General features: G+C 70.8%; 114 protein-coding genes and 1 pseudogene (1 of these 115 cut by a window edge). 51 read left to right on the top strand and 64 right to left on the bottom strand.

Features of this window, described 5'->3' with window-relative positions; genetic code table 11:
* Window positions 1-209: the end of a metallophosphoesterase gene (locus AB0M83_RS14220; protein WP_364516880.1), read on the top strand. The gene continues 592 nt to the left of window position 1, outside the view; 209 of the gene's 801 nt are visible here — the last part of the coding sequence; its start codon lies off the left edge, out of view; the stop codon is at window positions 207-209.
* Here the strand turns inward: AB0M83_RS14220 and AB0M83_RS14215 are convergent.
* The 12 genes from AB0M83_RS14215 to AB0M83_RS14160 all read right to left on the bottom strand — a co-directional run bounded on the left by AB0M83_RS14215 (window position 206) and on the right by AB0M83_RS14160 (window position 9,688).
* Window positions 206-580 carry a YccF domain-containing protein gene (locus tag AB0M83_RS14215; protein ID WP_364516878.1) on the bottom strand — a complete coding sequence of 125 codons (375 nt, stop codon included), beginning with the start codon at window positions 578-580 and terminating at the stop codon, window positions 206-208. The two genes, AB0M83_RS14220 and AB0M83_RS14215, sit on opposite strands and share 4 nt — an antisense overlap.
* A complete protein-coding gene (locus AB0M83_RS14210) occupies window positions 580-1,329 on the bottom strand; it encodes a PhzF family phenazine biosynthesis protein (protein WP_364516876.1) in 750 nt (249 codons plus the stop codon). The genes AB0M83_RS14215 and AB0M83_RS14210 overlap by 1 nt, the downstream gene beginning before the upstream one ends.
* Window positions 1,330-1,394: 65 nt before the next feature.
* A complete protein-coding gene (locus AB0M83_RS14205) occupies window positions 1,395-2,813 on the bottom strand; it encodes a hypothetical protein (RefSeq protein ID WP_364516874.1) in 1,419 nt (472 codons plus the stop codon).
* Between the two features lie 14 nt (window positions 2,814-2,827).
* On the bottom strand, window positions 2,828-3,388 hold the full coding sequence (locus AB0M83_RS14200; protein ID WP_364516872.1) for a DUF3558 family protein: 561 nt from the start codon (window positions 3,386-3,388) through the stop codon (window positions 2,828-2,830).
* Entirely contained in the window at window positions 3,385-3,882 is a 498-nt protein-coding gene (locus tag AB0M83_RS14195) for a hypothetical protein (RefSeq protein WP_364516871.1), read from the bottom strand. Before AB0M83_RS14195 ends, AB0M83_RS14200 begins: the two co-directional genes overlap by 4 nt.
* 70 nt (window positions 3,883-3,952) lie before the next feature.
* Window positions 3,953-4,645, bottom strand: a complete 693-nt coding sequence (locus tag AB0M83_RS14190) for an ESX secretion-associated protein EspG (RefSeq protein ID WP_364516869.1) — start codon at window positions 4,643-4,645, stop codon at window positions 3,953-3,955.
* A gap of 33 nt (window positions 4,646-4,678) precedes the next feature.
* Window positions 4,679-5,905, bottom strand: coding sequence for a hypothetical protein (locus AB0M83_RS14185; RefSeq protein WP_364516867.1), 1,227 nt, complete (start codon window positions 5,903-5,905; stop codon window positions 4,679-4,681).
* A complete protein-coding gene (locus AB0M83_RS14180; protein ID WP_364516865.1) occupies window positions 5,902-6,339 on the bottom strand; it encodes a hypothetical protein in 438 nt (145 codons plus the stop codon). The genes AB0M83_RS14185 and AB0M83_RS14180 overlap by 4 nt, the downstream gene beginning before the upstream one ends.
* Complete coding sequence (locus AB0M83_RS14175) at window positions 6,336-6,911, bottom strand: 4Fe-4S single cluster domain-containing protein (protein WP_364516863.1); 576 nt, start codon at window positions 6,909-6,911, stop codon at window positions 6,336-6,338. Before AB0M83_RS14175 ends, AB0M83_RS14180 begins: the two co-directional genes overlap by 4 nt.
* Window positions 6,899-7,114 (bottom strand): DUF2997 domain-containing protein, encoded by a 216-nt coding sequence (locus tag AB0M83_RS14170; RefSeq protein ID WP_364516861.1) that lies wholly within the window; start codon window positions 7,112-7,114, stop codon window positions 6,899-6,901. The genes AB0M83_RS14175 and AB0M83_RS14170 overlap by 13 nt, the downstream gene beginning before the upstream one ends.
* Window positions 7,111-8,739, bottom strand: a complete 1,629-nt coding sequence (locus AB0M83_RS14165) for an AAA family ATPase (protein WP_364516859.1) — start codon at window positions 8,737-8,739, stop codon at window positions 7,111-7,113. The genes AB0M83_RS14170 and AB0M83_RS14165 overlap by 4 nt, the downstream gene beginning before the upstream one ends.
* Window positions 8,740-8,788: 49 nt before the next feature.
* Window positions 8,789-9,688 carry a hypothetical protein gene (locus tag AB0M83_RS14160; RefSeq protein WP_364516857.1) on the bottom strand — a complete coding sequence of 300 codons (900 nt, stop codon included), beginning with the start codon at window positions 9,686-9,688 and terminating at the stop codon, window positions 8,789-8,791.
* A gap of 102 nt (window positions 9,689-9,790) precedes the next feature.
* Here AB0M83_RS14160 and AB0M83_RS14155 point away from each other — a divergent pair, with 102 nt between their 5' ends.
* Window positions 9,791-11,449 carry an AMP-binding protein gene (locus tag AB0M83_RS14155; protein ID WP_364516855.1) on the top strand — a complete coding sequence of 553 codons (1,659 nt, stop codon included), beginning with the start codon at window positions 9,791-9,793 and terminating at the stop codon, window positions 11,447-11,449.
* Between the two features lie 330 nt (window positions 11,450-11,779).
* On the opposite strand, the gene AB0M83_RS14150 is transcribed toward AB0M83_RS14155, so the two are convergent.
* Complete coding sequence (locus AB0M83_RS14150) at window positions 11,780-12,748, bottom strand: R2-like ligand-binding oxidase (protein ID WP_364516853.1); 969 nt, start codon at window positions 12,746-12,748, stop codon at window positions 11,780-11,782.
* A gap of 22 nt (window positions 12,749-12,770) precedes the next feature.
* Entirely contained in the window at window positions 12,771-13,355 is a 585-nt protein-coding gene (locus AB0M83_RS14145) for a TetR family transcriptional regulator (protein WP_364516851.1), read from the bottom strand.
* Window positions 13,356-13,449: 94 nt separating this feature from the next.
* Here AB0M83_RS14145 and AB0M83_RS14140 point away from each other — a divergent pair, with 94 nt between their 5' ends.
* Window positions 13,450-14,073, top strand: a complete 624-nt coding sequence (locus tag AB0M83_RS14140; protein WP_284743011.1) for an HAD family hydrolase — start codon at window positions 13,450-13,452, stop codon at window positions 14,071-14,073.
* Here AB0M83_RS14140 and AB0M83_RS14135 read toward each other — a convergent pair.
* Entirely contained in the window at window positions 14,070-14,315 is a 246-nt protein-coding gene (locus AB0M83_RS14135) for a hypothetical protein (protein ID WP_364516849.1), read from the bottom strand. The genes AB0M83_RS14140 and AB0M83_RS14135 overlap by 4 nt on opposite strands.
* A 132-nt stretch (window positions 14,316-14,447) precedes the next feature.
* Here AB0M83_RS14135 and AB0M83_RS14130 point away from each other — a divergent pair, with 132 nt between their 5' ends.
* Window positions 14,448-14,837, top strand: coding sequence for a cold-shock protein (locus tag AB0M83_RS14130; RefSeq protein ID WP_364516953.1), 390 nt, complete (start codon window positions 14,448-14,450; stop codon window positions 14,835-14,837).
* Here AB0M83_RS14130 and AB0M83_RS14125 read toward each other — a convergent pair.
* From AB0M83_RS14125 to AB0M83_RS14115, 3 genes are read right to left on the bottom strand one after another with little or no spacing between them, the layout of a single operon-like run.
* On the bottom strand, window positions 14,834-15,310 hold the full coding sequence (locus AB0M83_RS14125) for a DUF2771 family protein (protein WP_364516847.1): 477 nt from the start codon (window positions 15,308-15,310) through the stop codon (window positions 14,834-14,836). The genes AB0M83_RS14130 and AB0M83_RS14125 overlap by 4 nt on opposite strands.
* Window positions 15,311-15,321: 11 nt before the next feature.
* A complete protein-coding gene (locus AB0M83_RS14120; RefSeq protein WP_364516845.1) occupies window positions 15,322-17,208 on the bottom strand; it encodes an MFS transporter in 1,887 nt (628 codons plus the stop codon).
* Between the two features lie 49 nt (window positions 17,209-17,257).
* On the bottom strand, window positions 17,258-18,025 hold the full coding sequence (locus tag AB0M83_RS14115) for a glutaminyl-peptide cyclotransferase (protein WP_364516843.1): 768 nt from the start codon (window positions 18,023-18,025) through the stop codon (window positions 17,258-17,260).
* A gap of 50 nt (window positions 18,026-18,075) precedes the next feature.
* On the opposite strand from AB0M83_RS14115, the gene AB0M83_RS14110 reads away from it, so the two are divergent.
* Both AB0M83_RS14110 and AB0M83_RS14105 read left to right on the top strand, forming a co-directional pair.
* A complete protein-coding gene (locus AB0M83_RS14110) occupies window positions 18,076-20,157 on the top strand; it encodes a DUF3027 domain-containing protein (protein ID WP_364516841.1) in 2,082 nt (693 codons plus the stop codon).
* Window positions 20,138-22,960 (top strand): molecular chaperone Hsp90, encoded by a 2,823-nt coding sequence (locus tag AB0M83_RS14105; protein ID WP_364516839.1) that lies wholly within the window; start codon window positions 20,138-20,140, stop codon window positions 22,958-22,960. Before AB0M83_RS14110 ends, AB0M83_RS14105 begins: the two co-directional genes overlap by 20 nt.
* A 12-nt stretch (window positions 22,961-22,972) precedes the next feature.
* Here the strand turns inward: AB0M83_RS14105 and AB0M83_RS14100 are convergent, their stop codons facing one another.
* Window positions 22,973-23,200, bottom strand: coding sequence for a DUF2530 domain-containing protein (locus tag AB0M83_RS14100; RefSeq protein WP_364516951.1), 228 nt, complete (start codon window positions 23,198-23,200; stop codon window positions 22,973-22,975).
* Window positions 23,201-23,282: 82 nt separating this feature from the next.
* On the opposite strand from AB0M83_RS14100, the gene AB0M83_RS14095 reads away from it, so the two are divergent.
* Complete coding sequence (locus AB0M83_RS14095) at window positions 23,283-24,752, top strand: NCS2 family permease (RefSeq protein ID WP_364516950.1); 1,470 nt, start codon at window positions 23,283-23,285, stop codon at window positions 24,750-24,752.
* Here the strand turns inward: AB0M83_RS14095 and AB0M83_RS14090 are convergent, their stop codons facing one another.
* Window positions 24,753-25,295 carry a hypothetical protein gene (locus AB0M83_RS14090; protein ID WP_364516838.1) on the bottom strand — a complete coding sequence of 181 codons (543 nt, stop codon included), beginning with the start codon at window positions 25,293-25,295 and terminating at the stop codon, window positions 24,753-24,755.
* A gap of 107 nt (window positions 25,296-25,402) precedes the next feature.
* Here AB0M83_RS14090 and AB0M83_RS14085 point away from each other — a divergent pair, with 107 nt between their 5' ends.
* Window positions 25,403-25,834 carry a MarR family transcriptional regulator gene (locus AB0M83_RS14085; protein ID WP_086861485.1) on the top strand — a complete coding sequence of 144 codons (432 nt, stop codon included), beginning with the start codon at window positions 25,403-25,405 and terminating at the stop codon, window positions 25,832-25,834.
* Between the two features lie 128 nt (window positions 25,835-25,962).
* On the top strand, window positions 25,963-27,219 hold the full coding sequence (locus AB0M83_RS14080) for an MFS transporter (RefSeq protein WP_364516836.1): 1,257 nt from the start codon (window positions 25,963-25,965) through the stop codon (window positions 27,217-27,219).
* 246 nt (window positions 27,220-27,465) lie between these two features.
* Here AB0M83_RS14080 and AB0M83_RS14075 read toward each other — a convergent pair whose 3' ends face one another.
* The 5 genes from AB0M83_RS14075 to AB0M83_RS14055 form a co-directional block, all read right to left on the bottom strand.
* Window positions 27,466-28,269, bottom strand: coding sequence for an arylamine N-acetyltransferase (locus tag AB0M83_RS14075; protein ID WP_364516834.1), 804 nt, complete (start codon window positions 28,267-28,269; stop codon window positions 27,466-27,468).
* Window positions 28,270-28,371: 102 nt separating this feature from the next.
* The gene (locus AB0M83_RS14070) at window positions 28,372-28,995 is read right to left on the bottom strand and encodes a superoxide dismutase (protein ID WP_364516832.1); all 624 of its coding nucleotides are present in this window, start codon (window positions 28,993-28,995) and stop codon (window positions 28,372-28,374) included.
* Between the two features lie 196 nt (window positions 28,996-29,191).
* Window positions 29,192-29,851 (bottom strand): biliverdin-producing heme oxygenase, encoded by a 660-nt coding sequence (locus tag AB0M83_RS14065; RefSeq protein ID WP_364516830.1) that lies wholly within the window; start codon window positions 29,849-29,851, stop codon window positions 29,192-29,194.
* Window positions 29,852-29,924: 73 nt separating this feature from the next.
* Window positions 29,925-30,521: a TetR/AcrR family transcriptional regulator gene (locus AB0M83_RS14060; RefSeq protein WP_364516829.1), complete on the bottom strand. Its 597-nt coding sequence runs from the start codon at window positions 30,519-30,521 to the stop codon at window positions 29,925-29,927.
* A gap of 16 nt (window positions 30,522-30,537) precedes the next feature.
* The gene (locus AB0M83_RS14055) at window positions 30,538-32,037 is read right to left on the bottom strand and encodes a glutamate--cysteine ligase (protein WP_364516827.1); all 1,500 of its coding nucleotides are present in this window, start codon (window positions 32,035-32,037) and stop codon (window positions 30,538-30,540) included.
* Between the two features lie 210 nt (window positions 32,038-32,247).
* Here AB0M83_RS14055 and AB0M83_RS14050 point away from each other — a divergent pair, with 210 nt between their 5' ends.
* The 3 genes from AB0M83_RS14050 (at window position 32,248) to AB0M83_RS14040 (ending at window position 34,239) form a co-directional block, all read left to right on the top strand.
* Entirely contained in the window at window positions 32,248-33,054 is an 807-nt protein-coding gene (locus tag AB0M83_RS14050) for an RNA methyltransferase (RefSeq protein WP_364516825.1), read from the top strand.
* Between the two features lie 39 nt (window positions 33,055-33,093).
* A complete protein-coding gene (locus AB0M83_RS14045) occupies window positions 33,094-33,705 on the top strand; it encodes a DUF2537 domain-containing protein (protein ID WP_364516823.1) in 612 nt (203 codons plus the stop codon).
* Between the two features lie 180 nt (window positions 33,706-33,885).
* Window positions 33,886-34,239 (top strand): MmcQ/YjbR family DNA-binding protein, encoded by a 354-nt coding sequence (locus AB0M83_RS14040; protein WP_364516821.1) that lies wholly within the window; start codon window positions 33,886-33,888, stop codon window positions 34,237-34,239.
* Between the two features lie 90 nt (window positions 34,240-34,329).
* Here the strand turns inward: AB0M83_RS14040 and sepH are convergent, their stop codons facing one another.
* From sepH to AB0M83_RS14025, 3 genes are all read right to left on the bottom strand, one after another.
* Window positions 34,330-35,175, bottom strand: coding sequence for a septation protein SepH (gene sepH / locus AB0M83_RS14035; RefSeq protein ID WP_364516819.1), 846 nt, complete (start codon window positions 35,173-35,175; stop codon window positions 34,330-34,332).
* A 189-nt stretch (window positions 35,176-35,364) separates the two neighbouring features.
* Window positions 35,365-36,513, bottom strand: a complete 1,149-nt coding sequence (locus AB0M83_RS14030) for an ATP-binding protein (protein WP_364516817.1) — start codon at window positions 36,511-36,513, stop codon at window positions 35,365-35,367.
* The gene (locus AB0M83_RS14025; RefSeq protein ID WP_364516815.1) at window positions 36,510-37,172 is read right to left on the bottom strand and encodes a response regulator transcription factor; all 663 of its coding nucleotides are present in this window, start codon (window positions 37,170-37,172) and stop codon (window positions 36,510-36,512) included. Before AB0M83_RS14025 ends, AB0M83_RS14030 begins: the two co-directional genes overlap by 4 nt.
* A gap of 113 nt (window positions 37,173-37,285) precedes the next feature.
* Between AB0M83_RS14025 and AB0M83_RS14020 the strand changes: the two genes are divergently transcribed.
* The 6 genes from AB0M83_RS14020 to AB0M83_RS13995 all read left to right on the top strand — a co-directional run bounded on the left by AB0M83_RS14020 (window position 37,286) and on the right by AB0M83_RS13995 (window position 43,878).
* Window positions 37,286-37,828 (top strand): hypothetical protein, encoded by a 543-nt coding sequence (locus tag AB0M83_RS14020; protein WP_364516813.1) that lies wholly within the window; start codon window positions 37,286-37,288, stop codon window positions 37,826-37,828.
* Entirely contained in the window at window positions 37,825-38,919 is a 1,095-nt protein-coding gene (locus AB0M83_RS14015) for a peptidoglycan-binding protein (protein ID WP_364516811.1), read from the top strand. The genes AB0M83_RS14020 and AB0M83_RS14015 overlap by 4 nt, the downstream gene beginning before the upstream one ends.
* Complete coding sequence (locus AB0M83_RS14010; RefSeq protein WP_364516809.1) at window positions 38,916-39,602, top strand: ABC transporter ATP-binding protein; 687 nt, start codon at window positions 38,916-38,918, stop codon at window positions 39,600-39,602. Before AB0M83_RS14015 ends, AB0M83_RS14010 begins: the two co-directional genes overlap by 4 nt.
* Window positions 39,599-40,804: an ABC transporter permease gene (locus AB0M83_RS14005; RefSeq protein ID WP_364516807.1), complete on the top strand. Its 1,206-nt coding sequence runs from the start codon at window positions 39,599-39,601 to the stop codon at window positions 40,802-40,804. The genes AB0M83_RS14010 and AB0M83_RS14005 overlap by 4 nt, the downstream gene beginning before the upstream one ends.
* Window positions 40,805-41,011: 207 nt before the next feature.
* Window positions 41,012-42,535 carry an amidohydrolase family protein gene (locus AB0M83_RS14000; protein WP_364516805.1) on the top strand — a complete coding sequence of 508 codons (1,524 nt, stop codon included), beginning with the start codon at window positions 41,012-41,014 and terminating at the stop codon, window positions 42,533-42,535.
* 98 nt (window positions 42,536-42,633) lie between these two features.
* A complete protein-coding gene (locus tag AB0M83_RS13995) occupies window positions 42,634-43,878 on the top strand; it encodes a glycosyltransferase 87 family protein (RefSeq protein ID WP_364516803.1) in 1,245 nt (414 codons plus the stop codon).
* A gap of 1 nt (window position 43,879) precedes the next feature.
* Here AB0M83_RS13995 and serC read toward each other — a convergent pair whose 3' ends face one another.
* Window positions 43,880-45,007, bottom strand: a complete 1,128-nt coding sequence (gene serC, locus AB0M83_RS13990) for a phosphoserine transaminase (protein ID WP_364516801.1) — start codon at window positions 45,005-45,007, stop codon at window positions 43,880-43,882.
* A 246-nt stretch (window positions 45,008-45,253) separates the two neighbouring features.
* Here serC and AB0M83_RS13985 point away from each other — a divergent pair, with 246 nt between their 5' ends.
* Entirely contained in the window at window positions 45,254-45,571 is a 318-nt protein-coding gene (locus AB0M83_RS13985; RefSeq protein ID WP_364516799.1) for a hypothetical protein, read from the top strand.
* Between the two features lie 47 nt (window positions 45,572-45,618).
* Here the strand turns inward: AB0M83_RS13985 and AB0M83_RS13980 are convergent, their stop codons facing one another.
* From AB0M83_RS13980 to AB0M83_RS13960, 5 genes are read right to left on the bottom strand one after another with little or no spacing between them, the layout of a single operon-like run.
* Window positions 45,619-46,959, bottom strand: a complete 1,341-nt coding sequence (locus AB0M83_RS13980) for a serine hydrolase domain-containing protein (protein ID WP_364516797.1) — start codon at window positions 46,957-46,959, stop codon at window positions 45,619-45,621.
* A 46-nt stretch (window positions 46,960-47,005) separates the two neighbouring features.
* Window positions 47,006-47,626, bottom strand: coding sequence for a response regulator transcription factor (locus tag AB0M83_RS13975; RefSeq protein WP_364516795.1), 621 nt, complete (start codon window positions 47,624-47,626; stop codon window positions 47,006-47,008).
* Window positions 47,623-48,780 carry a sensor histidine kinase gene (locus tag AB0M83_RS13970; protein ID WP_364516948.1) on the bottom strand — a complete coding sequence of 386 codons (1,158 nt, stop codon included), beginning with the start codon at window positions 48,778-48,780 and terminating at the stop codon, window positions 47,623-47,625. The genes AB0M83_RS13975 and AB0M83_RS13970 overlap by 4 nt, the downstream gene beginning before the upstream one ends.
* Entirely contained in the window at window positions 48,777-49,625 is an 849-nt protein-coding gene (locus tag AB0M83_RS13965) for an ABC transporter permease (RefSeq protein WP_364516793.1), read from the bottom strand. Before AB0M83_RS13965 ends, AB0M83_RS13970 begins: the two co-directional genes overlap by 4 nt.
* Entirely contained in the window at window positions 49,622-50,461 is an 840-nt protein-coding gene (locus AB0M83_RS13960; protein ID WP_364516791.1) for an ABC transporter ATP-binding protein, read from the bottom strand. Before AB0M83_RS13960 ends, AB0M83_RS13965 begins: the two co-directional genes overlap by 4 nt.
* Before the next feature lie 240 nt (window positions 50,462-50,701).
* On the opposite strand from AB0M83_RS13960, the gene AB0M83_RS13955 reads away from it, so the two are divergent.
* Window positions 50,702-52,396, top strand: coding sequence for an SDR family oxidoreductase (locus tag AB0M83_RS13955; RefSeq protein WP_364516946.1), 1,695 nt, complete (start codon window positions 50,702-50,704; stop codon window positions 52,394-52,396).
* Window positions 52,397-52,410: 14 nt separating this feature from the next.
* Window positions 52,411-52,998, top strand: a complete 588-nt coding sequence (locus AB0M83_RS13950) for a TetR/AcrR family transcriptional regulator (RefSeq protein WP_364516944.1) — start codon at window positions 52,411-52,413, stop codon at window positions 52,996-52,998.
* A 63-nt stretch (window positions 52,999-53,061) separates the two neighbouring features.
* Here AB0M83_RS13950 and AB0M83_RS13945 read toward each other — a convergent pair whose 3' ends face one another.
* The gene (locus AB0M83_RS13945; protein ID WP_364516789.1) at window positions 53,062-54,210 is read right to left on the bottom strand and encodes a citrate synthase 2; all 1,149 of its coding nucleotides are present in this window, start codon (window positions 54,208-54,210) and stop codon (window positions 53,062-53,064) included.
* A gap of 289 nt (window positions 54,211-54,499) precedes the next feature.
* Here AB0M83_RS13945 and AB0M83_RS13940 point away from each other — a divergent pair, with 289 nt between their 5' ends.
* The 7 genes from AB0M83_RS13940 (at window position 54,500) to AB0M83_RS13910 (ending at window position 59,734) form a co-directional block, all read left to right on the top strand.
* Window positions 54,500-54,802: an urease subunit gamma gene (locus tag AB0M83_RS13940; RefSeq protein WP_364516787.1), complete on the top strand. Its 303-nt coding sequence runs from the start codon at window positions 54,500-54,502 to the stop codon at window positions 54,800-54,802.
* A gap of 10 nt (window positions 54,803-54,812) precedes the next feature.
* Window positions 54,813-55,118 (top strand): urease subunit beta, encoded by a 306-nt coding sequence (locus tag AB0M83_RS13935; RefSeq protein WP_364516785.1) that lies wholly within the window; start codon window positions 54,813-54,815, stop codon window positions 55,116-55,118.
* 1 nt (window position 55,119) lies between these two features.
* Window positions 55,120-56,835, top strand: a complete 1,716-nt coding sequence (locus AB0M83_RS13930; protein WP_364516783.1) for an urease subunit alpha — start codon at window positions 55,120-55,122, stop codon at window positions 56,833-56,835.
* A gap of 13 nt (window positions 56,836-56,848) precedes the next feature.
* Window positions 56,849-57,529, top strand: coding sequence for an urease accessory UreF family protein (locus AB0M83_RS13925; RefSeq protein WP_364516781.1), 681 nt, complete (start codon window positions 56,849-56,851; stop codon window positions 57,527-57,529).
* Window positions 57,519-58,211, top strand: a complete 693-nt coding sequence (gene ureG / locus AB0M83_RS13920; RefSeq protein ID WP_364516779.1) for an urease accessory protein UreG — start codon at window positions 57,519-57,521, stop codon at window positions 58,209-58,211. The genes AB0M83_RS13925 and ureG overlap by 11 nt, the downstream gene beginning before the upstream one ends.
* Complete coding sequence (locus AB0M83_RS13915) at window positions 58,208-58,906, top strand: urease accessory protein UreD (protein WP_364516777.1); 699 nt, start codon at window positions 58,208-58,210, stop codon at window positions 58,904-58,906. Before ureG ends, AB0M83_RS13915 begins: the two co-directional genes overlap by 4 nt.
* Window positions 58,907-59,023: 117 nt before the next feature.
* Window positions 59,024-59,734 (top strand): TetR/AcrR family transcriptional regulator, encoded by a 711-nt coding sequence (locus AB0M83_RS13910; RefSeq protein ID WP_364516775.1) that lies wholly within the window; start codon window positions 59,024-59,026, stop codon window positions 59,732-59,734.
* 48 nt (window positions 59,735-59,782) lie between these two features.
* Here the strand turns inward: AB0M83_RS13910 and AB0M83_RS13905 are convergent, their stop codons facing one another.
* The gene (locus AB0M83_RS13905; RefSeq protein ID WP_364516773.1) at window positions 59,783-61,456 is read right to left on the bottom strand and encodes a hypothetical protein; all 1,674 of its coding nucleotides are present in this window, start codon (window positions 61,454-61,456) and stop codon (window positions 59,783-59,785) included.
* Between the two features lie 229 nt (window positions 61,457-61,685).
* Here AB0M83_RS13905 and pdxH point away from each other — a divergent pair, with 229 nt between their 5' ends.
* The 3 genes from pdxH to AB0M83_RS13890 all read left to right on the top strand — a co-directional run bounded on the left by pdxH (window position 61,686) and on the right by AB0M83_RS13890 (window position 64,392).
* Complete coding sequence (gene pdxH, locus AB0M83_RS13900) at window positions 61,686-62,363, top strand: pyridoxamine 5'-phosphate oxidase (RefSeq protein WP_364516771.1); 678 nt, start codon at window positions 61,686-61,688, stop codon at window positions 62,361-62,363.
* A gap of 172 nt (window positions 62,364-62,535) precedes the next feature.
* Window positions 62,536-63,804 carry an MFS transporter gene (locus AB0M83_RS13895; RefSeq protein ID WP_364516942.1) on the top strand — a complete coding sequence of 423 codons (1,269 nt, stop codon included), beginning with the start codon at window positions 62,536-62,538 and terminating at the stop codon, window positions 63,802-63,804.
* A gap of 24 nt (window positions 63,805-63,828) precedes the next feature.
* A complete protein-coding gene (locus AB0M83_RS13890; protein WP_364516769.1) occupies window positions 63,829-64,392 on the top strand; it encodes a DUF3558 family protein in 564 nt (187 codons plus the stop codon).
* 3 nt (window positions 64,393-64,395) lie between these two features.
* Here the strand turns inward: AB0M83_RS13890 and AB0M83_RS13885 are convergent, their stop codons facing one another.
* Genes AB0M83_RS13885 through AB0M83_RS13875 form a run of 3 tightly spaced genes read right to left on the bottom strand, consistent with a single transcriptional unit; the run spans window position 64,396 to window position 66,634 of the window.
* Window positions 64,396-65,220 carry an MBL fold metallo-hydrolase gene (locus AB0M83_RS13885; RefSeq protein ID WP_364516940.1) on the bottom strand — a complete coding sequence of 275 codons (825 nt, stop codon included), beginning with the start codon at window positions 65,218-65,220 and terminating at the stop codon, window positions 64,396-64,398.
* Window positions 65,221-65,222: 2 nt separating this feature from the next.
* Entirely contained in the window at window positions 65,223-66,056 is an 834-nt protein-coding gene (locus AB0M83_RS13880; RefSeq protein WP_364516767.1) for an MBL fold metallo-hydrolase, read from the bottom strand.
* Window positions 66,056-66,634 (bottom strand): TetR/AcrR family transcriptional regulator, encoded by a 579-nt coding sequence (locus tag AB0M83_RS13875; RefSeq protein WP_364516765.1) that lies wholly within the window; start codon window positions 66,632-66,634, stop codon window positions 66,056-66,058. The genes AB0M83_RS13880 and AB0M83_RS13875 overlap by 1 nt, the downstream gene beginning before the upstream one ends.
* 66 nt (window positions 66,635-66,700) lie before the next feature.
* Here AB0M83_RS13875 and AB0M83_RS13870 point away from each other — a divergent pair, with 66 nt between their 5' ends.
* The 3 genes from AB0M83_RS13870 to AB0M83_RS13860 are packed head-to-tail and all read left to right on the top strand — an operon-like array spanning window position 66,701 to window position 69,302.
* The gene (locus tag AB0M83_RS13870; RefSeq protein WP_364516763.1) at window positions 66,701-67,606 is read left to right on the top strand and encodes an aldose 1-epimerase family protein; all 906 of its coding nucleotides are present in this window, start codon (window positions 66,701-66,703) and stop codon (window positions 67,604-67,606) included.
* Complete coding sequence (locus tag AB0M83_RS13865) at window positions 67,573-68,064, top strand: GNAT family N-acetyltransferase (RefSeq protein ID WP_364516761.1); 492 nt, start codon at window positions 67,573-67,575, stop codon at window positions 68,062-68,064. Before AB0M83_RS13870 ends, AB0M83_RS13865 begins: the two co-directional genes overlap by 34 nt.
* A gap of 20 nt (window positions 68,065-68,084) precedes the next feature.
* Complete coding sequence (locus tag AB0M83_RS13860; RefSeq protein WP_364516759.1) at window positions 68,085-69,302, top strand: amidohydrolase; 1,218 nt, start codon at window positions 68,085-68,087, stop codon at window positions 69,300-69,302.
* Window positions 69,303-69,671: 369 nt separating this feature from the next.
* Here AB0M83_RS13860 and AB0M83_RS13855 read toward each other — a convergent pair whose 3' ends face one another.
* Window positions 69,672-70,808 carry an acyl-CoA dehydrogenase family protein gene (locus AB0M83_RS13855; protein WP_364516757.1) on the bottom strand — a complete coding sequence of 379 codons (1,137 nt, stop codon included), beginning with the start codon at window positions 70,806-70,808 and terminating at the stop codon, window positions 69,672-69,674.
* Window positions 70,809-70,973: 165 nt separating this feature from the next.
* On the opposite strand from AB0M83_RS13855, the gene AB0M83_RS13850 reads away from it, so the two are divergent.
* From AB0M83_RS13850 to AB0M83_RS13835, 4 genes are all read left to right on the top strand, one after another.
* Window positions 70,974-71,555 (top strand): TetR/AcrR family transcriptional regulator, encoded by a 582-nt coding sequence (locus tag AB0M83_RS13850; RefSeq protein ID WP_364516755.1) that lies wholly within the window; start codon window positions 70,974-70,976, stop codon window positions 71,553-71,555.
* 41 nt (window positions 71,556-71,596) lie between these two features.
* Window positions 71,597-72,538: a carbohydrate kinase gene (locus tag AB0M83_RS13845; RefSeq protein WP_364516753.1), complete on the top strand. Its 942-nt coding sequence runs from the start codon at window positions 71,597-71,599 to the stop codon at window positions 72,536-72,538.
* 197 nt (window positions 72,539-72,735) lie between these two features.
* Window positions 72,736-74,052, top strand: a complete 1,317-nt coding sequence (locus AB0M83_RS13840; RefSeq protein ID WP_286001662.1) for a citrate synthase — start codon at window positions 72,736-72,738, stop codon at window positions 74,050-74,052.
* A gap of 63 nt (window positions 74,053-74,115) precedes the next feature.
* Complete coding sequence (locus AB0M83_RS13835) at window positions 74,116-75,462, top strand: deoxyribodipyrimidine photo-lyase (protein ID WP_364516751.1); 1,347 nt, start codon at window positions 74,116-74,118, stop codon at window positions 75,460-75,462.
* Here the strand turns inward: AB0M83_RS13835 and AB0M83_RS13830 are convergent.
* From AB0M83_RS13830 to AB0M83_RS13800, 7 genes are all read right to left on the bottom strand, one after another.
* Complete coding sequence (locus AB0M83_RS13830) at window positions 75,452-76,654, bottom strand: glycosyltransferase (RefSeq protein WP_364516749.1); 1,203 nt, start codon at window positions 76,652-76,654, stop codon at window positions 75,452-75,454. The genes AB0M83_RS13835 and AB0M83_RS13830 overlap by 11 nt on opposite strands.
* A 17-nt stretch (window positions 76,655-76,671) precedes the next feature.
* Window positions 76,672-77,862, bottom strand: coding sequence for an ABC transporter permease (locus AB0M83_RS13825; protein ID WP_364516747.1), 1,191 nt, complete (start codon window positions 77,860-77,862; stop codon window positions 76,672-76,674).
* Window positions 77,859-78,788 (bottom strand): ATP-binding cassette domain-containing protein, encoded by a 930-nt coding sequence (locus AB0M83_RS13820; protein WP_364516745.1) that lies wholly within the window; start codon window positions 78,786-78,788, stop codon window positions 77,859-77,861. Before AB0M83_RS13820 ends, AB0M83_RS13825 begins: the two co-directional genes overlap by 4 nt.
* Window positions 78,781-79,329, bottom strand: a complete 549-nt coding sequence (locus tag AB0M83_RS13815; RefSeq protein WP_364516743.1) for a hypothetical protein — start codon at window positions 79,327-79,329, stop codon at window positions 78,781-78,783. The genes AB0M83_RS13820 and AB0M83_RS13815 overlap by 8 nt, the downstream gene beginning before the upstream one ends.
* Window positions 79,326-79,595: a helix-turn-helix transcriptional regulator gene (locus AB0M83_RS13810; protein ID WP_364516741.1), complete on the bottom strand. Its 270-nt coding sequence runs from the start codon at window positions 79,593-79,595 to the stop codon at window positions 79,326-79,328. The genes AB0M83_RS13815 and AB0M83_RS13810 overlap by 4 nt, the downstream gene beginning before the upstream one ends.
* A gap of 171 nt (window positions 79,596-79,766) precedes the next feature.
* Complete coding sequence (locus AB0M83_RS13805) at window positions 79,767-81,308, bottom strand: glycerol-3-phosphate dehydrogenase/oxidase (protein WP_364516739.1); 1,542 nt, start codon at window positions 81,306-81,308, stop codon at window positions 79,767-79,769.
* Window positions 81,305-81,868: a helix-turn-helix domain-containing protein gene (locus tag AB0M83_RS13800; RefSeq protein WP_364516938.1), complete on the bottom strand. Its 564-nt coding sequence runs from the start codon at window positions 81,866-81,868 to the stop codon at window positions 81,305-81,307. Before AB0M83_RS13800 ends, AB0M83_RS13805 begins: the two co-directional genes overlap by 4 nt.
* Window positions 81,869-82,166: 298 nt before the next feature.
* Here AB0M83_RS13800 and AB0M83_RS13795 point away from each other — a divergent pair, with 298 nt between their 5' ends.
* Entirely contained in the window at window positions 82,167-83,585 is a 1,419-nt protein-coding gene (locus AB0M83_RS13795; protein ID WP_364516936.1) for an FAD-binding oxidoreductase, read from the top strand.
* Here AB0M83_RS13795 and AB0M83_RS13790 read toward each other — a convergent pair.
* Both AB0M83_RS13790 and AB0M83_RS13785 read right to left on the bottom strand, forming a co-directional pair.
* A complete protein-coding gene (locus AB0M83_RS13790) occupies window positions 83,563-84,117 on the bottom strand; it encodes a gamma-glutamylcyclotransferase family protein (RefSeq protein ID WP_364516737.1) in 555 nt (184 codons plus the stop codon). The two genes, AB0M83_RS13795 and AB0M83_RS13790, sit on opposite strands and share 23 nt — an antisense overlap.
* A 65-nt stretch (window positions 84,118-84,182) precedes the next feature.
* Window positions 84,183-85,280 carry an S-(hydroxymethyl)mycothiol dehydrogenase gene (locus tag AB0M83_RS13785; RefSeq protein WP_364516735.1) on the bottom strand — a complete coding sequence of 366 codons (1,098 nt, stop codon included), beginning with the start codon at window positions 85,278-85,280 and terminating at the stop codon, window positions 84,183-84,185.
* A 160-nt stretch (window positions 85,281-85,440) separates the two neighbouring features.
* On the opposite strand from AB0M83_RS13785, the pseudogene fdxA reads away from it, so the two are divergent.
* Window positions 85,441-85,761 (top strand): annotated as a pseudogene (gene fdxA / locus AB0M83_RS13780) (ferredoxin); the annotation flags it as partial.
* A gap of 121 nt (window positions 85,762-85,882) precedes the next feature.
* Here the strand turns inward: fdxA and AB0M83_RS13775 are convergent.
* The gene (locus AB0M83_RS13775) at window positions 85,883-86,743 is read right to left on the bottom strand and encodes a sigma-70 family RNA polymerase sigma factor (protein WP_364516733.1); all 861 of its coding nucleotides are present in this window, start codon (window positions 86,741-86,743) and stop codon (window positions 85,883-85,885) included.
* Window positions 86,744-86,819: 76 nt separating this feature from the next.
* On the opposite strand from AB0M83_RS13775, the gene AB0M83_RS13770 reads away from it, so the two are divergent.
* A complete protein-coding gene (locus AB0M83_RS13770) occupies window positions 86,820-87,269 on the top strand; it encodes a carboxymuconolactone decarboxylase family protein (RefSeq protein ID WP_364516731.1) in 450 nt (149 codons plus the stop codon).
* 58 nt (window positions 87,270-87,327) lie between these two features.
* Here the strand turns inward: AB0M83_RS13770 and AB0M83_RS13765 are convergent, their stop codons facing one another.
* From AB0M83_RS13765 to AB0M83_RS13730, 8 genes are all read right to left on the bottom strand, one after another.
* Complete coding sequence (locus AB0M83_RS13765; RefSeq protein WP_364516729.1) at window positions 87,328-88,590, bottom strand: peptidase C39 family protein; 1,263 nt, start codon at window positions 88,588-88,590, stop codon at window positions 87,328-87,330.
* A gap of 71 nt (window positions 88,591-88,661) precedes the next feature.
* Window positions 88,662-89,063 (bottom strand): PaaI family thioesterase, encoded by a 402-nt coding sequence (locus tag AB0M83_RS13760; protein WP_364516728.1) that lies wholly within the window; start codon window positions 89,061-89,063, stop codon window positions 88,662-88,664.
* 56 nt (window positions 89,064-89,119) lie between these two features.
* The gene (locus tag AB0M83_RS13755) at window positions 89,120-90,847 is read right to left on the bottom strand and encodes a TIGR03767 family metallophosphoesterase (RefSeq protein WP_364516726.1); all 1,728 of its coding nucleotides are present in this window, start codon (window positions 90,845-90,847) and stop codon (window positions 89,120-89,122) included.
* 153 nt (window positions 90,848-91,000) lie between these two features.
* Window positions 91,001-91,438 carry a DUF4190 domain-containing protein gene (locus AB0M83_RS13750; RefSeq protein WP_364516724.1) on the bottom strand — a complete coding sequence of 146 codons (438 nt, stop codon included), beginning with the start codon at window positions 91,436-91,438 and terminating at the stop codon, window positions 91,001-91,003.
* 160 nt (window positions 91,439-91,598) lie between these two features.
* Complete coding sequence (locus AB0M83_RS13745) at window positions 91,599-92,381, bottom strand: carbohydrate ABC transporter permease (RefSeq protein WP_364516934.1); 783 nt, start codon at window positions 92,379-92,381, stop codon at window positions 91,599-91,601.
* A gap of 29 nt (window positions 92,382-92,410) precedes the next feature.
* On the bottom strand, window positions 92,411-93,307 hold the full coding sequence (locus tag AB0M83_RS13740) for a sugar ABC transporter permease (protein WP_364516722.1): 897 nt from the start codon (window positions 93,305-93,307) through the stop codon (window positions 92,411-92,413).
* Window positions 93,304-94,593, bottom strand: coding sequence for a sugar ABC transporter substrate-binding protein (locus AB0M83_RS13735; RefSeq protein ID WP_364516720.1), 1,290 nt, complete (start codon window positions 94,591-94,593; stop codon window positions 93,304-93,306). The genes AB0M83_RS13740 and AB0M83_RS13735 overlap by 4 nt, the downstream gene beginning before the upstream one ends.
* A 100-nt stretch (window positions 94,594-94,693) precedes the next feature.
* Window positions 94,694-96,322 carry a long-chain fatty acid--CoA ligase gene (locus tag AB0M83_RS13730; RefSeq protein ID WP_364516718.1) on the bottom strand — a complete coding sequence of 543 codons (1,629 nt, stop codon included), beginning with the start codon at window positions 96,320-96,322 and terminating at the stop codon, window positions 94,694-94,696.
* A 446-nt stretch (window positions 96,323-96,768) separates the two neighbouring features.
* Here AB0M83_RS13730 and mihF point away from each other — a divergent pair, with 446 nt between their 5' ends.
* Window positions 96,769-97,080, top strand: coding sequence for an integration host factor, actinobacterial type (mihF, locus tag AB0M83_RS13725; protein ID WP_026468624.1), 312 nt, complete (start codon window positions 96,769-96,771; stop codon window positions 97,078-97,080).
* A 141-nt stretch (window positions 97,081-97,221) separates the two neighbouring features.
* On the top strand, window positions 97,222-98,388 hold the full coding sequence (locus AB0M83_RS13720) for an isochorismate synthase (protein WP_364516932.1): 1,167 nt from the start codon (window positions 97,222-97,224) through the stop codon (window positions 98,386-98,388).
* Between the two features lie 151 nt (window positions 98,389-98,539).
* Here AB0M83_RS13720 and AB0M83_RS13715 read toward each other — a convergent pair whose 3' ends face one another.
* Complete coding sequence (locus AB0M83_RS13715; RefSeq protein WP_364516716.1) at window positions 98,540-99,229, bottom strand: 4'-phosphopantetheinyl transferase superfamily protein; 690 nt, start codon at window positions 99,227-99,229, stop codon at window positions 98,540-98,542.
* Between the two features lie 131 nt (window positions 99,230-99,360).
* Here AB0M83_RS13715 and AB0M83_RS13710 point away from each other — a divergent pair, with 131 nt between their 5' ends.
* The gene (locus AB0M83_RS13710; RefSeq protein ID WP_086680388.1) at window positions 99,361-100,530 is read left to right on the top strand and encodes an acyl-CoA dehydrogenase family protein; all 1,170 of its coding nucleotides are present in this window, start codon (window positions 99,361-99,363) and stop codon (window positions 100,528-100,530) included.
* 64 nt (window positions 100,531-100,594) lie between these two features.
* On the opposite strand, the gene AB0M83_RS13705 is transcribed toward AB0M83_RS13710, so the two are convergent.
* The 4 genes from AB0M83_RS13705 to AB0M83_RS13690 are packed head-to-tail and all read right to left on the bottom strand — an operon-like array spanning window position 100,595 to window position 103,890.
* Complete coding sequence (locus tag AB0M83_RS13705; protein ID WP_364516714.1) at window positions 100,595-100,915, bottom strand: hypothetical protein; 321 nt, start codon at window positions 100,913-100,915, stop codon at window positions 100,595-100,597.
* Window positions 100,916-100,973: 58 nt separating this feature from the next.
* A complete protein-coding gene (locus AB0M83_RS13700; RefSeq protein WP_364516712.1) occupies window positions 100,974-101,615 on the bottom strand; it encodes a TetR/AcrR family transcriptional regulator in 642 nt (213 codons plus the stop codon).
* A complete protein-coding gene (locus tag AB0M83_RS13695) occupies window positions 101,606-103,156 on the bottom strand; it encodes an ATP-dependent acyl-CoA ligase (RefSeq protein ID WP_364516710.1) in 1,551 nt (516 codons plus the stop codon). Before AB0M83_RS13695 ends, AB0M83_RS13700 begins: the two co-directional genes overlap by 10 nt.
* Entirely contained in the window at window positions 103,153-103,890 is a 738-nt protein-coding gene (locus tag AB0M83_RS13690) for an enoyl-CoA hydratase/isomerase family protein (RefSeq protein ID WP_364516708.1), read from the bottom strand. The genes AB0M83_RS13695 and AB0M83_RS13690 overlap by 4 nt, the downstream gene beginning before the upstream one ends.
* 48 nt (window positions 103,891-103,938) lie before the next feature.
* Between AB0M83_RS13690 and AB0M83_RS13685 the strand changes: the two genes are divergently transcribed.
* Window positions 103,939-105,525: an amidohydrolase gene (locus AB0M83_RS13685; RefSeq protein WP_364516706.1), complete on the top strand. Its 1,587-nt coding sequence runs from the start codon at window positions 103,939-103,941 to the stop codon at window positions 105,523-105,525.
* 4 nt (window positions 105,526-105,529) lie between these two features.
* Here the strand turns inward: AB0M83_RS13685 and AB0M83_RS13680 are convergent, their stop codons facing one another.
* On the bottom strand, window positions 105,530-105,850 hold the full coding sequence (locus tag AB0M83_RS13680) for a hypothetical protein (RefSeq protein ID WP_364516704.1): 321 nt from the start codon (window positions 105,848-105,850) through the stop codon (window positions 105,530-105,532).
* A 55-nt stretch (window positions 105,851-105,905) separates the two neighbouring features.
* Here AB0M83_RS13680 and AB0M83_RS13675 point away from each other — a divergent pair, with 55 nt between their 5' ends.
* The 6 genes from AB0M83_RS13675 (at window position 105,906) to AB0M83_RS13650 (ending at window position 110,463) form a co-directional block, all read left to right on the top strand.
* Window positions 105,906-106,346: a GNAT family N-acetyltransferase gene (locus AB0M83_RS13675; protein WP_364516702.1), complete on the top strand. Its 441-nt coding sequence runs from the start codon at window positions 105,906-105,908 to the stop codon at window positions 106,344-106,346.
* Window positions 106,347-106,386: 40 nt separating this feature from the next.
* A complete protein-coding gene (locus tag AB0M83_RS13670; RefSeq protein ID WP_364516700.1) occupies window positions 106,387-107,070 on the top strand; it encodes a metal-dependent transcriptional regulator in 684 nt (227 codons plus the stop codon).
* A gap of 86 nt (window positions 107,071-107,156) precedes the next feature.
* Window positions 107,157-107,975, top strand: coding sequence for an LLM class flavin-dependent oxidoreductase (locus AB0M83_RS13665; RefSeq protein WP_364516698.1), 819 nt, complete (start codon window positions 107,157-107,159; stop codon window positions 107,973-107,975).
* A gap of 72 nt (window positions 107,976-108,047) precedes the next feature.
* On the top strand, window positions 108,048-108,392 hold the full coding sequence (locus AB0M83_RS13660) for a transcriptional regulator (protein ID WP_364516696.1): 345 nt from the start codon (window positions 108,048-108,050) through the stop codon (window positions 108,390-108,392).
* Window positions 108,393-108,530: 138 nt separating this feature from the next.
* Window positions 108,531-109,589 (top strand): alcohol dehydrogenase catalytic domain-containing protein, encoded by a 1,059-nt coding sequence (locus AB0M83_RS13655; RefSeq protein ID WP_364516694.1) that lies wholly within the window; start codon window positions 108,531-108,533, stop codon window positions 109,587-109,589.
* A 247-nt stretch (window positions 109,590-109,836) separates the two neighbouring features.
* Entirely contained in the window at window positions 109,837-110,463 is a 627-nt protein-coding gene (locus AB0M83_RS13650; protein WP_364516692.1) for an alpha-ketoglutarate-dependent dioxygenase AlkB, read from the top strand.
* The last annotated feature ends 121 nt before the right edge of the window (window positions 110,464-110,584 follow it).

Genomic DNA, 110,584 nt, shown 5'->3' with positions numbered 1-110,584 from the left:
AGGAGAACGCCCAGAAGCTGATGGACGCGCTGGGCGGGTCCCGGATCGTGCACGGGCACAGCGTCATCGCCGACCAGCTGGGGATCCACCCGACGCAGATCGAGGGGCCGTTCCTGTACGCGGGCGGGAAGGCCCTCGGCGTCGACGGCGGGCTGTTCGTCGGCGGGCCGTGCCTGGTCGTGGAGCTGCCGTACGAGCCGGAGTCCTAGGCGATCTCGACGATCTCCTTGCCGAGCGGCATCAGGGACACCGGGATCATCTTGAAGTTCGCCACGCCCAGCGGGATGCCGATGATCGTGACGCACAGCGCGATGCCCGTGAACACGTGCCCGATCGCCAGCCAGAGCCCGGCGAAGAGGAACCAGATGACGTTGCCGAGGAAGGACGCCGCGCCCGCGTCGCGGCGTTCCACGACCGTGCGGCCGAACGGCCAGAGCGCGTAGCGGGCGATGCGGAACGACGCCAGCCCGAACGGGATCGTGATGATCAGGACGCAGCAGACCACGCCCGCGAGCAGGTAGCCCAGGGCCATCCAGAAGCCGCACAGGACGAGCCAGATGATGTTCAGCAGCGTGCGCATCAGACGTGCAGCTCCCCGGTCACGACGGTGACGGCCTGGCCGGCGAGGTGGACGCGGTCGCCGTCCTGGCGGGTCTTGACGACCCCGCCACGGGCGGAAACCTGGTGGCCGGTGAGTTCGGTCTTTTGGAACTTTTCGGACCAGTAGGGCGACAGGATGCAGTGCGCCGAGCCGGTGACGGGGTCTTCGTCGATGCCGACGCCCGGCGCGAAGAAGCGGCTCACGTAGTCCTCGCCCTTCGCGGTGACCAGCAGGCGTCCGGTCCAGGTCGCCTTGAGCTTCGCGAGGTCGGGTTCGAGGTTCCTGACCGTGTCGGCGTCCGCGAGGACGGCGAAGAGGTTCTCGACGCCGCGTCCGACGTACTCGATCTCGACACCGGGGAGGATTCCGGACAGATCGTCGTCGGTCGGGGTCGGTGGGTCGGACGGGAAGTCCAGCTCGACCCAGCCACCGTCGGCCTTGGCGCGCAGCTCGCCGCTTTTGGTGGTGTAGGTCTGTTCGCCGCCGAGGACGTGGGTGGCCGCGACGGTGGCGTGGCCGCACAGCGCGACCTCGACCGCGGGGGTGAACCAGCGGAGCGACTTGGGGCCGTCTGCCGTCGTGACGACGAAGGCGGTCTCGGCGTGCTTCATCTCGGTGGCGACGGCTTGCATCCAGGCGGGGTCGGCGGGTTCGTCCAGGAGGACGACGCCGGCGGGGTTCCCGGCGAAGGCCTGGTCGGTGAAGGCGTCGACGACGAAGAAGCGCATGTCCCCAATGTAGCCCGCGACCTGGGTGTGTTGATCTTTTCTCAGGGAGATTCCGGGGTTGTCCCCTACGACTCCCCGATGGTGGGCTTGACGATCTTTTCGCCGTCCGGGCCGCGTTCGGGCTTGAGGTCGAAGACGTCCTCGTCGACCGCGTACTTGTTCTTGTGTTCCTGGTCGTCTTCCTTCTTCTTCCCGGCGGCACCCGCGGCCCCGGCGGCACCCGCGCCCTTGCCCTTCGCGGCCGCGGCGGCGGTGGCCCCGCGTTCGAGACGTTCACCCGGTGCTTTCCCTGTTCCGGCGGCTTTGCCTTCGCCTGGCGCTTCCTTCGGGGAACCGGTGTAGCCGCCCCCGGAGACGCGCGAGCCGGCGAACCCGGCCCCGGCGCGCCCGGCACCGGACTTGCCGCGGGTGATGTCTCCACTCGAGCTGCCTGTTCCGCCGGCCGTCCCGGGCATGGCGATGCCGTCCGGGGTCATCCGGGGGAAGGCGCCCGGGGCGGGCGTGCCGCGGAAGCCGGTGTTGCCCCCGCCGAAGTTCCCGGTACCGCTGGTGACCCCGGGCTGCACGAAGTTCGGCGGCGTGGTGCCGGGCGGCGTCACGCCGGGCGGGGTGGTGCCGCCGCCGGGGACGAAGGTCCCGCTCGTCCCGCCGGGCCCGGTGACGGTCCCGCCGCCGATGGTGGGGGTGCCGGTGAAGGAGGTGCTGCTGGTCCCGCTGGTGCCGTGGAAGCCGGAGACGGAGGTGGAGTCGTTCCCCCCGAGCTGCGGCGGCGGCGCGTAGGTGGGCTGGGAGCTGGCGGTCTCGTGGTAGGTGCCATCGAGGTTCTGCAGCACCTGCACGGCTTGCTGGTGCGCGGCGTCGGCCTGCTGCTGCTTGGCCTGGATGCCGGCCATGGTGCCGCTCATGCCGATGAGGTCGCCGTTGTTGTACTGCTGCTTGGCCTTGTCGAGCTCGGCTTGCTGGTTGAAGCCGGTGGGCTCGGGCATGTTGTTCTTGGCGTACGACGCGGCGGCGGACTGCTGGGAGTAGTGGTTGCTGACCAGCTGCATGGCGTTGCCGGTCTGTTCCGTGTGTCCCGCGGTGTTCTGGAAGAAGCCGTTCGCCTGGTCGGCGGCGGGACCCTGCCACGAACCACCGGCGGCCGTCGCCGCGTCGCGGAACTGGTTGGAGGCATCGGCGAGCCAGTTGCCGTACACGTTAGCCACGCGGCTGCGATCGTTGATGCCCTCGATGTCGAGATCTTTGTGCACCATGTCGTACAGCACTTCGTGCGGGCTGTTCGCGTAGTTCTCACCCGGAGCCGGCGAGTCGCCGCGGAGGTTTTGGCCCGCCTGCAGGACTTTTCCTTGCGCGACGGAGTAGTCCGATGCGGCCTTCTCGGTCAGCCGCTGACCGTCTTGGCCGTGGCCGTGGAGCTTCTGTGCGGTTTCCGCGTAGTAGTCACCCTCGGACTGGCGATGCTGCGCCCGGTGCGGCTGACTCATGGCTGGACTCCGTCTCAGTTCTTCGGCAGCAGGGGTTCGATCTTCGCGGCGACCTCTTCGACCAGCTGGCAAGCCTTTGCGGTATCCGAGCCCGAAGCCAGGAGCACGAAGGCGCGAGAGTTGGGCTTCACTTCCAGCCACACATCACATTGCCCGGGAGAGTTCATCGGTTCGCGTTCCATGACCGCAGGTCGCCCGTTGACGTTGCCTTCACTCGCTTGGCTGGGGTTGCCGACGTTTTCCTTGTATCCCCGGCCCGAGTCGAGGGAAAGCCCTATGTCCACACCCGGTGTATTGCCGGAGGTCGGCTTGGTGGTTCGGCAACCGTGCTCCGGATTCGCGACCAGCGGTTCGGCCTTGGGATAGCCCTGGCCGGTGAGCGCTTGGTCGATGATCGAGCACGGACTCAGTCCGGAGAACGGGTCGTCGGGGCCGGTGGTCGCGCTCTCCGCGGTGGAAGTGGTCGATCCGGCCGCTTGTGAGCTAGGTGCGGCCTGACCACCCACCTGGCTGGTGCATGCGGTCAAAGCGAGTGCCGACACGGCGAGCGCGGCCGCGGCGCGTCGTACGGTCACTGCTCTTGCAGCCCCTTGTTGAGCTGACTGAAAGTCATGCTGTGAGCATCCTCTGTTTCGCGGTAGTTCTTGCGTGCGATCACCATCGCTTCGCGCGCTTGCTGGACCCCGTCGCGCATCCGGAGCAAATTGGGAATCAACGATTGCTCATCGCCGTCGGCAACCTTCACATTGAAAGCAGCGACGGCCTTGGCGTACTCGCTGCCGCCCATCTTGGCCTGAGCTGACAGTTCGCGAACGTCAAGGATCATCCGGTTGTAGCCGTCGAGGAAGAAGTCGCAGGCCTTGATGTACGCCTGGAACCCCTCTTCGTTCACCGCGAACTGGCCACTCTGGGCGAGGTCTTTCAGGTGGCTCCCACCCTCGGAGACCCGCTTTGCGGCCTCGGAGTCGGTGGGTCCATCGAGCAGCCCGGAGAGGAAGTTGGTCCCCGCATCACCCGCCGTGGGTGGGGGTGTGAACGATCCCGGTGCGCCGAACTGTGAACCGCTCATGACGCCCTCCCAGTCGTCGACACCACCCTGCGTGGTCCTCTCGCACTGTACTAGTGACGAACCGGCCGCGTCAGTGGTTCCGGCCACGCTCCGACAGCCACGTGCGCAGGTGAGAACCATCCGATGGGGTGAACGTCACGCGGGTTTCGCCGCCCGGTAGCGCCTCGCTGAACATCAGGAAGCGGCCTCCCGCGTTGTCGACGAACGTCACCGTGCCCGCCGGCCGGAGGACGTCCGACGCGCGGACCGACAGCTCGAACGTGCCGTAGCGGTGCAGGGGCCACGCTGAGAACTCCGTCGCCGCGTCCGCGTCGCGGCGGGTGCCCGGCTCGATGAACGTCAGCTCCGCCAGCGGCACCGGACGGTACGCCGGGAGCATGCCGACCACCAGGTCGGCCAGCCGGTCCGGGCGGGTCTGGGCGAACAGGATCTCCTCGCCCGCCAGCTCCGAAAACACGCCCAAGCCGTGGCCGATGGCCGCGCGGTAGAACACCGTGCGGCCCTCCTCCACCGCGCGGACGATGACCAGCACGTCCGGCTGCGTCCACGCGCGGAGCGTCTGCTCCACCTCGATGTCCAGCTTGTCCGGACCCGCGAGACCCCGCGACCGCATCGACTCCCACGAAAGGGCCGCGATGCGCTCGTTCTCCGCCAGCGTGCGGCCGGGGCTGCGGATTTCGAACGGGTGCCAGTTCGCCGGGAGACCGGTACGCCGGACCGCCGTGTCGACCTCAGCCAGGCCCAGTGAAAATTCCTCCGGCACGTCCCCGAGCGTAGCGGAACGGCCACCCCGCGCTCAGATGTCGAGCTGCCGCACACCCGTCTCGCGCAACGCCATCCGGCCGGCCGTCGCCCGTTTGCGCAAGCGGACGATTTCGTGTGGCTGTAACCCGATCGCGACGCCGAACGCCTCCACGTCCGGGAACCCGCCGTGCCGCTGCCGCAGTTCCAGTGCCTTGGCCACCTGCTCCGGCGAAAGCAGGCGCGCCAGCTCCGGCCCCGAAGCCGTGTTCACATCCAGCAACGGCACCGGAAGCGGCGCCGAAACAGGAGCCGGCACCGGAGCCACGACCGGCGGCGGAGCCAGCGCGGGCGCGTCCGCCGGGACGTACGCCTCGATCGTGTCGTTCTGCCGCAGGTCCCGGAACGCCAGCCCGACGGTGAACGTCCGCGTCCCGCCGTTCGTTCGCACGGCCACCCCGCCCCGGGCCAGCGATAGGATCCGGAGGTCCGACGCGACGACCGTGCTCCGCTCGTTGAACGTCGTCCCCGCCGGCCGCAGCACCCGCGCCCGCGTGCCCACCGTGAACACCGAGCCCCGCCCCTCCGGGACCTCGACCGCCGCCACCACCGAACCGTTGCCCAGGTCGTTGAGGCCGTGCACGACCGCGACGCCTTCCCGCCGCTCCAGATGGTCGTGCGCAGGCTCGTGGAACGCGGTCAGCGCGTCACCCACCATGGGCGGCACGTCGCACTGGAAGCCGAGCAGCACCGTGCCCGGCTGCCCGGCCGGCAGCTCTTCCACCGGCCCGGGACCGAACAGCCCGAGCACCCGCATCGGCTGGCCACTCCGGGACAGCGAGACCAAAGAACCGAACCGCAGGACCCCGTCACGAACGAGCACTTGGACGTGGAACCCGGTCAGCGGGTCGTACGCCGGCGCCAGCACCGAAGCCAGACCCTCCTGGCGGCTCAGGTCCGGCCCGACGGTGTCATCGGTGTACAGCTCCAGCGCGTCGCCGGTGCCGAGGTCGCGCCGCCCCACCGCGACGAAGACGTCCTTGAGGAACCCGGCGTCGGTCACCGGCTCGAGGTCGCTCGAGAAGAACTTCTTCCGCACCATGATCCCGAGGCGCAGGTTGTCCGCCAGGATCCGGTCGGCGCGCTTCAGCCGCGCGCGGGCGCCGCGGACCGCACGCCCGAGGCTCACCTGCCCGCCGGGCAGCTCCCCGAGGCCGGGGAGGGTGACCGAGTCGTTGAGCGCCTTCCCGAACTCGATCAGCCCGACCCTGACCTCGGTCACGACGTGGCGGCCAGGGTGACGCTGATCGACTGGTCGGCGTTGACGCGCTCGGACTCGACGACCATCCCGTTCGAAGCCGCCCGCTGCTTCAGGCGGGCGAGAACGGCGCGCTGCACTTCGGCGGCGTACGCCTCGTCGACCGACAGCACCAGCCGCTGGGCTTCGGCTTCGGCGAGACCAGGTCCGTCGACGTGCGCCATCTGGACGCCGTCGGGGCCGTAGCCGAACGTGATCCGCCGACCTTCCCACGCGGCGACGACGGAGTTGCCGTCGTCGGTCACCTGCGCGCGCAGCCCGGTGAGCGCGCGGGCCAGCAGGTCGCGGTGGCGCATCCGGGTCCGGACGGTGACCACACCGGCCTGCAGGTGCGCGGCGATCGTGGCGGCGTTGAGCTGGGCCAGCGCCTCGCTGCGCAGCTTGAGCGTGACACTCATCGGTGATCCCCTTCGAGCAGCGCTTCGAGTACTTCGGTGGTGGCGAACCCGTTCAGCTCGATCGCGCCGTCCGGGGCGATCGTCAGTTCCAGGCGGTTCGGGGTGGTGAAGATCGACTCGTCGTAGCGGCCGGTCAGGAAGTGGAACCGCTGGTTCACCGAGCCGACCCACGGCCGCGACGTCTCCGGCCGGTCGGCGAGAAAAGGCCCGTCCACCAGCAGATCCGTCGAGTCCAGGAGCTTCGACGGCGGCAGTTCCTCCAAGACGTGCCCGGTGAACGTCATCACCGAGAGGCCCTCCGCCCGCACGGCCGCGGCGAACTCACCCAAGGGTGAGGGCTGGTCGAACGGCTCCCCGCCCAGCAGCGTGACGCCTTCGATGCCCTCGATCGCCAGGACGCGCGAAACCAGGTCCTGCCACGGCAAGAGAGTGCCGCCGCGGGTCGTCCACGTCTGCGGGTTGAAGCAGCCGGGGCAGCGCACCGAGCAGCCCTGCGTCCACACCGCGCACCGCAGGCCGGGGCCTTCGGCTGCGGTGACGTCGACGATCCGGTGGAGGTTCAGGAGTTCCATTGCGACTGCTGCTGCGAAGCCGTGGTCTCTTCGGTGGCCGACGTGCGCCGGTAGTCCTCGGTGAACTCCGACGTCACGGTCTCCGCGCCGAGCAGGTCCTCGAGCAGCGGGATGTAGTCGAGGCACTTGGACCCGGTCACGCCGTGGGTTTCGGCGCTGATCGAGCCGTCCTTGCCGATGGTGACGGTCACGCGGTGCGTCATACGTCGATCGTCCTTCCCCTCGGGGACTCCGGCGGTGCGACGGGCGCGGGAGCCCCGACGTCATCGGCGCTGCCGGAGGTGTCCGTCGCTGCGACGGCCCGGGTCTCCGCCCAGTTCCGGATGGCCAGGATTTCGTCGGCCTGGGTGACCGATAGCGGCACGGTCGACTTCACCGCCCGCACGAGGTCGTCGCGGCGCAGCGGCCGCTTCTCGGCGAACGCGTCGACCAGCCCGGCCAGCACGGCCTGCTCGATCTCGGCGCCGCTGTACCCCGCGCTGACGTCGGCGAGCTCGGCGAACAGCGCGTCGTCCATCCGCAGCTCGCTCGCCACGAAGGGGTCGGTGACGCGCCGGCGCAGGTGGATCCGCCAGATCGCGACGCGCTCCGGCGCCGAAGGGAGGTCGACGAAGAAGATCTCGTCGAAGCGGCCCTTGCGGAGGAACTCCGGCGGCAGCGAGCCGACCTGGTTCGCGGTGGCCATCACGAACACCGGCGCCGTCTTCTCCTGCATCCACGACAGGAACGTGCCGAACACACGCCGCGCGGTGCCGCCGTCGCCGCCACCGCCCGCGCCGGCGAGGCCCTTCTCGATTTCGTCGACCCACAGCACGCACGGCGCGATGCCTTCCGCGGTGCGGATGACCGTGCGGATGTTCTTCTCGCTGGAGCCGACCAGGCCGGCGAAGACGCGGCCCAGGTCCAGGCGCAGCAGCGGCAGCCGCCACATGTTCGCGACGCACACCGCGGACAGGCTCTTGCCGCAGCCGGGCACGCCGGTGAGCAGCAGGCCCTTCGGCGCCGCGAGGTTGTACGCCGACGCGGCGGGCGTCCACGTGCCGGTGCGCTTGGTGAGCCAGCGCTTGAGCCGGTCCAGCCCGCCGACGGCGTCGAAGCTCGTCTCGGCGGGGACGATGTCGAGCATCCCGGACCGGCGGACGGCCTGGCGCTTCTCGGCGAGGATCAGCTCCAGGTCGCTGGGGTCGAGCCCGCCGCCTTCGACGAGCGCCCTGGCGAACGCGTTCTCCGCTTCGGGCAGCGTGAGGCCGCGCGCGGCGGCGACGATCATGTCCCGGTCGTCGCGGTCGATGCTGATCCGGACGTTCTGCCGGTGCGCGGCGACCATGCCGTCGAGCAGCTCGCCGATCTGGCGCTGGTCGGGCAGCGGGAAGTCGACGACGGTCGCGTCGTGCTCCAGCTCCGGCGGCACGGGCAGCGACGGCGACACGAGGATCAGGCTGAGCGGCACCGGCCGGGTCTTGAACGCGGCGGCGAGCTCCCGCAGCCGGCGGACGACCTCCGGATCGGGCCGGTGCCCGCCCTCCGAAACCAGCGACGGGTGCAGGTCGACGAAGACGAACACGGCGGGCTCGCCCCAGCCGTAGACGCGTTCCAGAGCGGCCGACGCGGCGCGGGTCTCGGAGATCGGCGGGCCGCCGGCGGGAGCGAGCCCGGTGGTGGACGACCAGACGTAGACGCGGCGCGGGGTCCGCAGCCGCTGCTGGTCTTCGGCGACCGCGCGGATCTCCCGCAGCACCCGCTGCTCTTCGTGCGTCTCGACGACCAGCAGCGGGTAACGCGCCTGCAGCAACTGGGTCAGCTCGTCGCGAAACCCCTGGCCGGCCATCGATCGCCCCCCTGAAAGTCCCGTCCGGACACTACCAGCGCCCGCTCGGTCACGCGCCGACGACGAGGACCTCGTAGGTCGGGCTGGTGGGCGGGTCGCCGCTGAAGATGTGGGAGTTGACGACGGCGAGCTTGCCGCCGATCTTCACCGCCGAGACGGGCTGGTCGAACAGCGGATCCGTGATCGTGCCGCCGGGTTGGCCGTGGCTCAGGTCGCCGTCGAGGCACCACCGGCTGATGGTGTCGTCGAGCTGCACGGCCCAGAGCCGGTGTCCTTCGAGCACGAGGCTGACGACGCTGGGCGCGTTGACCCCCGCGATCTCCCGGCTGGCTCCGGTGACCGGGTTGATCGTGTACACCTTGCCGGGGATCGTGGCGGCCACTAGCAGGGTGTCGCCGGACGGCGTGGCGATGATGTCGTTCATGAAGAAGTTCCCCGGGGAGCCGCCCGCACCGGGCCCGCTCAGCGGCAGGGTGCGCGGGGTTCCGAGCACGCCGGCCACCACCGGCACGAAGAACAGCTGCGGGTGGTACGAGTCGGTGAACCACGCGCCGGCCGGGGTCACCACGACGTCGTTGACGTAGGACGTCTGCGGGTCGCCGAAGGTGAAGTCCGCGACCTTCGCCTTGGTGCGGACGTTGTAGACGTAGGCCTTGCCGCCCTTCGCGCCGGCGACGAACAGCAGGTCGTGGCGCCGGTCGAGGTCCACGCCGGCGGCCATGACCCCGGGTGGTGCCTCGATGAAGCGCTCGGCGGTGCCGCGCCTGAGGTTTTCGCGGAAGATCGTGCCGGCGATGAGGTCGCCGGTGTAGTAGTCACCGCCGCCGGCCGCGGTGATGCCTTCGGCGGACATGGCGCCGGGCAGCACGATCACCTTCGTCGCCGCTGCTGCCGGTGTGGCCGGCACGAGCAGCAGGATCGCCGCGGCCAGGGCCAGGATTCTTCGCATCGGGTTCCCTCCCTTTCCCAGGTGGATCCTGCCACCGGGCTGGCTGACCCGGTACCGGGTTCTTAGACTCGGCGGCAGTCACCGCCGACTTCAGGAGGCACCATGCCTGACGCGCCCGCCCTGCCGAGCTACGCCTCGGGGATCTCCGAGGTTCCGCTGCTCGGGGACACCATCGGTGACAACTTCGATCGGACGGTGGCCGCGTTCGGGGACCGGGACGCCCTCGTCGACCGGACCGCCGGCCGCCGGTGGACCTACCGGGAACTGGCCGCCGAGGTGAACGCGCTGGCGCTGGGTCTCGTGGCGCAGGGCATGGGGAAGGGCGACCGGGTCGGGATCTGGTCGCCGAACCGGGCGGAATGGACCTTCCTGCAGTACGCGACCGCGAAGATCGGCGCGATCCTGGTCAACATCAACCCCGCCTACCGGTCGCACGAGCTCGAGTACGTGCTCAACCAGGCCGGGATCCGCCTGCTCGTCGCGTCGGACGCGTTCAAGACCTCCGACTACCCCGCGATGGTCGACGAGGTCCGCGAGAAGTGCGCCGCGCTGGAACACGTCGTGATCCTCGGCAGCGACAGCTGGCAGACGCTGATGGACGCCGGCCGGCAGGGTGACCCCGCGCAGCTGACGCACCTGCAGGCCGGGCTCTCGGCCGACGACCCGATCAACATCCAGTACACCTCGGGCACGACCGGCTTCCCCAAGGGCGCCACGCTCAGCCACCACAACATCCTGAACAACGGCTTCTTCGTCGGCGAGCTGTGCAACTACACCGAACGGGACAAGGTGTGCATCCCGGTGCCCTTCTACCACTGCTTCGGCATGGTGATGGGCAACCTCGCGTGCACCAGCCACGGCGCCTGCATGGTGATCCCGGCACCGGCGTTCGATCCGAAGGCGACGCTCGAAGCCGTCGCCGCCGAGCAGTGCACCTCGCTCTACGGCGTGCCGACGATGTTCATCGCCGAGCTGAACCACCCGGACTTCGCGAGCTTCGACCTGTCGTCGCTGCGGACTGGGATCATGGCGGGCTCGCCGTGCCCGGTCGAGGTGATGAAGCAGGTCATCGACCGGATGGGCATGAGCGAGGTGTCCATCTGCTACGGCATGACCGAAACGTCACCGGTGTCGACGCAGACCCGTTCGGACGACTCCATCGAGCGCCGCGTGTCGACGGTCGGGCGGGTCGGGCCGCACCTGGAGGTCAAGGTCGTCGACCCGGAAACCGGGCTGACCGTGCCGCGCGGCGAGCCCGGCGAACTGTGCACGCGCGGGTACTCGGTGATGCTCGGGTACTGGGAGCAGGCGGACAAGACGGCCGAAGCGATCGACGCCGCCCGCTGGATGCACACCGGCGACCTGGCCGTCATGGACACCGACGGGTACGTCAACATCACCGGCCGCATCAAGGACATGGTCATCCGCGGCGGCGAGAACCTGTACCCGCGGGAGATCGAGGAGTTCCTCTACACGCACCCGGACATCCTCGACGCGCAGGTCATCGGCGTCCCGGACGAGAAGTACGGCGAAGAGCTGATGGCCTGGGTCCGGATGCGCGAGGGTGCCTCGCCGTTGACCGCGGAGAAGGTGCGGGAGTTCTGCGAAGGCAAGCTCGCGCGCTACAAGATCCCGCGGTACGTGCACGTCGTCGAGGAGTTCCCGATGACGGTGACGGGCAAGGTCCGCAAGGTCGAGATGCGCGAGAAGTCGATCAGCCTGCTGGGCTTGGAAAAGGCAGCGTCGGCGAAGCACGCCTAAACCGTCCGGGGCGGTCGCGCGTGACACCTTCGCAAGGATCGTCTCGCGAAGGGAGTGGGCATGACTCGAGGTTGGGAGTGGTCCCGGAACAACGAGTGGTCCCGGGGCAACGACTGGAGCCGCGGGAACGAGTGGCGCCGACTCTGGGACTGGTGACGTGATGCGCTTCTGGGACTGGTGAACCGAATGCAACGTCAATGGGAGTGGTGAAGCACATGAACCGACACTGGGACTGGTGATCGCATGCACCGCATCTGGGACTGGTGAGAAGTCCGTGAAGGGCACCTTCAGGGAAATATAAGCCCTGAAGGTGCCCTTCACGGCACGTCGTCAGGAGGCCGCCGCGGCGGCCTCCGCGATCGCCTTCGCGTCTTCTTCGCCGAAGGTGTCCTCGAGGTGTTCGGGCGAGTAGTCCAGGTCGATCTGCTCCACCGGCATCCCGCGCGCCGACTCGATCGCGCCCAAGCGGCGCTGGGCCCGGTCCGCCGCGTACTGGATGATCTCCTCCGGGTCGTTGTCGAACGGCACTTCCTCGAACTGGTCCTGCACCCACTGGATCATGTTCAGCGCGTGCGGCAGCAGCTCGCCCATCCGCTGCTGGACCGCGTCCCACAGCGAGTCGTCCGCGGCGACGTGCCGACGGCAGGTGAACGTGCCCCAGGCCATGTGCCGGCGTTCGTCGTCGCCGATGCGGCGGACCAGTTCCTGCATGCCCGGCAGGATGTTCTGCTGGGTGCAGATCAGCTGCCACGAGTAGTAGCCGGTCAGCGCGAGGCTACCCTCGATCACGTGGTTGTACGTCACGCTCGCGCGGATCTGGTTGAGCGGGCTGGGATCGTCCTCCAGCGCCCGCAGCGACTGCGGTAGTTCCTCGTAGAACAGCTTGCGGTAGTGCGGGTTCTCCGCCACGAACGGGTGGAGGTCCTGCGTCAGCCCGACGGCGTCCATCCAGCGCCGGAACACTTCCGTGTGCTTGGCTTCCTCGAAGCAGAACTGCGTCAGGTACATCTCGTCGCCGAAGCGGCCGGTCGCCGACATCGCCCGCATGAACGGCTGGATGTCCTCGGTGACGGCTTCTTCGCCGGCGATGAACTGCGCGACCAGGTACGTCGTGCTGCGTTTCTGCTCGTCGTTCAGCGTGTCCCAGCCTTCGCGTTCTCGGCTGAAGTCGATGTCGGCGGGGTTCCAGAACTTCTTGTTGCCCTTGACGAACAGGCGCAGCGGGAACGAGTCCCAGTTCAGCCCGCCCTTGCGCAGCGAGGAGAAGCCGGTCCGCAGCTCGGAGAGCGTGTCGGTCATCGTTTCACTCCATTGTGGACGATCAGGGGACGAATCGGCGGATGGCGGGTTCCAGTACGGCGGTGACGGCGTCGGCCGCCTCCGTCGCCGAGTGCGTCGGGAGCACCAGGTGCGACAGTGAAAGCCGCACCACCGTCTCCGCGAGCAGGGCGGCGGCTTCGGCCGAGAGCCCCGGTTCGAACTCCCGGTACTGCTCGGCGGCGAGGTCCGCGGCCGCGGTGAGGATCGGCTCGCCCCGGCTGGTCAGCAGGGGTAGCAGGTCCTCGCCGGCTTCGGTGCCGAGCGCCGCCGCGACCAGGCGGTTCTCCCGCGCGTGCTCGATCGTGTAGACGACGGCGTGGTGGATGCCCGCCAGGAGCCCGTCCGCCGTTTCGAACCGCTGCCGGATCCCGTCGAGGAACTCCGACGCGGTGCGCAGCGCCACCGCCTGGGTCAGCGCCGCCTTGGTGCCGAATTCGTTGTAGACCGTCTGCCTGCTCACCCCGGCCCGGGCCGCGACGTCGGCCATCCGCAGCCCCGCGTAACCGCCTTCCGGCAGCAGGTCCGCGGCGGCGTCGAGCAAGGCTTCCCGGAGGGACGCCTTCGTCCGGTCAGTGAAGCTGGTCACACCCTCACCTTGACACAGATGTCCACACTGTCAAGACGCTGTACATGATTGGTTGGCGTGTAAATCTGTCGGTGGTGCCAGTTACCGTGCAGGGGTGGGCATCACGGTGGGGTTCGACCTCGACATGACACTGATCGACGCGCGGCCGGGCATGGCCGCGGCGATGAACGCGCTCGGCGCCGAATCCGGCCTGCCGCTGGACGGCGACGCGTTCGCGGCCAACCTCGGCCCGCCCCTCGACGACATCCTGCGCGGCTTCGAAGCGCCCGAGGAACGCATCCCGGGGCTCGTCGACCGCTTCCGCGCGCTGTACCCGGACATGGTCGTGCCGAGCACCGTGGCCCTGCCGGGCGCGGTCGAGTCGCTGCGCGCGGTCCGCGCGGCGGGCGGGCGCACGCTGGTCGTCACCGGCAAGTACGGGCCCAACGCACAGCTGCACGTGGACGCGCTCGGCTTGGACGTCGACGAGGTCGTCGGTGAACTGTGGTCGACGCGGAAGGCGGAGGCGCTCCTGGCGCACGACGCGCGGGTGTATGTCGGAGATCACGCCGGCGACATCCGGGGCGCGCTCGCCGCGAGCGCGATCCCGGTCGGCGTCACGACGGGCCCGTGCGATCGCGCGCTTCTGCTGAGCGAAGGCGCCGAAGTGGTGTTCGACTCGCTGACGGAGTTCCCGGACTGGTTCGAGCGGACCTTCGCGGGGAGCGCGGTGCCCTAGTCGCCGGTTTTCTTGGCCCTGGCCTCGAAGACCAGCGCGAGCAGGCCGAGCAGCAGGCCCAGCGGGGTGACGACGCCGGCGCCGACGGACAGCCAGATCGGCAGGTTCTCCAGACCGGCGGCGAACATGATGAACACCGTCAGCACGGCGATCATGCCGAGGGCGAACAGGCCGATGCCGATCCGCATCAAGAACGGTTTGCCGGGGGCGGCCACGGTGGTCTCCTTCGTCGCGGTCGTCATGACTCGAAGGATATCGGCCGGTATCGACTTCTCCCCAGGGCGTGTGGCGAGATACCCTTTCAGGAGCGCGCCCTGGGTACGCCCCCGGGCGCGTTCGTCATGAGCGGGACAGCAGAAGGACTGGTGAGGGAAGTGCCGACCGGCAAGGTCAAGTGGTACGACGCGGAGAAGGGCTTCGGTTTCGTCACGCAGGACGAGGGTGGCGCCGACGTCTACATTCGCAAGGCCGCGCTGCCGCAGGGCGTCGAGGGGCTCAAGGCCGGGCAGCGGCTCGAGTTCGGCGTCGCCGACGGCCGTCGCGGCCCGCAAGCGCTTTCCGTCCGGCTGCTCGACCCGCCGCCGTCCGTCGCCGAAGCGCGTCGTCGCCCGGCGGAGGAGCTGCACGGCCTGATCGAGGACATGATCAAGCTGCTCGAGCTGAAGGTGCAGCCGGACCTGCGGCGCAACCGCTACCCGGATCGCAAGCACACCAAGCAGATCGGCGAGATCATGCGCGCGGTGGCCCGGGACATCGATCCCTAAGCCTCGAGCCGCAGGCCCCAGACGTCGCTGGGCAGCAGGCCCGACTCGCCGGTGCCCGCGTTCAGCACGGCGGTGTACCGCTGCACGTCGACCGCCGAGATGCGGTCCGCGGGCGTCGGCGGCGTGACGGTGTAGGCGTAGCGGTCCAGTGAGGTGAACGGGATCGGGTCGCTCTGCTTGAACTCGCCCCGCGGGGTGACGTACTCGTAGACGATCTGCCACGGCGCGTCGGCGACCTCGCCGGGCACCGAGATCTGCACGGGCTTGCCCGGGCGGACCTTCAGCGTCTGCGTCGCGCCCTTCGCGCTGCACGGCTGCGCGAGCTGCTGCGAGTAGTCGCACGTGAGCACCGGCGTGGTGTTGATGGTGTGGCCGTCGGCGTAGAAGGTGACCTCGGCCGGGCCGGGCGCCGAGCAGCCGGCCACCGCGAACCCACCGGCCGCAAGCAGGGCCACCACCCGGGAACGTCGCATGGACTCAGACCCTACCGGCGGGCCGACGGGTCCCTGGGCAGGCCCTGGGCCGGGAAGCTGCCGGTCGGCTCGGGCCGCAGCGGCCGGTCGCCGCCGAGGCCCGGCACGAGCGAACCGCCGCGGCGCACCAGGTACGTCTGGGTCGTCCCGATCGCCAGCAGGATCGTGATGACCAGGAAGCCGATCCAGTAGGTCGGCGGCAGGAGCAGGCCGATCGCGCCGCCGCAGCACCAGGCCAGCTGCAGCACGGTCTCCGAGCGGCCGAACGCCGACGCGCGCGACTCCTCGGGCAGGTCCTCCTGGATCACGGCGTCGAGGCTGATCTTGGCCAGCGCGCTGGCCGTCGCGCCGACCAGGCCGACGATCGCGGCCGTGGCCAGGCCGGGCAGGATCGTCGCGACCAGCGCGGCCAGCACGCAGCCCGCCACGCACCCGACGATCACCTGGTCCGGGCTGCCGAACTGCAGCCGCGAGCCCAGCGCGTTGCCGAGGAACCCGCCGGCTCCCGCGGCGGCGCCGATCACGCCGAGGAGGAGCAGCTGCATGAACGGCGTCTGCCCGCTGCCTTCGGTCTGGGCCTTCACCGCGAACGCGGCGAACATCATCAGGAACCCGGTGAGCACGCGCACCGAGCCGTTGCCCCACAGCGCGACGACGATGTGGCGCCCCATCGGCTGGCGCCGCTTCTTCTCCGTCGGGTGGGCCAGGAGCGACGTCGGCACCTCGCCTTCGGTCGCCTCGACCCAGGCCGGGATCCGCATCGACTGCACGGCGGCGGCGACGCAGATCAGCGCGGTGAACCAGAGCGCGCCGGCCGAGCCGGAGATCGCGTTGATCCCGCTGGCCAGCGCGCCGAACGCGCCGGCGGCGACCAGGCCGAACGTCGTCAGCCGGGCGTTGGTCTTGGAGAGGGTGATCTCCGACGGCAGCACCCGGGGCGTCACCGCGGCCTTGAGCACGGTGAACGACTTCGAGAGCACCATCATCCCGAGCGCGGCGGGGTAGAGCAGCCAGTCGTCGAAGTGCAGCGCCATCACGACGGCCATCAGGCCCTGGCCGACCGAAGACGCGCACATCGCCAGCCGCCGGCCCCGCTGCACCTTGTCGAGCGCGGGGCCGATCACCGGCGCGACCAGCGCGAACGGCGCGATCGTGATCAGCAGGTAGAGCGCGACCTTGCCCTTGCTCTCGCCGCTGGTCGCGGCGAAGAACAGGGTGTTGGCCAGCGCGATGGCCATCGCCGCGTCGCTGGCGTAGTTCAGCATCACGGCGTAGGTCAGCGAGGTGAGGCCCGACTTCTCGGCGCCGTCGGCCTTCGTCGCGCGCTGGAAGGCGCCGACGGCCTGGCCGGTCAGCTGCCGGCTGCGCATCGCCGCGACCCGCGTGACGGTGATCTTCTTCGGCAGCTTCGGCGTGCCACCCGGGGTGCGCGGCTCCTCCCGCGGCGGCAGGGGCTCCGCCTCGGGCGGCCGCGGTTCGCCCGCGTAGCCACCGGTGTCGTAGTGCTCGTACTCACCGCTGCCGGGACGGCGTTCGCCCTGGTAGAACCCGGGCTGCTCGCGGCGGACCGGCTCGGTGCGGTTCGGGTCGTAGGGCCGGGCACCGCGCGGGGGCGGCGATGGCCGCTGTCCCATCGGCGCGGCGGTGGTCGGGGCCTCGTGCGGCGCGGGGTCGCCGTAGTAGCCGCCACGCGGCGGTGGCGGGACGGGCCGTTCGACGCGGGTGGGCGGCGGCGCGCTCCGGTGCTCGACGCGGGTGGGCTCCGCCCGGGTGGGGGCGGCGGCCTCCCGCCACGGCTTGGCCTGCGCGGCGCCCGGCTCCGGCGTCCAGCGGCGCTTCGACTTCCGGCCGCGCTGCTGCGAGCCGGAGCCGTCGGAGCGGGAGCCGAAGAGTGCCACGTCTCAATCCTGCCTTACCGAGGGTCGGTTCCGCCTGCTCACCCGTGCTTTACGGGGTCTTCGGGACGAACCTCACCCGGAACGTGACCTGCCACTGCTTCCCGGTGAGGAGGAATTCGTCCGTGCCCGGCACGGCGGCGATACCGTTGAGCACGTCCTCGGTGCCGGTTCTGTTCAGCTGCGCGCGGAGCCGACCTGCGTCGATGATCCCGGTGACGCGCCCGGTCGCGGCGTCGATCCGCAGGACGGTGTCGGTGTGCCAAACGTTTGCGTAGACGTCGCCGCCGACGCACTCGAGCTCGTTGAGCTGGTCGCGCCCGACGTCGACGCCACCGGTGACGGCGAAGGTCTTCGGGTCGCGGAAGGTCAGCCGCGCCGAGCCGTTGCTCATGACGAGCCGGCCGCCGGCCTGGTGGCAGAGCCCCCAGCCTTCGCCTTCGTATCCGACGCGGCGCAGCTCGGCGAGGGTTGTCGCGTCGCGTTCGATGGCGAAGCCGTCCTGCCAGGTGAGCTGCCACAGCGTCGGCCCGAGGACGGTGACGCCTTCGCCGAAGAGCGGCGAGGGGAGCGTGGCCGTGGTCCGGGGCGGGCCGCCGGGCGGTCCGGCGGTGAGCGTCGACTGCCCGGCGAGGCCGGTGCTTTCGTAGAGGGTGCCGCCGGCGAACTCGAGGCCTTCGGTGAAGGCGGTGGGGTCGTGCGGCAGGGTCGAGACCACCTCGACGGTCAGCTGTTCCGGGCTCGTCTCCTGGCCGGGGGCACTGGCGCAGCCGCCCAGCGCGGCGGCCACCAGCAGCGTGGTGATGATCGGCGTGCGCACATGAACAGCCTGGCACGGGCGCCGAGGATGCGTGCGGCACAATTGGCCGCATGACGCTGCTGCTGACCCTCGATGACGGTTCCGTGCAGCGCAAGCTCGCCGATGCGGTGGAGTTCGCGCGCGCGGCAGTGCTCGACGAAACGCCCGAGGAGCAGATCGGCACCCACGTGGGTGTCACGCGGGAGGACGCGGTCACGGCGAGTCACCTGTTCGAGGCCCAGGTCCCGGGTTACGGCGGCTGGCGCTGGTGCGTGACAGTCGCCTTGGCGGGCGACGACGAGCCGGTGACGGTCAGCGAGGTCGTCCTGGTGCCGGGGCCTTCCGCCTTGGTCGCGCCGGCGTGGGTGCCGTGGGAGCGCCGGGTGCGCGCGGGCGACCTGGGCGTCGGCGACATCTTCCCGACGGACGAGAACGACCCCCGCCTGGCCCCGGCGTACCTGCAGTCGGACGACCCGGCGGTGGAGGACGTCGCCCGCGACGCCGGCCTGGGGCGCGTCCACGTGCTGTCCCGCTTCGGTCGCACGGAGGCGGCATCCCGCTGGCACGACGGTGAGTTCGGGCCGCGTTCGGACATGGCCCGCAGCGCGCCGGACGTGTGCGGGACGTGCGGGTTCTTCGTGCCGCTGGCGGGTTCGCTGCGCGGGGTGTTCGGGGTGTGCAGCAACGACATCGCCCCGGCGGACGGCCACGTGGTGGACGTGGAGTACGGCTGCGGCGCCCACTCGGAGGTCGAGGTCGAGGTGACGTCCTCGATCCCGGTGGCGGAGCTGGTGTACGACGATTCGTTGTTGGACTTCACGCCGGAGCCCGCTGAGGTGGTGGAGACGGCGGCGGCGGAACCCGAGACGGGGATCGCGGAGTCGGACGTGTCATCGGCGGAGGTGGAGCCGGAGGTCGTCGCGGAGGCGGGCGAGGTGGCCGGTGGGGTTGCCGAGCCGGCGGCTGACGCTGAACCGGTGCCGGCCGAGGCGGCCGTTGTGGTCGCGGAGCCGGTGGCGGCGGAGTCTGGCTCGGCTGAGGGTGCGGTGGCCGAGCCGAAGCAGGCCGCTGTGGTTGCCGAACCGGTTGCGACCGAGCCCGATTCGGCGCAGGTCGAGGCGGCCGGTGCGGCTGCTGAGACGGTCACGGCCGAGGGGATCGCGGCGGAGCCGGCCCAGGCCGAACCGACCGATGTTGCCGCTGAGTCGCAGGCATCCGAGGCACAGCCCGATGCGGCGGCCGAGCCGGTTGCGACTGATGCGGCTGCCGTCGCGGCAGCGGCGGATTCCGCGCAGACCCAAGTGACGGTTCCCGAGCCCGAGCAAGCAGCGACCGCCGAGGTTGCCGAGCCGGTGGCGGCTGAGCCCGACGCGGCCCAGGTTGCGGCGGCCGAGAGTGAAGCGGTCGACCCAACTGTGGCGACCGATACGCAGGATGCGGCTGCCGAGCCGGTCGCGGTCGCGGCGGAACCTGCCGCGACCGATGCGGTCAACGAGCCGCACGCTGTGGCGACAGAGCCCGCGGCCGAGCCGGTTGCGACTGATGCCGAGCAGGCCCAGGCGGAGCGGAGCGAGGTGGCAGCCGAAGCGGCTGCGCCTGCGGATGCTGCCGTGGCCGAGCCTGCGGAGGCCGAGCCGACCCAGGCTGAGGTGACCGACGCCGCGCCCCAGGTCGACGCTGCCGAGCAGGCGGGTGCGACCGATGCCCGGCCGGGCGAGGCCGAGGCGACTGAGTCGGCTCCTGCCGGGGCTGATGTTCCGGAGTCCGCCGAGGCTGAGCCAGCCCAGGCCGAGGTCGCCGACGCGGGGGAGATCGCTGCGCCGGTGGCGGCTGAGGTGACCGAGCCTGCCAAGACCGAGCCCGCCCAGGCTGAGGTGCCCGAGCCTGCCGAGGCTGAGCCGACCCGGGCTGAGGTCACCGATGTGGCCGAGACCGCTGCGCCGGTGGAAGCGTCCGCTGAGGTGAGCGCTGCGCCGGTTGAGGACTCCGTGCCCGAGCCCGCCGAGGCCGAGCCCACTCAGGCCGAGGTCACCGACGCCGCTCCCGTGACAGAGCACGCGGATGAGCCGCCCACCGCCGCTCTCGCCGACACTGTGGTCCCCGATGAAGCGCAGGCCGATGTCGATACCGCCGGTGAGCAGCGGAACCTCTGAGCCGCACGGGGCCGGGGATCCCTTCGGCACCGCGCGGCTCCGTGACTCCACCCTGCGCGCCTGGCAGGACTCGCCCACCCGGCTCCTCGAGGACACCAACGTCGAGCAGGACCTGCGCGTCGGTGCCTATCGGGATCGGCTCTTCGTCGAACTCGCGCAGAACGCCGCCGATGCCGCCATGGCCGCCGGGCAGCCCGGCCGGATCCGGGTGTCCCTCGTGGGCCGGGAACTCAGGTTCGCCAACACCGGCGCGCCGCTCGATGCGCGCGGCGTGGCCTCCCTCGCCTCGCTGCGGGCGTCCGGGAAGACCGGGGACACCGTCGGGCGCTTCGGGGTCGGTTTTGCCGCCGTCCGTACCGTTTCCGACGCTCCCAGCGTCGTCTCGACCAGCGGCGGTGTTGTCTTTTCCGCCGAGAAAACACGCGCTGCCGCGAACATCGAAGGTGACGTTCCCGTCCTGCGTCTGCCCTGGCCGGTGGACGCCGCCGTCCCGGACGGCTTCGACACCGAAGTCCGGCTGCCGCTCAGGGATGACGTCGACGGGCAAGCCCTGCTCGATCAGCTCGGCGCGGACATCGGGGACCTGCTCCTCGCCCTGCCGTGGCTGGCCGAGGCCGATGTGGACGGTCGCGTGTGGACTCGGACGACCATCCAGGACATCGTGGAAATCCGGGGTCCGCAGAGGGAAACCCGGTGGCTGACCCATCGCGGCGACGTCGTCTGGGCGGTGCCGGTCGACAAAGAGGGTGTTCCGAAGCCGCTCGCCGAAGACGTCCTGCACGCCCCCACCCCGACGGACGACGGCCTCTCGCTGCCCGCGAGGCTGCTCGCCTCCGTGCCCGTCGAACCTTCGCGGCGCCGGGCGCTGCCCGGGTCCGAGCTGACCAAGGCACTTGAGCATGCCGCCGCCGAGTACGTCCGGCTGGTGCGCTTGCTCCCGCCGGAACAGCGGTTCGCGCTCGTGCCCGTTCCGGGCTTTCCGAAGTCCACGGTGGACTCAGAGCTGCGTGACGAAGTGCTGGCGAACCTCAGTTCTGAGCCGTGGCTGTCCACTCAGGACGGTGGCGAGGTCGCCGGGCGGCAGGCGAAGGTGCTCGACGTCGACGTACCCGGCCTGCCCGAACTGATCGCCGACGTCGTCCCGGGTCTGCTCAAGGGCGCGGCACCCGCCAGCGTGCTGAAAGCCGTCGCGGTACAGGTGATCAGCGTCGAAGAGGTGCTGGAAACGCTTACCGGAGTCGCCAGGGAACCGGGCTGGTGGCACGACGTTTACGCGGCACTCGCCAAGGCGGTCGAGTCCCACGCGCTCGCGAGCGAGCGGCTGGACGGCCTGCCTGTGCCGCTCTCCGACGGCCGGACGCTGCCCGGCGCGAGGGGCAGCCTGCTGGTCGAGGGTTCGGCCGAGCTGCTCGACCTCCTGTCCGATGTGGACATTCCCGGGCTGCGGCTGGTGCACCCCGCCGCGTCGCACCCGTTGCTGGAACGCCTGGGCGCCAAGCAAGCCGACGCTCGTGAGCTGCTCAACGCCGACCAGCTGCGTGACGCCGTCGAGCGCAGCGTCGAAGACGTCCGGTCCGGATTGGACGGTACGACGCTCGCAGGCGCGGTCCTCCGGCTGATCGCCGACTGCGGGGACGACGCCCCGCGGTGGGTCGGCGCCCTCGCCCTGCCCGCCACCGACACCTGGCGGCGTGCCGACGAACTCGTGCTTCCCGCGTCGCCGCTCGTCGAGATCTTCGACGAAGAGGTCTTCGACGAGGACGGCGCGCTCGACGTCCTCGACGAGGACTTCGCCGAAGACTGGCCGGACGACACGCTCAAGGCCGCCGGCGTCCTCGACTCGTTCGCGGTGGTCACCGACGACGAGCCGCACGAGCCCGACCACGACCTGCCGGACGAGGAAGCCTGGTGGGACTCGCTGCCGGAGCCGCCGTCGACACTCGTCGCGATCCGGGACCTCGACCTCGTCGCCGACGACGCCTGGCCCGCCGCGCTGCGCCTGCTCGCCGCGCGCCCGGAAACCTTGCGCGCCCTGCGCGTGCCCCGAGGACACGCCGCCTGGTGGATCGCCCAGTACGCCGTGCTCGGCGGGCTGGCCCCGAGCGAGTGGCGCCTGCCCGGCGCCGACCTGGCCGGGCTCTACGACGAGGTTCCCGACCTCGGGCTGAGTGAGGAACTGCTCAGGGCCGCCGGGGTGCGAACCGACCTGACACTGTCCACTGTGGATGAGGCCGAGGACGTTCTGAAGCGGCTCGCCGATCCGGAGCGGACGATCTCGAGTGGACTGATCACCCGCGCTCACGACGCCGTCGTGGACTCCGGGTTCGAACCCCGGCCGCCGGAAGCGGTCCGGGCCGCCGACGGGTCCGTTGTGGACGGTGCGCTGGTCCTGGACGTGCCCTGGGTGGCCGGGGCGCTGGAGCCCGACCAGTACGTCGTCGCGCCCGAGGATCCGGAACGCCTCGCGGACCTGCTCGACCTGCCGCTCGCCAGTACCGAACAGGCCGCTGTGACCAGCGAAGGCGAGTACGCGCCGTGGGCCGAGCTGCCCGCGCTGAAGCTCGTTGCCGACCAGCTCGGCATCCGGTTGCCCGAGGGTGGTGTGCTGGTGCACGACCCGCTGACCGTGTCGATCCAAGGCGCCGACCACGACGTCCAGTGGTGGTCCGATGACCGGCTGCACGCCGCCGACACCTCCGAAGGCCTGGCGCGCGCGTTCGCCTGGGCGGCCGGGCGCTGGCCCGACCGGCACCTCATCACCGCGCTGCTCGACGACCCCTCGCCGCGGACGCTGCTGGCGTAAGCGTCAAAGGGCTCAGAGCCGCTGCGCCGACTTCGATCCCCGCCGGGCGGCGGCGCGCTGCCAGGCGATGATCGCCAGGCCGATGAACCCGAGCACGAACCCGGACAGCGCTGTCTGCACCCACAGCCCCGAAGTCGTGAAGAAGAGCACCACCAGCGCGACAGCCCAGATCGAAGTGCCTACGATCACCACCGGCGTCAGGTCGGTCAGCTTCTTGGGCAGCTCCGGCGTGTGCCGCAACGAGCCCGTAACCTCCGGTGGATTGATCGGTTCACTCACGTGGTGAAGGGTACTCCGCAGCAGCGACAGAATGGGCAGGCGAATGGCGGAGCAGGAGACGACCCGCACCGGGACGTCCACACTGGACCGGTTCTTCAAGATCACCGAACGGGGTTCGACCGTGCCGCGCGAGCTGCGCGGCGGTCTGGTCACCTTCGTCACGATGGCCTACATCGTGGTGCTGAACCCGCTGATCATCGGCAGTTTCTCGGCTGACGACGCGGGCGCGCACAAGGACCTCCTCGGCGGCATCCTGCCGGTTCCGCAGGTCGCCGCGGTGACGGCGCTCGTCGCCGGCGTCATGACGATCCTGATGGGGCTGGTCGCGAACTACCCCTTCGCGATCGCGACCGGCCTGGGCATCAACAGCCTGGTCGCGGTCACCATCGCCCCGCAGATGACCTGGCCCGAAGCGATGGGCCTGGTCGTCATCGAGGGCGTCATCATCGTGGCGCTGGTGCTGACCGGGTTCCGGACCGCGGTGTTCCGGGCCGTGCCGGCCGCGCTGAAGTCCGCGATCGCCGTCGGCATCGGCGTGTTCATCTGCCTGATCGGCCTGGTCGACGCCGGGTTCGTGCGCCGCCTGCCGGACGCCGCGAACACCACCGTCCCGGTCGGCTTGGGCATCAACGGCTCGATCGCCTCCTGGCCGACCGCGGTCTTCGTCGTCGGCCTGCTGATCACCGGCGTCCTGGTCGTGCGCAAGGTCAAGGGCGCGATCCTGATCGGCGTGCTGTCGTCGACCGTGCTGGCCGTCGTCGTCGAGGCGATCGTCAAGGCCGGGCCGTCGCAGGGCACGAACCCGAAGGGCTGGAACCTCGGCTACCCCGCGCTGCCGGACCAGGTCGTCGGCCTGCCGAACCTTTCGCTGGTGGGTGACGTCTCGTTCGGCGCCTGGACGCGGCTGCCGATCATCACCGTCTGCTTGCTCGTGTTCACGCTGGTCCTGGCGGACTTTTTCGACGCGATGGGCACCATGACCGGCCTCGCCAAGGAGGCCGACCTGCTGCCGAAGGACGGTCAGCTGCCCAACGTCGGCAAGGCGCTGTTCGTCGAGGGCCTCGCGGGCGCGGCCGGCGGGTTCGGCTCGGCCAGCTCGAACACGGTGTTCGTCGAATCGGCGTCCGGCATCGCCGAAGGCGCGCGGACCGGCCTGGCGAACGTCGTCACCGGCGCGCTGTTCATCGCCGCGATGTTCCTGACGCCGCTCTACCAGGTGGTGCCGGTCGAGGCGGCCGCGCCGGCGCTGGTCGTGGTCGGCGCGATGCTGATGTCGCAGGTTCGCGACATCGACTTCACCGACTACTCGATCGCGCTGCCCGCGTTCCTGACCATCGTCGTCATGCCGTTCACGTACTCGATCGCCAACGGCATCGGCGCCGGCTTCGTCAGCTACGTCGTGATCCGCGCGGCGACCGGCAAGGCCCGCCAGGTGCACCCGCTGATGTGGGTGATCGCGCTGGCCTTCGTCGCCTACTTCGCGGTCGGGCCGCTCCAGGCGGCGTTCCGCTGATCAACCCCTGACCTTCAGGGCCTCGTCGAGGACGCTCCGGTCGCGCTCGAAATCCGCGGCCGGAGCCTCGAACCGGATCGTCACCAGCGCGTCGCCGGCGCCGAGACCGACCACGGTCACCCGGCGCGGCACGCCGTCACGTTCGTAGGTGAAGTCCCATTCCGCGGCGTCGCGGTCGGCGATCGGGGCGTGCTCGGCCACCGTGCCGCCCTGTCGGCCGGCCACCGCCCGGAGCCCGCCGAGGGCGTCCTCCTGCGTGATCGGCACCCGGTCGGTCTCGAGCAGGAGGTCGCCTCGGCGGTAGCTCGCGCGCTCCTTGTCGCGGTTCACGGCCCAGGACGACGGCACCGGGATCTCGATCGCCGAGCCGGGGCCGTCCGCGTCCGCGAGCCGGTAGACCTCCAGCGCGCCTTGCGTGATCGCCGGCGCCGGCGGTGGTGGCGGCGCGGCCGCCGGCGTGTCTTCGCCGCCCCAGAACTGCGCCGCCACGATCGCCACGACCGCCGCGCCGACCACGGCCGAGCCCACCAGCTTCTTGTTCATCCGACCCCCAGGTTCGTTCCCTCGCAGAGGACGCGCGGCGGTGTCCCCGGTTGCGGGTTGACGGAGATCACCCGTGCGGCCGCAACATCGTAAGGTATGCTAACTATATGTCCGGCGACACGCACGAACGCTCCTTGGCGAGCCGTCTGCGTCTCGCGGTGGTCCGGCTCAACCGCCGGCTGCGGGCACAGCGCGTCGGGGACGACCTCACGCTGACGCAGGTCGCCGCGCTGTCCACCCTGCACAAGTGCGGTGCGCTGACCCCGGGTCAGCTCGCCGCGAAGGAAGGCGTCCAGCCGCCCTCGATGACGAGGGTGATCGCCGCGCTCGAAGAGTTGAAGTTCGTCGAGCGGCGCCCGCACCCGACCGATGGCCGGCAGGCCATCGTCGAGCTGTCCGAGAGCGGACTGGCCTACGTGCAGAAGGCCATCTCCGTGCGGGAGGCGTGGCTGGACCGGCAGTTGGCGGAACTCGGCGACGAAGAGCGCGAAGTGCTCTCGAAAGCCGCCGAAATCATAGACAGGATGGCGGGGAACTAACCACGGTGACGGCCACGGGTAGCGAAACGAAACGTTCCATCGAGACCACTGCTACCCGGGACACGGCGCCACCGCCGTCCGCTTCGCCGCCGTCCGAGTCGCGCCCTTCCGAAGTGCAGCGCCGCGGCATGTTCGCGTCCCTGCGGGTCCGCAACTACCGGCTGTTCTTCACCGGCCAGGTCATCTCGAACGTCGGCACCTGGATGCAGCGCATCGCCCAGGACTGGCTGGTGTTCACCCTCAGCGGCAACAACCCGATCGCCCTCGGCATCGCGGTGGCGCTGCAGTTCGCGCCGACCCTGTTCCTTTCGCTGTGGGCCGGGGTCCTCGCCGACCGCGTCGACAAGCGGCGGCTGCTGACCTGGATCCAGGTCGCGGCGTGCGCGCAGGCCGTGGTGCTCGGTGTCCTCGACATCACCGGGCTCGTGGCGCTGTGGCAGGTCTACGTCCTGTGCTTCACGCTCGGCATCACGGCGTCGCTCGAAGTACCGACGCGGCAGTCGTTCGTCGCCGAGATGGTCGGCCGGGACCAGATCGCGAACGCGGTCGCGCTGAACTCGTCGATCTTCAACATGGCGCGGATCGTCGGCCCGGCGATCGCCGGGTTCGCGATCACCTGGATCGGCACCGGCTGGCTGTTCATCGCGAACGCGGTCAGCACGGTCGCGGTGATCGTCGGGCTGGTCATGATGAACCCGGACAAGCTGTTCCGCGTCGCGGCGGTGCCGCGCGAGAAGGGGCAGCTGGCCGAGGGCCTGCGGTACGTCCGGCGGCGCTCGGACCTGATGACGGTGATGGTGCTGGTGCTGTTCGTCAGCACGTTCGGCATCACGTACTTCTCCTCGCTGCCGATCGTCGCGGCGAACGTGTTCCACACCGCGGCCGACGGCTACGGGCTGCTGTCGACGCTGGTCGCGGTGGGCACGTTCACCGGCGCGGTGATGTCGGCCCGTCGCGGGACGAAGGGCCGGCCGCGGGTGCGGCTGATGCTGGTGTCGGCGTTCTTCCTGGGCGTGTTCGAGCTGCTCACGGCGTTCATGCCGACGTACCTGACGTTCGGCCTCGGCCTGATCCCGCTCGGCTTCGCCACGATGACGTTCCTCAACACGGCGAACGCGCTGGTGCAGACCTCGGTCAGTCCCGAGATGCGCGGCCGCGTGATGGGGCTGTACGTGCTGGTGCTGATCGGCGGCAACCCGATCGGCGGCCCGATGGTCGGCTGGATGGCGCAGGCGTTCGGCGGGCGGTCTCCGTTCTACATCGGTGGAGCGGTTTCGGCGTTGGTCGCGGTGGTCTGTGCGATCGTGCTGATCCGGCGGGGTGGCGTTTCGTGGCCGGTTCAGCGGCGGTTCGGGCTTCGGGTGCTCAAGCGGGCGAAGGTCTAACGGCTCGGTTGAGGTCGCCGGGCAGCCGTATTGGAGGGACCCCGTTCCGTCGCTGGTACGCGGTATAACTCGAACGAGTGAGATCCGGGTCTCCTCGACGAGCCCCTTGTCTGAGGGATGAGGTTAGGCTAACCTCATACACGTCCGCTTCGTGGTGGGAGCGGCAGTCAGTTCGGGAACGGACGGAGCCCCGGCCCTGGGAACCCCAGGCCGGGGCTTCGTTCATTCAAGGCAGCAAAGCGGTCTTCACGGCAGTGTCGGGCTGAGCGCACCGCTCGTCAAGGGACTCTCACCCGGTGGCGTGGGCAGGCGCGTCAGGGGGAGACCGAAGTAGACCCGGTACGCCATCCGGATCGCGGAATCCGTCGGCAGTGCGACCTCGTGCCGGACGCCGTCGACCGTCTCGATCAGGCGGTCGCCCGACAGCGTCACCCGGCCCTGGGAGGTCGGGCGGGAGCACGTCAGGGACTTCGTGAAGTGGGACTCCGGGGACGTCGACTGCCACCACGCCATCGGGACGAAGTCCGCCAGGGGCCGCGGGCGGCGCTCCAGACGGTACTGCGGCTCGCCGTCCCGCAGGACGTCGATGTCGCCGTGGGGCGCGTCCAGCAGCAGGAACTCGCCGTCCGGGTCGGGCTGGGCGTCCACGCCGGACAGTCGCAACGGGTGCCGGGAGAACCGGCCGAAGCCGACGTCGACCAGCCACGGCTCGTCCAGCGAGACGATGATCGCCGCGTGGTCCAGGGGTGGGCCGAGCGTTCCGTCCGGGCGGAACACCTGCGCCGCGTGCAGCGAAGCTTCGTAGCCCAATGAGCGCAGTAGCGCCGCGAAGAGTCCGTTGAGCTCGTAGCAGAAGCCGCCGCGCCGGCGATCCACGATCTTGCCGAACAAGGCTTCTTCGCCGAGTTCAACCGGCTCGCCGAGGTGGATGCTCAGGTTCTCGAACGGGACCGCGATCAGGTGACGTTCTTGCAGATGTCGGAGAGTCTCCAGGTCGGCCGCCGCGGGCCGGTCGACCCCCAGCCGCGCCAGATACGCGTCAACGTCCATGTCGACCACTCTCACACCTCGACCGCACTCGAGGTCAAGTGATTTCACCCGTCGACGAAAACGGGGCCCTCCCGTGCAGGAGAGCCCCGTTCCGCGAAAACCTCAGCCGAGCAGCAGGCCGTTGCCGCCGGCGACGGCGTTGTCGAAGCGCTTGCTGATCTCGGCCCAGTTGAAGATGTTCCACAGGGCCTTGACGTAGTCCGGCTTCACGTTCTTGTAGTCCAGGTAGAACGCGTGCTCCCAGACGTCGACCAGCAGGATCGGCACGGTCGGCAGGATCAGGTTGTTGTGGTGGTCGCGCAGCTGCTGGGTGATCAGCGTCTTGCCGATCGGGTCCCAGGAGAGCGCGCCCCAGCCGTTGCCCTGGATCGTGGTCGACACGGCGGTGAACTGCGCCTTGAACTTGTCGAAGGAGCCGAACGCCTCGTCGATCGCCGCGGCCAGCTCGCCGGTCGGCTTGTCGCCGCCTTCCGGCGACAGGATCTTCCACCACACGACGTGGTTCGCGTGGCCGGCCAGGTTGAAGGCCAGCGTGGTCTCGAGACCGACGATGCCGCCGAAGTCGCCGGCGTCGCGGGCTTCCGCGATCTTGTCGAGAGTGTCGTTCGCGCCCTTGACGTAGGTCGCGTGGTGCTTGCTGTGGTGCAGCTCGTTGATCTCGCCCGAGATGTGCGGCGCGAGCGCGCTGTAGTCGTAGTCGAGATCGGGGAGCTCGTAGCGGGCCATTGGCCCTCCTTCTGTCTTCGACACAAGTTTCCTGTACCGAACCTAGTAGCACACGCCTCTGCGCGGCGAGCGGGGGCGCGTGGCCATCGCAACGTGGGACGGCGGTTCGTCTGTGGCGTACCCGAGGGTCCGTCACCCGAAACCGAGCCTGCTACCTGCACCTAAGTGGAGGTCAACGAGCTGTGACGACGATCATTCAGGCGCGGTATTCGTCCAGCCGCGAAGCCAGCTCCTCGAACACGGCGACGTTGCACTCGAACGCGACCAGTGTCTCGTCGATCACCCGCGCGCGGTCGGCTTCGTTCCACGGCGCGTTGTCCAGCTTCGCGCGGTACCGATCGCGGAAGCGGGGCGCGCTGCCGATGCCCTCGAAGTGGTAGAAGAGCGTGCCGGCCTCGGCGACGTCGTACTTCTTCTCCAGCAGCCGCCGGATCGCCTGGCCGCCCGCGATGTCACCCAGGTAGCGCGTGTAGTGGTGCGCCACGTACCCGCCCGCCCACGAAGACGCTTCGCCGACTCGCGCGACGTACGCCCGCGTCGACGCCAGCGGGGAGATGGTCGAGCGCCAGTCCGGGCCGACCAGGTGCGCGAGGTCGCGCTCGAGGTGGGGCAGCCGCCGCAGCTCGTCGAACACGAATTCGCCGCCGACCGGGTCGCCGGCCATGCGGTCGCTCGCCGCCTCGATCGCGCCGTAGACGAAGTAGTACTGAATCGCGAGCTGGGTGTAGCCCTCCTGCGTCAGCTCGCCGCCGAGCAGGGCGCGCATGTACGTCGAGTAGTTCGCCTTCTCGTGCACCTGGAGCGTCGACGCGCGCAGGGTCGCCGAGAAGGGGCGAGCATCCGTGGTCACCGACATGGGCAGGCCTCCCGGCGATCGATCTGACACGCTGTCAGAAAGATCGTAGGGCATTTATCCGGGTAAGGCTATCCTAAATCGACGCTCCGACCGCTCTCAGCACGAACCGCACCGCAGCCTCGACGACGTCTTCCAGCTGCTCGGAGGGCCCGTCGACCAGCGTCCGGTTGCCCAGCGCGGTGGTGATCATCGGGATCAGGACGTCCGGGTCCTCGGCCGGCCAGCGCCCCAGGTCGACGCCGCCGGCCAGGATCGCGCGCAGCCGGTCGGTGATCGGGTCGGCGTGCGCGCTGATCCGCCGGTACGCCGCGGGCGCCAGCGCCGACGCGAGCGCCGTGCCCGGCGGCATGTGGTACTCGGCCAGCACGCGCAGCTGCAGCCGGACGAACGTGGCGAGCTGGTCCACCGGGTCCGCGTGGGCCTCGACGGCCTCGGTCAGCCGCGTGACGTACCGCGCCGCTTCGTCCTCGACGAACGCGACGAGCAGGCTTTCCTTGTCGGGGAAGTGGTTGTACAGCGCGGTCCGGCCCACCCCGGCGGCCGAGGCGACCCCGGCGAGCGTGATCGCGTCGAAGCCGCGTTCGTACAGCTGGGCGCGCAGGACTTCGAAGACCCGCGTCCGCACCTCACGCCGGTGCGCTTCGAGCGACTCACCGAGAATCTTCGGCATCGACCCAGGCTAGCGCTCACTCATCAGACGGCCAGGTGTGTACCGGCTCGCCCGTTTCCGACAGCTCCAGGTAGCGCCCGAGCATCAGGTTGAGCGCCTCTTCCCGGTCGAGCCCGCGCTCCTGCCCGCGCAGGACGTAGTCGCGCTGCCAGGTCGCCCCCGTCCGCCGCGCGAGGCAGCGGCGCTCGATGATCCCGAGGTAGCGCTCGCGGGCCTCGTCGGAGACGTCGGAGCGGCGCAGCCCCTCGTGGGCCAGCGGGAGCAGCACGCGCAGCGCCAGCTCGTCCGGCGGGATCCAGCCGATGCCCGGCCAGTACAGCTGTGCCTCGAACCCGCGCCGCGCGCCGGCGTAGAGGTTTTCCTCCGCCGCCTGGAAGGACATCTGGCTCCACACCGGGCGTTCCGCCTCCGCGAGCGCGCGCTGGGCGCCGTAGAAGAACGCCGCGTTCGCCACGGTGTCGACGACGGTCGGCCCGGCCGGCAGCACCCGGTTCTCGATCCGCAGGTGCGGCAGGCCGTCGACGACGTCGTACACCGGGCGGTTCCAGCGCCAGATGGTGCCGTTGTGCATGCGCAGCTCGGTGAGCTTGGGCGCCTGGCCCGCGTCGAGCGCCTCGATCGGGTCTTCGACGTCGGTTTCCGGGAGCAGGCCGGGGAAGTAGCGGACGTTCTCCTCGAACAGGTCGAAGATCGACGTGATCCAGCGCTCCCCGAACCACACGCGCGGCCGCACGCCCTGGTTCTTCAGCTCCTCCGGGCGCGTGTCGGTCGCCTGGAGGAACAGCGGGATGCGCGTCTCCTGCCAGAGTGCCTTGCCCAGCAGGAACGGCGAGTTCGTGGCGAGCGCGATCTGCGGCCCGGCCAGGCACTGAGCGGCGTTCCAGTGCGCGGCGAACTCCTCCGGCGCCACCTGCAGGTGCAGCTGGACGCTCGTGCACGCGGCCTCCGGAAGAATGGATTCCGCATAGCTGCGAAGACGTTCCGGCTGCTGGCCCGGCAGGGGCGCGCCTTCCATCGCCAGCACGGTCCGTTCGCCGCGCGCCGCGAAGATCTGGTCGTTCAGGGTGACGTACCGGGACTTGTTGGTGAGCCACTTCTGGTCGAAGTGCTCGTGCTTCAACGTCGGCAGGATGCCGATCATGGCCAGCGACGACCCGGTGTCGCGGGCCTTCGACGCCGCGGTCGCGAGGTACGCGCGGAGGTCGTCTTCGAGCTGGAGGGCCGAATCGCCGGCCAGTGGCCGCGGCGGCACGTTCAGCTCGATGTTGTGCTGGCCCAGCTCGGTGGTGAACGACGGGTCGTCGAGCGCCTCCAGCACCGCGGTGTTCGTCATCGACGGGCGCAGTTCGCGGTCGACCAGGTTCAGCTCTACCTCGAGGCCGATGTTCTTGCGGGGGAACGAAAAACTGCCGTCGGTGAGCATGCGGGCCAACGTGTCGAGGCAACGCTGCACCTTGCGGCGGTACCGTCCCCGGTCGAGCGTGTTGAACGGTTGAGCCGCGAGGTCCATCCCCATGACCATCCCTGCTTTTCGTCGGTGTGGAACCAGGACGTGTTTCAGGCCCGGCGGACAACCGTTACACAGCCGATGCAACCGGGCTAGCGGCCAAACTGGTGCTCTCCGTCACGGGGGGTTAACCGAAAGCAAATTACCTCCGTTCGGACCAAGGGTGGCTCGACGTTCGGACCAATGAGCGGGACGGCAGGCGGGTGACAGACTGGACGAATGGGCTTGATCCACATCGCCGGCCGCGACGACCCCCGGGTCGACGATTTCCGCGACCTGTCCACAGCGGACCGCCGCCCCGACCGCCCGGGCGGCAAGGGACTCGTCATCGCCGAAGGCACCGTCGTGGTGTCCCGGCTGCTGGCTTCCCGGTACCCGGTACGGGCTCTGCTGGGCGTCGAACGGCGGTTCGCCGAGCTCGCCGACGACCTCGCCGGGATCGACGTGCCCCGGTACGCGGCGTCCGCGGAGACGATGGCCGACGTCGTCGGGTTCCACCTCAACCGCGGGATCCTCGCCGTCGCGGACCGGCCGGCGCCGCTGACGGTTTCCGAAGTCGTCGCGAACGCGGGCACGATCGCCGTTCTCGAAGGCGTGGGGGACCACGAAAACCTCGGTGCGCTCTTCCGCAACGCGGCCGCGCTCGGCGTCGGCGGCGTGCTGCTCGGGCCCGGCTGTTCCGACCCGCTCTACCGGCGCAGCGTGCGTGTGTCGATGGGACACGTGCTGCGCGTGCCGTTCGGGCACCTCACCGACTGGCCGGGCGGGCTCGACGACCTGCGGGCGCGCGGGTTCGCCGTCGCCGCGTTCACGCCGCGGCCGGGCTCGATCCCGCTGCGCGAGCTGCGGGCGCACGCACCCGGGCGGGTGGCGCTGCTGTTCGGCGCGGAAGGTCCCGGACTGACCGAAACGGCGCTGGCGGCGGCTGATCACGCCGTCCGGATACCCATGCCGGCCGGAGTCGACTCCCTCAACATCGCGACGGCCGCCGCCGTGGCCTTCTACGAACTGGCGCGGGCCGACTAAGGTTTCGGTTTCGAGGCGAAACCGGCGCGAAGGGACACCATGGAGCTGCGGATCCGCGGTGAGCGCGCGGTGCTGGCCGGACCCGGTGGCGACCAGGCGCGCGAGGTCGACCCGCACAAGCTCGCGATCGGCTCGGATCTCGCGCAGGCACTGCACGAATGGGCGCGCGTCGCGTCCGCGGTCTCCGCCGACTCCGGGGCCGAAGCGGGCGCGGTCGTCTCGCAGCGCGGCCGTCAGCTCGCCGGGCGGCTCGCCTCGGTGATGGGCACGACCGTGCGGTTCGTGGACCCGGTGACCGGCGCCGACACGGTCGTCGAACCGGCCCCGCGGACCGAGGCACCCGGCCGGCGGTTCGTCCGGACGGTGCTCGGCCCGCCGGGCCCGCCCGGGGAGCCGACGCCGTGGCTGACCGGGCTGACCGTGTCGGCGTTCATCGCGGCCGTGGTCGTGGTGGCCATGCTGGCGCTGGCCTCGACGCTGGCGCGGGAGACCAGCGGCTGGCTGGCGCTCGTGGCGTCGGTCGTCGTGACGGCCGGGATCACGCCGTCGCTGTGGCTCATCCGCCGCACCCCGATCCTGCGCTGGGCCGCGTACGGCGCGGCGGGCGGCGTCGTGATCGCGTGGGCCGGCGTGCTGGTGATCGCCTTCTAGCGGCACCGGACGTAGGTGACGAGCGTGCCCTGGGCGCGCGTCCGGGTCTGGGAGCGGAAGGCATACCGTGGTAGCCGGCGATCCGGCCGAGCAGCAGCTTCGCGTGCCGGACGCTGTCGTCATCGAATGTCACGCTGCACGATCGATCCCTCCCTCAGCGTGACATCGTAATCTGTCGGGATGCGGCAGCTCGACGCGTTGCGGAAGTTGTGCCTGGCCCTGCCCGAAGCGACCGAGCGGCTCAGCCACGGGTCGCCCGCGTGGTTCGTGCGCGGCAAGAAGACGTTCGTCATGTTCGCCGACGACCACCACGGCGACGGCAGGCTCGCCTTCTGGTGCCCGGCGCCGCCCGGGGCGCAGGAGGAGCTGGTGCGCACCGAGCCCGGGCGCTTCTTCCGGCCGGCGTACGTCGGGCACCGCGGCTGGCTGGGCGTGCGGCTGGACGTCGACGTCGACTGGGCCGAGATCGACCGCATCGTCCGGGAGGCCTACCGCCTGGTGGCCCCGAAGACCCTGGCGGCGCAGGTCACCTAGCGCCCCAATGTGGCCTTGGTTGCGTTAGACGCACCCAAGGCCGCCTTCGGTGCGTCAGACGCACCGAAGGCCACATTGGGGCGTTGAAACCTAGCCGCGCTGGGAGCGGACCCCGAGCAGCACGTCCTCCCAGGACGGCACGATCGGGTGGTTCTTCTTCACCTTCGGCCGCTGCTCGGCGCCGGTGTCGTCCTCCGGGTCCGCCGGGACGCGGGGGATCTCGCGGGTGTCGTCGTCCGGGTCCGGCTCGGCGGCCGGCAGCTCGGCGTGCTCCTGCGGCGGCACCGAGTCCAGCGTCGGCTGGAACTCCGCGTCGCGGGCCGGGTCGAGGGCGCGGACCGTGCGGGGTGCGCGGTAGGCGTTCGGGTCGAGCAGGACCTCGGCGTTCTCGTCGAGCGCCACGACCGTGCCGCCGTGCGCCCCGGGCGAGAACGCCCAGTGCGCGCGGTTGTCCGACCGGCCGGCCTTCCACCGCAGCACGACGACCCAGCGGCCGTCGTCGCCCTTCCAGGAGTCCCAGGTGGCCTGCGAGTAGTCGTGCCCGCGGACGCCGAAGCTGTACGCGACGACCTCGCCGAGCGTCTGCACGTCGGGGCCGTCCTCACGGACGGGGTGGGCGCTCTGGGCGAGCTCGGCGGTCCGGGACCGCTCGAGCAGCACGGGGTAGGCGTAGCGCTCGACGCGCTGCTCCGAAATACCGGCGCCGCTCGCCACCTGCTGGACTGACTCGCCGGCGCGGATTCGCGCCTGGATCTCGCGTGGCCGCATCTGGCTCTCCAACTCGATTTCGATCTGGCCGAGGCGGGTGAGGTCACCCCGCGCCGCAGCGCGCAGTCTTTCATCGGCCGGGAGGAGGAAGCGCGTACCGCTCGCCGAGTCTTCGCACACGATGGACTTACCGTCCTCGTGCAACCCGACTACCCGAAGCGTGCGCATTGTTCGCCTTCCCCGATGCTTCACCGTTGTGGGTGCCCACGTTAGAACGGCGCGTCGGCTTGACGTGCGAGGCGCGCCGAGTCCGTGCAGAACTGCCCACTGTTCACTTTGCGACGCTCGCATCATGGATCACCCAGGTCGGCGGCCGCCGGGTGACACGCCGGACACGGTAAGTCACGATCGAGTGGATCACGAGGGCGGCAGGCGAACCGTCACCGTCAGCCCGCCGCGCCGGCCGGGCTGGGCTTCCGCGTAGCCGCCGTGGGCCTGGGCGACCGACCGCACGATCGACAACCCCAGCCCGGCGTTGCGCGTGTCGCCGGTCCGCTCCGAACCGGCCCGGCGGAACGGCTCGAACAGCGTCGGCACGGCTTCGGGCGGCACCACCGGCCCCGAGTTGCGCACCTCCAGCGCCGGGTCGCCGCGGACCTCGACGTACACCCAGCCGCCGGCGGCGTTGTACGTGATCGCGTTCATCAGCAGGTTCGTCACCAGCCGTTCGAGCAGCACCGGGTCGCCCGCCACGACGCGCGGCCGCAGCCGGGTCTCCACCTTCACCCCCGCCGCGGACGCCGCCGCGGCCGTCGCCCGGACCACCGCCGCGACCACTTCGTCGAGGCGGACCGGGGCACGCGCGGTGAGCCCCCGGTCGCTGCGGGCCAGGATCAGCAGGCCCTCGATCATCCGTTCGCTGCGCTCGTTCGTGTGCAGCAGGTGCGTGCCGAGCTTCCGCAGTTCCGGGGCCACTTCGGGGTCGGCCATCGCCACTTCGACCAGCGTCCGCTGCACCGCCAGGGGCGTCCGCAGCTCGTGGGACGCGTTCGCGACGAACCGCTTCTGGCTGTCGAACGACTCCGCGAGCCGGTCGAGCATGCCGTCGAACGTGTCCGCCAGCTCCTTCAGCTCGTCGGGCGGCCCTTCCAGGTTGATCCGCCGGTCGAGCTTGCCCGCTTCGAGCCGGCGCGCCGCCGACGTGATGTCGTGCAGGGGCCGCAGCGCGCGGCCCGCCATCAGCCAGCCGAACAGCACGGCCAGCGCCGCCGTCGCGACCAGCGCGATCGCCGAGCCGACGACCAGCGTGGACAGCGTCGAGGAGCGGTAGTCCTCCAGCGAGCCGCTGAGCAGCCGCACCGTGCCGCCCTCGGCCGGCATGGCGGTGCCGGCCGGGGTCCCATAGGTGGCGTCGGCCGAACCGATCGTCGTCAAGGCGACCCGGGCCGGGTCCGGCAGCGTGCTCTGGACCAGCAGGTAGTTGATCACCACGAGCACGAGCCCGGCGAGCAGGAAGAGCGCGCCGTACCAGGCCGTCAGCTTCGTCCGGACCGAAATGCCGTTCACGGGGTGCCGAACCGGTAGCCGGCACCGGGCACGGTCCCGATCACCGGCGGGTCGCCGAGCTTCCGGCGCAGCGTCATCACCGCGACGCGCACCGCGTTCGTGAACGGGTCCGCGTGCTCGTCCCACGCCTTGTCCAGCAGGTCCTCGGCGCTGACCACCGCGCCCTCCGCCCGCATGAGCACCTCGAGCACGGCGAACTCCTTCGGCGAGAGCAGCAGGAACCGGCCGTCGCGGGCGGCCTGGTGCCGCGGCAGGTCGAGCACGACGCCGTCGCGCTCCAGCACCGGCGGCAACGCGGGCCGCGCGCGCCGCGACAGCGCCTGCACCCGGGCGACCAGCTCGGCGAACGCGAACGGCTTCGTCAGGTAGTCGTCGGCGCCGAGGCCCAGGCCGGCGACGCGGTCGGTGACGTCGGCGGCCGCGGTCAGCATCAGCACGCGCGCCTCGCCGCCCGCCCGCACCACCGCGGCGCAGACGTCGTCGCCGTGCACCTTCGGCAGATCGCGGTCGAGGACCACGACGTCGTAGCCGTGCACGCCGACGCGTTCCAGGGCCTGCTCGCCGTCGTAACAGACGTCGACGGCCATCGAAAACCGCCGCAGCCCCTCCGCCACGGAGTCGGCCAGCAGCCGTTCGTCCTCCACCACCAGCACGCGCACCCGCCCAGTCTGCGCAGGGAGGCCATAAGGACCGCATAAGCGACGTCGCTTAGCGCGCCCGAATGCCCCGATCCGTAGACCTGGCACCCATCCGGACACGAAAGGAGCGAGCCATGCGGACACGGATCATCGTCGCGGCGCTCGGGGCGGCCCTGCTGCTCGGGGGCTGCGGCGCGAAGGCGGACGACGGCGGCAAGGTCGCGTCGATCTCGACCCCGCCGAAGTCGGGCGGCCCCGCAGCGGCCGACACCAGCGGCAAGAGCGACGAAGACAAGATGCGCGACTTCGCCAAGTGCATGCGCGAGCACGGCGTCGACATGCCCGACCCCAAACCGGCCGGTGACGGCAGCGGTGGCATGGCCATCACCCTGGGCGGCGACGGCGCCGACGCCTCGAAGATCGAGACCGCGCAGAAGGAGTGCAAGCACCTCATGCCCAACGGCGGCGAGATGAAGCCGCCGAGCGCCGAGGAGCTCGACAAGATGCGCAAGGACGCCAAGTGCATGCGCGAGCACGGCATCGACATGCCGGACCCCGACCCGAGCGGCAAGGGCGCGACGCGGATCGGTGGCCCGGGCGACGACCCGAAGAAGTTCGAAGCCGCCGCGAAGGCGTGCGGGCTCGGCATGAGCCGTAGCTCCGAGGCGGGCAAATGAACGAAGTGACCCACCTGAAGGCGCGCCGCCGTGGCCGGACGCGCTGGTTCGTCGTCGTCGCCGTCCTCGTCGTGGTGCTGGGCACCGGCTCGGTCGTGATCCTGACGCGCGTGTCGAGTGCGACGCCCGTCAAGGAGGCCGCGCCGCCGTCGGTCGAAACCGCCGAGGTCGTCAAGACCGACCTCAGCGAGGAGGAAGAGGCCGACGGCACCCTCGGTTACGGCGACGAATCGACCGTCGCCGGCCGCAAGCCCGGCACGATCACGTCGCTGCCCGACGCCGGCGCCACGATCACCCGGTGCAAGCCGGTGTACGGCGTGGACGCGAAGCCGGTGCCGCTCTTCTACGGCACACTGCCGTTCTACCGCGACCTCGCCACCGGCGCGGACGACGGCGCCGACGTCAAGCAGCTGGAGGAGAACCTCAAGGCGTGCGGGTTCGGCGGCTTCGGCACGCCGGACAAGAAGTTCACCTCCGCGACGGCGGCCGCGGTGAAGAAGTGGCAGAAGTCGCTGGGGCTGGAGCAGACCGGCGCGTTCGGCCAGGGCGACGTCGTGCTCGCGGCGGCCGAGGTCCGCGTGTCGGCGCTGTCGGCCAAGCCCGGTTCGCCGGCGCAGGGCGAGGTGCTCAAGACGACCGGGACCGTCCGCTCGGTGCAGGTGAAGCTCGACGCGGCGAAGCAGGATCTCGCGCAGCAGGGCGCGAAGGCGTCCGTGACGATCAACGGGAAGACGACGGCGGGCACGATCACCGACGTCGGGAGGTCCGCGGTCGAGGGCAAGGACGGGGCGGGCCAGGACGACGGCAAGCCCAAGATCACCGTGAGCGTCCGGCTCGACGACCCCGCCGTCGCCGGCTCGCTCGACTCGGCGCCGGCGACCGTCCGGTTCACCAAGGACGTCCACTCCGGGGTGCTCGCGGTCCCGGTCGGCGCGCTGCTCGCGCTCGCCGAAGGCGGCTACGCCGTCGAGGTCGACGAAAACGGCCAGCGGCGGCTCGTGGCTGTCCGAACCGGACTGTTCAGCGGGGGCAAAGTGGAGGTCACCGGCACCGGCCTGACCGCGGGCATGCGGGTGGTGACGACGTCGTGACGCCCGTGCTGCGCGTCCACGAGGTCACGCGCACCTACCCCGGTGGGGTCGCCGCGCTCGACGGCGTCTCGCTCGCGTTGGAGGACGGTGAAATGGTCGCGATCGTCGGGCCGTCGGGGTCCGGCAAGTCGACCCTGCTGCACCTGATGGGGACGCTCGACCGGCCGTCGTCGGGCCGCATCGAGCTGCACGGCCACGACGTCGCCGCGCTCCCGGACCGCAAGGTCTCCGCGCTGCGCTCGCGCTGGATCGGGTTCGTGTTCCAGCAGTTCTTCCTCGACGAAGGGATGAGTGCGGTGGACAACGTGTGCACCGGGCTGCTCTACGCCGGGGTGCCGCGGCGACGGCGGCGCGAACGGGCGCTGGCTGCGCTCGACCGCGTCAAGCTGGGGCACCGGGCGTGGCACCGGCCCGGTGAGCTGTCCGGTGGGGAACGCCAGCGTGTCGCGATCGCGCGGGCGGTCGTCAACGAGCCGTCGATCCTGCTGGCCGACGAACCGACCGGCAACCTCGACACCGGCACCGGCGCGTCCGTGCTCGCGCTGCTCGGGGAGCTGTCCACCGGCGGCACCACGATCGTCGTGATCACGCACGACCGGGAGATCGCGGCGGGGATGCCGCGCCGGATCGAACTGCTCGACGGCCGGCTGCGGCTCGACACCGGCCTGGTGGGTGCGCGATGACGCTGGTGACCCTGCCGGAACCGGCCCGGCTCAAGCCGCCGGACGTCGTCGCGCTCGGTGCCCACGGCATGCGCACGCGGCCGGTGCGTGCGGTGCTTTCCGCGCTGGGCATCGCGATCGGCGTCGCGGCGATGGTGGCGGTGCTGGCGATCCCGGCGTCCGGCGCGCAGGCCCTGCACGACCGGCTGGCCGCGCTCGGCACGAACCTGCTCACCGCCGGGCCGGGGCAGACGCTGTTCGGGAACGACGCCGTGTTGCCGGACGCCGCGGTGCCGATGGCGAAGCGGATCGGGCCGGTGCAGGCGGCGAGCGGCACCGGGAACACGTCGGCGAGCGTGCGGCGCAGCGACAAGATCGCGGCGGACGACACGTCCGGGCTCGCCGTGTTCGCCGCCAAGCCGGACCTGCTGGGCGTGCTCGGCGGGAAGGTCCGCACCGGTGCGTTCCTCGCCGCGGGCAACCAGGACTACCCGGTGACGGTGCTCGGCGCGCAGGCCGCGGCCCGCCTCGGCATCGACCACGTCGACCCGGCCCGGCCGACTCAGGTGCTGATCGGGACCCAGTGGTTCACCGTGGTCGGGATCCTCGCCCCGATGCCGCTGGCGCCGGAGATCGAGCGGTCGGTGCTGGTCGGCTGGGACGTCGCGAAGCGGCTGCTCGGGTTCGACGGCCATCCGTCCACTGTGTACGTACGCGCGGAGGAGTCCCAAGTGGACAGTGTGCGCTCGGTGCTGGGCGCGACGCTGAACCCCGAGGCGCCGAACGAGGTCGAGGTGCGCCGACCGTCGGAAGCGCTGGCCGCGCAGAAGCTGACGGACACGACGTACAGCGCGCTGTTCCTGGGGCTCGGCGGGGTGGCGTTGCTGGTCGGCGGGGTCGGGGTGGCCAACACGATGGTCATTTCGGTGCTCGAACGCCGGCGCGAGATCGGCCTGCGCCGCGCGCTCGGGGCGACCAAGAGACAGATCCGCGGGCAGTTCCTCGCCGAGTCGGTGCTGTTGTCGGGGCTGGGCGGGCTTGCGGGGGTGCTGGCCGGGGTGCTGGTGACGGCGGGCTACGCGCTGAGCCAGGGCTGGCCCGCGGTGCTGCCCTGGGCGACGCTGGCGGGCGGAGTCGGCGTGGCGGCCCTGGTGGGGGCGATCGCGGGGGCCTACCCGGCGGTGCGAGCGGCCCGGCTGGCACCGACGCAGGCGCTGGCCTGACCCGCCACTTTCCCCATGAAAGTGCACCGGAGGGCGCGGCTCCGCGTCACTTTCGTGGGGAAAGTGTTGCGGAGCGTGCACTCCGGATCACTGGGGCGGGAAAGTGCTAACTCCGAGCGTGCGGAGCGGGAAGAGCGCACGTTGGAAGATTCGCGGCCTCCCCCGGACGGGTTGAATGAGCGGCATCCCGAGCGATAGGGGGCCGCCGTGGAGCGGGTCGAGGCGAAGCGGCGTGACTTCCTCCGATGGCTGGCGGTCGCCGGGGCGGGGCTCGCCGCCGCGGGGGTCGCGCCGGCCGTGTTCGCGCAGGAGGCCGCCGCGGCCGGGTCGGACGTCGTCGTCGTGCTGGGGGCCACCGTCGTCGACGGCACCGACTCCGAGCCCGTTCCGCACTCGGCGGTGGTGCTGGTCGGGGACCGGATCGCCTGGACCGGTCCCGCCGCGGACCTGCCGCCCTTGAGCGGCGGCGTCCGGGTCGTCGACGGCCGGGGCCGGTACCTCGTGCCCGGGCTCTGGGACCTGCACACGCACGGCCTCGACTACGAGACCATCTTCCCGCCGCTGTACCTGGCCAACGGCGTCACCGGCATCCGTGAGATGTGGGGCTACGCCGAGAACCGCGCGGTGCGGGACAAGATCGTCCGTGGCGAGCTGGCCGGCCCCCGGGTCGTCATGGGCAGCTCGATCATCGACGGCCCGGTATCCCTGCTCGCGCCCCCCGTCACGCAGGTGGCGACGGCGGAGGAGGCCCGCGCGGCCGTCCGGACCGCCGAGGCCGAGGGCGCGGACTTCGTCAAGGTGTACTCGTACCTGGGCGAGGAGGCCTTCGCCGCGATCGCCGACGAGTGCCGCCGCGCCGGGCTGCCGTTCGCGGGGCACTGGCCGTACCGGGTTTCGCAGCCGGTGGCGAGCGACGCGGGCCAGCGCAGCTTCGAGCACCTCTTCGGTGTCCCCGTCTACACGTCGGCGCGCCGGGACGAGTTTCTCGCCACGCTCGCCGCGACGCCGTTCGACCCGGCGCACCCGCGCGACTTCTTCACCCTGGCCCGCGAGCTGGACCGGCAGGCGACGGAGGCCTACAGCCCGTGGCGGGCCCGGGAGTTCTTCGGCCGGCTGATCCACAACGGAACCCGGCTGACCCCGACGATGGTCGTGAACCGGGTGATGTGCTCGCCCGCGGACACGTTCGCGCACGACCCGCGGCTGAAGTACGTGCCCCGCGCGGTGCGGGACGTCTGGGCCGAGCAACTGCGGACCCGCACGCCGGTTACGCCGGAGGAGATCGCGCAGCAGGACGCCTACTTCCACGCGCAGGTGGAGCTGGCGGGCGCGGCGCACCGGGCGGGCGTCGCCCTCCTCGGCGGCACCGACTGCCTGAACCCGTACGTCTTCCCCGGCTTCAGCTTGCACGACGAGCTGGACCACCTCGTCGAGGCGGGATTGTCGCCCCACCGCGCGTTGCAGGTCGTGACCCGCGACGCGGCGGCGTTCCTCGGCCGCGCCGCGACGGCGGGCACGATCACGCCCGGCAAGGTGGCCGACCTGGTGCTCCTCGACGCGAACCCGGTGGCCGACATCCGCGCGGTCCGCCGGATCGACACGGTGATCGCGGCCGGACGGGTCTTCGGCCGCGCGGCACTGGACCGGATGCTCGCCGGCGTCGAGGCGGCGGCGGACACCACGGTCAACGCCAGGTCGGCGACCGGCTTGGCGATGCACAGCTGCTGCTGACCCCCCGCGAACACCAGGTCAGTGCGGTTGCCGGTGCACGGCCGCCGCCGAGCGCCCGGTAATCTCGGCCGGTCGGGCCTGGCTGAGTGGGGGTAGACGTGTCGGGTTGGTCCGGGCGGAAGCTTGCGGGGGCGCTCGCCGCGCTCGAGGTCGCCGCCGTCGTGCTCGTCCTCGTGCTCAAGCGGTTCGACGGCCTGGACCTCGAGGTCTACCTCGGCGGGGCCAAGGCGCTGGCCGGGCAGGGCTCGCCGTACGACGCCTGGGTGCCGACCACCCACCAGATCCTGCTGCCGTTCACCTACACGCCGTTCGCCGCGGCCGTGTTCCTGCCCGGCACGCTGCTGCCCTTCGCCGTGACGATGAAGCTGGTCAGCATCGCCTCGATCGTCGCGACCGGCGTCGTCGCCTACCTCTACGTCGCGACGCTCAACGGCTCGCTCACCGACCCGTCGAAGGTCACCGGCCGGACGGCGGCCGCGCTCGTCGCCATCGGCGCGCAGCTCGCCGGGGCCCTGCTCGAGCCGGTGCGCTCGACGCTCGGCTTCGGCCAGATCAACGCGCTGCTCATGGTCCTGGTCGTGCTCGACGTCCTGCTCCCCGGCGACCGCCGGCGCACCAAGGGCCTGCTCATCGGCGTGGCCGCGGCGATCAAGCTGACGCCGGCCGTCTTCGTCGTCTACTTCCTGGTCCGCCGCGACTTCAAGTCGGCCGCGCGGGTGGTCGCCGGGTTCGTCGCGGCCGGGGCGCTGCTGTGGCTGGTCCGGCCGTCGGCGTCCTTCACCTACTGGACGAAGCTCGTGTTCGACGCGGGCCGCATCGGCGGTGTCGACTACGTCGGCAACCAGTCGCTGAAGGGCCTGGTCACGCGGCTCGGGCTGCCGGAGACCGCCGGGAACGTCCTGTGGCTGCTGGCCGCGCTCGCCGTGATGGCCGTGGTCGCGGTGGTGATCGTGCGGGCGGGCGAGCCGGTGCTCGCGCTGACCGCGTGCGCGCTCGGCGGGCTGCTGGTGTCGCCGATCTCGTGGACCCACCACTGGACCTGGTGCGTGCCGATCCTCGTCCTGGCCGGGTACTACGCCTGGCGTTCGTGGCGCTCCGACCGCGTCGTGGCGTGGTGGTCGGGCGCGGTCGTCGTGGCCGGGCTGGCGCTGTTCATCTGGGGCCCGATGTGGTTCGCGCCGCGCCCGGCGCCCTCGGCCGGCTGGTGGCTGGCCACGGAGTCCTACGAGCTGTTCGGCCTGGCGCTGCTGGTCCTGGCCGCCTTCGCCGCGCGTCGCCTGAAAGCCGTGAAGGCCTCCTTACCGGCTCTCTCGGCCGGTAAGGAGGCCTTCACGGACGTCTAGCTCAGCTGCCCAGGCGCTCGACGACGTACTCGATGCTCTGGGTGAGCTTCGTGATGTCGTCCGGGTCGATGGCCGGGAACAGGCCGACGCGCAGCTGGTTGCGGCCCAGCTTGCGGTACGGCTCGGTGTCGACGATCCCGTTGGCGCGCAGCACCTTCGCGACCGCGGCGGCGTCGACCTCGTCGGCGAAGTCCACCGTGCCGACGACCTGCGAGCGCAGCTCCGGGTCCTTCACGAACGGCGTGGTGTAGCTCGTCTTCTCGGCCCACTCGTACAGCCGCGACGACGAGTCCTTCGTGCGCGCGGTCGTCCACTCGAGGCCGCCCTGGCCGTTCATCCACTCGATCTGCTCGGCGAGCAGGAACAGCGTGGCCACGGCCGGGGTGTTGTACGTCTGGTCCTTGCGGGAGTTGTCCAGCGCGGTGGTCAGCGACAGGAACTCCGGGATCCAGCGGTCGCCGCCGCCGATCTCGCCGATGCGCTCGACCGCGGCGGGCGAGGCCAGCGCGATCCAGAGGCCGCCGTCCGCGGCGAACGACTTCTGCGGCGCGAAGTAGTAGACGTCGAAGTCCTCGGCCTTGACCGGGAGCCCGCCGGCGCCGGAGGTGGCGTCGATCGCGACGAGCGCGCCGTCGCTGCCCTCGGGGCGGCGGACCGGGACGGCGACACCGGTCGACGTCTCGTTGTGCGCCCAGCCGACCAGGTCCGCGCCGGCTTCGTAGGCGATGTCGGGGGCGCTGCCCGCGTCGGCCTTGACGACGATCGGGTCGGCCAGGAACGGCGCGCCCTTGGTGACACTGGCGAACTTCGAGGAGAACTCGCCGTAGGTGAAGTGCTGCGAGCGCTCGCGGACCAGGCCGAACGCGGCCGCGTCCCAGAACGCCGTGGTGCCGCCGTTGCCCAGGATCACCTCGTAGCCCTCGGGCAGGGAGAAGAGCTCGGACAGGCCCGCCCGGACGCGTCCGACGAGGGACTTGACCGGCTTCTGCCGGTGCGAAGTGCCGAGGTAGGTGGAGCCGGACTCCGCCAGGGCGCTCAGCTGCTCGGCGCGGACCTTCGACGGTCCGCAGCCGAAGCGGCCGTCGGCCGGCTTGAGGTCTGCGGGGATGGTCAACTCAGCGTCGGTCATGTGGCCAGTCTCTCAGGTCGGGATGCGGCTGGTGAAGGTGGTTCTCGGGTGTCCGGTATGTGGAACGACGGCTGGTCCGGGAGGGACGCCGCCGGGAATCTCGCTGTCCGGCGCGCCCGGGGCTCAGTAGCTTCGCGTCGGCGTGAAGGAGGCAGCGACAGCTACGCCGTCGGGCTCATCGGACACCATCGCCGTGGGGGTAAAAACACGGTCCCGCCCCGCCGGGGCACCGGTAGCTTTCCCGCCATGACGACTGTGCAGCAGACCTTCCCGGTGCCACCACAGGCGCTGTGGAACGCGCTCCCCGCCGGGGTCGCGGCGATCCGCGGGCAGGGCCCGTTCTACGACCCGCAGCGTGGTTACGTGTCCTGCCGCACCGGGATGACCATGCTCAGCTGGGGACAGGAGATCACCGCGACGGTCGCGCCGTCCGCGGGAGGGGCGACGCTCACCGTCCTGACGAAGTTGAAGTTCGGCCTGTTCGACTGGGGCGAGGGCAAACGCCTCGCCCACCGGTTCGCCGCCGCCGTCGGGCACACGGCCGGCGCCGCCGCACTGACCTGAGGGGCCCCGCTCACCACCGCTCTGGGGGTGTGAGCGGGGCCCGGCAGTCAGCGCCAGCCGTCGACGCCGCCCGGCACCGGCGCCGCCGGGTCGTACGGCGTGCGGGTGAAGATGAACGTCGCGAGGTCGAGGTGCGTGGCGACGCCGTCGGAGCCGCGGCCCACTTCGAGCGTCTCACCCGCGTAGTAGCCGTCGAGGCCGACGTAGGTGTCGCGGCCGGTGGCGCGGAACCGCGAGCTGCGCCCGGCCCCCTCGGCCGGGGCCAGCAGGAGCAGCCCGTCACCCTGGATGCGCAGGTGGTACGGCGTCGGGCCCCAGTGCCAGAGCCCGGTGAGGGCGAGCAGCGCGGGGTCGACGGCCGACGGCTGCCACTCGGCGGGCAGGCGCGGCTCCCGCTCGTCGGTCATCGTGATCAGGTCCAGGCAGAGCTGGGTGATGCCGACGCCGGCCGTCGAGTTGGTGAGCACGAGCGCGCCGGTCTGCGCGACCGGGTCGACCAGAGTGACGGCGAGGAAGCCGGGCATCGAGCCGGTGTGCCCGGCGAGGCGCCGGCCCTGGTAGCGCACGAGCATCAGGCCGAGGCCGAACCCGGTCGTCCAGACGTCGGTGTCGTCGACGGTGACCATGGTCCGCATCTGCTCGAGGGTCTCCGGCGCGAGCACACCGCCGTCGTGGCCGCCGAGGAACGCCGTCCAGCGGGCGAGGTCGGTGGCGGTGGACCACAGCTGCCCGGCGGGGGCCATCGCCCCGGCGTCGGGGCTCGGCTCCGGCAGGAGGACGTCGGCGAAGGGGTGCACGGCGAAGCCCTGCGCGTGCTCGCCGACCGGGTGCGGGGTGGTGCGGGTCATCCCGAGCGGGCCGAGAACCTCCTCGTCGAGCACGGAGAGCCAGCCCTTGCCGCGGTGGCGCGAGACGAGCTCGCCGAGCACGCCGTAGCCGACGTTCGAGTAGTGGAACTTCGCGCCCGGCCGGTGCTTGGTCGCGCCCTCGGCGAGGCTCCCGGCGAGCACGTCCCAGTCGGCGCCGGGGGTGCGCTCCCACCAGAGGCCGGGCGACTCGGACGTCAGGCCGGAGGTGTGCGACAGCAGCTGGGCGACGGTGGCGGCGCCGAAGGGCGTGCCCGGGACGTGCTTTTCGAGCGGGTCGTTGAGGTCCAGGAGGCCTTCGTCGCGCAGCCGCATGACGGCGGTGGCGACGAGGGTCTTGGTGATCGAGCCCAGCCGGTACTGGGTGTCGGTGCCGGGCGGCCGGTCGCCGACGCGCCCACGGCTCCCGGACCAGACGATCTCGCCGTCCCGCACGACGGCGGCGACGAGCGAGGGGGCGCGGCAGGCCGCCTGCTCGTGGGCGATCCGGCGGAGCAGGGCGTGTTCGGTCGACTCAAGCATGGGGGCATTCTGCCGCGCTCCGGCCGGTGAAGCAGGTCCCGGGCCTTCAGCCGAGCAGGTTGCGGGACATCGCCGTCGTGACCGCGGCCGTGCGGTCGGACACGCCGAGCTTGCCGAACACCCGCAGCAGGTGCGTCTTCACCGTGGCCTCGCTGATGTGCAGCGCCCGGCCGATGTCCGCGTTCGTGCCGCCCTTCGCGACCAGGCGCAGCACTTCCACCTCTCGCGCCGACAGCGACTGCGGCTCCGGGTTGCGCACCCGGTTGACCAGCTTCCCGGCCACCGACGGCGCCAGCACGGTCTCCCCGCGCGACGCCGCGCGGATTGCGTTCGCCAGCTCCGTGCGCGACGCGTCCTTCAGCAGGTAACCCGACGCCCCCGCCTCGACCGCGCGCAGGATGTCGGCGTCCGTCTCGTACGTCGTCAGCACCACGATCCGCCGGCCCGGCTGCTCGCGCAGGATCCGCTTCGTCGCGCCTACGCCGTCCAGCCCGGGCATCCGCAGGTCCATCAGCACGACGTCCGGCCGCACGACGCGGTCGAGCGCGACGGCTTCGTCACCGGAGCCCGCTTCGCCGACCACCGTCAGGTCGGGTTCGGCTTCGAGCATGCCGCGGAGTCCCTCGCGGACGACGGGGTGGTCGTCGACGAGCATGATGCGGATCAAGCCGGCACCTCCAGGGTGAGTTCGGTGCCGCGCGGGCCACTTCGGACGCTCAGTCTGCCACCCACCTGCTCGGCCCGGGACCGCATGCCGCGCAGGCCGAAGCCGCTGACACTGTCGGGGTCGAAGCCGGTGCCGTCGTCCCGGACGGACAGCCGCGCGAAATCGTCCACAACGGACAGTCGCACCGAGACGGACGACGCCGCCGCGTGCCGCCGGACGTTGGTCAGCGCCTCCTGCGCGCCGCGCAGCAGGACCACTTCGCCCGCCATGCCGATAGCCGGGAGCGCACCGTCCACTTCGTACTCGACCGCCACGCCCGTCTCGTCGGCGAGCCGGCCGGCCTGGCGGCGGACGGCGTCCACGAGCGACCCGGACGCGAGATCGGTCGGCGCCAGCGCGGCGACCATCGTGCGGGCTTCGGCGAGGTTCTCCCGCGCGGTGCGGGCGGCCAGCTCGACGTGCCGCCGCGCCGCCGCCGGGTCGGTGTCCAGTTCGGACTCGATGGCCTCGGCGAGCGTGACGATGCTGGTGAAGCCCTGGGCCAGCGTGTCGTGGATCTCGCGGGCGAGCCGCTCGCGCTCGGCCGCCGTGCCCGCCTCGCGGGAGAGCCGGGCGACCTCGGCCTGGCTCGCTTCGAGCCGGTCGATCAGGTCCGCCCGCCCCCGGCTCTCCTCGATGAGGTGCAGGATGAACTTGCCGGACAGGATTCCGAACACGACGAGGATCGCCGTCATCGGCAGCAAGATGTGCAGCGCCGGTCCCCGCAGCCCGTCGGCCGCGATCGACGACAGCGGGCTCAGCACGATCGCCAGGGTGGTGAGCACCGCGGCCGGGCGGAACTCGAGCGTCGAAAACAGCAGCGGGCACACCATGAACAGGATGAAGCTGGACGTCGTGTTGGCGAACATCGCGACCGCGACCAGCGCCACGACCGCCAGGGCCAGCGTCCACCGCTGCTTCAGGTGCCCGTCGTCGCGCACCACCCGGCGCCCCCACAGCAGGTAGGTCAGCGCGAGCGCGGTGAGCGCCCCGACCGCGACGACGGCGCGGACCGGGTCGGTCTCGTCCAGCAGCACCAGGACCGTGGTGGCGACGTACGCCACCGCGAAGAGGATCTCCCAGAGCCAGTTGAACCGGTCCCAGGCGTCCTTCACTTCGTGTCGGTCCACCGGAAGCTCAGCCGCGCCAGCACCGCGCCCACCACGCACCAGATCCCCAGCACCAGCGCCACCCGCGGGAGTTCCCATGAACCAGCCATCTCCATTCCGACCGCGCCGTCCGGCAGGAAGACCGACCGGAAGCCCTGGCAGATCCATTTGAGCGGGAAGAACGACGCGATGTCCACCATGATCTTCGGAAGGTTCGTGATCGGCGTGACGAACACGCCGGAGATGAACTGCAGCACCAGGTACAGCATCTGCACCACGGCGACCGCGCCGGTGGTGGACTTCGCGAGCGAGCTGAGCGCGATGCCGAGCAGCGTGCACGAGACGATCCCGAGCGCGAACACCCACAGCAGTGTCAGCCACTTCGCCGGCTCGGACGGCAGTTCGAGCCCGAACAGCAGCACGGCGACCGCGGCCATCAGCACGGTCTGCGCCAGGCTGGACACCGCGACCAGCACCATCTTGCCGATGAAGTACGCCGCCGAGGGCATCGGCGTGCCGCGCAGGCGTTTGAGCGCCCCGGTTTCCCGGTCGGCCGAGACGCCGGTCGCGATGCTGTTGAACGACGTCGACACGATGCCGGAGCCGATCATCCCGGCCGCGAGCAGCTGCCCGGACGTGACGCCGGCGAGGGCCGTCGGACCGTCCAAGATGGACCCGAGCAGGATCATCAGGACGGCGGGCAGGGAGAAGGTGAAGACGACCTGCTCTCGGTGCCGGAAGAACTGCCGCAGCTCGGTGCCGCCGCGGGCGAGCCCCAGCGACAGCGGGCCGGGGAGGTTTGGGGAGTTCCGGGTGGCGGAGCCCCCGGCCCCGGACGTCGCGGCGGTCATGCCTTGTCTCCGATCAGGTCCAGGTAGATGTCCTCCAGGCTCGGCCTGGTCACGGTCAGCCCGGCGAGCTCCCTACCCCCAGCAGAGAGCTCGGTGACGAGCTTGGTCGGGTACGCGGTGCGCTCGGCGTGCTCACCGCGTTCGTCGGTCCACCGCACGGTGGCCTCGGCGGCGGCGCGGCCTCCCAGGTTCTGCGGCGTGTCCTGCGCGACGATCTCGCCCCGCGCGATCACCGCCACGCGGTCGGCGAGCGCTTCGGCCTCGTCGAGGTAGTGGGTGGTCAGCAGGATGGTGGTGCCTTCCGCGGCGAGCTCACTGATCAGCGTCCAGAAGTGCCGCCGCGCTTCGGGGTCGAAGCCCGTGGTCGGCTCGTCGAGGAAGAGCAGCTCGGGCCGCCCGATGATGCCCAGTGCCACGTCGACGCGGCGCCGCTGCCCGCCGGAGAGCGTCTTGACCCGCGCCTTGGCCTTCTCGGTGAGCCCGACCTTCTCGATCACCTCGTCGGGATCGCGCGGGTCGGGGTAGTACTTCGCGAAGTGCCGCACGGTCTCGGCGACGCTCAGCTCGGCGGCGTCGTTGGCGGTCTGCAGGACGATCCCGATGCGCGACCGCCAGGCCCGCCCGGCCTTGCCGGGGTCCTCGCCGAGGACGGTGACCTCGCCGTCGGTCCGCTGCCGGTGGCCTTCGAGGATCTCGACGGTCGTGGTCTTGCCGGCGCCGTTCGGGCCGAGCAGGGAGAAGACCTCGCCCCGGGCGATGTCCAGGTCGAGCCCGGCCACCGCGAGGTGACCGGGGTACTGCTTGCGCAGGCCGCGCACGCTCACTGCTGGGGTCATGGCTTACAGCCTGGCCGTCCCCGGTCTCGATGGGGAGCAACGCTCAGCTGAATCCCGGTGTCCATCGAACGGTGGACAGAGTCGTCAGCCGGGCCGCTCGGTTTCCCGTGGAACCACGAAAACGCTGTCATACAAGCGAAATCGCGTCGGATGCATGAACGCCATCCGGCCACCAGCCGCCGCGTGGGTGAATCGTACTGTTGACAAGTTGTCTAACATGACAGAATGTCTCACAAGTGGGTGACCGCCAGTGACGGTGTCCGCCTCTCGGTCCACGTCGAAGGCCGCGAAGACGGGCCCACGGTCGTGCTCGTGCACGGCTACCCCGACAACAGCTCGATGTGGGGTGGAGTAGCCGCCGAGCTGCGCGCGAAACACCGGGTCGTCACCTACGACGTCCGTGGCGCCGGACAGTCGGACAAGCCCCCGGGACGCGCGTCCTACCGGCTGGACCAGCTGGCCGACGACCTCCGGGCGGTCGTCGACGAGGTGCAGCCGCACGGCAAGGTTCACCTCGTCGCCCACGACTGGGGTTCGATCCAGACCTGGCACGCCGTCACCGGAGCCGGCCTGCCCGGCCGGATCGCGTCCTACACGTCGATCTCCGGCCCGAGCCTCGACCACGCCGGCGCGTGGTTCCGCGCGCAGCTCACCCGCCCGACGCCGAAGCGGCTCAAGAACGCCCTGAGCCAGTTCCTCCACTCGTGGTACATCCTCGCGTTCCAGGTGCCGTTGATCCCGGATCTGCTGTGGCGCACCGGTCTGCTGGGCAAGCAGATCCAGCGCATGGAGCCCGACGCCGCGAAGCCGGACAAGAGCGACGGCCTGCACGGCCTCGAGCTCTACCGCGCCAACATGTTCACCCGGCTGTCCCGCCCCGCGCCCCGCGCCGCCGACGTCCCGGTGCAGGTCCTGGCGCCGACCGGGGACGCCTACGTCACCACGCCGCTGCAGACGGAGATCGCGCGCTGGGTGCCGGACCTGCGGATCCGCCCGATCGCCGGGACGCACTGGGTGACCCGCGCCAAGCCGGCGGTGGTCGCGCGCGCCGCGGCCGAGCTGATCGAGTACGCCGAAACCGGCGCCGAGAGCCGGGCTTTGAAGAAGTCGCGGGTGGGCGCCGGCCGGTTCGAGCACAAGCTGGTCGTCGTCACCGGCGCGGGCAGCGGGATCGGCCGGGCCACCGCCCTCGCGTTCGCCGCCGAAGGGGCCGACCTCGTCATCACCGACATCGATCCGGCGGCGGCCGCGGAAACCCTGAAGCTGCTGGGAGACCACGGCATCGCGGAGTACACAGTGGACTCCAGTGACGGCGAGGCCGTGCACCGCTTCGCTCGCGATGTGCGCGAGAACCACGGCGTCCCGGACATCGTGGTCAACAACGCCGGGATCGGCATGTCGGGCCCGTTCCTCGACACGTCCGTCGAAGACTGGGAACGCGTCATCGACGTCAACCTCTGGGGCGTGATCCACGGCTGCCGCGCCTTCGCGCCGATGCTTGCCGAGCGCGCCGAAGGCGGCCAGATCGTCAACCTCGCGTCGGCCGCCGCCTACCTGCCGTCGAAGATCCTCACCGCCTACGCCACGACGAAGTCCGCCGTGCTGACGCTGAGCGTCTGCCTGCGCGCCGAGCTGGCCGAGCACCACATCGGTGTCACGGCGGTGTGCCCGGGCATCGTGAAGACGAACATCACGAACACCACGCGGTTCGTGGGAGTGTCCGAAGAGGAGCAGCGACGGCGTCAGCAGCAGAGCTCGAAGCTCTACGCCCGGCGTGGGTTCGGTCCGGAAGGCGTGGCGAAGGACATCCTGCGGGCCGTGGAGAAGGACACCGCGATCGCACCGTCCACTCCGGAGGCCAAGGCCGCGCTGGTCCTTTCGCGACTGACGCCGGGACTGCTGCGCGCGGCGGCGAAGCTGGACCTGACGCCGTGAGCCGGCCGCGGCGGATGTCGCCGCAGGCCCGCCGTGACGACCTGATCCGCGCCGCACTCGACCTGTTCGGCTCGCGGGCGCCGGAGCTGGTCACCGTGGACGACATCGTCGTGCGCGCCGAGGTGTCGCGGCCGTTGTTCTACCGGTACTTCTCGAGCCTGCGCGAGCTGCAGGTGGAGGCACTGCGCACGGTCACCGACGGGCTCATCGACGGCCTGGCCGGTCTCGAGGAGGGCCCGCCGGAGGCGCGGCTGTGCGCGGCCGTCCGCGGCCTGATCGACGTCGCCGACCACTACCGCGCGGGCTACATCGCGTTGCTGCGCAGCGGATCGGTGATCGCGACGTCCGAAACGGACGCGGCGATCGACGAGGTCCGCAACCGCGCGGTGGCCCTGATCCTGGACGCCCTCGGCGTCACCGACCCCTCGCCGCTGCTGTCCCTGACCCTGCGCTGCTGGACGGCGGTAGTCGAAGGCGCTCTGCTCAGCTGGCTCCAAGAGCGCACGCTCCCGCGCGAGCACCTGGACACCTGGCTGGTCGACCAGCTCACGGCCATGCTCAGCGTCACCATGGCCCACGAAGGAGGCAACACTTTCGGGTGAAGTAATGCGGAGGGTTTACCTCCGGAACACTTTCCCCACGAAAGTGCCGCCTCCGGCGCGGGGTCAGTGCTTGGTGACCAGTTCCCAGCCCTCGACGTCCTCGGGCGTGCGGGGCGCCGGGCCGACGTACTTCGCGGAAGGGCGCACCAGACGGCCGGTGCGCTTCTGCTCCAGGATGTGCGCGGCCCAGCCGGCGGTGCGCGCCGAGCTGAACATCGACGGCATCATGTGCGGCGGCACCTGCGCGAAGTCCAGGATGACCGCGGCCCAGAACTCGACGTTCGTCTCGATCGGGTGGTCCGGACGGCGCTCGCGCAGCTCCTTCAGCGCCGCCTGCTCCAGCGCGACGGCCGCTTCGTAGCGGGTCGCGCCGAGCTCCTTGCAGGTCCGGCGCAGCACGCGGGCCCGCGGGTCCTCGGCGCGGTAGACGCGGTGGCCGAAGCCCATCAGGCGTTCCTTGCGGTCGAGGATGCCCTTGACCAGGCCCGCCGGGTCACCGGTGCGCTCGACCTCTTCGATCATCGGCAGCACGCGCGCCGGGGCACCGCCGTGCAGCGGGCCGGACATCGCGCCGATGGCACCGGACATGGCCGCCGCGACGTCGGCCCCGGTGGACGCGATGACGCGGGCGGTGAAGGTCGACGCGTTGAGGCCGTGCTCGGCGGCCGACACCCAGTAGGCGTCGAGCGCCCTGACGTGCGCGGGGTCCGGCTCGCCGCGCCAGCGGATCAGGAACCGCTCGGTGATCGAGTGGGCCTCGTCGACGCGGGTCTGTGGCACGGCGGGCTGGCCGATGCCGCGGGCCGACTGCGCCACGTAGGACAGCGCCATCACCGAGGCGCGGGCGAGCTGCTCACGGGCTTCTTCGTCGGTGATGTCGAGCAGCGGGCGGTAGCCCCAGATCGGCGCGAGCATGGCCAGCGCGGCCTGGACGTCGACCCGGACGTCGCCGGTGTGCACCGGCAGCGGGAACGGCTCGGCGGGCGGGAGGCCGTGGCCGAACCGGCCGTCCACGAGGAGGCCCCATACGTCACCGAAGGTCACCTTGCCGGCGAGGTCCTCGATGTCGACGCCGCGGTACCGCAGCGCACCGCCGTCCCGGTCGGGTTCGGCGATCTCGGTGTGGAAGGCGACGACGCCCTCCAGACCCGGTCGGAAGCCGTCGTCGGGTTCGCCGGACGGCTGTGGCTTGGTGATCGTGGAGGTAGTCACTGTTTCGCGGAACCTTTCGGTGCGCTTTCTTCCCCGTCTTGGTGGTGGTGCTCGCGCGGACGGAATAGCGCACGGAAAGCGCGCACCATCGCACGGATGGATAGACCTTGCTCCCTCGATCGCCGGGGGGCAATCGAAAGATGCGGTGGTTTCGGTCACGATTACGAGAACGATTCAGTCACCGAGGCTGTACGGCCGGAGAATTTTCGGTACGCAGTGTGACGAAGCCCAGGTTAAAGGTATGTTTCCGAACCACGCGGGACCGTGGTCCGGGTGATAGACCTGAGCGATGCACCTCAGCCCGCAGGAGCGCGACAAGCTGCTGATCCACGTGGCGGCCGACGTCGCGCGGAAGCGGCTGGACCGCGGCGTCCGGCTGAACTACCCGGAAGCGGTCGCGCTGATCACCGACCACGTCCTCGAAGGGGCCCGCGACGGGCGCACCGTCAGTGAGCTCGTCGCCAGTGGCCGGACCGTGCTCTCCCGGGCGCAGGTGCTCGACGGCGTGCCGGAGATGGTCGAATCCGTGCAGGTCGAAGCCACTTTCCCGGACGGCACGAAGCTCGTCACCGTGCACGACCCGATCGTCTGAGGAGGGCCGGATGCACCCAGGTGAGATCATCCCCGGCGCCGAGCCGGTCGAGCTGAACCCCGGCCGCCCGCGCGTCCGGCTGCTCGTGCGCAACCTCGCCGACCGGCCGGTCCAGGTCGGCTCGCACTACCACTTCGCGGCGGTGAACCCGGGCCTCGAATTCGACCGCGACGCCGCCCGCGGGCACCGGCTCGACGTCCCGGCCGGCACGTCGGTGCGATTCGAACCTGGCGTCGAACGGGAAGTCGATCTTGTTCCGCTCGCCGGAGCGCGCCGAGTTCCGGGCTTGCGGTCCGAATTTTCGGGAGAGTTCTGAAATGCCGCAGATCGACCGCGAGCGCTACGCCGAGCTGTTCGGCCCGACCACCGGCGACCGCATCCGGCTCGCCGACACGGACCTGCTGATCGAGGTCACCGAGGACCGCTCGATGGGGGCCGGCGGCTCGGGCGACGAGGTGCTCTTCGGCGGCGGCAAGGTCATCCGCGAGTCGATGGGCCAAGGGATGGCGACGCGCGCCGAGGGCGCGCCCGATCTGGTCATCACCGGCGCGGTCGTCCTCGACCACTGGGGTGTCGTCAAGGCCGACGTCGGCGTGCGCGACGGCCGGATCGTCGGCATCGGCAAAGCCGGCAACCCGGACACGATGGACGGCGTCGACCCGGCCCTGGTCATCGGGCCGTCGACGGAGGTCCTGGCCGGCAACGGCAAGATCCTCACCGCCGGCGGCATCGACTGCCACGTCCACTTCATCTGCCCGCAGCTCGTCGACACGGCGCTGGCCGCGGGACTGACCACTTTGGTCGGGGGCGGCACCGGGCCCAACGAGGGCACGAAGGCCACGACCGTCACGCCCGGCGCGTGGAACCTCGGCCGGATGCTGTCCGCCATGGACGGCTACCCGGTCAACGTCCTGTTGCTGGGCAAGGGGAACACCGTCCGGCAGGAGGCGCTGCGTGAGCAGCTGGCGGCGGGCGCGGGTGGCTTCAAGCTGCACGAGGACTGGGGCACGACACCCGCGGCGATCGACGCCTGCCTGACCGTGGCCGACGAGTCCGGCGTGCAGGTCGCGATCCACACCGACACGCTCAACGAAGCGGGCTTCCTGGAGTCCACTGTGGACGCCATCGGCGGCCGCTCGATCAACGCGTACCACACCGAAGGGGCCGGTGGCGGGCACGCGCCGGACATCATCGAGGTCGTCTCGCTGCCGAACATCCTGCCGTCGTCGACCAACCCGACCCGGCCGCACACGGCCAACACGCTCGACGAGCACCTCGACATGCTGGTGGTCTGCCACCACCTCAACCCGTCGGTGCCCGAGGACCTCGCGTTCGCCGAGAGCCGGATCCGGCCGTCGACGATCGCCGCCGAGGACGTGCTGCACGACCTGGGCGCCATTTCGATGATGAGCTCGGACTCGCAGGCGATGGGCCGGATCGGCGAGGTGATCATCCGGACGTGGCAGACCGCGCACGTCATGAAACGGCGTCGTGGTGCCCTGCCCGGCGACGGCGCGGCCGACAACCTGCGCGCGCGTCGCTATGTCGCCAAGTACACGATCAACCCGGCCATCGCACACGGCATGGAGACCGAGATCGGCTCGGTCGAGGTCGGCAAGCTCGCCGACCTGGTGCTGTGGGAGCCCAAGTTCTTCGGCGTCCGGCCGCACGTCGTCCTCAAGGGCGGCTTTCCGGCGTGGGCGGCGATGGGCGACGCGAACGCGTCCATCCCGACGCCGCAGCCGGTCATGGCCCGCCCGATGTTCGGCGCGAACATCGGTGCGGCGCTGAGCCTGCACTTCGTCGCGCCGTCCGCATTGGACAGTGGACTGCGCGAGACGTTCGGCATCACGCGACCGCTGGTCGCCGTGTCGAACACGCGGGCGCGGACCAAGGCGGACATGGTGCTCAACGACGCCACGCCGGACGTCCGCGTCGAGCCGGACAGCTTCGCGGTGCACGTCGACGGCGAGCTGATCGAGCCGCAGCCGGTGACGGAACTGCCGATGGCCCAACGCTACTTCCTCTTTTGATGGGCACCGTCTGATGGACCTCTCGGCGCTGATCCTCGCGGACTCCCGCTTCCCCGGCGGCGGGCACGTCCACAGTGGCGGGCTGGAGGAGGTAGTCGCCCGCCGGCTGGTGACTTCGGTGCGCGACCTGCCGGGATTCCTTTCCGGACGGTTGCGGACGGCGGGATTGCTGGCGGCGGTCTTCGCTGCTGCCTCCGCCCATGCCGCCGCACGAGAAGTCCCTAGTGGACATTGGGCCGTGCTCGATGCCGAACTGGACGCGCGGACGCCGTCGCTCGCGCAACGAGAGGCCTCGCGCGCACAGGGCCGGGGGACCGCCCGGGCCGGCCGGATCGCCTGGCCGTCTCCGGTTCTGGACGCGTTGCTGGCGGAGACGCCGCGGCCGCACCACCCGGTGGTGCTGGGCGCGCTGGTCGGCGTCGCGGGCGGGTCGCCGTACGACGCCGCGATGGCCGTGGCCTACCTCGCGGTGAGCGGGCCGGCGAGTGCCGTGGTCCGGCTGCTGGGGCTGGACCCCTTCGCGGTCAACGCCGTCGTCGCCCGTCTCGACCTGCGGTCGGTCGCGGAGGAAGCGGCGGCCGTGGCGGGGGACGACCCGGCGTCGCTGCCGTCGCCGGGGTCACCGGCGTTGGATCTGTTCGCCGAGGCGCACGCCCGGCACCACCAGGAAGAGGTGCGTCTCTTTGCCAGCTGAGCACGGACACGGGCACGGCCACGTCCACCCGGTCAACTTCGACCCGACGGCCGCCGAGCCGGACCACTACGACGCGGCGCCGGCGGCCGGGCGCGCGTACCGGATCGGCATCGGCGGCCCGGTCGGATCGGGCAAGACGGCGCTGACCGCCGCCTTGTGCCGCGCCTTGGGTGACGAGATCAACCTGGCGGTCGTCACCAACGACATCTACACCACCGAGGACGCGGACTTCCTGCGGCGGGCCGGAGTCCTGGACCCCGCCCGGATCGAAGCGGTGCAGACGGGTGCGTGCCCGCACACCGCGATCCGCGACGACATCACCGCGAACCTGGACGCGGTCGAGCGGCTGGAGGAGAAGTTCCCGGCGCTGGACCTGGTGATCATCGAAAGCGGCGGCGACAACCTGACGGCGGTGTTCAGCCGCGGGCTGGCCGACAGCCAGATCTTCGTGGTGGACGTCGCGGGCGGTGACAAGGTGCCGCGCAAGGGCGGCCCCGGCGTCACGACGGCGGACCTGCTGGTGATCAACAAGATCGACATCGCGCACCTGGTCGGCGCGGACATGGACGTGATGACGTCGGACGCGCACCGGATGCGGGGGCCGCTGCCGGTCATCACGCAGTCCCTTGTGGACACCCCGGACGCGCCGGCGGTCGCCGAGTGGGTGCGTTCACTGCTGTGAAGGCCCACGCCCGGCTGACGGCGTGCTTCGACGGCACGCGGACGGTGCTGCGCGAGCTGCGGTCGATGGCGCCGCTGACGTTGTTCCCGCGCCGGGGCCGCGGTCCGCTGGCGGTGGTGCACCTCGTCAACTCGGCGACGTCGCCGTTGGGCGGGGACGACCTGCTGCTTTCCGTCCACGTCGGTCCGGGTGCTTCGCTGCGTCTCTCCGGTGTCGCGGCCACGCTCGCCCTGCCCGGTCTGCACGGCGAAGGTTCGGTGTCGACGGTTTCGTTGGTCGTCGAGGAAGGTGGCTCGGTGGAGTACCTGCCCGAGCCGACGGTGATCACCGCGCGTGCCCGGCACACGGCTGTGTTCCGCGCTTCCCTCGCGGCCGACGCCTACCTGCACACGCGGGAGGTGCTGGTGCTGGGGCGGGCCGGGGAACGCCCGGGGTCGCTGACGACGTCTTCGCACGTCACGCGGGGTTCCGCGCCGGTGCTGCGCCAGACGTTGTCGATCGGGGATTCCACTTTGGACTCCAGCCTCGCGGTGCTGGCGGACCGCCGGGTGCTGGCGACGGACCTGGTGGTCGGCGGCCCGGACCTGCCGGCGGCGTCGGGTGAGTGGTGGTCGCGGACCCCGCTCGCCGCGGGCGGCACGCTGACGACGTCGCTCGCGCCGGACGCGGTCACGGCCCTGCGCCCCTTCGCGTGACCCGTTCGCCGGAGAAGACCCCCTGCGGCCTCTCCGGCGAACCGTTGGTAATCGAGATTTTCACAAAGTAGTCACCCGGGTAGGATCTGGCAATCCCTCGGAAGGAGGAGAGAACCGGTGGCTCGCACGTACGGCGGCGTCGCACCCGAGCAACGCCGCGCCGATCGCCGTGCTCGCCTGCTCACGGCCGGCCTCGAGCTCTTCACCTCGACCGGCTTCCGGCACACGAAGATCACCGACGTGTGCGCCCGTGCCGGTGTGTCGACCCGGAACTTCTACGAGGAGTTCACCGGCAAGGAGGACGTGCTCCGCACCCTCCACGACCAGATCAACAGCCTGGCGCTCGCGCACGTCACCGCGGAGCTCGACAAGGTCGCCGACGCCGACGCGCTCACCCGCATCTCGACGCTGCTCGACGTCTTCATCGCGACGGTCACCGTGGATCCGCGGATGCCGCGCCTCAACTACGTCGAAGCGGTCGGCGTGAGTCCTGAGCTCGAGGCGCAGCACCAGGTGTGGGTCGACCGCTGGGCGAACTTCATCGCCGCCGAAGCGACCCGGGCCGCGGAGCACGGCGTCGCGCCCAAGCGGGACTACCGGCTGACGGCGATCGCACTGGTCGGAGCGGGGACCGGGCTGCTGCGGGAATGGCAGGCGCACGACCCGCCGCTGCCGGTCGAAGAGATCGGCGCGGAGTTCCGGGCGATGATGCTGTCGGCCATCATGCGGCCGGAAAAAATCTTGGAACTGCCGGGCAACCCCGGCGCCCGCTCCGGCGTGGAACAGTCAAGCCGGGCGGGGGCACGGGGGGACGCCCGGCGAACGTGAAGGCCCGCTCACCCGCTGCGGACGCGGGTGAGCGGGCCTTGACGGACTTTACGCCTGGCGCGGCGCGGGCATCCCGAGCGAGACCGGGCCCGTCGTCTGGCAGACGTCGTGGCAGGTGTTGTCGAGCGTGCAGCACAGCGAGCAGATCGGGCCGTCCTGCTTCGCGCAGTCGGCGACGTCCGGCAGTTCGTACGGATCGCCGCAGACCGAGCAGGCGTGCGTCGCCCGCAGGTCGGCGTCGACGTCCGGGCCGGCGACCGTGTTCGGCCGGGCCAGGTAGTACTTCCCGCGGGTGGCCACGGCCAGCGCCGGCACCAGCACGACGGCGATGACCAGGGCGAGCAAGGGGCGGAACGCGGCCAGGAACTCGCCGAACGCCCCGAAGTAGGCCACGATCGACACCGTCGACGCGACGACCATCGAGCCGAACCCGACCGGGTTGATCTTGTGCAGGTACGCCCGCTTGAACTCGATGTACTTCGGCGAAAGCCCCAGCGGCTTCGCGATCACCAGGTCCGCGCACACCGCGCCGATCCACGCGATCGCGACGTTCGAGTAGAAGCCGAGGATCTTGTTCAGGAACCCGAACGCGCCGAACTCCATCAGCGCGAGCGCGATCCCGCAGTTCACGAGCACGTACCAGACCCGGCCCGGGTGCTTGTGCAGCACGCGGGAGAAGAAGTTCGCGAACGACAGCGAGCCGGAGTACGCGTTCGTCGTGTTGATCTTGATCTGCGAGACGACGACGAACAGCGCGGCGAACGTCAGCGCCACCGGGCCGAGCGCGGGCTTCACCGCTTCGAGGTACGGCGCGATCGGTTCGAGCGCGTGCGTCTTCCCGACGACGCCGAGCGCGAGGAACGCCAGCAGCGCGCCGCCGATCTGCTTCGCGGCGCCGAGGATCACCCAGCCGGGTCCGGCGGCGAGCACCGCGGTCCACCACGACCGCTTGTTCTCCGCCGTCTTCTCGGGCATGAACCGCAGGTAGTCGGCCTGCTCGCCGATCTGCCCGATCAGCGACAGCGCGACGCCCATGCCGAAGCCGAACCCGATGGCGGAGAACCCGGCGCCGGCGCCCTCGGTGCCCGCGAAGTGGGTGAACTCGGCGAACTTGCCCGGCTCGCGGACCAGTACGACGACGAACGGGAGCACCAGGCCGGCGATCCACAGCGGCTGCGTCCAGGTCTGCATCTTCGCGACCGCGCCCATGCCGTAGAGCGCGAAGGGCAGCACGATCAGCGTCGCGAGGAGGTAGCCGATCGGCAGCGGGATGCCGAGGGCCAGCTCGAAGGCCTGACCCATGATCGAGCCTTCGAGCGAGAAGAAGATGACGGTGAAGCTCGCGTAGACGAGCGACGTCAGCGTCGACCCGAGGTAGCCGAAGCCGGCTCCGCGGGTCAGCAGGTCCATGTCCACTCCGGACTTCGCGCAGGCGGCCGCGATGGGCACGCCGGTCCCGAAGATGACGACGGCCGCGGCGAGGATCGCGAGGACCCCGGACGTGAAGCCGTAGGAGAGGACGATGCTGGCCCCGATCGCGAAGTCGGCGAGGTAGGCGATGCCGCCCAGCGCGGTCGTCGCGACCACGAACGGCGACCACTTCCGGAACGAATGGGCGGCGAAGCGCAGTGAGTAGTCCTCGCGGTTTTCGTTGGCCGCGAGCGGGGCGTACCGGCGTTTCGGTGGGGCGCTTTCTTCGGCGTTCGACAGGGTCTCGGTCATGCCTGCCTCCGGGGTGGTGGGGAACGGGCCGAAGGTAGGTGCGTCCTGTATCGATCCTGGTCCGGCGGGTAACGCGGGGGTTACGGCTTGTTGTCCAGCGGTTACGGGCTGGTGGCGCCGAGGTCGTGGCGGGTGTCACCGTTCAGTGGGTTCCGCCGCAGCTCGGAAGGCCCTAACGTGCCTAAGGCCGAAGTCGACTGATGCCCCGACCGGGCGTGGAGGTTTGGCGATGATGCCGGAGATCAAGGATCAGGTGGAAGACGCCGTAGTTCGCCTGCCGGGAATGCGCGTGGCCTACGACGGTGCCGCGTTCGACGAATCCGCGCTGGCGGCCACCTGGACCGATCAGCTGCAGGGCTGGCTGAACCAGGCAGTCGCGGCCGGGATCGCCGAACCGAACGCGATGGTGCTGGCGACGGCGGACGCCGAAGGCCGGCCGTCGTCCCGCACGGTGCTGTGCAAGGGCCTCGACGAGCGCGGAGTCGTGTTCTACACGAATTACACGTCGGAGAAGAGCCACGACCTGACGGCGACGCGGTACGCGTCGGTGACGTTCCCCTGGTACGCGCTGCACCGCCAGGTCCACGTCCGCGGCGAGGTCGAAAAGGTCGGCGTCAAGGAGACGGCGGAGTACTGGGCCCAGCGCCCCCGCGGTTCGCAGCTGGGGGCGTGGGCGTCCCCGCAGTCCCGGGTGGTCGACGGCCGGCGGGCGCTGGACAACGCGCTGAGCGGCATCGAGCGCCGGTTCGCGGACGTCGAGCAGATCCCGGCGCCGCCCCACTGGGGCGGCTGGCGGATCCGGCCTGACTTGGTCGAGTTTTGGCAGGGGCGCGAGGACCGGATGCACGACCGGCTCCGGTACGTCCGGAACGACGACGGGTGGACCATCGAGCGCGTGGCGCCTTAGGTTCCAGCGCCCCAAGGCGGCCTTGGTTGCGTCTCACGCACCGAAGGCCGCCTTGGTTGCGTCTGACGCACCGAAGGCCACATTGGGGCGCTCTCCCGGGCGACGGAAATCACGCGACCCCAGATAGTTAGCCGAGCTAAACTCATCCGTTGTGACCTCTGAGCCCGAGACCTTGCCGCCCCGTCGAAACGGTGTCCGCAAGCTCCTCGGGCGCATCATCGTCGACACCCGGCCGCTGAAGATCCCGGCCTTCCGGCGGCTCTGGCTGTCCACTGTGGTCACCGCTGTCGGCACCCAGCTGACCGCCGTCGCCGTGCCCAAGCAGGTCTTCGACCTCACGGGCTCCTCCGCCTACGTCGGTCTCACCGGGCTCGTCGCCCTCGTGCCGCTGCTGGTCTTCGGGCTCTGGGGCGGCGCCGTCGCCGATGCCGTCGATCGGCGGAAGCTGCTCGTCGTCACCAACGTCCTCGTCGCCATCACCTCCGCGCTGCTCTGGCTGCAGGCGTTCCTGAACTTCGGCTCGGTGTGGCTCGTCCTCGCTCTCCTGGCCGTCAACCAGGCGCTCTTCGCGATCAACATGCCCACGCGCGGCGCCGTCGTCGCGCGGCTCGTCCCCGGTGAACTGCTGCCGTCGGCCAACGCGCTGAGCTCGACCATGTCGACCTTCGGCGCCGTCTTCGGGCCGCTGCTCGCCGGGGCGCTCATCCCGGTCCTCGGCCTCTCGACGCTCTACCTCATCGACGTCGTCGCCCTCACGATCACGCTGCTCGCGGTCTGGCGGCTGCCGGCCCTCCCGCCGCTCAACGGCCCGTCCCGGCGCGCGGGCGTCAGCGACGTCGTCGAGGGCTTCCGGTACCTCGCGACGAAGAAGGTGCTGCTCGCCTCGTTCGTCGCCGACATCATCGCGATGGTCTTCGGCATGCCACGCGCGCTGATCCCGGAGATGGCCGAACGCACGTTCGGCGATCCACCCGGCGGCGGCCCCGCCCTCGGCTGGCTTTACGCCGCCCTGCCCGCCGGCGCGATGCTGATCGGCCTGTTCTCCGGCTGGCTCACACGCATCCAGCGCCAGGGCGTCGCGGTCGTCATCTCGATCTGTGCGTGGGGCGCGGCGGTGGCGGCGTTCGGGCTCGCGCATTCGCTGTGGCTCGCGGTCCTCTTCATGGCGGCGGCCGGCGCGGCCGACATGGTCAGCGCCGTCTACCGGATGGCGATCCTGCAGGTCGCGACCACCGACGAGATGCGCGGCCGGCTCCAAGGTGTGTTCACGGTCGTGGTCGCCGGCGGCCCGCGGATCGCCGACCTGGTCCACGGCTGGGGCGCGGCCGCGTTCGGCACGGCGGCCGCGGCGAGCGTCGGCGGCTTGCTGGTCATCGTGGCGGTGTGCGCGTCGATGTTCCTGCTCCCGGCGTTCTGGCGATACCGGGCGCCCACCGCGTAGGCCGTTCGGACTAGGGTGCCCGGTATGCGTACCCTCGCCGTCGTTTTGGTCGCTTTTGCCGCATTGACCGCCTGCTCCTCGGGCGACGAGCCGTCGAAGACGCCTTCGCCGTCGAAGCCCTCGTCCGCGCCCAAGCCGAGTTCGAGCGCCGACCCCGCCGCGGCGGCGGTGCTGGACCCGTGCAAGCTGCTGCCCGCCGCCGCGGTGTCGAAGGCGCTGTTCCTGGACAACCTCCAGGCGGTGGCGGGCCCGGTTCAGGACACCACGGCCAACGGCGGCAAGGCCCGCAGCTGCGAGTACCAGCTGAACGGCAAGGCCGCGGGCGCGCTCGCGGTGACCCGCTACGAAGGCCGCGAGGGCAAGCCGGGCGAGATGGTGGCCTCGATCAAGAAGGCGAAGCCGGGCGCGAAGGACGTCGCCGGCTTCCCGGACGGCGCCGTCTACTACGTCGACGAGCAGAAGACGGCCACCCTCGCCTCGGCGGAGCTGGTCTCGGGCACGCCGGTGCTGGTCAACTACACCGGCCCGGCGAAGATGACGCCGGAGCAGATGGCGCCGCTGGTCAAGCAGGCCCTCGACGCGAGCTGACGCTCACCGGCGCAGGGCCGCCAGCTCCACTGGGCTGTGCGCCGAGAACACCGTGACCTCGTCCTGGTGCTCGCGCGCGAGTTCGTGCAGCCGCGCCAAGTTCGCCAGCCTCGGCTTGCGCAGTGTCTGGACGAGGTTCTGGAACGCCGTCATGCCGGGCGGGCAGTGCGGCGCGACCGGGTCCAGCTGGCCGTGGAAGAAGTACGCGTCGCCGGCGTGCAGCAGCCAGCCGTCGCCCGTGTCGACCGCGACGCCCGTGTGGCCGCGCGTGTGGCCCGTGAGCGGGACCAGCAGAATCTCCTCCGGCAGGCCCTTGAGCGACCGGACCGCCTCGAAGCCGAACCACGGCTCGCCCAGCTCGTCGTACGTGCTCCACAGCGGGCGGTGGGCGAACTGCGCCGCGCGGTAGCGGTTCTTTTCGGCCGCGTTCGCCGGGGACGTCGCCGCCCGGTGCTCCTCGGCGCGGACGTGCACGACGGCGTTCGGGAAGTCCGCCAGCCCGCCCGCGTGGTCGACGTCGAGGTGCGTCGCGACGATGTGCCGGACGTCGGCGGGGTCGAGGTCGAGCGCCCGGATCTGCGCGACGGCCGTCTCGGCGGCTTCCAGCCGGGCGCCGACCATCGCCATGAACGGCCGGCCCAGCCACTCGCCGGGGCGGGCCACGGCCTGGGCGCCGAACCCGGTGTCGACCAGCACCAGGCTGCCGCCGGTCTCGATCAGCAGGCAGTGCGCGACCAGCTCCGCCCGCCGCAGCAGGCCGGGCTCGCCGTCGAGCAGCTTGCCGCCCGCCGGACGCATCGATCCGCAGTTCAGGTGGTGCACCTTCACCTTCATACCCTGCTCCTGGAGCTCAGCCGGCGGAAGTCGGTCTCGTCGTGCGCGGCGAAGACGGTCACCTCGTCGCCGTGCTCCTGCACAAGCTGGCGCAGGCGGCGCTGATTGTCCAGCCGGGCACCCTTGACCGTCTCCACGCGGCCCTCGAACCACTTCAAGCCGGGCGGGCAGCGCGGGGTGGCGTCGACCTGTCCGTGGAAGAAGTACGAGTCGCCGGCGTTGAGCAGCCAGCCTTCGCCGGTGTCGACGGCGACGCCCGCGTGGCCGCGCGTGTGGCCGGAGAGCGGGACCAGCAGGACCTCCGGCGGGAGGCCGTCGAGCTGCCGGACCGCGTCGAAGCCGAACCACGGTTCGCCGGTGTCCGCATAGGACGTCCATTGTGGACCGTGGGCGAACTGGATCGTGCGGTAGCGGCCGCGTTCGGCGGCGTCACGCGGTTGCTGGAAGGCCCGCAGCTCCTCGGCGTAGACGTGCACGCGCGCCCACGGGAAGTCGATGAGCCCGCCCGCGTGGTCGAGATCGAGGTGGGTCAGCACGATGTCGCGGACGTCGGCGGGGTCGAAGCCGAGCGCGCGGATCTGGGCGATCGCGGTCTGCGCGGGATCTTCGACCGGGTTCGACTGGCGGACGAAACCCGCGCCCAGCCAGGCGTTCCGGTCGACGGCGGCCGGTGTGCCCATGCCGGTCTCGACGAGCACGAGTCCCGTGTCCGTCTCCAGGAGCAGGCAGTGGCAGACCATGGTGGCGCGCCGGAACAGGCCCGGCCGTCCGTCGATCAGCCCGCCGCCGAGCGGGCGCAGGGTGCCGCAGTTCAGGTGGTGGACGCGCATCAGGAGAACTCCCGGTCGAGGGTGGCGTGCAGGTGGGTGGCGACGGCGCGCAGCGGCGCGAGGTCACGGCGGGTGCGGGCCAGCAGCAGGCCGCCTTCGATCGCGGCGAGCACCACGGTGGCCAGCTCGTCCGAGCGTTCGGCGGAAAGCTGTTGTGCGCCGAAGTAAGCGGCCAGCACTTCGTGCCACGACGAGTAGCCCGCGGCGCAGGCTTCGCGGATCGGTTCGCTCTCCGCGGCGGCGTCGAGCGCGACCGTCGCGAGTGGACACCCGCGCTGGAAGTCCGATTCGGTCAGGAAGCTCGCGAGCGCTTCGACGGTGCGGTCGATCGCGGTCACGGCGTCGGGCGCGTCGCGCAGGATCGCTTCGAGGAGCGCGCCCGTGCGTTCACTGGAAAGCCGGACGGCTTCGGCGGCGAGCTGCTCCTTGCCGCCGGGGAAGTGGAAGTAGAGCGACCCCTTCGGTGCGCCCCCGGCCGTGATCAGCTGGGTGAGGCCGGTGGCGTGGTAGCCCTGCGAGTGGAACAGGTCGGCGGCGGTGTCGAGCATCCGCTGCCGCGTGTCGGTGCGACGGACCATGGCGCCGACTGTAGCTCAAACTATGACGACCGGTCTAGTGAATATGGGTCTCGGTAAGGTCGTTGCATGGGCAACCCGACCGGTCAGCAGTTCGAGATCACCCGCGGCAACGCGCGCGCCGTCGTCACCGAGATCGGCGCGGGGCTGCGCGCGTTCGAGGTCGGCGGAGTGCCGTACGTCGAAGAGTTCCCCGAAGACGCGAAGCCGCCGAAGGGGGCCGGGCAGGTCCTGCTGCCCTGGCCGAACCGGACGAAGGCCGGCAAGTGGACGTTCCAGGGCGAGGAGCAGCAGCTCGAGATCACCGAGGAGGCGCGCGGCAACGCCATCCACGGCCTGACCCGCCACCTCGAGTGGGAGCTGCTGGAGCACGCCGAGTCGTCGATCACCCTGGCCGTCGACGTCGAGGTGCAGCCGGGCTGGCCGGTGCCGCTGCGCGCGACGGTGACGTACGAGCTCGCGCCGCGCGAGCTGACCATCACGCACGAGATCCGCAACGAGGGCGAGCAGCCGATCGGCGTCGGCGTCGGGACGCACCCGTACTTCCGGATCGGCGACGTCCCGACCGACGAGCTGACTCTCACGCTGCCCGCGAGCCGCGTCCGGCCGTACCTGGGCGACGAGCAGATGCCGTACGCGCCGGAGCAGGACGTCGAGGGCACGGAGTACGACTTCCGCGCCGGCCGGGTGCTGGCGGGCGTCGACCTGGACACGGCGTTCGGGTCCCTGTCGGCCGCCGACGACGGCACGCACCACTTCGTCCTGGGCCACGAAGACCAGCGGCTGGTGGTCTGGACCGGCCCGGACTTCCGCTGGGCGCAGGTGTTCACCCCGGACGACCTGGTCGGCCGCGGCCGCGCGGTCGCGATCGAGCCGATGACCTGCCCGGCGGACGCGCTCAACACGGGCACGGACCTGATCGAGCTCGAGCCGGCGGCGTCGTGGTCGGGCAGCTGGGGCATCCGAGTCGGGTGAAGCGGCTGGGCGTGGCCGACGCGGGCGAAGTGCTGACGCTGCAACGCGCGGCGTACCTCACCGAGGCCCGCGCGCACGACGACTGGGACCTGCCGCCGCTGCTGGAGACCCTGGACGAGACGCGGGCGGCGCTTGCGTCGTGTTTGTCCTGGGGGATCCGGGAGAGCCACCGGTTGGTCGCGGCGGTGCGCCTGACGGTGACGGGCGAGGTCGGCGTGCTCGGCCGGCTGGTGGTGGCACCGGACCGGCAGGGGTGCGGCCTGGGTGGCGGGTTGCTGGCTTTCGCCGAGTCGGCGGCCCCGCCGTCGGTGACGGTTTTCCGGCTGTTCACCGGGGCGAAGAGCGCCGGGCCGCTGCGTCTGTACGCGAAGCACGGCTATCGCGAGACGCACCGGACGCCGGAGAACAACCACGAACTGGTGCACTTGGAGAAGGCCCGCGTGCGGCCGCCCGAGTGAGTTCGTTAGCGTGGCGAACTATGGCGAAGGCAATTGTCGGGGGCCATGTCGTCCCCATCGACGGTGATCCCATCGAAGGCGGCACGGTCCTGATCGACGACGGCAAGATCGTCGCGGTCGGCACCGAGGCGGACGTCGACATCCCGGAGGACGCCGAGCTGATCGACGCGGCGGGCACCTGGGTGCTGCCGGGCTTCATCGACGCCCACGCGCACCTCGGCGTGCACGAAGAGGGCGAAGGCTGGTCGGGCAACGACACGAACGAGATGACCGACCCGAACGGCGCCCGCTTCCGCGCCGTCGACGGCATCGACCCGTACGAACCCGGCTTCGACGACGCGCTGGCCGGCGGCGTGACGAGCGTCGTCATCAAGCCCGGGTCGGGCAACCCGATCGGCGGCCAGACGATCGGCGTCAAGACCTGGGGCCGCAGCATCCTCGACATGATCTTCGCGGAGCACGTCAGCGTGAAGAGCGCGCTCGGCGAGAACCCGAAGCGCGTGTACGGCGACAAGAAGCAGACGCCGTCGACCCGGCTGGGCGTCGCGGCGATCCTGCGTGAGGCGTTCACCAAGGCCCGCAACTACCAGGCGAAGCGCGCGCACGCGGAGGCCGAGGGCAAGCCGCACGAGGTCGACCTGACGATGGAGACGCTGTCGAAGGTCCTCGACGGCGAGCTGTACTGGGACCAGCACGTCCACCGCGCGGACGACATCGTGACGGCGCTGCGGCTGGCCGACGAGTTCGGCTACAAGCTGGTGATCAACCACGGCACCGAGGGCCACCTGATCGCGGACCTGCTGGCTTCGCGCGACGTGCCGGTGATCCTGGGGCCGCTGTTCACCACGAAGTCCAAGGTGGAGCTGCGGAACCGGACTTTGCGGTCCGCGGGCATCCTGGCGCGGGCGGGCGTGAAGATCGCGATCACGACGGACCACCCGGTGATCCCGATCAACTTCCTGGTCTACCAGGCGGCCCTGGCGGTCAAGGACGGCCTCGACCCGGCGACGGCGCTGCGTTCGCTGACCGTGAACCCGGCCTCGATGCTGGGCCTCGACGGCCAGATCGGGTCACTGAAGCCGGGCCTGGACGCGGACGTGGTGCTGTGGAGCGGAGATCCGCTCGATGTGATGAATCGGGCCTTGCGAGTGTTCATCCGGGGCGACGAGGTGTACCACTTCGACGAGACTCGGGGCGAGGGCGTGTCGAAGGACCGCCGCTACCGCGAGACCCGCTGAGTTTCGGACGGCACGCCGGTAACCGGGCGGTTCCGGCGTGCCGTCCGTCTGTTCACGCGAGGTGCCCCGGCAATCACGCGAGATGCCCCTCTGATCACGGAAGATGCCTTCCCAATCACGGTAGGTGCCTCTCCGGGAACCCGGAACTCGCGTGATCCGGGACGTGACCCGCGTGATCTGGGCCGTAACTCGCGAGTTCCGGCCCCAATCACGTCAGATCCGGCTCCAATCACGCTGGTTCCGGTCCTGATCACACGAGATGCCGGTCGGAGCACGTGCCGGACCGGCGAACTCGGGTGCCTGGAGGGTCGGTTCGTGTACCCAGAGGGTCGGCTCGCGTGCCTGAAGGGACGACACGGCGTGCCAAGATCAAGCCTTTTTCAACTCCCGGGCGATGACCAGCCGCTGGATCTGGTTCGTGCCCTCGAAGATCTGGGGCACCTTCGCCTCCCGCATGTACCGCTCCACCGGGAAGTCCCGCGTGTACCCGGCCCCGCCGAGGACCTGCACCGCGTCCGTCGTCACCTTCATCGCCCCATCGGTCGCCACCAGCTTCGCGATCGATGCCTGACGCTGGAACGGCAACCCGCGGTCACGGCGCCGCGCCGCCTCCAGGTACATCGCGCGGGATGACTCCACCGTCGCCGCCATGTCGGCCAGGAGGAACTCGATCCCCTGGAAGTCGATGATCGACCGGCCGAACTGCTGCCGCCCCTTCGCGTACGCCACCGCTTCGTCCAGCGCCGCCTGCGCCAAGCCCACCGCGCACGCCGCGATCCCCAGGCGACCCGAGCTCAACGACGACAGTGCGATCCGGAGGCCGTCGCCCGGAGCGCCGACAAGCCGCGAAGCGGGCACCCGGGCATCGGAGAACATCATCTGGGCCGTCGGGGATCCCGTCAGGCCCATCTTGCGTTCGCGCGGCGCCGCCGTGAGGCCGTCGGTCGCGGAAGGGACCAGCAGGCAGGAGATCTCTTCCGAACCTGTGCGGACCATCGTCGTGTAGAAGTCCGCCACTCCCGCGTGCGTGATCCACGCCTTGGTGCCGTTCACGACGTAGTCCGATCCGTCGAGACGTGCGCGTGTCGACAAAGCGGCCGCATCCGAACCCGCTTGCGTCTCCGACAACGCGTACGCGCCCAGCATCCCGCCTTCGAGCATGTCCGGCAGCCACTCGTCGCGCTGCTCGTCCGTGCCCCACTGCGCCAGCGCGTAGCAGGACATCGTGTGCACCGACAGCCCGACGCCGACCGTCATCCACGCGCTCGCGATCTCCTCCAGTGCCTGCAGGTACACCTCGTACGGCACGTCACCGCCGCCCCAGCGCTCGGGGTACGGCAGCCCCAGCAGGCCGGACTTGCCCAGGAGGCGGAACTGCTCGCGCGGGAACTGCTCGGCCTCCTCGGCCGCTGCCGCGCGCGGGGCGAGCTCGTCGCGGGCGATTTCGCGGGCCAGCGCGACCAGTTCGTCGGCCTCCGATGAAGGCAGCAGGCGTTCGGCGGGCATCGTCGTCCTCCAAAACAGCGGCTTTGCGGGGGTTCCGGGTGGCGGAGCCCCCGGCCCGGGGCGAAGCCTCGGAGCAATACGGTACTGAAAACAGTACTGTGGGCTCGATTAGAGTACAGTAAGACGGGCCTGGGGTGGCCGGAAGACGTAGGAGATAGTGAAGCTGTGCCCCCCGAACCCCGCCGACGGCCGACCGCGCGCCAGCGCGCCCTGCTCGGTGACCTCGAGGCGCTTTTCCTCGCCGAAGGCTTCGCCGGCTTCACGCTCGACGACCTCGCCGGCCGTCTCCGCTGCTCGAAGTCGACGCTCTACGCCCTCGCGCCCAGCAAGGAGCAGCTCGCCTTCAAGGTCGTCACCCACTTCTTCCGGGGCGCCGGCGAGCGGATCGAGGAGCGGATCGCCGGGATCGACGACGCCCGCAAGCTCATCGGGGAGTACCTGGCCGGCGTCGCCGAGCACCTGAACCGGGCGTCGCCGTCGTTCATGCGCGACCTCGCCGAGTTCGGCCCGGCCCGCGAGGCCTACCAGGTCAACAGCCGGTTCGCCGCCCAGCGGCTCCGGCAGTTCATCGACAAGGGCGTCGCCGACGGCGTCTTCCGCGACGTCCACGCCCGGCTCGTGGCCGAGATGACCGGGCTCATCATCGAAGGCATCCAGACCGGCGTGCTCGGGCAGCGGATCGACGTCTCCGACGCCGAAGCGTTCACCGCTCTGGGTGAACTGCTCCTCGGCGGGCTCGACAAATAGCGGACAGGAATTGTCAGCCCCAACTCCATTAAACTCCCCGCGTGATCGTCGTAGGCGGAGAAGCTCTGGTCGACCTGGTTCCCGGCGACCCCCTGGATTCCACTGTGGACGGTGGGCTGCGCGCGCTGCTGCCGCGGCTCGGTGGTGGCCCGTACAACGTCGCGCTGGCGGCCGGCCGCCTCGGCGTGCCGACGGCCTTCCTCTCGCGCGTCTCCACTGACCGCTTCGGCGACGCGATGGTCGACCGGCTGCACGCTTCGGACGTCGACACGTCGCTGCTGCAACGCGGCGACGAGCCGACGACGCTCGCCGTCGTCGCGCTCGACGCGAAGGGCGCCGCGCGCTACACGTTCTACGTCGAGGGCACGGCCGACCGGCTCGTCGCGGACCCGGGACCGCTTCCGGAGCACGTGACCGCGCTCTCGCTCGGCACCCTCGGGATGGTCCTCGAGCCCGGCGCGTCGGCGTACGAGGCGATGCTGCGGCGCGAGGCCGCCCGCGGCGTCCTGACCGTCCTCGACCCCAACATCCGCGAGGCGCTCATCACCGATCCGGCCGCCTACCGCGCCCGGTTCGCGTCCTGGCTGCCGGACGTCCGGCTGCTCAAGATCTCCGACGACGACGCCGCGTGGCTCACCGAAGGGGCCGACCCGGTCGCCGCCGCGAAGACGTGGATCGAGTCCGGTGTGGACGCCGTGGTGCTCACCCGGGGCGCCGACGGCGTCGCGGTGATCACCGCCGCAGGTGAGCTGGCCCACGTGCCGTCGCGGAAGGTGACCGTGGTCGACACCATCGGCGCCGGCGACACCGTCCAGGGCGCCCTGCTGGCCTGGCTGCACACCCGGAAGGTCGCCGACCTGGCCTCTCTCGACGCCGGGGCGTGGCGCGAGGCGCTGGAATTCGCGGCGAAAGCGGCGTCCATCACCGTTTCACGCAGCGGGGCCGAGCCGCCCACGTCCGCCGATATGGCGGCCACTGTGTGAACCTGGTCCCAAAGGGGCACCCAGGAGCAACGTCACCGCTGCGCGAACACCCGTTTCTCGACTAGCGTAGAGGGGCATTCTTCATACCCCAGCGGGGCGGTGTGCAGCGAGGCGCCAGTGTTTCCTCGCGTTAACACTTGGCTACCTGTGGAACCCGCAGGCGCCGCCGGCCCGTGCCGAACGTGAGAGGGACTTGTATGTCCGACGCGACGACTGCGGGGCAGTCCGGCGGCGAAACCGCGAAGCTGACCCTGCCGAGTGGCGAGCACGAGTTCAAGATCGTCCACCCGGTCGAGGGCGCGCCCGGGATCGAACTGGGGAAGCTGCTGGCGCAGACGGGGTACATCACCTACGACCCCGGGTTCGTCAACACCGGCGCCGCGTCGTCGGCCATCGCCTACATCGACGGTGACGCCGGGATCCTCCGGTACCGCGGTTACCCGATCGAGCAGCTGGCCGAGAAGTCGACCTTCGTCGAGGTCTCGTACCTCCTGATCTACGGCGAGCTGCCGACCGAGGCCCAGCTGGCCGACTTCACCGAGAAGATCCAGCGCCACACGCTGCTGCACGAGGACCTGAAGGCGTTCTTCAGCGGCTTCCCGCGCGACGCGCACCCGATGCCGGTGCTGTCCAGCGCGGTGTCGGCGCTGTCGACCTTCTACCAGGACTCGCTCGACCCGTTCGACGAGCCGAACGTGGAGCTGTCCACCATCCGGCTGCTCGCCAAGGTCCCGACCCTGGCCGCCTACGCCTACAAGAAGTCCGTCGGCCAGCCGCTGCTGTACCCGGACAACTCGCTCGGCCTGGTCGAGAACTTCCTGCGGATGACGTTCGGCTTCCCGGCCGAGCCGTACGAGGTCGACCCGGACATCGCGAAGGCGCTCGACCTGCTGTTCATCCTGCACGCCGACCACGAGCAGAACTGCTCGACCTCGACCGTGCGCCTGGTCGGCTCGTCCGAGGCGAACCTGTTCGCGTCGATTTCGGCCGGCATCAACGCGCTGTTCGGCCCGCTGCACGGTGGCGCGAACGCCGCGGTGCTCGACATGCTCGAGGGCATCAAGAACGACGGCGGCGACGTCGCCAAGTTCGTCGAGCGGGTGAAGAACAAGGAAAAGGGCGTGAAGCTGATGGGCTTCGGGCACCGGGTCTACAAGAACTACGACCCGCGCGCGAAGATCATCAAGAACACGGCCGACGAGATCCTCGGCAAGCTCAAGGGCGGCGACCAGCTGCTCGAGATCGCCAAGAAGCTCGAAGAGACCGCGCTTTCCGACGACTACTTCATCGAGCGCAAGCTGTACCCGAACGTGGACTTCTACACCGGCCTGATCTACCGGGCGCTGGGCTTCCCGACGAAGTTCTTCACGGTGCTGTTCGCGCTCGGCCGCCTGCCGGGCTGGATCGCGCACTGGCGCGAGATGATCAACGACCCGGCCACCAAGATCGGCCGCCCGCGGCAGATCTACACCGGCCACGCCTCGCGGGACTACACCCCGATGTCCGAGCGCTAAGAGCTCACCCGGGTCAGCGCCCCGCCGTGCACCTGCACGGCGGGGCGCTTATCGTTGGGCCGCGTGACCAAAGAAGCGCCCGTCGTCCTGTGGTTCCGCCGCGACCTGCGGCTGGGCGACCACGCCGCGCTGCTCGAAGCCTCGAAGCACAGCAAGCACGTCCTCGCGCTGTACGTCCTCGACGAGGCACTGCTGAAGCCGGGCGGCGCCCCGCGGGAGGCGTTCCTCTACGGGTGCCTGGAGAAGCTGAACGAACAGCTCGGCGGACGGCTGATGCTGGTGCGCGGCGAACCGGCGGCCGAGGTCGTGCAGGCGGCGAAGAAGATCGGCGCCGCGGCGGTGCACGTCAGCACCGACACCGGTCCTTATGGCCGCCGCCGGGACGCCGAAGTCGCGAAAGCGTTGGCGGAGAACAACATCGACTGGGTCGAGACGGGCTCGCCGTACGCCGTGACGCCGGGGCGCGTCACCAAGCCGGACGGCGACCCCTACCGCGTCTTCACGCCGTTCTACCGGGCGTGGACCGCACACGGCTGGCACTCGCCCGCCGACACCGGACTGTCCCTTGTGGACTGGGTGGAACCGCCGCGCTCGCTGAAGATCCCGAAGCCGCCCCAGGTGTCCGCGACGCTGCCGGAGCCGGGCGAGCAGGCCGCGCTGGACGCGTGGCACGCGTTCCTCGACGACGGCATCGAGACCTACGACGAAGACCGCGACCGGCCGGACCGCGAAGGCACGACCCGGCTTTCGCCGTACCTGCGCTGGGGGTGCGTCCACCCGCGGACCCTGCTGGCCGACCTGGAGGGGGACGACCGGGCCGGCGCGAGGTCGCTGCGCAGCGAGTTCTGCTGGCGCGAGTTCCACGCCGACGTCCTGTGGCACCGCCCGGAAACCGCGCGCAAGAACTACGACAAGCGCTTCGACCTGATGGAGCACGACGACGACCGCGAGGCCTTCGAACGGTGGTGCGCCGGCCAGACCGGCTACCCGATCGTCGACGCCGGGATGCGGCAGCTGCTGGCCGAAGGCTGGATCCACAACCGCGTGCGGATGGTCGTCGCGAGCTTCCTGGTCAAGGACCTGCACCTGCCGTGGTGGCTCGGCGCGCGGCACTTCATGAAGCACCTCGTCGACGGCGACCTCGCGTCCAACCAGCTGAACTGGCAGTGGGTCGCCGGGTCCGGCACGGACGCGGCGCCGTACTTCCGGATCTTCAACCCGATCACGCAGGGGGAGAAGTTCGACCCGAACGGCGACTACGTCCGCAAGTACGTGCCGGAGCTGCGCAGCGTCGGCGGCAAGGCGGTCCACAAGCTGAAGGACCGCCCCGAGGGGTACCCGGAGCCCATGGTCGACCACGCCCACGAGCGCCAGGTTTCCTTGGAGCGGTACGGGAAGATCACTTCATAGCGTCGAGGACCAGGTTCGCCGCCACTTCCGCGCCGTCGGTCCGGATCGAGGCGGCGATGGCGGCCGCCCGCGGCTGAGCCGCCAGGGCCGTCTCGAGCGCGTCGGACAGCGAGGCGACGGTCGGCACCGGGCCGTCGTGCGCCGCGCCGATGCCCAGCTCGGCGACCCGGCCGGCCCAGTACGGCTGGTCGCCGCTCTGCGCGACGACCACCTGGGGCGCGCCCGAGCGAGTGGCCGTCGTCGTGGTGCCCGCGCCGCCGTGGTGGACGACGGCGGCGCACCGGCGGAACAGCGTCTGGTGGTTGACCTCACCGACAACGAAACAGTCGCCCCGGTCGTCGGCCAGGCCCAGGTCGGCCCAGCCCTGGCCGACGACGGCGCGGCGGCCCTGCGCGCGGATCACCTCGATGGCGACGCGCGCCGCGTCCTGCGAAGCGCGCATCGGCATGCTCCCGAAGCCCGCGTACACCGGTGGTTCGCCCGCGTTCAGGAACGCTTCGAGATCGGCCGGGAGCGGGCGGTCGTCCGGCACGATCCACGCACCGGTCTGCACGACGTCGAGGTCGGCGGTCTCCTGCCACGGGTCGAGGACCGGGTCCGACGCCAGCAGCGGACGGTCGCCGAGCACGTAGCCGAGGACGCCGCCGACCGGCGGCAGGCCGTGGGCCGCGCGCTGGATGTCGAGCGCCGTCTTGAACAGCGCGTCGATGTTCCGGGCTTCCAGCTCCCACAGCGCCCGGTTGCCCGTCTCCGGCGGGAGCGCCAGGCCCGCGTGCGTCAGCCGCGGCGGGTGGTGCGGCGTCGGCAGCGTGAGCTGCTGGAACGTCGCGTACAGGTACGGGATGCCCCGCAGTTCGGCGACCGACCGCGCGCCGGCCACGGCGGGCACCAGGCCCGTCGCCACCACCGCGTCGCAGCCGTCGGCGCCCGCGGCGAACTGCGCGGCGATCAGCTCGGCCGCGCGTTCGGGAAGCCCTTTCGCCGTCGGCGGCTTCGCCCCGGTCACCAGCGGCCGCACGGCTTGGCCCACCGGCACCATCTCCACGCCGACGCCCGCCAGGCGCCGGGCGAACTCTTCGTCGGGCGGTGCGCACACCCGCACCTCGACGCCGTGCTCCCGCACCTTCATCGCGAGCGCCACCAGCGGCTCGACGCCGCCACGCGAGTCGTACCCGGACAACAGAACACGCACTTCAATCGCTCCCCAGTTCAGCCACGCAGGGCTTCCGACAGTTTGATGCGGCTGCCGATGCGCAGCACGCTGTTGCCGTAGATCTTCCCGCCGAGCCAGGTCAGCAGGGCGACGAGCGCGGCCGTCAGCCCGAGCGACAGCGCGATCTCCCAGCCCGCCGCGGCGCCGGTCGCGATCCGGGCCGGCATCAGGATCGGCGAGAACAACGGGATCAGCGAGACGGCCTTCGCCGCCGTGCCGGACGGGTCCTGCAACAGCAGGTTGAACCCGGTCACGAACCCGACGATCAGCACGATGTTGAGCGGCCCGACCACCGACTGCGTGTCCTCCTGCCGCGACACCAGCGACCCCAGCGCGCCGTAGATCGTCGCGTACAACAGGAATCCGAGCAGGTACCAGAGCAGGCCCCACAGCAGCGCGCCGGTGGCGAAGCCGGACAGCGTGAACACCCCGGTCACCGACGCCGCGACCAGCCCGGCCGCGGCCAGGATCACCAGCTGCGTCAGCCCGACCAGGCCGAGCCCGATCACCTTGCCCAGCAACAGCTGCCACGGCCGCACGCTGGCGAGCAGGATCTCCACGACCCGGCTCGACTTCTCTTCGACGACGCCTTGGGCGACCATCATCCCGTAGGTGATGATGCTGATGTAGAGCAGGAACGCGACGATCAGCCCGACGACGAGCCGTTGCGTGTGGTCCGCGGGCTCCGGCGAGATCGGGTCGTCCTGCACGTGGGTGCCGTCGACCTGGGCCATCACGTCGGCCGGTTCGAGCTGCGCGGACGACAGCACGCCGTCGAGCACCTGCTGCTGCGCGACCTCGTCGAGCACCTCGCGCAGCTGGTTGTCCAAAGAGGACTCGTAGGTGGCGGTCAGTTTCGCGGCGCTGCCCGAGACGAGCGCGTCGAGGTCGCCGTCCTCGACCTTCTTCCGGCCCTCGGCCGGGTCCGTGATGGTGACCGTGGAGATCTGCCGGCCGGACTGCGCGGCTTCGACCTGCAGCTGCCGCGCGATCCCGGTCGCCTGGCCGGTGAGCCCGACCGTGCTCTTGTCCGCCGACCCCGCCAGCGACGTCTGGAAGCCCACGTATCCCAGCAGCAGCACCAGCATCACGACGGTGCCGATGACGAACGAGCGGGTGCGCAGGCGCGTGTTCAGCTCACGCTTCATCACCAGCCAGACGGCTCGGCGGCCGCTCAACGTCCTCATCGCGGTTCCCCCTTGTCCGCTGTGACATTCAAGGACACGGCGTCGCGGAACAGTTCGGTCAGCGACCGGTGCCGGCGGCTGAATTCGGTGACCGGCCCGGTGGCCAGCGCCGCGGCGAGCACGGCCTGGTCGTCCGCGCTCGGTTCGAGGTCGAGGACCGTGGTGGCGCCGTGGCTTTCCAGGACGCGCACACCGGGCAGGCCCGCGGCCCAACCTCCGGGCGCGCCCGGCGCGGTGACGACGAGCTTGCTGCTCGCGCCGGCGGTCAGCTCGCTGACGGTGCCGACGGCGACCATCCGGCCGCCGCGGATGATCCCGACGCGGTCGCACAGCCGCTCGACGAGGTCGAGCTGGTGGCTGGAGAAGACGACCGGGACACCGGCCGCGGCCTTCTCGCGCAGCACGCCGCTCATGACGTCGACCGCCAGGGGGTCGAGGCCGGAGAACGGCTCGTCGAGCACGAGCACGGCCGGGTCGTGCACCAGCGCGGCGGCCAGCTGGACGCGCTGCTGGTTGCCGAGGCTCAGTTTCTGCACCTCGTCCTTGCGGCGCTCGGTGAGGCCGAGCCGGTTGATCCAGTTCTCGGCGTTGCGGTGGGCCTCGTTCGCGCTGAGGCCGTGCAGCTCGGCGAGGTAGATCAGCTGCTCGAGGACCTTCATCTTCGGGTAGAGCCCGCGTTCCTCGGGCATGTAGCCGATGTGGGTGCGTGCTTCGTGCGTGATCTTCTCGCCGCGGAACCGGACCTCGCCGGCGTCGGCGGCTAGCACCCCCAGCGCGATCCGCATGGTCGTGGTCTTGCCGGCGCCGTTGCTGCCGACGAAGCCGAACAGCTCCCCGGCGCGGACGTCGAACGTGACGCCGTCCAGCGCGACCTTCGTGCCGTAGCGCTTGGAGATCCCGTCGATCTCCAACGTCCCCTCAGTCATTCCGCAGCCCCTCTTCGAAGTCCTCCGGGTCGTCGTCCGGCAGCGACCAGCCCAGCACGACGGTCGGGATGGTCGTGCCGGTGACCAGGAGCGCGGACAGCATCAGCGCGCCGCGGAAGCCGCCGTCCTCGGTGTGCGAGATGACCACGAGGTAGACGAGCGCGGCGACCATCAGGTAGCTGAGCGCCTGGTAGCCGATGTAGGTGACCCGGTGGCGCCACTCGCGTTCGCGTTCGTCGAGCAGCCGCGAGAAGCCCCCGCACATCCGGCCGGTGAGGATCCGCAGCAGGAAGAACGCGGCCCCGCCGGCGACGATGCCGATGCCCCACAGTCCGAAGAAGAGCCCGTCGCCGATCTTGGTGTACCCGGCGGCGGCGCCGACGAGCACGAGATCGGCGGCGCTCAGCACTGCGGTCAGCGCGCGCCGGTGCTTCCGGTCGCGCCAGCCGGGCAGCCGGCGCGACTTGTGCTCTTCCCAGTCGTCCAGCTTGTCGAGCTGGTGTTCCCAGTAGGCCGCGAGCCGGCCCGGTTGCTCGGTCATGCTCCCCCCTCGCGGTAGACCTGAGTGGACAGTGGCGCGAACGGCGCGCGGCTGAACACCGCTTCGACGGGAAGGTCGAAGACCGCGCAGATCCGGAAGGCCAGGTCCAGGCTCGGATAGTGATCGCCCCGTTCGAGAGCGCCGATGGTTTGAGGGTTGACCTCGACGGCACTCGCGAGCGCGGCCCTGCTCAGCCCGCGCTCGGCTCGGAGCACGGGGAGCCGGTTGTAGATCGGCAGCTCTTTGCCGCGTCTGACCGGACTCATGAGGAGTACTGTTGCAAAAACCCAACGAGTCGTCAAGTTAAGTGAACATCAAGCCCAGTTTCCGCCTCGTTCCCAGCGCCCCAATGTGGCCTTCGGTGCGTTGAACGCACCGAAGGCCACCTTGGGTGCGTTCAACGCAACCAAGGCCACATTGGGGCGCTGGGGGGAAGCTCAGGTGAGGCCGGCGAGCGACTTGTCGACAAGCTCCGCGACCCGCGCCCGAGCGGCTTCCGCGTCGGAAGGGATGAGCGCCAACCGGGTCCGGCGCTCCAGCACGTCCGCCACGTCCAAAGCGCCCTCGTTCCGGACCGCCCACACGACCTCGGCCGCCGTGATGGCCGAGCCCGGGGCCACCGGGGCCGCGAACTCCGCGTCCAGCTCGCCCAACGCCGCCACCCGCGGGGCCTCGGTTCCGTAGCGGGCCACCAACCGGGGAGCCGCGTCCACAAGGGACAGATGCGGCCGCGAAGCCGCCCCCAGCAAGGGCAATCGCGTGGTCCGGCACGGTGAAGCACTGAGACCGGCCAGTCGGACCGCTGAGTCGACGGCGTCCTCCGCCATCCGGCGATACGTCGTCAGCTTCCCGCCGACCACCGTCAGCAGCCCGTCCGGACCCGCCAGTACCGCGTGCTTGCGCGACAGGTCCGCCGAGCGCCCGCCCGTCCCCTCGATCAGCGGGCGCAGGCCCGCGTACGAACCGGCCACGTCGGAACGGGCCAGCGGACGAGCCAGCACCGTTGAAGCCAACGACAGCAGGAAGTCCACATCGGACTCGGGAACCACCGGCACGTCCGGGATCGGGCCCGAGACGGGCTCGTCCGTCAGTCCCAAGTAGACGCGGCCGTCCGGTTGGGGGAGCAGGAACACGAACCGGTTGGTCTCGCCCGGCACCCCGATGTTCACCGACGTCGTGCCCATCGGCACCGTCCCCGGCGCGAGCACCAGGTGCGAACCCAGCGACGGCCGCAACCGCACCGAGCCGGTCAACGTCCCGGCCCACACGCCCGTCGCGTTGATCACCTGCCGCGCGTGGATCTCCAGTGTGTCGCCCGAAACGCCGTCGACCGCGGTGACCCGGTCCGCGGAAACCGAGGAAGCCGAAAGCCGCGTCAGGATCCGGGCGCCGAACGACGCCGCCGTCCGCGCCAGGGAAACCACCAGGCGCGCGTCGTCGACCAAGGCGCCGTCGTAGGCCAGCAAAGCGCCGCGTAGGCCGATCGGGGAAAGCCCGGGGGCCAGCGCCAAGGCTTCCGCGACCGGGATCGAGCGCGGCCGCGGCAGGACCGACGACGGCGTCCGCGCCGCCCGGCGGAGGGCGTCGCCGGCCCGCAAGCCCGCCGCCACCAGTGCCTGCTGCGCGCGCGATGTGCTGGGGTACAACGGGAACAGCTGCGGCATCGCCCGCGTGAGGTGCGGGGCCGTGCGCGTCATCAGGATGCCGCGCTCGACCGCGCTCTCGTGCGCCAGGCCGAGCTCGCCGTGCGCCAGGTACCGCAGGCCGCCGTGCACGAGCTTCGACGACCAGCGGGACGTCCCGAACGCCAGGTCGTGCGCCTCGACGAGCGCCACCGACAACCCGCGAGAAGCCGCGTCCAAGGCGATGCCCGTGCCGGTGACGCCGCCGCCGACCACGACGATGTCGACGCGCTCGCCCGCCGCCAGCTCCGCGAGCTCGCGTTCGCGGCGCCGCGCGTTGAGCGAGCCGGACTTCACGGCTTCAGTGCCGCGTCGAGCACGTGCGTGAACTCCGCCAGCAGCGCCGCCTCGCCGACGTCCGCCGTGGCCGGCCGCAGCGAGAACGCGAACGACTGGACCACCAGCAGCACCGACCGGGACTGCGCCGCTACGGGCGCCCGCCGGATCGACCCGTCCTGGTGGCCGGCCTCCAGCAGCTGGTGCAACGCCGCTTCGGCGAACTTCTGCGTCGCGCCCAGCCGCTCCACGATGTACGGCAGAACCAGCTCGGGGTCGACGTCGAGCAGTGTGCGGAACAGCGGGTCGGCCGCCAGCGCGCGGACGCCGGCCGACGCGATCAGCACGAGCCGCTCGCGGCTGTTCGCGGCCTCGGCGCCGCGTTCGCTCGCCGTGCGCAGCAGCCCGCTGAACTCGCGGGTCATCAACGCGGCGAGCACGCTGCGGACGTCGGGGAAGCGGCGGTAGACCGTCATCCGGCTGACGCGGGCGGTGCGGGCGATTTCGGCGAGTGTGGTGCGGCGCACACCGACGGCCAGCACGCACGAGCGCGCGGCGTCGAGCAGCACGTCATCGGCCACGCGCGTCGCCGTCTGACGGTTGCGGGTGTCCGCGAGCGCGGAAGATCCCGCCGTCTCCATAGTGTGACGTTTCACGTCCATATGTCACACTGTATCGGTGAACGCGCTCATTGACCACCGCCTTCGACGGTCTTGGACCTCGGAAGCCGCCGACGCCGCCCGGCTGCCCGCGCGGGCGGCCAAGTGGCTTGAACAGCGTATCGGCCAGACGGCACCCGACGCTGCCCCAGCCGGCGATTTGCCGGTGGAAATACCGTCACCGAAACTGGGCGAATCTGCTCTCGCCGCGTTGTCCGATGTGGTCGGCGCGGAAAACGTGCTGGTGGACGACGCGGCCCGGCTGGCGCGCGCGACCGGGCTGTCCTACCTCGACCTGCTGCGCCGCCGTTCGCCCGGCGCGGACTTCCCGGTGCCCGACGCGGTCGTGCTGCCCGCGGGCCCGGACGAGGTCCAGGCGGTGCTCGACGTCTGCGTCCGGCACGACGTCGGGGTCGTGCCCTTCGGCGGCGGTACCTCGGTCGTCGGCGGGGTCGCGGCGCTGCGCGGCGACAAGGCGTCGGTGATCGCGCTCGACCTCGTCCGGCTCGACGCGCTGGTGTCGGTCGACGCCGAGTCGCGCCTCGCCGTCCTGCAGGCCGGCGTCCGCGGTCCCGAGGCCGAACGCCTCCTCGGCGAGCACGGCCTGACGCTCGGGCACATCCCGCAGTCGTTCGAGCGCGCCACCATCGGCGGCTTCGCGGCGACGCGCTCGGCCGGGCAGGCGTCGTCGGGCTACGGGCGCTTCGAAGACATGGTCAAGGGCGTGCGGCTGGCCACCCCGCGCGGCGAGTGGAAGCTCGGGGTCGCGCCGGCGTCGGCGTCCGGGCCGGACCTGCGCCAGCTCGCGGTCGGCAGCGAGGGGACGCTCGGCGTGATCACCGAGGTGTCGCTGCGGGTGCGCCCGGCGCCGCCGGTCAAGCGCTACGAGGGCTACGCGCTGCCGAGCTGGGACGCGGGCCGGGAGGCCGTCCGCGACCTCGCGCAAAACCACGCGCTCGCCGACGTCACCCGGCTGTCCGACGGGGACGAAACCGAAGTCTCCCTGGCGCTCAACGCCGGTCTCAAGACGACGGCACTGCGCCGCTACCTCGCCGCACGCGGGGTGGCGCGGCCGTGCTTCCTCATCGTCGGCTGGGAAGGTACCGCGCACGACGTGGCGCTGCGCCGCCGCGAGACGACCCGCCGGCTGAAGGCGTCGGGGGCCGTGCGCGTCGGCAAGGCGCTCGGCGAGTCCTGGCGGCACGGCCGGTTCGCCGGGCCCCGGCAGCGGGATGTCCTGATGGGGCAGGGAGTCTGCGTCGAGACGCTGGAGACCGCGGCATATTGGTCCAATGTGGACGAATTGCGCGACGACGTCCGGGCGGCGCTCACGGCGTCGCTGGGCCGGTCGATCGTGATGTGCCACATTTCGCACGCGTACGAGACGGGCGCGTCGCTGTACTTCACGGTCCTGACGGCGCGCGACGAGACCGACCCGGTCGGCCAGTGGCAGCGCGCGAAGGCGGCGGCGTGCGAAGCGATCACCGGGCTGGGCACGATTTCCCACCACCACGCGGTCGGCGTCGACCACGCGCCGTACTTGCCGGCGGAGATCGGCTCGCTCGGCGTCGAAGTGTTGCGCGCGGCGAAGTCCGCGGTGGACCCGACCGGGGTCCTCAACCCGGGGAAGCTGGTCTGAGCACTTCGCACGGGACGCCGTGGCCGTCCGCGGCGACGCCTTCGAGCGCCGCCGCGTCGGCTTGGGGGACGTCGGCGGTGCGCACGGGCTTGCCGTCCACCAGCAGCGGGTAGCGGATGGGTGCGGCGCCGACGTACGTGTGGACCTCGGTCAGCCGGGTGCCGTCTTCGAGCGTGATGTCGGGTTCGGTCAGCCGGGCCAGGTCGTAGCGCGTGCCGCGGCCCTCGCAGCGGTCGAGCACGGCCAGCTGGTCCGGCGTCACGAACCAGATGGCGTGCTCCTCGACGCCGTCCATGGCGGTGAGGGTGGCCGGGCGCTGGTCGTCGACCACGCGGAACCCGGCGGCCCACACCGCGGCGAGCCCGCCGCAGCGCGCGTGCGCGACGACGACCGGTCCTTCGAGCCCGAGCCGCGCGCGCAGCCAGGTGATCTTCGACGGGTTCGCGTTCGAGCCGTAGGCCAGCACGGCCATCCGGTCGCGCCAGCCTTCGGGGGCGGCGTCGAGCGGGTGCCCGACGCCGTCGACGTGCACGAACGAATAGCCCGGCCGGGTGCCCGGATAGGGCTCGGCCGGGTATTCGTCGTCGGTGAACAGGGTCAGAAGGTCACCACGCTGCGCAGGACGTCACCGTGGTGCATGCGCTCGAAGGCCTGCTCGACGCCGTCGACGCCGATGCGCTCGGTGACGAACTTGTCGAGCGGCAACCGGCCCTGCAGGTAGAGGTCCACCAGCATCGGGAAGTCGCGGCTCGGCAGGCAGTCGCCGTACCACGAGGACTTGAGCGAGCCGCCGCGCGAGAAGAAGTCGATCAGCGGCAGGCCGTTCAGGCGCATCTCCGGAGTCGGGACGCCGACGAGCACGACCGTGCCGGCCAGGTCCCGCCCGTAGAAGGCCTGGCGCCACGTCTCCGGCCGGCCGACGGCGTCGATCACGACGTCCGGGCCGAAGCTGTTGGTCGCGTCCTGCATGGCCTCGACGACGGCTTCTTCGCTGAGTCCGCGGCTGTTGACCGTGTGCGTGGCGCCGAAGTCCTTGGCCCACTCCAGCTTCCGGTCGTCCATGTCGATCGCGACGATCGTGGTGGCACCGGCCAGCTTCGCGCCCGCGATGGCCGCGTCGCCGACCCCGCCGCAGCCGATGACCGCGACCGAGTCACCCCGGGTGACGGCGCCGGTGTTGATGGCCGCGCCGAGCCCGGCCATCACCCCGCAGCCGAGCAGCCCGGCGACCGCGGGTTCGGCTTCGCGGTTGACCTTCGTGCACTGTCCGCTGTGGACGAGGGTCTTCTCGAGGAAGGCGCCGACACCGAGCGCGGGCGACAGCTTGGTGCCGTCCTGGAGCGTCATCGGCTGGGTGGCGTTGAACGTCGAGAAGCAGTACCAGGGCTTGCCTCGCTTGCAGGCGCGGCAGGTGCCGCAGACCGCGCGCCAGTTGAGGATGACGTAGTCGCCGGGCTCGAGGTCGGTGACGCCCTCGCCGACGGCTTCGACGACCCCGGCGGCTTCGTGGCCGAGCAGGAACGGGAACTCGTCGTTGATCCCGCCCTCGCGGTAGTGCAGGTCGGTGTGGCAGACCCCGCAGGCCTGCACGTTCACGACGGCCTCACCCGGCCCCGGATCGGGGACGAGGACGGTCTCCAGCGAGACCGGCTCGCCCTTCGCCCGCGAAACGACCCCCTGGACCTCGTACGGCATGCGAATCCACCTTCCGGCTTTGCTGGTTCTGCCCGCAGCTAATCACGGATCATGCGGAGATGGCGACATCCGCATGAGTGAGGTTGGGTGATCGATGCGCAACATGTTGCGTTTTACGCAACTCCTGTCCGGCCGGGGCGGATGTGGCTAGGTTCCTGCCATGGCGTTTGTGATCGGGCAGCCCTGTGTCGACGTCAAGGACCGCGCGTGCGTTAACGAATGTCCGCTGGACTGCATCTACGAGGGCGCCCGGAGCCTCTACATCCATCCGGACGAGTGCTTCGAGTGCGGCGCCTGCGAGGCGGTCTGCCCGGTGGGAGCGGTCTCCTACGTGGAAGACGTCGCGTCCGCGCCGGACAACGGCCTGTTCTTCAGCGAGATCCTCCCCGGGCGCGAGGCACCACTGGGTTCTCCCGGCGGCGCGGCCAAGGTCGGCCCGTTGGACGTGGACACGGTGCAGGTCGCGACGCTGCCGCCGCAGCGTCCGCCCGCACGGCGGCTGCCGCGGGAGAAACACCGGGACGGCGGCTGCGGCTGCGATTCCGGCGGTCGGCGCGCACCGAGCTGACGCGGGGGCGTGCCTCCGGCCCCCGGTTTCCAGCTTATCGGGAGGTGCCGACAGTTCCGGGCGGCCGCGGCAGGTCCATCGACGCCAGCCGGGCCGGGTCCGCGACCGCCGCGATCCCGGCGATCCGGCCGTCGACCACCGTGAACGCCACCACCGACAGCGGTGACCCGTCCGGTCGCCACGCCACCACTCCCGGCAGGCCGCCCACCAGCACCGTGCGGCCGTCCGAAGCCGCGCCGAAGCGGGCGCCCGCCGCGACGTTCGTGGCTCCCAGGACCACCACCACGCCGTCCGGGGTGTCGACCGTCAGCTTGACGTCGGGGTCGAGCACGCGCAGCAACCCCTCGAAGTCGCCGTCGCGGGCCGCTCGGAGGAACGCGTCCACCACCTCTCGCTGCCCGGGCCCGGCGGACGGCGGCGGCGTCGGCGTCCGGACCTTCCGGCGGGCCCGGCTCGCGAGCATCTTGCTGGCGGCGGGGGACTTGCCCAGGATCCGGCCGATCTCCTCGAACGGCACCGCGAACAGGTCGTGCAGCACGAACGCCAGCCGCTCGCCCGGCCCCAGCGACTCGAGGACGACCAGCAGCGCCAGCCCGACCGAATCCGCCAGAGTGACGTCGTCCTCGGGGCCTTCGTCGACCGCCACGACGATCTCGTCGTAGGGCGCCTCGGGCCGGGACCGGCGCGAGCGCAGGACGTCCAGGCTGATCCGGCCGACCACCGTGGTCAGCCAGCCGTCCAGGTTCCGGATGGTCCCGGCGTCCTGGCGCGACAGCCGCAGCCAAGCCTCCTGGACGACGTCCTCGGCGTCGGCGTGCGAGCCGAGCACCCGGTGGGCCACCGCGCGCAGCCGGTCGCGCTGCGCTTCGAAGGCCTCGGTCACCGTGTCGGGCATGTCGTTACCTTCCTCCGTTCCGCTCCGTCGTGGGGATGACGGGCCCGGAGGGGCATAGGTAACAACCGGAGGACCGATGGAAGCACGGCTGAAGGACTCGGGGAACCCCGAGGTGTTCGGAGCGATCCAGCAGATCATCAAGGCGGTGCGCGGCGGGGGCGTCGACCCGCTGGTGCTCGAGCTGGTCCACCTGCGGGCCAGCCAGATCAACGGCTGCAGCCCGTGCGTTTACGGCGGCGTCCAGTCGGCGAAGAAGCACGGCGAGACCGAGGAACGGCTGCACAACGTCGTCGCGTGGCGGGAGACGCCGTTCTACACGGAGCCGGAGCGGGCGGCGCTCGCGCTGACGGAGGCCGCGACGCGCCTCCAGGACGGCGAGCCGGGGGTGACGGACGAGATCTGGGCAGCGGCGGCGAAGCACTTCGACGAGAAGCAGCTGTCGGCGATCACCCTGAACATCGCGCTCACCAACTTCTTCAACCGGATCAACCGCACGACGCGGCAGCAGGCCGGCGCGACCTGGTGAAAAGCCGTGAAGGCCTCCTTACCGGCCATCGACGCCGGCAAGGAGGCCTTCACGGCCCTCAAGCCGGGGTGATGATGTACGCGATGCCGCCGGGGCCGCTGGCGACGGTTCCGTCGGCCCGGTACCGCTTCGTCCGCTGCCAGATCTTCTCGAACTGGTCGCGCTTGTACACGTTCCGCACCCGGTCGTTGCTGCTGGACGCCGGGTCGTTCGCGATCACGTCGCCGTCCTTCGTGAAGCCGACGACCACCATGATGTGCCCGGCCGTCCCGTACCCCGCGCCGTCCAGCTCCGAAGCCAGGAACGACTGCGACGTGATCACCGGGATGCCGCGCGCGATGTACCCCTCGAGCTCGTTCAGCGAGTGCAGCCGCGTGATGTGCCCGCGCAGCCCGCGCGACGCCGCGTACGCCGTGTTGAACGGCCAGTTGCCGGTGCCGTCGTACGCGTGGTCGTACGTGTAACGCGCCGCGAAGGCCACCGACGGGTCGACGTAGTCCGCCGGGATCCAGGACATCTCCGCCGCCGACGGCTTCTTGCCCCAGTACTCGGCCACCATCTCGGTCGACGTCGGGCTGCACCACGCCTCGCCGCCCCCGCCGTACTGCGGGAACTGTCCCTTGTGGAGGTTCTGTGCGTAGGCGGGCACCTTGAGCTCGATGCCGGTGGCACGGCCCGGCTTGGTCGTCTGGACGTCGAAGCGGTCCGGCACCGCCGAAGTCATCGCGCCCAGCGACGTCACCGACGGCGTCGCGTGCGAGCCCTTCTCCCGGTAGAGGCTGATCCGCAGCTTGTACGACTTCAGCGTCACGCCGGTCTTCGTGACGAGCGTGTCGACGTCGACGGCGGCGTTCGCGTCGTCCTGGCCGTCGACGCTGGTGCGCAGGATGTCGGCGTCGCCGCTGGCCCAGCGGCCCATCACGTACCAGCCGGTTTCGGCGCCCGTCGAGGTCCGGCCCTGCGCCTCGACCTGCAGCCAGGTCTTCGCCGGCGTCTGCGCGTTCCACGACGCGACCAGCTGCGTCGCGCCGAAGCCCGGCCGGTACGACGGCGACGTCCACTGGCCGTACTCGTAGGTTCTCGTCGTGCCCAGCTCCGGCTCGGTGTGCTCGACCGTGCCGGCCGGGCGCGTGATGCGCAGGCCGTCACGGGTCAGCGCGAGGCCGTCGAAGCCGCCTTCGTGGAAGCGGCCGCCGTTCCACTCGTGGTAGTCGATCGCCTCGTCGTCGTGGGGCCGGGCGGGCGAGGCCTCGGCGACTTGCGCGGTTACCGCCGTCAACACGACTACCGACAATAAGGTGAACAACTTGCGTACGCGCATCCCGGCTCCCTGATAGACCCACCCAGTAGGCAGGGATTTTCGCCGGTCGGGCCGGGTCTGTAAACAGGTACCTACAGGACGGCCTGCGTCTGTGTCACTTTCGCGACCAACTTGCCGTCGTCGTCGTGGATTTCGGTCTCCACGACGACGAACTTGCGGCCGGCGTGCAGTGGCCTGGCCGACGCGACGGCGTGGCCCGAACGCACCGCGCGCAGGAAGTTCGTCTTCGACTCGACGGTCGTCGTGCCCTGCGCGCCCTCGGGCAGGTTGAGGAACGCGCACACGGCGCCGGTCGAGTCGGCCAGCGCCATGAGCGCGCCCCCGTGCAGCGCGTCGCCGAGCGTGCAGAGGCTTTCGTCCCACTTCAGCCGGCTGCGGACGAGCGCCGGGCCGTGTTCCAGCACCTCGACGCCGAGGCGCTCGGAGAACGGCATGGAACGGTGGAACAGCTGCGTGCCCTCGGGATCACTCATGCCCCGCAGCCTGCCCGAAGACCGGCCGCGGGGCGATTACCTCGCGGGTAACGCGCTCAGCTCAGCGGGTTGACGAGCAGCAGTTCCGTGTTGTGGTCCGCGGCGTCCCCGACGCGGCCGAGGTCGACGTGGATGTCGTTGTAGGACAGCTCGCGGTACAGCGACGCAAGCGCTTGCGGCGTCCGCGCGTCGTAGTCCACGGCGTACGGTGCCTCGGCCTCGATCAGGGTCGTGAACAGCGACAACGTGCCGTCGGCGTTGTCCGCGACCTCGACGATCCGGGCGTGCTGCGGGAAATCGACGTGCGACGCCGTGTTGATCTCCCAGAAGCTCTGCTTCGGCGTGGTGCCGGCGTGCGCGGTGATCTTGTTGAGGTGCGTGTGGCCGTTGACCCACGCCAGCACGTTCGGGAACCGCTTGAGCAGCCCGACGAACGCGTTGCCGTCCAGGCGCGGGTCGAGCAGGTGGCGCGAGTCGGGCAGCACGTTGCCCATCGTGCCGCTGGTGTGGTGGCTGAACAGGAGGAACAGTTCGTCGGTGACGTCGTGGGTGACCTTGCGGCCGAAGAAGTCGTAGTACGTCGAGCTGTTGCGCTTCAGCGTCGCTTCGACCCAGGTGAACTGCGCCAGGCCGATCGAGCCGTCGGCGAACCCGGCGTCGGTCGTCGTGTCGAGGCTGATCCCGGTGATGCCCGGCGCGATCCGGAACGTGTAGTAGACGTTCTTGCCGTCGGCGTTCGCGCTGGTGAAGCCGTGCCCGACCGGGCCGGGACCGGTGTTCGCGGCATCGAGGTGCGCCTGCACGAACTGGCCGGTGGTGAACGGGCGGCGCCGCGCGTCCGGCGTGATCTCGCGGATCGTGCCGCTGCCGCCGAACAGCTCGGCGACCGGCACGCTGGAGCCGGGCTTCTTGAGGGCGTCGGCGAGCTTCTTCGCGGTGCTCTCGTCCTTGCCGATGACCTTGTACTTGCCGGTGTAGAAGGCATCGATGCCGGGGATCTGCGCCGGCAGCGAGCCGACGATGCTGTCGTCGTGGTTGCCGAACGTGCAGTACCACGGGACGTCGAGGCCGGGCGCGGTGAACGTCTTGATGCCCGCTTCGAGCAGGCCGGGCAGCTGCGGGAAGCCCTTGGCGGAGTAGTCGTCGCCGACGCCCGCGATCGACGGGTTCCAGAACTCCTTGTTGCCGGAGCTCTGGACGCCTTCGTAGGCGTTCGTGGCGCCGGAGTTCGGCGTGACGCTGCCGCCGTTGAGCACCTTGAGGAACCAGTCGAGCTCGATCAGCTCGTGGTTGTCGGTGTTGTCGCCGGTCGTGACCATGAGGTCGAACGGCCGGCCGGTGAACGGGCCCTGTCGGACGCTGTTGACGCGTTCGACGAGCGCGGAGGTGGCGACGGTGCCGAGCGCCTCCTGCGGCCGGTGCGCGGAGCCGATGAAGGGGTGCAGGTACTCGAAGCGCGCGGGGCTCTCGGTGTCGGTGATGTGCAGGTCGGTGAACTGCACGAACGCGCTGAGGGCGCGGCGCCGGTCGTCGCGGCCGGTCTGCGGGGTCGCGAGGTCGCTCCGGACGACCAGCGGCCAGCCGGGCCCGGCGGACAGGCGGCTGTAGGTCCCGGTGCCGCTGCCGGTAGCGACCTGTTCGAGGGTCGTGCCGGCGGTGCTGACCGAGCGGGTGCTCGTGCGCCGCAGGGCGCGGTCGAGGGCGTTCGCGGTGGGCGTGCACAGCAGGAGTCCGAGACCGGCGGCGCCCGCGGTGGCGAAGGTGCGCCGGGTGAGTTCGGCCATGGTTGTTCGCTCCCCAGTTTCTCGGTTGCCCAGCACCGTGCCGGACACCGGTGTCCGGGCGGTGAACGTGACGTTTCGAGTCACCTTGTCACAGGCGTCGGGGTGGGGTGTACCGCCGAAGGTCGTGGTCGATTCAGCCGAGAGGAGGAGCGTTCAGCAGGCGTAGGTGCAGGCGGCCGTGCCGGCCGCCGCCATGATGCCGAAGAAGAACAGCATCACGATCACTGCCGGGATCACCGCGATGATGCCGCACACCAGGCCCGCGATGCCCATGCCCTTGCCCGTGTAGCCCGGCCGGTCGGCCTGGACCATGCCACCCCACGACAGGCCGATCGCCAGGAACCCGAGGACCAGGTCGACGAACGGGACCCAGAACAGGACCAGGGCGACGATGCCGACGACCATGCCCCCCACCGCCATCCCGCTGGTGACCAGCGGCTGGTACCCCGGGTAGGCGCCGTAGCCGGGCTGGGGGCCGTACCCCGGATACGGTTGCGCCGCGTAGGGCTGCACCGCGTACTGCGGCGCCGAAGGCGGGTACGCCGGGTTGACCGGCTGCTGATCCGGCTGGTAAGGGTCGTAACTGGTCACCGCGCACCTGCTTCTGTCGGTCCAAAGCAGAGTCGCCCGGACGGCCTCGCACGTTACCAATCCGGCCTGAGGCAGGCCGACCCCCGCAGCGGCACGCAACCGTTCCTCCCAGCTGGTTCGGCCGTGACTGTGGGCGGATTGGTAACCAACGGCACAGTACTCAGCCGGTCAGGCCTGACTCCGTCACCCCTCGCACCAGGTACCGCTGCAGGAACGCGAACAGCAGCACGATCGGCAGGATCGACACCGCCGCGGCCAGGAAGAGCAGGTTCAGCTGCGGGTTCTGGGCCGTCAGCAAGCCCGACAGCGCCACCTGGACGGTCCACGAATCGGGGGACTGGGCGATGATCAGCGGCCACAGGAACGCGTTCCAGCTGCCGATCACCGTGATGACCGCGATCGCCGCGAAGAAGCCCCTCGAGTTCGGCGCCACGATCCGCCAGAACACGCCCCAGCGCGTCAGCCCGTCCACCCGCCCGGCCTCCTCCAGTTCGCGCGGGAAGTCCAGGAAGTACTGGCGGAACAGGAACACGCTGAACGCGCTGAACAGCCCGGGGATCACCAGCCCGCGGAAGTCCGACAGCCAGCCGAGCGTCGAGACCACCACGAAGCTCGGCACGAACGTCACCGACGTCGGGATCATCAGCGTCGCCAGGACCGCGTAGAACACGATCCGGGAATGCCGGTACGGGATCCGCGCCAGGCCGTAGCCCGCCAGCGAGCAGACCACCAGCAGGCCGACCGTCTGCAGCACCGCCACGATCGCGGAGTTCAGCAGGCTGCGCGCGAAGGGGACGTCGTCGAGTGCGAACAGCTTCGAGAAGTTCTCCCAGTGCACGGTGGCCGGGAAGAACGTCCACTGTGGAGCGGTGAGCTCCGCCCGCGACGCCAGGCCGTTGCGCACCAGCAGGTAGAACGGCAGCAGGAACAGCACCGCCGCCACCGTCAGCGCCGTCCACCGGAAGAAGGCCTTCACGACACACGTCCGAAGCGGAAGACCCGGCCCTGCAGCAGCGTCACCAGCGCGATGATCAGCGCCAGGATCACCGCGCCCGCGCTGCCGCGGCCGAGGTCCTGGCCGCCCGACCCCAGCGACGTGTAGTAGAGGTACACCAGCGGCGGCCGGGCGAACGGCGGGTAGCCGCGGGAGTCGCCCATGATGTTGTAGAACTCGTCGAACGCCTGGTACGCGTTGATCAGGTTCAGCAGCAGCACCGCCACGGCGGTCGCGCGCAGCTGCGGCAGCGTGATGTACCGGAACACCTGCCAGCCCGGCTTCGCGCCGTCGAGCCAGGCCGCTTCGTACAGGTGGTGCGGGATCCGCTGCAGCGCCGCGATGAACAGGATCATGTAGAACCCGAGCTGCAGCCACAGCCGCGCGGTCACCAGCACGATCCAGTACAGCGGCGGGTGCACCGTGCCGGTCCAGGCCACCGGGTCCGCGCCGAACAGGCCGAGCACCGTGTTCGCCAGCCCGTAGCGGACCCCGGAGAACAGCGACGTCTTCCAGATCAGCGACGCCACGACGTAGGAGCACGCGAACGGCAGGAAGAACACCGACCGGAAGAACGCCCGCGCGAACCGGAGCTGGTTGACGCCGAGCGCGAGCGCCAGCGACAGGACGAACGTCAGCGGCACGATGAACACCGCGAACACACTGAAGGTGCCCAGGCTCGACAGGAACGGCTCGTCGGTGAGCATGTGCCCGTAGTTGTCCAGCCCGACGAACTCCGTCGGCGTCACCGTGTTGCGCGCGTCGAAGAAGGACAGGTACGCGCTCCAGCCGATCGGCAGGTACGCGAACACCACCAGCCCGATCAGGAACGGCCCGACGAACAGCCAGAACGTACGCGCGTCGCGCCGCTTCATCCGAACAGGCGCTTGAGCTCGGCCTTGGCCACCTCGACCGCCGTCTTGGTCTGCGCGACCGGGTCCGCCCCCTCCTTCGCGATCTTCGCGACCGCGTCGGACAGTGCCGTGTTCGACTGCTGGGTCCACACCGGACCGCCGACCAGGTGGCTGTTCTCCTTGACGAACCGGGCGGCGTCGGCGGCCGGGCCCGACTTGAGGCTGTCCGCGCGGTCGGCGAGGCTCTGGCGCGCCGGGACGTGGAAGCCGAACTTCGTCGCGAACTCCAGCTGGTCGTCGGTCTTGTCGACCCACAGCCACTTCACGAACGCCTTGGCCTCGGCGACGTGCTCGCTCTTGGCGTTCACCATCGCGCCGTACGCGCCGACCGGCACCGACGGCGCGCCGCTGCCGTCCAGCCGCGGGAACGGCAGCACGCCGAAGTCGTCGTCGAGCGCGTCGCGGATCTTCGGCACGTTCCACAGCCCGGTCCACTGCATCGCCGCGAGCCCGTCGACGAACGCGCCCGGGTCGGACCAGTCGGCCGGCGCGCCGAGCAGCAGCGAACCGCCGGCGTTGAGCGTGTGCAGCTTGGCCAGCGCGGTCGCCGCGCGCGGGTCGTCGAAGCCGACCTCGCGGTTGCCGTTCTTCAGGTAGTCGAGGCCGGCCGACCACAGCAGCGGGCCGGTGAGCACGCCGACGCCGCCGTCGTTGCCCGCGAAGAAGCCCTTGACGCCGTCCTTGGAGAGCCTGGCGGCCGCGTCGACCAGTTCGTCGACCATCTGCGGCGGCTGCACGCCCGCGGCCTGCAGCAGGCTCTTGCGGTAGAAGAGCACCTGCGTGTCGATGGCCTGCGGGATGCCGTAGACCTTGCCCTCGACGGTCTGCGCGGCGAGCACGGCCGGGCTGAAGTCACCCTTGACCGGGCCGAGGACGTCGTCGAGCGGCACCACCTGGTTCTGCCGCACCCAGTCGATCTTGACCTGCGCCTCGAAGACGTCCGGCACCTTGCTGTTCTGCAGCGCGGTGACGATCTTCGAGTCGTAGTCGCCCGGGTTCCACTGCACGTCGACCGTGGCGCCCGGGTAGGTCGCGGCGTACCGCTTGACCGCTTCCTGGACGCCGTCTTCGCCGTACGCGTGGTACCACTGCTGGAGCGTGACCTTGGGGGCGTCCGACGGCGGCGGGCCCGCCGAGTACGCCGTCGAGGGCGGCGGCGTGCCCTGCCGCCCGGTGTTCGACCCGCACGCCGTCGCCAGCGCGCCCAGTCCCGCGAGCGCGAGGAAACTCCGCCTGTTCCGCTGCATCCCCAGTACTCCTCCGACGTGCTCTGAAGGCCACCATGAGGGCGCTAGATTCCCTCATGGTGGCCTTCAGGGGCTTGAAGACTCGCCGGAGATTTACCCGTTAGAGCTGTGCGATGTCGAGCTTTCCCTCGGAGTAGGACGCGCGGATCCGCTTCTTGTCGAACTTGCCGACGCTCGTCTTGGGCACTTCGTCCACGAACGTCCAGTTCTCCGGCAGCTGCCACTTCGCGACCTTGTCGCCGAGGAACTCGCGCAGCTCCTCCGGCGTGGCCGTCTGACCCTCCTTGAGCACGACGGCGACCAGCGGCCGCTCGTCCCACTTCTCGTCCGGGATGCCGACGACCGCGGCCTCGGCCACCGCCGGGTGACCCATGACCTGGTTCTCCAGGTCGACCGAGGAGATCCACTCGCCGCCGGACTTGATGACGTCCTTGGCGCGGTCGGTCAGCGTGAGGTAGCCGTCGGCGCTGATCTTGCCGACGTCACCGGTGCGCAGCCAGCCGTCGTGGAACTTGTCCGGGTCGACCTCCGCGCCGCCGTAGTACGCGCCGGCGATCCACGGGCCCTGGACCTCGAGCTCGCCCACGGCCTCGTTGTCCCAGGGCAGCACGGCGCCGTCGTCGTCGATCAGCCGGGCCCGCACGGAGGCCGGGAAGCGGCCCTGCGTGTAGCGGTAGCGCCAGGCTTCCTCGCCGGTCGCGGTGGCGGGCGGCCGGGCGACGCTGCCCAGCGGCGACGTCTCGGTCATGCCCCAGGCGTGCAGGATCGAGACCTGGTGCTTCTCCTCGAACGCGTGCATCAGCGACGGCGGCACCGCCGACCCGCCGACGACGACCTCGCGCAGGTGCGAGATGTCCTGCGGGTTCGCGTCGAGGTGGGCGAGCAGTCCCTGCCAGACGGTCGGGACCGCGCCGGCGAACGTCGGCTTCTCGGCCGCCAGCAGCGCGGCGATCGGCGCCGGCTGGAGGAACCGGTCCGGCATCACCAGCGACGCGCCGACCATCAGCGCCGCGTACGGCAGGCCCCACGCCATGGCGTGGAACATCGGCACGATCGCCAGCGCCGTGTCGCTCTGCGCGAGGTTCATGCTGTCGCTCATGCAGACCTGCATCGAATGCAGCCAGATCGAGCGGTGTGAATAGGCGACGCCCTTGGGGTCACCCGTCGTGCCGGAGGTGTAACACATCGCGGCGGCCGAACGCTCGTCCACGTCCGGCCAGTCGAAGGTGTCCGGCTGGGCGGCCAGCAGCGCGTCGTAGGCGTGGACCTCGACGCCGTCGGGCGCTTCGAGGGCCGCGGCGTCGCCGTTGGCCACGATGACGTGCCGGACCGTCTTGAATTGGGGCAGCTGCTTCGCCAGCAGCGGGACCAGCGTGCCGTCGACGATGACGACGTGGTCCTCGGCGTGGTTGGCGACGAACACCAGCTGCTCGGGGAACAGCCGGATGTTCAGGGTGTGCAGCACAGCGCCCATCGCCGGGACGGCCAGGTAGGCGGCCATGTGCTCGGCGTTGTTCCACATGAACGTGCCGACACGCTGGTCGCCTGTCACGCCGAGGCTCCGGAGCGCGTTCGCGAGGCGCGCGGCGTTGCGGCCGAGGTCGCCGTACGTCTCACGACGCGCTTCTGAACCGGTCCAGGTGATGACTTCGCTCGCCGAGTGCACCGATGTGCCGTGGCGGAGCAGGTTCGCCAGCGACAGCTGGCCGTCCTGCATGGTGCTCAACATGGTCGCTCCCGGGGGTCGTTCGCCGGTGAACTGGGGGTTGCGCCGACTCTAGTGCGGATCGGGTGAAGCGGGCATGGTCAACAACGGCTCCGTTCGGTCACGGTCGTCGCCCGATCGCGCGACGACCGAACGATGATCATGATCGACAATTTCTGCGCTTTTCCTTGTGGGCAAGGAAATACGCCACGGAACTCGTTGTAGTGGAGGCTTCACTTCCGGGTGAGCAGGGCCACCCGGGACGCTCATTGGGAGCGTTTCCGCAGGCCGGAGCGGGTTGCCCGGTATCACCTCCGGGGGTATTAAGTGCGTGTCGGTTGCACGGCCGAGAACCCGGTGGCGTTTACTGGGGCCGTGGTAAGAGACGGCTGGCCAGCGCTTGCAGGAGCAAGCGCACCGAAAAGCCGTCGGCCGCGAAAGCGGAGACCTGAGAGGAAAGGACTACTACGTTGGCTCTGCCTACGTTGACTCCGGAGCAGCGCGCCGATGCACTCGCCAAGGCGGCCGAGGCTCGCAAGGCGCGTTCGGAGCTGCTCGCGTCGATCAAATCCGGCAAGGAGAGCATCGAGAAGGTGCTCAAGCAGGCCAAGGAGAACAAGACGATCGGGAAGACGAAGGTCACCCAGCTGCTGAAGGCCGTCCCCGGCCTCGGCGCGGTGAAGGTCGCCGCCCTGCTCGAGCAGGCCGGCATCGACCCGGACCGGCGCGCCGCCGGCCTGGGCGAGCGCCAGCGCGAGGCGCTCATCGACGCGCTGAAGTAGCTTCTCCCCTGGAGCTCCCGCGAGGGGAGTGTCGCTCGTGACACTCCCCTCGCGGATCTCCCGAAGCCTGGGACGCTGGAGTCTGTGAGCGCTGAAGCCTCTGGGGCCGAGCCCCAGACCCCAGCCGGGGGGCAAGCCCCCCTGGACCCCCCAAGAGCGGTCAGTCCGGTGATCCCGGCAAGAGACCTCGCCGCCCGCTACCAGCGAGGCGACTTCCTGTTCACGACGGCCGAGCGCGCACTCCTCGCGCAGGGCACCCTCCGGACCGTCACCGAGACGGACCCCCGCCGGCTCGCCTCGGTGATCCCCGGCGTGCTGGCCGAGACCGGTGCCCCGCTGGCCGTCGGCGTCCTGCCGTTCGACACCGGGCCCGACACGAAGGTGCCGGGCCATCTCGTCGTGCCCCGGACCGTCCACCGCTCCGAAGGGGCGCCCGCGCTGCCGCGTGAGGTCCAGCCGGCGCCCGTGCGGGTGCGTGCGGTGCCTTCTCCCGCGCAGCACATGGCGGCCGTCTCGGCGGCCGTGGACGCGCTGGCTTCGCGTGACCTGCGGAAAGCCGTGCTGGCCCGCGCTCTCGACCTCGAGTTCGCCGCGCCGGTGTTCGCGGAAAGCATCGTGCGCAACCTGGCGGTCGGCAACCCGCGGCACTTCACGTACGCGGCCGAGCTGCCGGGCGGACGCTCACTCGTCGGCGCCACGCCCGAGCTCCTGCTGCGCCGCACGGGCCGCACGGTCTTCTCGTCGCCACACGCCGGCTCCATGCCGCGCTCGGCCGACCCGGCGACCGACCGCGCGAACGGCGAGGCGCTGCGGACGTCGCGCAAGGACCAGCTGGAACACGCCGTGGTGATCGACTACCTGGTCGAGGCCCTGCGGCCGTTCTGCCGGACCCTGGCGGTCCCGGCGGAGCCGGAGCTGGTCACCACCCCGGCGATCTGGCACCTGCGCACCCCGATCACCGGCGAGCTGGCCGACCCGGACATCACGGCGCTCGACCTGGCGGCGGCCCTGCACCCGACCCCGGCGATCTGCGGCACCCCGACCGAGGGCGCGCGTGAGCTGGTCCAGGAGCTGGAGCCGTTCGACCGCGACTACTACGCGGGCGCGGTCGGCTGGGTCGACGCCTCGGGCGACGGCGAGTGGGCGGTGGCGATCCGCTGCGCCGAGATCGCGTCGACGTCGATGCGGCTCTACGCGGGCGGCGGGATCGTCCCGGCTTCGGACCCCCAGGCGGAGCTGGACGAGACGACAGCGAAGTTCCGCACGCTGCTGAGCGCGATGGGCCTCGGCGACCTCACCGGCGTCTGACAGCTTCAAGCGCCCCAATGTGGCCTTCGGTGCGTTCAACGCACCCAAGGCGGCCTTCGGTGCGCTGAATCAGCACTGCGGCGCGAAGCGCCTCCGTTGAGGGTGGCGGTGGGGGCATCGGTGGAGCAACCAAGGCCACATTGGGGCGGGGTTACGGGACCCAGAGCTCCTCGGTCACCGACAGCTCGTCGGTGGCCAGGACCGCGATGGCCGCGCGGTAGCCGTCAGCCGCCTTCAGGTCGACCAGCCGTGTGGTCGCCGGGTCCAGTGCCGGGTCGCCCGACTCCAGCAGCCGGGCCGGCTCGTCGAAGCGGGAGAACGTGATGCTCTTCAGCGGGATGCGCAGGCCCTTGCCCGTGGCCTTCATCACGGCTTCCTTGCGCGTCCAGTAGACGAAGAACGCCGCCGCCTTCTCCGCGTCGGTCAGGCCGGTCAGGTGGCCGGCTTCGGCCGGGCTCAGGGCGTACTCGATCAGGCCGTCGTCGGCCTTGCGGCCGGCCGTCTCGACGTCCAGGCCCACCGGGACCGACGGCGTCGCCGCCACGCCGATCAGCTCGCCCGAGTGCGAGATCGACAGCGTCAGGTCCGCGCCCGGGACCCGCGGCCTGCCGTGCGGTTTGCCGCAGTCTTCGCAGGTCGCGTCGAACTTCACGGCTTCGGGGGCCACCCCCAGCCGCTCCGCCGCCACCGTCTTCGCCAGCACGCGGCCGGTGAGGAAGCGCCGCTTGTCCGCGTCCTGCCGGTACGCCTCGAAGCGGCCTTGCTCGACGTCGTCCAGCAGGCGCAGGAAACGCTCTTCGGCGGGCAGCGGCGACGACCAGCGGACCACGATCTCCATCACGCCTCCGATCCTCCCGGGCGCCGAAGCGGTTGTCACGAATTCGGGGACAGGTCTGGGGTAATCACGCTCTCAGGAGGTACCCTCGTACTAAGCAAGCGCTTAGCCAGCCAGTGTCGGAGGAGCAGCGTCGGATGGATTTCTCTCTCAGCACCGAAGAACGTGAAGTGCGCGACTGGGTCCGCACGTTCGTCCAGCGGGAGCTGATCCCGCTCGAGCAGGAAGTCCTCCGGCGCGAGCGCGCCCACCAGCCCGGCCTGACCGGCGAGGAGCTGAAGGACCTCCAGCTGAAGGCGAAGGAGTCCGGCTTCTGGGGCGTCTTCACGCCGGAGGAGTACGGCGGCATGGGCCTGTCCGCCGTGATGGCCGCGCTGCTCGAGGCCGAGCTCGGCCGGACCTTCGTGCCGTTCCGCTTCGGCGGCGCCGCGGACAACATCCTGTTCCACGCCAACGAGGAGCAGAAGCAGACCTACCTGCTGCCGACCATCTCGGGCGAGCGCAAGTCGTGCTTCGCGATCACCGAGCCGGGCGCCGGGTCGGACGCCAAGGCCATCCGGACCACCGCCCGCAAGGACGGCACCGACTGGATCATCAACGGCGAGAAGACCTTCATCACCGGGGGCAACGAAGCCGACTTCACGATGGTCTTCGCGATCACCGACCCCGAGAAGGGCGCGAACGGCGGCGTCACGTGCTTCCTCGTCGACCGTGAGGCCGGCTGGAAGTCCGAGTACATCGACACCATGGGCGAGTGGGGTCCGGCCTCGCTGATCTTCCAGGACGTCCGCGTCCCGGAGACGCAGATCCTCGGTGAGGAGGGCCGCGGCTTCGAGCTCGCCATGCAGTGGATCGGCCAGGGACGCTACCTCCTGCCGGCGCGCGCGATCGGTTCGTGCGAGCGGCTGATCTCGATGGCCATCGAGCACGCCAACACCCGCGAGACGTTCGGGCAGAAGATCGCCGAACGCCAGGCCATCCAGTGGATGATCGCCGACTCCGGCGTCGAGCTGGAAGCGCTGCGCTGGCTGGTGCTCAACGCCGCCTGGCAGGTCGACCAGGGCGTCGACTCGCGGCACGCGCAGTCGATGGCGAAGCTGTACGGCGGCCAGAAGGCCAACGAAATCGTCGACCGCGTCCTGCAGATCCACGGTGGCATGGGTTACACGCGGGAGCTGCCGGTCGAGCGCTGGTACCGCGAACTGCGGCTGCTGCGCATCTACGAGGGTACCGACGAGATCCAGCGCCGCACCATCGCGCGCAACCTGCTCAAGGGGCACGTGAAGGTCGGCGGCGTGCTCGGCTGAGACTCCGGACGCGAACGAGGCCACCTCCCGGACGTCCGGGAGGTGGCCTCGGCGGTGTTTCGGGTTACTTCTTGTTGCGGATGGCGATCGGGACGCCGGCCAGGTCCTCTTCGTTGCACAGGAGCTTCACGTCGTAGTACGGCGAACCCTGGCGGTCGTCGTAGTCGAGGTGAATCGCCAGGACGTCGAGCGGTTCGCCCAGCCAGTCCTGCGCCTGCCGTAGCCACTTGGAAGCCCGCTCCAGGGCGGTGGGGAGATCGTCATCACGGAACTCGACGGGGCGATAGGGGACATCCTGCACCTGATCGCGGGGGTGTGCCGGCGCCGGGAGGCCCGGCGCGAGACCCGAGTCGTCCAGTTCCAGTTGGATCGTTTCCTCAGTCACCCTTCGAGCGTCCCCCACGCACGCCGTCTGGGCAAGGCGTACACAGGTAAAAGCGCCGCTAAACGGACGTCCCCCACTCTTTCGCGACGATTTCCCGGCAGCGTCGCAAGTCGGCTACGCCCGGCGAAGACGTGCAGCCCAGCGCCCTCGACGCCAGCTCCGCGTAGTGCTCGGCGAGCTGGTCCAGCGCCAGCGGCCCGCGTGGTGAATACCACCTGGCCACGCCGCTGCACATCTCCAGCAGAGCCAGCCGGGTCACCGCCGGGTGTTCGGTGTGGAACACCCCGGCCGCGACGCCTTCGTCGATCGCCGTGGCCCACAGGTGTTCGTACGCGTCCCGCAACGCCACCACCGGCTCGCGCGCGGCCGGCGACAGCACGTCGACTTCGTTGTCCACCACCCGGGTTTCCGCCGGGCCGACCGCGTGCGCGAGCACGTGCAGCGCGACCAGCGTGCGCAGCCGGTGCACCGGGTCCGCGCGGCCGGCCGTCGCTTCGCGGGCCGCGTCCAGCAGGCGGTTCAGCGCCGTGTGCATGATCTCCGCGAGCAGATCCTCCTTGGTGCCCATGTAGTGGTACAGGCTCGCCGAGGAGAGTTCCGCCTCCTGCGCCAGGTCCCGGATGCCCGTGCCGTGGAACCCCTTGGTGGCGAACAGTTTCACCGCCGCCGCGCGGACGCGTTCCCGGCTGGTCACAGCCATGCCGCCGCCTTCGCGTCCCACGACCCGGCGCGCGGGTCGGCCACCTTCCGCAGCTCGCCCTTGGCGACGCGCTCGGACGGCGTCATCGGCAGCCCGTCGGCGAACGCCCAGAAGCGCGGAACCTTGAAGTAGGCCAGCTTTCCCGAACAGAACTCGGCGAGCTCGGCGGGCTCCGGACGTTCGCCGTCGCACACGACGTACGCCTTGATCTCCTCGCCGCGCAGTTCGTCGGGCACCGCGACGACGGCCGCCAGCCGCACCGCCGGGTGCAGCAGCAGCGCGCGTTCGACCTCGTCGGCGGAGACGTTCTCGCCGCTGCGGCGGATCATGTCCTTCGTGCGGCCGACGTAGTACACGCGGCCGGCGTCGTCCATGCGGGCGAGGTCGCCGGTGTGGAACCAGCCGTTCCGGAACGCCTTCGCCGTCGCCTCGGGATCGTCGTGGTAGCCGTGCATCAGCCCGATCCCGCGGATCAGCAGCTCGCCGGTTTCCCCGCGCGGCACCGGCTTCCCGTCTTCGCCGGCGACCATCGCCTCGCGGTCGCGGCTCGGCCGGCCGATGCAGCCGGTGCCGACGGTCTCGTCGTGGTCGGCCGCCGTCATCCGGATGTCGCCGCCGGTCTCGGTCATCCCGAACGCCTCGTACCACGGCACGCCCCAGCGCGCCTCCAGCTCGGCGTGCAGCTCGTGCGGGATCGCGGACGCGCAGATCGCGCGGACGCGGTGGTCGCGGTCGGCTTCCGCCGGCTCCTGCCGCAGCAGCAGCGTCGGCATCAGGCCGAGGCAGTAGAACCACGTGACGCCGTACTCGCGGACCTTCGCCCAGAACGTGCTGGGGTGGAAGCGGTCCAGCACGACGAGGGTGGCGCCGGCGGCGAGCCCCAGCGCGACGTTCCACTGTGGATCGATGTAGTGGAACGGCTGCGCGGTCAGGACCACGTCGTCCTCGCCGACGGCGGGGAAGTCGGTGGCGAGGCCGACGGCCAGGGTCGTCCAGTACCGGTTCGGCAGGACGCAGCCCTTGGGTGCGCCCGTGGTGCCGGACGTGTACTGGATGTTCACCGGAGTCTCGGGCACCGGCGTGAAGGCCGCACTTTCACGTGAAAGTGCGGTCCCCAGGTGGGCACTTTCACGTGAAAGTGCGGTGGGGGTGGTGACCTCGGTCAGGCCGATGCGGCCGAGGAGGTCGGTGAACTCCGGTGCGGCGACGGCCAGTTTCGCGCCGGAATGGCGGAGGACGTGGGCGCCGTCGAACTCCTGGTAGTTCGTGTTGACCGGCACCAGGATCGCGCCGATCTTCGCCAGCGCCAGCCAGAGCAGTGGGAACTCGGGCTGGTTGCGCAGCATCACCGCCACCCGGTCGCCGGGGCCGATCCCGCGTCCGGCCAGCGCCGCGGCGAACCGGGAGCTTTCGCGGTCGACGTCGGCGAAGGTGAAGCGACGGCCGGTTTCGTCGAACACCCAGGCCGTGCGGTCCGGCCACAGTCGCGCGGCCCGCGTGACGAGCTGGGCGAGCGTGCCGATTTCGGTGAGCGGCATCACGTCCGGCTCCGGAAGGCCTCCGTGGACGCGGCGACCGCGGCCGAGGTTTCGGTGATGAGGGCGTGGCTGACCTCGAGTTCCAGCGCGGGTTCGATGTCCGTGCTCGCGTCGAGGACGCGCTTCGCCATCGCCGCGGCCGCCGGCGGGTGCCCGGCGATCCGCTTCGCCCAGCTGAGCGCCTCCGCCTGGAGCTGCTCGGCGGGCACGGCGGCGTTGACCATGCCGAGCTCCGCGGCCTTCCGGCCGTCGAAGCGCTCGCCGAGCAGGAGCAGCTCCTTCGCCTTGAGCGGGCCGACGAGCAGCGGGAGCAGGCGCGACGCCGCGCCGGTGACGCTCAGGCCCAGCGAAACTTCGGGGAACGCGAAGACGGCGTCCTCGGCGGCCAGGATCAGGTCGCAGCCGAGCGCGAACTCCGCGCCGGCGCCGATCGCGTAGCCGTGCACCGCGGCGATCACCGGCTGGCGCAGCGCGCGCAGCCGGCGCGTGACGTCCTGGAGCCGGTCGAGCCGCGCCCGGGAGTCCCCCGCGGGGGTGGGTTCCTTGAGGTCGTGGCCCGCGCAGAAGGCGCGGCCGGTGCCGGACAGCACGACGACGCGGGCGTCGCTGCGCGCGGCGGCGTCGAGCGCGGCGAGGAAGTCGTCGACCAGGACGGCGGCGACCGCGTTGAGCCGCTCGGGCCGGTTCAGCCGGATCTGCGCGATGCCGTCCTCGACGGCGAACTCCACGGTGGGCATGCGGCCGATGCTAGACGTTCGATCGATCGATCGATAGTGTCCGAACACATGCGGGTCGATACGGTCTACGAGAACGCCACAGTGTGGACGGGCACAGGCGTCACCAGCGCACTCGCCGTGCTGCACGGCCGGGTCGTCGCGCTCGGCGACGACGCCCTCTCCCTTTCGGCGCGCTCGCGGGTCGACCTCGGTGGCGGCTTCGTCGTGCCCGGGTTCCACGACGCCCACAACCACATGGCGTGGTTCGGGATGGGCCTCGACGACGTCGCGTTGGGTGGCTGCCGCAGCGTCGAGGAGGTCTACGACGCCGTCGCCGCGCGAGCCGCGACGCTGCCGGCCGGGAGCTGGGTGGTCGGGAGCGGGTACGACCAGAACAAGCTCGCCGGCGGGCACCCGGACCGGCACGGGCTCGACCGCGCGGCGCCGGGGATGCTCGTGCGGCTCAAGCACACGTCCGGGCACATGACCGTGGTCAACTCGGCGGTCTTGGACCAGCTCGACCTGGCGAACGTGCCGGTCGGCGGCGACGTCGTGCTCGACGCGGACGGTTCGCCGACGGGGTTGCTGCGTGAGCAGGCGCAGCTGCTGCTGCGGCCGCTGACGTACCCCACACCAATTTCGCGCGTCGTCCGCGGGCTCGACCGGGCGTCCGAGCAGTACCTGTCGGAGGGCATCACCAGCGTCCAGGAGGCCGGGATCGGCGGCGGCCTGGTCGGTGAGACACCAGCCGAACTGGCCGCCTACCAGGAGGCGCGCGACCGCGGCGTGCTGCGCGTGCGCAGCACGGTGATGGTCGCCGCGAGCGTGCTGCACGACCTGCCCGACGACGCCGGCTTCGGCCTCGACCTCGGCCTGCGCACCGGCCTCGGCGACGAGTGGCTGCGCGTCGGCCCGATGAAGTTGTTCGCCGACGGCTCCCTGGTCGGGCGCACCTGTGCGATGCATGACCCGTTCGACGGCGAGCCCGGCAACCGCGGCTACTTCCAGGTGCCCGAGGACGAGCTGGTCCGCACGATCCGCCGCGCCCACGAGGCGGGCTGGCAGATCGCGACGCACGCCATCGGCGACCGCGCGATCACCGTCGTCCTCGACGCCTACGAGGCCGCCTTGGCCGCTTCGCCGCGTGCGGACCACCGTCACCGCATCGAGCACTGCGCGGTGCTCCAGCCCGCGGAACTGACCCGGCTCGCGTCGCTCGGCTTGCTCGCGTCACCGCAGGGCCGGTTCGTCAACGAGCTCGGCGACGGCATGCGCGCCGCGCTCGGCGAGGCTCGCGTCCCGTGGTGCTACCGGCTGCGAAGCGTCCTCGACGCGGGTTGCGTGCTTCCCGCGTCCTCGGACCGGCCCGTCGTGAACGGCGCGCCGCTGCTCGCGCTGGCCGACATGGTGCGTCGGCGCACGGCGTCCGGAGCCCCCTTCGCACCCGAAGAGGCGTTGACGCCGGAGCAGGCGTTGCGCGCGTACACGTACGGCTCGGCGTACGCGACCTTCGCCGAGCGTGACCTGGGCACGCTCGAACCTGGGAAGCTCGCCGACTTCGCCGTGCTGTCGGGCTCGCCCCTGGACGAGTCCGCTTTGGACGACCTCAGCGTGCAAGGCACCGCCGTCGGCGGCGAACTGCGTTATCAAGCGTGATGATTCACCTCTTCCCCACGAACTCGAGTGCTTCTTCCGCCAGCGCGGACCAGGGCTGCGCCGACCCCGTGTCCAGCGCCAGCCACTCCTTCATCGGCGTGCCCTTGTTGGCGTCGAAGCGCACCCCGTGCCCGCCCGCCACGAGCTCGTCGACCCTCGCCCGGGGCAGCTTCAGCACCAGCTGCCCGCGGACGAACATGCCGAAGATCCGGCCGTCCACCCGCAGCGCCGTGCGCCCGAACCCGCCGGTCGCGCCGGGTGGCGTGATGCCCGGCCGTCCGGTGAACTCGTCGACCAGCGCTTCGAACTTCTCCTCCGGTGCCATCGACCACCTCCGACTCCGACCGTAGCGACCACCACCGACAGAAACGGGAGGCGAGATGCCCGTCCGCGACGCCGTCTTCGAAGACATCGAAGAGATCTGCGCGCTCATCGAAGAGCACGCCGTCTACGAGGACAACCACGACCTCAAGCTGGACCGCGCCGAGATGAGCGGCCACCTCTTCGGGCCGGACCCGAAGGCGTGGGTGCTGATCGCGACCCCGCCGGGGGAGCCCGGCACCGTCGCCGGCTTCGCCTTCTGCAGCTGGAACTTCTCCACCTGGGAGGCCCGGCCGGGGATCTGGCTGGACGACCTGTTCATCCGGCCCGCGCACCGCCGCCACGGCCTCGGCGGCGAGCTGCTCGACGAGCTGCGCACCCGCACCACCGGGCGCGTCGAGTGGGACATGCAGGAGGGCAACGAAAAAGGCGAGGCGTTCTACGCCCAGCTCGGCGCGGAACCCGTCCCCGGCTGGATCCGCTACCGCTGGCGGCCGTGAACTTTCACCAGAAAGAACCGGGCCCCGTATCGTATGCGGCATGGGAGATGGTTCGGTCCGGAGGTCCTCGTCGGTCGAGGACTACGTCCGGGTGATCTACGGCCTGGTCGAGCGCGGGGAGGCGGTCACGAACACCTCGCTCGCCGGCCGGCTGGAGGTCAGCCCGTCCTCGGCGTCGGGGATGGTCACGAAGCTGTCCCAGCTCGGACTGGTCACCCACGTGCCCTACCGCGGGATCGAGCTCACCGCCGACGGGCGGCTCCTGGCGCGCTCGGTGCTGCGGCGGCACCGGCTGATCGAGACGTACCTCGTGTCCGAGCTCGGCTACACCTGGGACGAGGTCCACGCGGAGGCGGACGCGCTGGAGCACGCGGTGTCGGACCGGCTGGTCGAGCGCATCGCGGCGAAGCTGGGCAACCCGGTCCGCGACCCCCACGGCGACCCGATCCCGGCACCGGACGGCAGCGTCGAGGAGCTGTCGGTCCGCATCCTCGACGACCTCGAGCCGGGCGCGGTGGGCGAGATCGTGCGGGTCTGGGACACCGACCCCGAGCTGCTGCGCTACCTGACGGAGCACGCGATCAACCTCGGCGAGCGCATCGAGGTCGTCGAGCGCCAGCCGTTCGGGGGACCGATGGTGGTCAAGGTGGGCTCGCCGCCGGAGGTGGCCACGCACGCCATCGGCAAGGAGATCGCGCAGGCCCTGTCGGTCACCCTGCGCTGACCCCGCTGGGGACGGCGGGAGGCGTACGCGCGGATGACGTCGTGAAGCGGATGTGGTGACACCCCCGCGACCACGACCATGGCCGCATGAAACCCTTCCGCTTCGGCATCGTCGCCGGCTACTCCCCGGACCTGACTTCGTGGACCGCCCAGGCCGAGCGCGTCGAAAAGCTCGGCTTCGACACCCTGCTCGCCACCGATCCCGTCGGCACCGCCGATCCCTTCGTGCTGCTCGGGGCCGCCGCCGCGGTCACCCTGGACCTCACCGTCGGGACCTTCGTGCTCGCCGATCCCTTCCGGGACGCCCGGGCCCTCGGCTGGCAGGCCCAGACCCTGCACCAGCAGACCGGTGGCCGCTTCGAGCTCGGGCTCGGCGTCGGGCGGCCCGGGGCGAAGGAGCACGCCGAAGACCTCGGCCGGGAGTTCGGCGAACCGGGTGAGCGCATCACACGGATGGCCGAGACGATCGCCCACCTCAAGCGAGCGAGCGACCGCCCGAAGCTGGTGCTCGCCGGCGGCGGGCCGAAAATGCTGGCGCTCGCCGCGCAAGAAGCCGACACCCTCACCTTCAGCTGGCAGCCGAAGACCACCGAAGCCGAGGCCCAGTCCATTGTGGATCGATTCCGTAAGCTGGCTGACGAACGGCTGCCGGACATCGAACTCGGGCTGAACCTGATGGCCGTCGGGGACGCGCCGTCGCCGGGAATCGCGCGGTGGGCCGGGGTCGACGTCCCGGAGCTCGCCGCCGCCGGTGCCGTCACCGTGCTGCCCGCTGATCCAGGTCAAGCGGCGGAAAGGCTTCTCCGCTGGCGGGAGCGGTGGGGGATTTCCTACGTCACGATCAACTCCGGCTACGCGGAACCGTTCGCCGCCATCGCCGAAGAGGTGCGGCTCGCAGGTGGGTGAGGGCCCTTCCGATCTTGGGAAGCTGGGCCTACGCTCCAATTTTCGTACTCGGGAGTGCTTCGGAGCGTTGTGATGACCGGTCAGCGAACACGCACCATCGACCGGGGGGAACAGGCGGAGCTGAGCCAGCTGCTCGCCGCCGGGCCGTTCGACGTGGCCCTCCGGGCGGCGATCCGGGCCCGCGGGCTCGGGCTCGACCGGATCCGCTATCGCTTGCGCGGCAGGGGAACCACGGTCAGCCTGGCCACCCTCAGCCACTGGCAGTCGGGGCGGTGCCGGCCCGAACGGGCGGAATCCTTGGAGGCCCTGCGGAATCTCGAGGACATCCTGAACGTGCCGGACGGCTCGCTCAGCAGGCTCCTCGGGCCGCCGCGGGGAAGGACGCGCTTCCACGCGCAAGCGCCTCCGCTCAATTGAGAGGCTTATTCGGGCTAGACCGGCGCTACGGGAATCGCATCATGCCCGCTGTGGCGAGGTTTGCGCCGGGTGACGGCTGAATAAGCCTCTTTGCAGTATCAACGGAAATTCGCTCACCTGAGCACGTAGGCTCGGGGCATGCGAGCTGTGGTCATGGAGGAGTTCCGCGTCCCGCCGGTCGTGCGGGACGTGCCGGAGCCGGTGGCGCCGCCCGGTGGCGCGGTGATCGAGGTCGACGCCACCGGCGTCTGCCGCAGCGACTGGCACACGTGGCAGGGGCACGACGCCGCGGTGAAGCTGCCGCACGTCGCCGGGCACGAGCTCGCCGGCCGCGTCGTCGCGCTCGGCGACGGCGTGCGCGGGTGGGAGCTCGGCGCGCGCGTCACCGTGCCGTTCGTCTGCGCCTGCGGCACCTGCCCCCAGTGCGCCCGCGGTGACCAGCAGATCTGCGACCGCGAGTTCCAGCCCGGCGCCACCCACTGGGGTTCGTTCGCCGAGCGCGTCGCCATCGGGCACGCCGAGACGAACCTCGTCGCACTGCCGGACTCGCTCGGTGCCGCCGAAGCCGCCGCGCTCGGCTGCCGGTTCGGCACGGCGTTCCGCGCGGTGCTGCGGCAGGGGCGCGTCACCGCGGGGCAGTGGGTTTCGGTGTACGGCTGCGGCGGCGTGGGGATTTCCGCCGTCCTGCTGGCCGTCGCGGCGGGCGCGAAGGTCGTCGCGGTCGACGTCTCGTTGCGCGCTCTGACACTTGCCGCCGAGTCCGGCGCCACCCTCACCGTCGACTCGTCGGCGTTCGACGGCCCGGAAGCCGTCGCCGCGCACGTGCGCGAGCTGACCGGCGGCGGCACGCACGTTTCGCTCGACTGCCTCGGCGCGCCGTCGACGTGCGCGGCGTCGGTGGGCAGCCTCCGCAAGCGCGGCCGGCACGTCCAAGCCGGGCTGATGCCGCCCGCGCAGGGCGTCGCGCCGATCCCGATGCACCGGGTCATCGGCGGCGAACTGGAGCTCGTCGGCATCCACGGACTGCAGGCCCACGAGTACCCGGAGCTGCTGCGCGTCGTCGAGACGGCCGGGATCGACCTCGCCGCGCTGATCGGGCGCCGGATCGGCCTCGACGACGTCCCGGCCGCGCTCGCCGCGATGAACGACCCGGTGCCGGCTCAGCCGGGCGTCACCGTCGTGACGTTTCGTGACTGATCCGCACCGGCGAGGTCAAGTGACGCGTTCGTAGCTGATCCACGCTGGCCTGGTGACATTCAGTGTGGGAACGTCTAGCCATGGTGGCCCAGAGCGAGGGGATCCGGCCGCAGGAGCGTCCCGCTGGTCCGTTGGGGCGGCTCCTGCGGCTGTTCAGCGTCGCCGGGGTCACGTTCCGCGGTCACCACGTCGTCCCGGCGACGATCACCGCACCGGTCCGGCGGGAGTCTCCGGCACAATCGAGGTGATGGACGCCCTCCTCCCGCGCCCGCGCGCCGAACTCGCGCCCGGTGCCGTCCACGTGCCCGACTGGCTCGGCTTAGACGAACAGCGCGAGCTCGTCGCCGCCTGCCGCGGCTGGCCGGGCTACCGCCACACGACGTACGCGGGCGGCGGTGTCATGTCGGTCAAGACCGTCTGCCTCGGCTGGCACTGGTACCCGAACGGCTATTCGCGCACGACCGACGACGGCAAGCCGGTGCTGCCGTTCCCGGACTGGCTCGGCGACCTGGGCCGCCGCGCGCTCGCGGACGCGTACGGCGAGCCGGCCGACGGCTACGAGCCCGACACCGCGCTGGTCAACTTCTACGCCGCGAAGGCGAAGATGGGGCAGCACCAGGACAAGGACGAGCGGAGCACGGCACCCGTGGTGTCGCTCAGCCTCGGCGACACGTGCGTGTTCCGCTTCGGCAACACCGAGTCGCGCGGCAAGCCGTACACGGACGTCGAACTGCAGTCGGGCGACCTGTTCGTGTTCGGCGGCCCGTCCCGGTTCGCCTACCACGGCGTGCCGAGGACGCTGGCGGGCACGGCCGACCCGGCCCTCGGCCTGACCGGGCGGCTGAACATCACGCTGCGGGTCTCGGGCCTCTGACCCGGCTGGTGGTCGTGAGTGGCCGGCTACCACGGCGGGCCCCGCACGAACGGGGGCGGGAGCGGACGGCCGGGACCGCGCCCCGGGGGGGCGCCCCCACCCGGGGGTGCGACCCCGCCAC

This window comes from Amycolatopsis sp. NPDC051106, assembly GCF_040682775.1.
Lineage (GTDB): Bacteria > Actinomycetota > Actinomycetes > Mycobacteriales > Pseudonocardiaceae > Amycolatopsis.
The sequence above is the reverse complement of the archived record's forward strand: the minus strand, read 5'-3'. Positions and strand labels throughout refer to the sequence as shown.

What these genes read in the sequence shown, in the direction of transcription:
- AB0M83_RS14215 (WP_364516878.1), bottom strand. Translation starts at nt 580, where the DNA reads ATGCGCACGCTGCTGAACATCATCTGGCTCGTCCTGTGCGGCTTCTGG.
- AB0M83_RS14210 (WP_364516876.1), bottom strand. Translation starts at nt 1,329, where the DNA reads ATGCGCTTCTTCGTCGTCGACGCCTTCACCGACCAGGCCTTCGCCGGG.
- AB0M83_RS14205 (WP_364516874.1), bottom strand. Translation starts at nt 2,813, where the DNA reads ATGAGTCAGCCGCACCGGGCGCAGCATCGCCAGTCCGAGGGTGACTAC.
- AB0M83_RS14195 (WP_364516871.1), bottom strand. Translation starts at nt 3,882, where the DNA reads ATGAGCGGTTCACAGTTCGGCGCACCGGGATCGTTCACACCCCCACCC.
- AB0M83_RS14180 (WP_364516865.1), bottom strand. Translation starts at nt 6,339, where the DNA reads ATGAGTGTCACGCTCAAGCTGCGCAGCGAGGCGCTGGCCCAGCTCAAC.
- AB0M83_RS14175 (WP_364516863.1), bottom strand. Translation starts at nt 6,911, where the DNA reads ATGGAACTCCTGAACCTCCACCGGATCGTCGACGTCACCGCAGCCGAA.
- AB0M83_RS14170 (WP_364516861.1), bottom strand. Translation starts at nt 7,114, where the DNA reads ATGACGCACCGCGTGACCGTCACCATCGGCAAGGACGGCTCGATCAGC.
- AB0M83_RS14165 (WP_364516859.1), bottom strand. Translation starts at nt 8,739, where the DNA reads ATGGCCGGCCAGGGGTTTCGCGACGAGCTGACCCAGTTGCTGCAGGCG.
- AB0M83_RS14160 (WP_364516857.1), bottom strand. Translation starts at nt 9,688, where the DNA reads ATGCGAAGAATCCTGGCCCTGGCCGCGGCGATCCTGCTGCTCGTGCCG.
- AB0M83_RS14155 (WP_364516855.1), top strand. Translation starts at nt 9,791, where the DNA reads ATGCCTGACGCGCCCGCCCTGCCGAGCTACGCCTCGGGGATCTCCGAG.
- AB0M83_RS14150 (WP_364516853.1), bottom strand. Translation starts at nt 12,748, where the DNA reads ATGACCGACACGCTCTCCGAGCTGCGGACCGGCTTCTCCTCGCTGCGC.
- AB0M83_RS14135 (WP_364516849.1), bottom strand. Translation starts at nt 14,315, where the DNA reads ATGACGACCGCGACGAAGGAGACCACCGTGGCCGCCCCCGGCAAACCG.
- AB0M83_RS14125 (WP_364516847.1), bottom strand. Translation starts at nt 15,310, where the DNA reads ATGCGACGTTCCCGGGTGGTGGCCCTGCTTGCGGCCGGTGGGTTCGCG.
- AB0M83_RS14110 (WP_364516841.1), top strand. Translation starts at nt 18,076, where the DNA reads ATGACGCTGCTGCTGACCCTCGATGACGGTTCCGTGCAGCGCAAGCTC.
- AB0M83_RS14095 (WP_364516950.1), top strand. Translation starts at nt 23,283, where the DNA reads ATGGCGGAGCAGGAGACGACCCGCACCGGGACGTCCACACTGGACCGG.
- AB0M83_RS14090 (WP_364516838.1), bottom strand. Translation starts at nt 25,295, where the DNA reads ATGAACAAGAAGCTGGTGGGCTCGGCCGTGGTCGGCGCGGCGGTCGTG.
- AB0M83_RS14085 (WP_086861485.1), top strand. Translation starts at nt 25,403, where the DNA reads ATGTCCGGCGACACGCACGAACGCTCCTTGGCGAGCCGTCTGCGTCTC.
- AB0M83_RS14080 (WP_364516836.1), top strand. Translation starts at nt 25,963, where the DNA reads ATGTTCGCGTCCCTGCGGGTCCGCAACTACCGGCTGTTCTTCACCGGC.
- AB0M83_RS14075 (WP_364516834.1), bottom strand. Translation starts at nt 28,269, where the DNA reads ATGGACGTTGACGCGTATCTGGCGCGGCTGGGGGTCGACCGGCCCGCG.
- AB0M83_RS14070 (WP_364516832.1), bottom strand. Translation starts at nt 28,995, where the DNA reads ATGGCCCGCTACGAGCTCCCCGATCTCGACTACGACTACAGCGCGCTC.
- AB0M83_RS14065 (WP_364516830.1), bottom strand. Translation starts at nt 29,851, where the DNA reads ATGTCGGTGACCACGGATGCTCGCCCCTTCTCGGCGACCCTGCGCGCG.
- AB0M83_RS14060 (WP_364516829.1), bottom strand. Translation starts at nt 30,521, where the DNA reads ATGCCGAAGATTCTCGGTGAGTCGCTCGAAGCGCACCGGCGTGAGGTG.
- AB0M83_RS14055 (WP_364516827.1), bottom strand. Translation starts at nt 32,037, where the DNA reads ATGGGGATGGACCTCGCGGCTCAACCGTTCAACACGCTCGACCGGGGA.
- AB0M83_RS14050 (WP_364516825.1), top strand. Translation starts at nt 32,248, where the DNA reads ATGGGCTTGATCCACATCGCCGGCCGCGACGACCCCCGGGTCGACGAT.
- AB0M83_RS14045 (WP_364516823.1), top strand. Translation starts at nt 33,094, where the DNA reads ATGGAGCTGCGGATCCGCGGTGAGCGCGCGGTGCTGGCCGGACCCGGT.
- AB0M83_RS14040 (WP_364516821.1), top strand. Translation starts at nt 33,886, where the DNA reads ATGCGGCAGCTCGACGCGTTGCGGAAGTTGTGCCTGGCCCTGCCCGAA.
- sepH (WP_364516819.1), bottom strand. Translation starts at nt 35,175, where the DNA reads ATGCGCACGCTTCGGGTAGTCGGGTTGCACGAGGACGGTAAGTCCATC.
- AB0M83_RS14020 (WP_364516813.1), top strand. Translation starts at nt 37,286, where the DNA reads ATGCGGACACGGATCATCGTCGCGGCGCTCGGGGCGGCCCTGCTGCTC.
- AB0M83_RS14015 (WP_364516811.1), top strand. Translation starts at nt 37,825, where the DNA reads ATGAACGAAGTGACCCACCTGAAGGCGCGCCGCCGTGGCCGGACGCGC.
- AB0M83_RS14005 (WP_364516807.1), top strand. Translation starts at nt 39,599, where the DNA reads ATGACGCTGGTGACCCTGCCGGAACCGGCCCGGCTCAAGCCGCCGGAC.
- serC (WP_364516801.1), bottom strand. Translation starts at nt 45,007, where the DNA reads ATGACCGACGCTGAGTTGACCATCCCCGCAGACCTCAAGCCGGCCGAC.
- AB0M83_RS13985 (WP_364516799.1), top strand. Translation starts at nt 45,254, where the DNA reads ATGACGACTGTGCAGCAGACCTTCCCGGTGCCACCACAGGCGCTGTGG.
- AB0M83_RS13980 (WP_364516797.1), bottom strand. Translation starts at nt 46,959, where the DNA reads ATGCTTGAGTCGACCGAACACGCCCTGCTCCGCCGGATCGCCCACGAG.
- AB0M83_RS13965 (WP_364516793.1), bottom strand. Translation starts at nt 49,625, where the DNA reads ATGACCGCCGCGACGTCCGGGGCCGGGGGCTCCGCCACCCGGAACTCC.
- AB0M83_RS13960 (WP_364516791.1), bottom strand. Translation starts at nt 50,461, where the DNA reads ATGACCCCAGCAGTGAGCGTGCGCGGCCTGCGCAAGCAGTACCCCGGT.
- AB0M83_RS13950 (WP_364516944.1), top strand. Translation starts at nt 52,411, where the DNA reads ATGTCGCCGCAGGCCCGCCGTGACGACCTGATCCGCGCCGCACTCGAC.
- AB0M83_RS13940 (WP_364516787.1), top strand. Translation starts at nt 54,500, where the DNA reads ATGCACCTCAGCCCGCAGGAGCGCGACAAGCTGCTGATCCACGTGGCG.
- AB0M83_RS13935 (WP_364516785.1), top strand. Translation starts at nt 54,813, where the DNA reads ATGCACCCAGGTGAGATCATCCCCGGCGCCGAGCCGGTCGAGCTGAAC.
- AB0M83_RS13930 (WP_364516783.1), top strand. Translation starts at nt 55,120, where the DNA reads ATGCCGCAGATCGACCGCGAGCGCTACGCCGAGCTGTTCGGCCCGACC.
- AB0M83_RS13925 (WP_364516781.1), top strand. Translation starts at nt 56,849, where the DNA reads ATGGACCTCTCGGCGCTGATCCTCGCGGACTCCCGCTTCCCCGGCGGC.
- AB0M83_RS13905 (WP_364516773.1), bottom strand. Translation starts at nt 61,456, where the DNA reads ATGACCGAGACCCTGTCGAACGCCGAAGAAAGCGCCCCACCGAAACGC.
- pdxH (WP_364516771.1), top strand. Translation starts at nt 61,686, where the DNA reads ATGATGCCGGAGATCAAGGATCAGGTGGAAGACGCCGTAGTTCGCCTG.
- AB0M83_RS13890 (WP_364516769.1), top strand. Translation starts at nt 63,829, where the DNA reads ATGCGTACCCTCGCCGTCGTTTTGGTCGCTTTTGCCGCATTGACCGCC.
- AB0M83_RS13880 (WP_364516767.1), bottom strand. Translation starts at nt 66,056, where the DNA reads ATGCGCGTCCACCACCTGAACTGCGGCACCCTGCGCCCGCTCGGCGGC.
- AB0M83_RS13875 (WP_364516765.1), bottom strand. Translation starts at nt 66,634, where the DNA reads ATGGTCCGTCGCACCGACACGCGGCAGCGGATGCTCGACACCGCCGCC.
- AB0M83_RS13870 (WP_364516763.1), top strand. Translation starts at nt 66,701, where the DNA reads ATGGGCAACCCGACCGGTCAGCAGTTCGAGATCACCCGCGGCAACGCG.
- AB0M83_RS13860 (WP_364516759.1), top strand. Translation starts at nt 68,085, where the DNA reads ATGGCGAAGGCAATTGTCGGGGGCCATGTCGTCCCCATCGACGGTGAT.
- AB0M83_RS13855 (WP_364516757.1), bottom strand. Translation starts at nt 70,808, where the DNA reads ATGCCCGCCGAACGCCTGCTGCCTTCATCGGAGGCCGACGAACTGGTC.
- AB0M83_RS13840 (WP_286001662.1), top strand. Translation starts at nt 72,736, where the DNA reads ATGTCCGACGCGACGACTGCGGGGCAGTCCGGCGGCGAAACCGCGAAG.
- AB0M83_RS13825 (WP_364516747.1), bottom strand. Translation starts at nt 77,862, where the DNA reads ATGAGGACGTTGAGCGGCCGCCGAGCCGTCTGGCTGGTGATGAAGCGT.
- AB0M83_RS13820 (WP_364516745.1), bottom strand. Translation starts at nt 78,788, where the DNA reads ATGACTGAGGGGACGTTGGAGATCGACGGGATCTCCAAGCGCTACGGC.
- AB0M83_RS13815 (WP_364516743.1), bottom strand. Translation starts at nt 79,329, where the DNA reads ATGACCGAGCAACCGGGCCGGCTCGCGGCCTACTGGGAACACCAGCTC.
- AB0M83_RS13810 (WP_364516741.1), bottom strand. Translation starts at nt 79,595, where the DNA reads ATGAGTCCGGTCAGACGCGGCAAAGAGCTGCCGATCTACAACCGGCTC.
- AB0M83_RS13785 (WP_364516735.1), bottom strand. Translation starts at nt 85,280, where the DNA reads ATGCCGTACGAGGTCCAGGGGGTCGTTTCGCGGGCGAAGGGCGAGCCG.
- AB0M83_RS13775 (WP_364516733.1), bottom strand. Translation starts at nt 86,743, where the DNA reads ATGCCCGACACGGTGACCGAGGCCTTCGAAGCGCAGCGCGACCGGCTG.
- AB0M83_RS13770 (WP_364516731.1), top strand. Translation starts at nt 86,820, where the DNA reads ATGGAAGCACGGCTGAAGGACTCGGGGAACCCCGAGGTGTTCGGAGCG.
- AB0M83_RS13765 (WP_364516729.1), bottom strand. Translation starts at nt 88,590, where the DNA reads ATGCGCGTACGCAAGTTGTTCACCTTATTGTCGGTAGTCGTGTTGACG.
- AB0M83_RS13760 (WP_364516728.1), bottom strand. Translation starts at nt 89,063, where the DNA reads ATGAGTGATCCCGAGGGCACGCAGCTGTTCCACCGTTCCATGCCGTTC.
- AB0M83_RS13755 (WP_364516726.1), bottom strand. Translation starts at nt 90,847, where the DNA reads ATGGCCGAACTCACCCGGCGCACCTTCGCCACCGCGGGCGCCGCCGGT.
- AB0M83_RS13740 (WP_364516722.1), bottom strand. Translation starts at nt 93,307, where the DNA reads ATGAAGCGGCGCGACGCGCGTACGTTCTGGCTGTTCGTCGGGCCGTTC.
- AB0M83_RS13735 (WP_364516720.1), bottom strand. Translation starts at nt 94,593, where the DNA reads ATGCAGCGGAACAGGCGGAGTTTCCTCGCGCTCGCGGGACTGGGCGCG.
- AB0M83_RS13730 (WP_364516718.1), bottom strand. Translation starts at nt 96,322, where the DNA reads ATGTTGAGCACCATGCAGGACGGCCAGCTGTCGCTGGCGAACCTGCTC.
- AB0M83_RS13710 (WP_086680388.1), top strand. Translation starts at nt 99,361, where the DNA reads ATGGATTTCTCTCTCAGCACCGAAGAACGTGAAGTGCGCGACTGGGTC.
- AB0M83_RS13700 (WP_364516712.1), bottom strand. Translation starts at nt 101,615, where the DNA reads ATGGCTGTGACCAGCCGGGAACGCGTCCGCGCGGCGGCGGTGAAACTG.
- AB0M83_RS13690 (WP_364516708.1), bottom strand. Translation starts at nt 103,890, where the DNA reads ATGCCCACCGTGGAGTTCGCCGTCGAGGACGGCATCGCGCAGATCCGG.
- AB0M83_RS13685 (WP_364516706.1), top strand. Translation starts at nt 103,939, where the DNA reads ATGCGGGTCGATACGGTCTACGAGAACGCCACAGTGTGGACGGGCACA.
- AB0M83_RS13680 (WP_364516704.1), bottom strand. Translation starts at nt 105,850, where the DNA reads ATGGCACCGGAGGAGAAGTTCGAAGCGCTGGTCGACGAGTTCACCGGA.
- AB0M83_RS13675 (WP_364516702.1), top strand. Translation starts at nt 105,906, where the DNA reads ATGCCCGTCCGCGACGCCGTCTTCGAAGACATCGAAGAGATCTGCGCG.
- AB0M83_RS13670 (WP_364516700.1), top strand. Translation starts at nt 106,387, where the DNA reads ATGGGAGATGGTTCGGTCCGGAGGTCCTCGTCGGTCGAGGACTACGTC.
- AB0M83_RS13665 (WP_364516698.1), top strand. Translation starts at nt 107,157, where the DNA reads ATGAAACCCTTCCGCTTCGGCATCGTCGCCGGCTACTCCCCGGACCTG.
- AB0M83_RS13660 (WP_364516696.1), top strand. Translation starts at nt 108,048, where the DNA reads ATGACCGGTCAGCGAACACGCACCATCGACCGGGGGGAACAGGCGGAG.
- AB0M83_RS13655 (WP_364516694.1), top strand. Translation starts at nt 108,531, where the DNA reads ATGCGAGCTGTGGTCATGGAGGAGTTCCGCGTCCCGCCGGTCGTGCGG.
- AB0M83_RS13650 (WP_364516692.1), top strand. Translation starts at nt 109,837, where the DNA reads ATGGACGCCCTCCTCCCGCGCCCGCGCGCCGAACTCGCGCCCGGTGCC.